The organism is Pseudomonas sp. PDM24, assembly GCF_019218905.1.
In the GTDB taxonomy this organism is placed as follows: Bacteria; Pseudomonadota; Gammaproteobacteria; order Pseudomonadales; family Pseudomonadaceae; genus Aquipseudomonas.
On sequence record NZ_JAHUWR010000005.1, the window covers coordinates 171,030 to 286,372 of the forward strand.

Sequence of the window (115,343 nt, forward strand, 5' to 3'; positions counted from 1 at the left end):
GTCAGCCCTCCTTGGGATTCACCAAATCGCAGACACAAAAAAGGGCGACCGAAGTCGCCCTTTTTTATGGTCTGTCAGAACTTAGTTCTGCTTTTCCATTTGTGCACGCAACAGGTCGCCCAGAGTGGTAGGACCAGCAGCGATGCTATCCGAAGGCTTGTCTTTCAAGCTCTGGATGGCTTCTTTCTCTTCAGCATCGTCTTTCGACTTGATGGAGAGCTGGATTACGCGGCTCTTGCGGTCAACGCTGATGATCTTGGCTTCTACTTCCTGGCCTTCTTTCAGAACGTTACGCGCGTCTTCAACGCGGTCACGGCTGATTTCGGAGGCTTTCAGAGTCGCTTCGATATCGTCGGCCAGAGTGATGATGGCGCCTTTAGCGTCAACTTCTTTCACGATGCCTTTAACGATGGCGCCCTTGTCGTTCTCTTGAACGTACTCGGAGAACGGATCGCTTTCCAGTTGCTTGATACCCAGGGAGATGCGCTCGCGCTCTGGGTCAACCGACAGGATAACGGTGTCCAGCTCGTCGCCCTTCTTGAAGCGGCGAACGGCTTCTTCGCCCACTTCGTTCCAGGAGATGTCGGACAGGTGAACCAGACCGTCGATGCCGCCGTCCAGACCAATGAAGATACCGAAATCGGTGATCGACTTGATGGTGCCGGAGATTTTATCGCCCTTGTTGAACTGGCCAGAGAAATCTTCCCATGGGTTAGATTTGCACTGCTTGATGCCGAGGGAGATACGACGACGCTCTTCGTCGATGTCCAGAACCATAACTTCCACTTCGTCGCCGACTTGTACGACTTTCGAAGGGTGGATGTTCTTGTTGGTCCAGTCCATTTCGGAAACGTGTACCAGGCCTTCAACGCCTTCTTCCAGCTCAGCGAAGCAGCCGTAGTCGGTCAGGTTGGTTACACGAGCGGTAACGCGAGTGCTTTCTGGGTAACGGGCTTTGATAGCAACCCATGGATCTTCGCCCAGTTGCTTGAGGCCCAGGGAAACACGATTGCGTTCGCGATCGTACTTCAGAACCTTGACATCGATCTCGTCGCCAACGTTGACGATTTCGGAAGGATGCTTGATACGCTTCCAAGCCATGTCGGTAATGTGCAGCAGGCCATCGACGCCACCCAGATCGACGAATGCGCCGTAATCGGTGAGGTTCTTGACGATACCTTTGACTTGTTGGCCTTCCTGCAGGGATTCCAGCAGAGCTTCACGCTCGGCGGAGTTCTCGGCTTCGAGGACGCTGCGACGGGAAACGACAACGTTGTTGCGTTTCTGGTCGAGTTTGATGACCTTGAATTCCAGCTCTTTGCCTTCCAGGTGCGTGGTGTCGCGCACTGGACGGACGTCAACCAGAGAACCTGGCAGGAACGCACGGATGCCGTTAACGTCGACAGTGAAGCCGCCTTTAACCTTACCGTTGATAACGCCCTTGACCACTTCTTCGGCTGCGAAGGCTGCTTCCAGAACAATCCAGCATTCAGCGCGCTTGGCTTTTTCACGGGACAGCTTGGTTTCACCGAAGCCGTCTTCAACCGAGTCCAGAGCAACGTGAACTTCGTCACCGACGTTGATGTTCAGCTCGCCAGCATCGTTGTAGAACTGCTCAAGCGGGATGAGTGCTTCAGACTTCAGGCCAGCGTGAACGGTTACCCAGCGAGCCTGGTAATCGATATCAACGATAACACCGGTGATGATGGAGCCTGCCTGAAGGTTCAGGGTTTTTAGGCTTTCTTCAAAGAGTTCCGCAAAGCTTTCGCTCATTTTAATTCCTGTTGATAAGGGCGAAGAATACGCCCATCTCCACACCCCAGACGGTGTGGGTTAGTTTCATATGAAAGAAACACCGCAGGACTATGACTGGTCCCCTGCAGCTTTCTTGGTCACCCGGCGATATCGCGAATGGCGATCTCGCTCATGATGCGTTCCAGCACCTGATCGATGGACAACTCCGTGGAATCCAGCTGTATCGCGTCGGCCGCCGGTTTGAGCGGGGCTACTGCGCGCTGGGTGTCACGCTCATCGCGCGCACGTATCTCATCTAGCAGACTCGACAGACTAACACCATCGACTTTGCCCTTCAACTGCAAGTATCGACGGCGCGCACGCTCCTCGGCACTGGCAGTGAGGAATATCTTCAGCGGCGCGTCCGGAAAAACCACCGTACCCATGTCGCGACCATCGGCCACCAGACCCGGCGACTCCTGAAAGGCCCGCTGGCGCTGCAGCAGCGCTTCACGAACGGCGGGCAGCGCAGCGACCTGCGAGGCACCCGAGCCGATACTTTCGGTACGGATGACATCGCTGACTTCGTCGCCTTCCAGAATAATGCGCTGCAGCTGACCATCGGTCGCCGCGATGAATTGCACATCCAGATGAGCGGCAAGTTTTTTGAGCAATTCTTCGTTCGTCAGATCGACGCCGTGGTTATGCGCCGCGAATGCCAGCAATCGATAAAGTGCACCGGAATCCAGCAGGTTCCAGCCCAGGCGCTTGGCCAGCATCCCGGCAACAGTCCCCTTGCCAGAGCCGCTAGGCCCATCAATGGTTATAACCGGTGCGATGCTGATCACGACTGAGCCTCTTGTGCAACTCGGATACCGACCTGCGCGCACAGCGCGAGGAAGTTCGGGAACGAGGTCGCGACGTTGGCGCAGTCATGGATGCGGATCGGTGCAGTGGCGCGCAACGAAGCCACGCTGAACGCCATGGCAATCCGGTGATCGCCGTGACCGTGCACTTCTCCGCCGCCGATCTGGCCGCCGTCGATGATGATGCCGTCCGGGGTCGGCTCGCATTTGACGCCCAGTGCCAGCAAACCATCCGCCATGACCTGGATCCGGTCCGACTCCTTCACGCGCAGCTCTTCGGCGCCGCGCAGCACGGTGCGCCCTTCGGCACAGGCAGCGGCCACGAACAGCACAGGAAACTCGTCGATGGCCAGTGGAACCAGCGCCTCGGGGATCTCGATACCTTTGAGTTTAGCTGCCCGTACGCGCAGATCCGCTACCGGCTCGCCGCCCACTTCACGCTGGTTTTCCAGGGTGATGTCCGCCCCCATCAGGCGCAGGATGTCGATCACGCCGGTACGGGTCGGGTTGATGCCGACGTGCTCGAGCACCAGTTCCGAACCTTCGGCAATCGACGCGGCTACAAGGAAGAACGCCGACGACGAGATGTCGCCCGGCACTTCAATGTGGGTCGCGGTCAGCTTGTGGCCGGACTCGACCGAGGCGGTGGCGCCATTGACGGTGACCGGGTAGCCGAAGCCGCGCAGCATGCGCTCGGTGTGATCGCGAGTCGGCGCCGGCTCGGTGACGGTGGTCTTGCCTTCGGCATACAGACCCGCCAGCAACAGGCAGGATTTAACCTGGGCGCTGGCCATCGGCATGGTGTAAGTCAGGCCCTTGAGCTTGTTGCCGCCACGGATGGTCATCGGTGGACGACCTTCAGCAGCGGTCTCGATCACGGCGCCCATTTCGCGCAGTGGATTGGCCACGCGATTCATCGGACGCTTGGACAGCGAGGCATCACCAGTCAGCGTGCTATCGAAGCTCTGCGCAGCCAAAAGGCCAGACAGCAGACGCATCGAAGTACCGGAGTTGCCCAGATAGATCGGGCCCGGCGCAGGCTTCAGGCCATGCAGGCCGACGCCGTGGATGGTCACACGACCGTGGTGTGGACCTTCGATGACGACACCCATGTCGCGGAAGGCTTGCAAGGTCGCCAGAGCGTCTTCGCCCTCGAGGAAACCTTCCACTTCGGTGACGCCTTCGGCCAGGGAACCGAGCATGATCGAACGGTGGGAAATCGATTTGTCGCCCGGTACACGAATCCGCCCAGTCAGGCGGCCACCAGGTTGTGCCAGGAAAATCAGATCGTTGGAATTCATAGCGTCCACATAGGCCCGGCGGGCCAGGATTTTACTGAAATGCTCGCGGGCAACCCGGGCGCGCGTGAACACGCCCAACAATTGGTGCCCATCCCCTGCATCGACCGCGTCGCGCAAGGCGTCGAGGTCGCTGCGAAATGTATCGAGTGTGCGCAGGACAGCTTCGCGGTTGGCGAGGAAGATGTCGTGCCACATGACCGGGTCGCTTCCGGCGATTCTTGTGAAATCGCGGAAACCGCCCGCAGCGTAACGGAAGATCTCAAGATTTTCATTGCGTTTGGCCAACGAATCGACCAAACCGAACGCCAGCAAGTGCGGCAGATGGCTGGTCGCCGCCAGCACTTCGTCATGACGCTCGACCTGCATGTGCTCGACGTCGGCGCCCAATTCGCGCCACAACCGGTCAACCACTGCCAGCGCAGCCGGATCGGTCTGATCCAGCGGCGTCAGAATCACTTTATGGCGACGGAACAGCTCGGCATTGGAGGCTTCCACCCCGCTCTGCTCGGAACCGGCAATCGGATGCCCCGGCACGAAGCGCGTCGGCATGCCGCCAAACGCCTCGGTCGCCGCGCGCACCACATTGCCCTTGGCGCTGCCGACGTCAGTCAGAATCGCTTGCCCCAGGTCCATGCCCGCCAACAGCGCGAGCAGTTTCTCCATGGCCAGGATCGGCACCGCCAGTTGAATCACATCAGCGCCCTGGCAAGCCGCCGCCAGGTCTTCTTCGCAGCGATCCACCACGCCTAACTCGACCGCCAGCTTGCGCGACTGCGGGTCGAGATCGACCCCGACCACTTCGCGGCACAGGCCACTTTCACGCAGGCCTTTGGCAAACGAACCGCCGATCAAGCCCAGGCCGACCACCACCAGGCGACCGATCATAGGTTGAGCAGATTGCAGTGCAGTGACATCAACCACGGGCCAAAACCTTGGTCAGCGCTTCGAGGAAGCGGCTGTTTTCCGCTGGCAAACCGATGGTGATACGCAGATGGTTCGGCATGCCGTAGTTGGCCACCGGACGCACGATCACACCTTCACGCAGCAAGCCCTCGAACACTGGCGCCGCAACACGGCCCAGATCGACACAGATGAAGTTGCCTTTGGATGGAATCCAGCTCAGCCCCAACTCACGGAAACCCGCTTGCAACTGCTGCATGCCGGACTCGTTCAGGCGACGGCTTTCGGCCAGGTACTCGACGTCTTGCAACGCGGCACAAGCGGCGGCCAGTGCGAGGCTGTTGACGTTGAACGGCTGACGCACGCGGTTCAGCACATCGGCGACGATGGCCGAGGACAAGCCGTAACCGACCCGCAGCGACGCCAGACCATAAGCCTTGGAGAAGGTGCGCGAGACCAGCAGGTTCGGGTAGGCCGCCAGATAGTCCAGGCCATCCGGCAAGTCGCTGCCTTCGGCGTATTCGATGTAGGCCTCGTCCAGCACCACTAGCACGTGGGCCGGCACGTCCTGCAGGAAATCATCCAGCGCCTGGGCGTCGAACCAGGTCCCGGTCGGGTTGTTCGGGTTGGCAATGAACACCACACGGGTATCGGCATCGATCGCGGCGAGCATGGCCGGCAGATCATGGCCCCAATCTTTGGCCGGGATCACTTTTGCCTGGGCACCAACGGCCTGAGTGACAATCGGATAGACCGCAAACGCATGGGCGCTGAACACTGCGTTCAGGCCTGGCGCCAGATAGGCACGCGCCACCAACTCCAGAATGTCGTTGGAGCCGTTGCCCAGCGTTACCTGGTTGAGCTCGACGCGGCACTGATCGGCCAGCAGGGTCTTGAGCGCAAAACCGTTGCCGTCCGGATAGCGGGTCAGCTCGGTCAGCGCTTCGCGAATCGCCGCCAGCGCCTTGGGACTGGCGCCCAACGGGTTTTCGTTGCTCGCCAGTTTGACGATATTGGCCGGATCGAGGTTCAGCTCACGGGCCAGTTCGTCCACGGGCTTGCCCGGAACGTAAGGCGAAAGTTGTTGCACGCCCGGCTGTGCCAGAGCGAGGAAGTTGCCACTCATTTGCTACCGCCCTTAGAGAACTGCTTTCGGGTAGGAACCCAGCACTTTGAGTGCTACTGCTTCCTGACTGATCTTTTCCAGTACACCTTTGACCAGTGGGTCGCGATGGTGGCCGACGAAGTCGATGAAGAACACGTAGGTCCATTTACCGCTGCGCGACGGACGGGTCTCGATGCGTGTCAGGTCGATGCCGTTGTCATGGAACGGCACCAGCAACTCATGGAGCGCGCCGGGTTTGTTGCTCATGGACACGATGATCGAGGTCTTGTCGTCGCCGGTCGGCGGTACTTCCTGGCTGCCGATCATCAGGAATCGCGTGGAGTTGTCCGGACGATCCTCGATTTTTTCGGCCAGACGAGTCAACCCGTACAGACCGGCGGCCATGTCGCCGGCAATCGCCGCCGAGTTCCACTCACCCTTGACCCGCTTGGCCGCTTCGGCGTTGCTCGAAACCGCCACGCGCTCGACATTCGGGTAATGGGCGTCCAGCCACTTGCGGCACTGGGCCAGGGACTGGGCGTGGGAATAGATGCGGCTGATGCTGTCGGTCTTGGTGTTTTCACCCACCAACAGGTGATGGTGAATCCGCAGTTCGACTTCGCCGCAGATCACCATGTCGTGTTCAAGGAAGCTGTCGAGGGTGTGGTTGACCGCGCCCTCGGTGGAGTTCTCCACCGGAACCACGCCAAAGTTCACCGCACCGGCCGCGACTTCACGGAACACTTCGTCGATCGCCGCCATCGGCTTGCTGATCACTGCGTGGCCGAAGTGCTTCATGGCCGCCGCTTGGGTGAAGGTGCCTTCAGGGCCGAGGTAAGCCACTTTCAGCGGCTGCTCGAGGGCCAGGCACGAGGACATGATTTCGCGGAACAGCCGCGCCATCTCTTCGTTGCCCAGCGGCCCCTGGTTACGCTCCATTACACGCTTGAGCACCTGGGCTTCACGCTCAGGACGATAGAACACCGGCACTTCGCCTTCGGCCAGCGAGGCCATCTTTACTCGCGCAACTTCCTGGGCGCAACGTGCGCGCTCACTGATCAGCTCCAGGACTTTTTCGTCCAGAGCATCAATGCGCAGGCGCAGTGCCTTGAGTTCTTGCTCAGACATTAGCCGTGTTCCTTCTCGAACTCTGCCATGTACGAAACCAGTGCGTTGACCGCAACGATATCGACGGCGTTATAGATGGAGGCACGCATGCCACCCACGGAACGGTGGCCCTTGAGGTTCAGCAGACCGCGTTCGTCGGCACCGGCCAGGAATGGCTTGTCGAGACGATCATCGGCCAGACGGAACGGCACGTTCATCCACGAGCGGTCCGATTTGTTGATCGGGTTGCTGTACATGCCGCTGGCGTCGATGAAGTCGTACAGCGTGCGCTGCTTCACTTCGTTGAGTTTGCCGATGGCTTCGACACCACCCTGCTCTTTCAGCCACTCGAACACCAGACCGGACAAGTACCAGGCCAGGGTTGGCGGGGTGTTGTACATCGAGCCGTTATCGGCCGCGACCTTGTAGTTGAGCATGGTCGGGCAAATGGAACGGGCGTGACCCAGCAGGTCTTCGCGAACGATGTTCACGACAACGCCGCTCGGGCCGATGTTTTTCTGGGCGCCGGCGTAGATCATGCCGAAGTGCGAAACATCCACCGGACGCGAGAGAATGTCCGAGGACATGTCGGCGACCAGCGGCACATCGCCGGTTTCCGGAATCCATTGGAATTCCAGGCCGCCAATGGTTTCGTTCGGTGCGTAGTGAACGTAGGCCGCGTCTTTCGACAGCTTCCATTCGTTCTGGCCGGGGATGGCGAAATAGTCGTAAGGCTTGGCGGTGGCGGCAACGTTGACGTGGCCGTAGCGCGAGGCTTCTTCGATAGCTTTCTGCGACCAGATACCGGTGTCGATATAGTCGGCGGTGCCGCTTTCCGGCAACAGGTTCAGAGGAATCTGAGCAAATTGCTGGCTCGCGCCACCTTGCAGAAACAGCACTTTATAGTTCGAGGGGATATTCAGCAGATCACGCAGATCCTGCTCGGCCTTGGTGGCAATGGACACGAACTCATCGCTGCGATGGCTCATTTCCATGACTGACAAGCCCTTGCCGTGCCAATCAAGGAGTTCACCCTGGGCGCGTTTCAGGACAGCTTCGGGAAGCGCCGCAGGACCGGCACAGAAGTTATAGGCTCTCTTGCTCACATCCAATCTCGCTCTGATTTGGTGGATCGTACAAACATATCAGTCGACACAGATCCAATGTGGGAGCGGGCTTGCTCGCGAAAGCGGTGTAACAGGCGACATCTATGCTGAATGTCAGTCCGTCTTCGCGAGCAAGCCCGCTCCCACAAGGGATCTCCATGGGTGTCGATATTTTCATACGGACAAACAACAAGGGGGCGAATCTTCATCCGCCCCCTGCTTGCCCGCTTACTCTTGCGGCTCTTCGTCAGCGGCGGCGTCGAGTTGCTGGTCTTCGACAACGTCGTCGATCACGACCTCACCGTCGAACACTGCACCCTCTTCACCTTCAAGCCCTTCGCCTTCCAGCTCTTCGCCTTCGACTTCCGACGGCTCTTGAACCCGCTCCAGGCCCACCAGCGTTTCATCGCTGGCCAGCTTGATCAAGGTTACGCCCTGGGTGTTACGGCCCAGGCTGGAGACTTCGTCGACACGGGTACGAACCAACGTACCCTGGTCGGAAATCAGCATGATCTCCTCGCCATCGAGCACCTGGACTGCGCCGACCAGACGGCCGTTACGCTCGTTGCTGACCATGGCGATAACGCCCTGACCGCCACGCTTGTACTCTGGGAACTCGGTGATCGCAGTGCGCTTGCCGAAACCACGTGCCGAAGCGGTGAGGATCTGGCTGCCTTCTTCCGGGATCAGCATGGAAATCAGCTTCTGGCCTTCCGGCAGACGCATGCCACGGACACCGCGAGCGGTACGGCCCATGGCACGAACGTCGGTTTCCTTGAAGCGAGTCACCTTGCCGCCGTCGGAGAACAGCATGACTTCACGCTCGCCATCGGTAATGGCGGCAGAGATCAGTACGTCACCTTCGTCCAGCTCCAGCGCGATCAGACCGACGCTGCGTTGACGGCTGAAGGATTCCAGCGGGGTCTTCTTCACGGTGCCTTTGGCAGTGGCCATGAAGATGAAGTGACCTTCGGTGTATTCCTCGACCGGCAGCATGGTGGTGATGTATTCATCACTGTCCAGCGGCAGCAGGTTGACCAGCGGACGACCACGGGCAGCGCGGGACGCTTCCGGGATTTCGTAGGTTTTCAGCCAGTACACTTTGCCTTTGCTGGAGAACAGCAGCAGCGTGGTGTGGCTGTTGGCGACCAGCAGGTGAGCGATGTAGTCCTCATCCTTGACGCCGGTGGCCGATTTGCCTTTACCGCCACGACGCTGAGCCTGGTACGCAGCCAATGGCTGGGTCTTGGCGTAGCCACCGTGGGAAATGGTCACGACGCGCTCTTCTTCCGGGATCATGTCGCCCAGGGTCAGGTCGAGACGGGCATCGAGAATCTCGGTGCGACGCACATCGCCGTATTCGGCGCGGATCACTTCCAGCTCTTCGCGGATCACTTCCATCAGGCGCGTGGCGCTGCTGAGGATACGGATCAGCTCGCCGATCTGGTTGAGGATCTCTTGATACTCGGCCAGCAGCTTTTCGTGCTCCAGACCGGTCAGACGGTGCAGACGCAGTTCCAGAATGGCTTGCGCCTGTTCCGGCGACAGGAAGTACTTGCCGTCGCGCAGACCGTATTGCGGGTCCAGAGTCTCTGGACGGCACGAATCGGCACCGGCACGTTCGACCATCGCGACAACGGCGGAAGATTCCCAGGCCGTGCTGATCAGCGCTTCCTTGGCTTCCGACGGCGTTGGCGAGGCCTTGATCAGGGCGATGACCGGGTCGATGTTCGACAGGGCAACCGCTTGACCTTCCAGAATGTGGCCACGTTCGCGCGCTTTACGCAGCTCGAACACGGTACGACGGGTCACCACTTCGCGACGGTGACGAACGAACGCTTCCAGCAGGTCCTTGAGGTTCAGGATCCGCGGACGACCGTCGATCAGCGCGACGATGTTGATACCGAACACCGCTTGCAGCTGGGTCTGAGCGTAGAGGTTGTTGAGGATCACCTCAGGCACTTCACCGCGACGCAGTTCGATCACGACGCGCATACCGTCCTTGTCGGACTCGTCGCGCAGTTCGGTGATGCCTTCGAGCTTCTTCTCTTTGACCAGCTCGGCGATCTTCTCGATCAAACGCGCCTTGTTCAGCTGGTAAGGGAGCTCGGTGATGACGATCTGCTGACGACCACCGACCTTGTCGATGTCTTCGATCATCGAGCGGGCACGCATGTAAATGCGCCCGCGACCGGTGCGGTAGGCTTCGATGATGCCGGCGCGACCGTTGATGATCGCGGCGGTCGGGAAGTCCGGACCGGGGATGTATTGCATCAGCTCATCGACGGTCAGTTCCGGGTTGTCGATGAGTGCCAGGCAACCGTCGATGACTTCACCGAGGTTGTGCGGCGGGATGTTGGTCGCCATGCCCACGGCGATACCGCTGGAGCCGTTGACCAGCAGGTTGGGAATACGGGTCGGCATGACCGCCGGGATCATTTCGGTGCCGTCGTAGTTCGGCACCCAGTCCACGGTTTCTTTGTGCAGGTCAGCCAGCAGCTCGTGCGCCAGCTTGGTCATGCGCACTTCGGTGTATCGCATGGCCGCGGCGTTGTCGCCGTCCACCGAACCGAAGTTGCCCTGACCGTCTACCAGCAGGTAACGCAGCGAGAATGGCTGCGCCATCCGAACGATGGTGTCGTACACCGCGGTATCACCGTGAGGGTGATACTTACCGATCACGTCACCGACAACACGGGCAGATTTCTTGTACGGCTTGTTGAAGTCGTTGCCCAGCTCGCTCATCGCGAACAGCACACGCCGGTGCACGGGCTTCAAGCCATCGCGCGCATCCGGCAGTGCCCGCCCGACAATCACGCTCATCGCGTAGTCGAGGTAGGACTGCTTCAGCTCGTCTTCGATATTGACCGGGAGGATTTCTTTGGCCAGTTCGCCCATGAGAAGCCTGATTCCTTTTTCTGGTGAAACTTCGTCACATCCATATGGGACGAACGAAGCTCGCCGATGCAGACTGAGTGCCGTGCACCGACTTACGACAAATCAACGAGTTATGCCATGGATCTGCGCAGTAAAGGCAGCCACATCAGGCTACCCTGGAAACCGCCGGATGTTATCACAAGAGCCGCCACGCACCTATCCCCCAGATGCGCATGGAGCATAGTTAGTTGACCGGTGACAGGCTTGAAAGGGACGAGAGGGGCTTAGAGCCGTGTTGAATGGAGAATCAGCGGCCTGATCAGCGATATTTGTTGACTGTCAGGGCCTCTTCGCGAGCAAGCCCGCTCCCACATTGGACCGAGTCGGTCGCAGAATTTGTACCGACACTGATCCAATGTGGAAGCGGGCTTGCTCGCGAAGGCAATTTATCAGACGCCAAAGAGCCTTAATGCAATCGCTTGCGGCACATCAACTGCGCCATTTTCGCGGTATCCGGCCGTTCGACGATGCCTTTTTCGGTGACGATCACATCGATCAGGTCAGCCGGGGTCACATCGAACACCGGGTTGAATGCATCGACATCCGCCCCGAGCCGCTTGCCACCGACTTCCAGCAACTCGCGACCATCGCGCTCTTCGATGGGAATCTCATCGCCACTGGCCAGGTTCATGTCGATGGTCGAACTCGGCGCCACCACCATGAAACGCACGCCGTGGTGCATGGCGTTGACCGCCAATTGGTAGGTGCCGATCTTGTTCGCCACATCACCATTGGCGGTGATGCGGTCAGCACCGACGATCACCCAGGTCACACCCTTGGTTTTCATGATGTGCGCGGCGGCGGAATCGACATTGAGGGTCACTGGAATGCCTTCATTGGCCAATTCCCATGCGGTCAATCGCGAACCCTGCAGCCATGGGCGGGTTTCGTCGGCGTAGACGCGCTCGACCATGCCTTCGATGAACGCCCCGCGAATCACCCCCAGTGCCGTGCCGAAGCCGCCGGTGGCCAGTGCGCCGGTGTTGCAGTGCGTGAGGATCGCCTGGGCGTTGCCCTGATGCTTGCGGATCAAGTCCACGCCCAACTGAGCCATGGTCAGGTTGGCTTCGCGATCACTTTCATGAATGGCGATGGCTTCGGCCTCCAGCGCCGCCAGAGGGTCTGCGTCGTCCTTGAGGCGGTCCAGGCGGTCGCGCATACGACTCAAGGCCCAGAACAGATTAACCGCTGTTGGACGGGAATCGGCCAGTAACGCGTAATCCTCTTCCCACGCGGCCTGCCAGTCACCGCCCTCGGCAATTCGGGCGCGAGCTGATAGCACCATGGCATACGCCGCACTGATGCCAATGGCCGGCGCGCCGCGCACCACCATTGAGCGAATGGCCTCAGCCACGCCCGCGGCGCTGGTGCAGGCGATCCAGGTTTGCTCGAATGGCAAAATACGCTGATCCAGCAGATACAGGGCGCCATCACGCCAATCGATGGCTTTCACCTTCTCCGCAGCCAACAGTCGATCGCGCATCCACTTACCCCGCACTCATGAACAAAAGCCGTCGATTATAGCGATCCCCCCGTGAAGACGCTCGGGTATACTTCGCCATCCTTTACAAAAGCACTGGAACCGACTTTCGATGCCGACCCCCACCGCTGCGCTCGACCTGTTATTGCTGCCGACCTGGCTGGTACCTGTCGAACCGGCTGGCGTGGTCCTTAAAGAGCATGCCCTGGGCATCCGCGGCGGTCGTATCGTATTTATCGGCCCGCGCGCAGCAGCCTTGAAGTTTAACGCAACCGAAGTCCGCGAATTGCCGGACATGTTGCTCAGCCCCGGCCTGATCAATGCTCACGGGCATGCGGCAATGACGCTGTTCCGCGGCCTGGCCGACGATCTGCCCTTGATGAGCTGGCTGGAAAACCACATCTGGCCGGCCGAAGCCAAGTGGGTCGACGAGGCTTTTGTACGCGATGGCACTGACTTGGCCATCGCCGAGCAGATCAAAGGCGGCATCACCTGTTTCTCCGACATGTATTTCTTCCCGAAGGTCGCCAGCGAACGCGTACATAACAGCGGCATTCGCGCCCAGATCGCCATTCCGATCCTCGATTTCCCGATTCCAGGCGCCTCCACGGCGGATGAAGCCATTCGTCAGGGCGTCGAATTATTCGGTGATCTCAAGCATCACGAGCGGATCAAAGTCACCTTTGGACCCCATGCACCCTACACCGTGGGCGACGAAACCCTGGAAAAAATCCGGGTGATCGCCGAAGAACTGGACGCCTCGATTCACATGCACGTCCATGAAACCGCTTTCGAAGTGCAGCAGTCGGTCGAGCAGTGCGGCGAACGCCCGTTGGCCCGCCTCGGTCGCCTGGGCCTGCTCGGGCCGCGCCTGCAGGCCGTTCACATGACCCAGATCAGCGATGAAGACCTGATGCTGCTGGTAGAAAGTAACACCCATGTGATTCATTGCCCGGAGTCGAACCTGAAACTGGCCAGCGGTTTCTGCCCGGTCGAGCGTTTGTGGCGGGCCGGGGTCAACGTGGCGGTCGGCACCGATGGCTCGGCCAGCAATAATGACCTCGACCTGCTCGGCGAAACCCGCACCGCTGCGTTGCTGGCCAAGGCCGTCGCCGGCTCGGCCACGGCGCTGGACGCCCATCGCGCCCTGCGCATGGCCACGCTCAATGGCGCGCGCGCACTGGGCATCGAAGCCGAGACGGGTTCGCTGGAAGTCGGCAAGGCGGCGGACATCGTCGCGTTCGACCTGTCGGGCCTGGCGCAGCAACCGGTCTACGACCCGGTTTCGCAACTGATCTATGCCACTGGCCGCGACTGCGTGAAACACCTTTGGGTCGCCGGCAAGCAACTGCTCGACGACCGCCGCCTGACCCGCCTGGATGAGGCGCAGCTGTGCGCCACCGCCAAGGCCTGGGGCCAGCGCATCAGCGGCCATACCGAATCGTAAGCACCGAATTGTAAGCACCCTGGACCAAAACCGGGGCAACAGGATTTTTCAAGTTTTAGAGGACTGACACCATGAGCAACGTCGACTACGCCGAAATCGCTAAATTCGAAGCCCTGGCCCATCGCTGGTGGGACCGCGAAAGCGAGTTCAAACCGCTGCACGACATCAATCCGCTACGAGTCAACTGGATCGACGAGCGCGTCCATCTGGCCGGCAAGAAAGTCCTCGACGTCGGTTGCGGCGGCGGCATCCTCAGCGAAGCCATGGCCCAGCGCGGCGCGACCGTGATGGGCATCGACATGGGCGAAGCGCCGCTGGCCGTCGCTCAACTGCATCAGCTCGAATCCGGCGTGAGCGTCGAGTACCGGCAGATCACCGCCGAAGCCCTGGCTGAAGAAATGCCCGAGCAATTCGACGTGGTCACCTGCCTGGAAATGCTCGAACACGTGCCGGATCCGTCGTCGGTGATCCGCGCCTGTTTCAAGATGGTCAAACCGGGCGGCCAGGTGTTCTTCTCCACCATCAACCGCAACCCGAAGGCCTATCTGTTCGCCATCGTCGGCGCCGAATACATCATGAAGTTGCTGCCGCGCGGCACCCACGACTTCAAGAAATTCATCCGCCCCTCCGAGCTTGGCGCCTGGAGCCGCATGGCCGGCCTGACCGTCAAGGACATCATCGGCCTGACCTACAATCCACTGACCAAGCATTACAAACTGGCGACCGATGTGGACGTCAATTACATGATCCAGACCCTGCGCGAGGAGTAAGCCGATGCGTATCAGAGCAGTTCTTTTCGACATGGACGGCACCCTGCTCGACACCGCGCCGGATTTCATCGCCATCTGCCAGGCGATGCGCGCTGATCGTGGTTTGCCGCCAATCAACACTCAACACATCCGCGATGAAATATCCGGCGGCGCCAAAGCGATGGTCGCCGCAAACTTTTCCATGGACCCGGAATCGCCGGGGTTCGAGGAACTGCGTCAGGAATTCCTCGACCGCTACCTCAAGGGTTGCGCGGTCCACAGCCATCTGTTCGACGGCATGGCCCAGGTGCTGGAGAAAATCGAAAAGGCCAACCTGATCTGGGGCGTGGTCACTAACAAACCGGTGCGTTTCGCCGAGCCGATCATGCAGCAGCTGGGCCTGGCCGAACGTTCGAAGGTGCTGATTTGCCCCGATCATGTGAAGAACAGCAAACCGGATCCGGAACCTTTGATCCTGGCGTGCAAGATGCTCGACCTGGACCCGGCCAGTGTGCTGTTTGTCGGCGATGACCTGCGGGACATCGAGTCCGGCCGCGATGCCGGCACCAAAACCTGTGCGGTGACCTACGGTTATATTCACCCGGACGATAACCCCAAGCACTGGGGCGCGGACGTAGTGATCGATCATCCGCTGGCGTTGCTCGAGGTGTTGGATAACGCTTTGTGCAGTTGCTGAGTTGCTTTTGTAGGAGCCAGGCTTGCCGGCGATGGCGGTTTTGAGTACGCCTTCGCCGGCAAGCCTGGCTCCTACAGGGTCCGCTTTTTTGTGTTGAGGTTTTTTATGTTTGATTATTCCGCCCGCCCTGACTTGCTCAAGGACCGGGTCATCCTGGTCACCGGCGCTGGCCGTGGCATCGGTGCTGCCGCTGCAAAAACCTACGCCGCCCACGGCGCCACCGTGCTGTTGCTGGGCAAGACCGAGGCCAACCTGACTCAGATCTATGACGAAATCGAAGCCGCCGGGCATCCACAACCGGCCGTGATTCCGTTCAATCTGGAAACCGCACTGCCTCATCAATACGATGAACTGGCAGCCATGATCGAGACCGAGTTCGGCCACCTCGACGGCTTGCTGCACAACGCATCCATCATCGGTCCACGCACCCCGATCGAGCAGTTGTCCGGCGAGAATTTCATGCGCGTCATGCACGTCAACGTCAACGCCATGTTCATGCTCACCAGCACCCTGCTGCCACTGCTCAAGCTGTCTCAGGACGCCTCGGTGGTGTTCACCTCCAGCAGCGTCGGTCGCAAGGGCCGTGCGTACTGGGGCGCTTACGGCGTTTCCAAGTTCGCCACCGAAGGCCTGATGCAAACCCTGGCCGACGAAGTAGACACCGTGGCACCGGTGCGCTCCAACAGCATCAACCCCGGCGCCACCCGCACCAGCATGCGCGCCCAAGCCTACCCCGGTGAAAACCCGCTGAATAATCCAACCCCTGAGGAGATCATGCCGGTCTACCTTTACCTCATGGGTCCGGACAGCACCGGCATCAATGGCCAGGCATTCAACGCTCAGTAGTGCCCGTGCGTCGCTTTTCTGCCGCGACGGCTTCCCGCCGCGGCATTCAAACCCGGTGCTAACTACCCCTGCTACAAGTCAAATAAATGTCATCACGCTGCGCAACTCCCTCCGCATGACCTTCCAGCATTTTGATTTTTAAAGCTTTTTATTCGACTGAACCGAATGGCACGACTTTCGCTCTAATTTTGTTCAGACACGCCGTGTGAAAGCAGACGAGGCGGAGCTTGAGCCGAGAGGTTACTAATCTTCGGCAAAGCGGACTAAACTCGTGCCAAATGTCCTACGGGACTGATGGACCAGTATGACGCGCAGCCCAAAGCCGCTCTCACCCAGCCTGTAAGACAGCCTTACTGCTTAGGGGCTCACGCCATATGAAATCACCTTCCCAGACCAACGCAATTGACTTCGACAGTGCCAAATTGCATCGCCTGGGCTTTGGTCAGCAGCCTCCCCTCCTGGAGCGGCCCGACAGTCTTGCGCAGTTGCGTCAAACGCTGGGCCTGCAACTGCAAACCAGTCTTGAGCCGCAACGCATTCTCGGACTTTTCTTCCGTGAAATTCAGCGCCTGGTGCCGCTGGATGCCTTGAGTTACGAACATCAGCCCAGCGACTTGCGCCTGCAATTCGGCGCGCGAGGTCATCATTCAATCAGCTACAGCCTCAGCCATGAAGGCGAGCAATTGGGTGAGCTGGTGTTCCGTCGCAATCAGCGTTTCAGCGAACAGGAACAGGGCAACCTGGAGTCACTGTTGTCGACCCTGCTCTTCCCCATGCGAAACGCCCTGCTTTACCGAGCGGCGACTCAAAGTGCATTGCGTGATCCGCTGACCGATACCGGCAACCGCATCGCCATGGATCAGACGCTGGAACGGGAAATCGAGATGTCGCGGCGACACTCGCAGCCCCTGTCGCTGTTGATGCTGGACATCGATCATTTCAAACAGATCAACGACACCTACGGGCACAGCGCCGGCGATGAAGTGCTAAAGGCCGTCGCAGCCTCGATCAAAAACCAGTTGCGCAACGTCGACATGGTGTTCCGCTTTGGTGGCGAAGAATTCCTGATTCTGCTTTCCAACACCAGTCGGGAAGCAGCAGCCATGGTTGGTGAACGACTGCGGTTTGCGGCGCAGGCTCAGGACTATGTGGCCGAGGGCAAGATGATCGAACTGACGGTCAGCATCGGTTGCTCGACGCTGCTTCCCGGCGAGTCTGCCGAAAGTTTGTTGCGACGGGCCGACAGTGCGTTGTATGTGGCCAAGCGTGAGGGGCGTAACCGGTTGGCAATGGCAGGCTGATATTTCAGCACCGCTGTATAACCCATGTGGGAGCGGGCTTGCTCGCGAAAGCGGTCTTACATTCAGCATCTCTGTTGAATGTTAGGCCCTCTTCGCGAGCAAGCCCGCTCCCACATTTGGTTTGTGTTGCTTTCAGAGGATCAGCTTTCGGCCAGCTCCATCCGCTCACGGGCTACCGGGGTTTTCACTGCCAATTCCAACTGCATGCAACGCTCCAGGAACAGATACATGTAGTCGTAACTTTTGCAGACCGCCTGGCGCAATTCCACTTGCAGCGCTTTGCTCGGGTTCATGCCCGCCAAGGTGCAGATGATTTCCAACGCTTCCCATGGATGGGCATCGTCGTACTGGGCATGCATCTTCAACCACTTCATGGCCCGCTTGCGATCTTCCTCGGGGAACGAGGCCGCATAGACGCCATTGGAGCAAACCAGGGCCGACCACTCCCCCGTCGCCCCTTCGATGGCGTAATTGGTGGCGGCGATGGCCACGATCAGCGAGTCCGACGAACTGGTGTGCCAGCACCAATGGCTCAAGGCGTGAAGCTCTGGTGCCACGTGTTGCGCTTGCAGATCTTCCAGGCTGATACCGTGGGCACGGCTCCAGTGCACCCAGTAGTCGGCATGGTTCAATTCGACGCGAATGTTGCGCATCAACCAGCGACGCGCCATGTCTTCGCCAGGGTGACGCGCAAAACGGGTCTTGGTCAGGTTCTGTGCCATGTACAAAGCGAACTGTTCGACCACCGGCCAGCCACCAATAAGGTACTGACGCATGGTTTTTGCACTGAGTTTGTTATCTCGCATGCGTTGATACAGTTCGTGTTCGACAACCCGGCGCTTGCTCTCGCTGCAATCCTGGATCAGTTGCTGAGCCCAGGCGGGATAACTTGCAGCTTCCATGAGTGGTCCGGTTCTGTTGAATGTCTCGATCACTGTCGCGCTCCTTTTGATTGTGATTTTAAGATCAACAAGAGATTTCAACGGAACGTGCCCGGCGCCTTGAACAACAAGGATCGGGGCCTGGCAGGACGACTTTGCAAACTATCCCAGGTAAACAGATGCGGGCGTTCAATCACATACCCTTGAGCGTAATCCACTCCGATCTCCAGCAATGCCTGCTCGATCTGAGGTGTTTCAACGAACTCTGCAATCGTGCGCTTACCCATGACATGACCGATGTGATTGATCACTTCGACCATGGCGCGGTTAATCGGGTCGTCCAGCATATCCTTTACGAAACTCCCGTCGATCTTCAGGAAGTCTACAGGTAAATGTTTCAAGTAAGCGAATGAGGACATACCGGCACAAAAGTCATCTAGCGAAAAATGACAACCTAAACCTTTGAGTTCATTGATAAATTTAGTTGCGCTAGCCAGATTTGCAATCGCGCTGGTTTCTGTAATTTCAAAACAAATCATTTCAGGTGGAATTGAATATGCAACAAACTGTTCACGAAGGAAGTCCAGAAATGCCTCATCTCCGATAGTAATACCTGACAGATTTATCGCACACATGGCCAACGGCCCTTCGCGCTCTTCGGCGACGCACTGGGCAATGACTTTGAAAACGTTCTCCACCACCCAACGATCAATCGATGTCATCAAACCGTAACGCTCAGCGGCCGGAATGAAACTGTCCGGCAGAATCATGCGTCCCGCTTCGTCATGCAGGCGCAGCAGTATTTCGATATGCCCGCCGCCATGCTCACCAGGGCCAAGAGGCGCGATTTCCTGGGCGTACAGGCAGAAGCGGTCTTCTTCCAACGCCACGTGCAGGCGCTGCACCCAGGCCATTTCGCCAAACCGCAAGGACAGCTCCGAGTCGTCGGCGTGATAGACCTGAACCCGGTTGCGGCCCTTTTCCTTGGCCATATAACAGGCCATGTCAGCGGCACGCAATGAAGCTTCAAGGGTGGCCGGACTCTGGACCACATGCACCAGACCGATGCTCACGGTGGTCACAAACGGCCGGCCTTTCCAGACAAAATGCAGGTTCTGCACGGTCTGGCGCAGACCTTCGGCGATTTTCTCGGCTGCTTGCGGCGCGCAGTTTTCCAACAGAACGCCAAACTCGTCACCCCCTAGCCGGGCCAGGGTGTCGCCTTCGCGCAAACCTGATTGCAACAACGCACAGATATGCCGCAACAACTCGTCGCCCGCCGCATGACCGCAGGTGTCATTGACCAGTTTGAATTGATCCAGGTCGAGAAACATCAAGGCGTGACGCCCCGCCTGGCGCGTCAGGTTATGCAGGGCCTGCTCCAGCCGATATTCGAACTCGCGGCGGTTGGCCAATCCGGTCAGAGCATCATGCGTCGCCTGCCAGGACAGATTGGCGATGTATTGCCGCTCCTGGGTCATGTCATGCAGCACCAGCACGGTGCCACTGACCCTGCCCGTATTGCGGATCGGCGCGCCGACCAGAGTGACCGAAACCGTGCTGCCATCCAGACGCTGGATCAGTTTTGAATGCTCGCTGCCACCGCTGAGCTGACCGCTCAAAATGTGCTCGATCAAGGTAAAACCGTCGGCCTGAGCACTCTCGTCCAGCAGATTGAACAGCGCCGCCAATGGCAACCCCGCCGCCTGTTCGGCCTTCCAGTGAGTCAAGGCCTCGGCGGCCGGATTCATATAGACAATCGCGCCCTCGACGTCCGTGGTGATAACCCCGTCGCCAATCGATTGCAGAGTGATCTGCGCCCTGTCTTTCTCCAACTGCAAGGCATCGGCGAAGGCATGGCGCTGCTTGAGCAGTTTATGCGTACGCAACAGCGCCAACACAATCAAACCCAACGCAGTGGCCAGGTTCGTCACCAACAGCAGCCGGAGAATCACCCGCGAGCCTTCGCCCAAGGCATCGCTGAATGCTTTGGCGGCAGGCGTCACGCCATCATTGATGGCAAAAATCTGCTCTTTCCAGCGTTTGACGTCGGCATCGGTGACCTGGCTATCGGCAATACGCTGATGCATCTCCCGCGCGACGTCATCGAGTCGCACCAGGTACGCGTCACCGACCGTCCACAGCTCGATGGCTTTTTCCAGGTAACTGAAATTCCGGAAATTGAGGTACAGCCAAATCAGACTGGAGACGTCGTCCGGGTGGTTGCCGCCCTTGAGGATCGCGATTCGCGCTGCCTCGATATTCGGTGGCTGATGGTCCAGCGCCAGACGCAATTCATGGCCACCCTGAGGCACCGCAATCGCGTTCTGGTATTTGAGAAAAATCGTTTCGTCGCGACTGTCGGCGTAGAGATTGAGGTAATAGATGGCGTCTTTCTGGCCCTTGGACCACAGGCTTTCCCCGCCGACGTAACCGCGAACCGCCGAAAGAACGTAAAGACTGCCGCCTCCCAACAATGCCTGAAATAACACGACGGCGATAAAAGGCCAGACGATGCCCAACAACCGAGGGGTTGCGAGAGTCCTTTTTGGCTTCATGAGGTCCCTTGTCTTAACACTGCTCGATCGTCGTCCGGACGAAAACGCTACCGCTAGACTAGGATGGGTTCTCACTCTAGGCAAGCCGGGGAAGCTCATGCTCAACAGCAGCACAGTCCCGGCGATTCAGGGCTGGCTCGTCTTCATGTGCTAATCCTTGCCGGGGAAAATGCCCTGAACGTCTTGTGGCATTAATCTAGTGCTGCTGTAAATGCCCATAAAGCTTGGCGTACAAACCACCATCGGCAATCAGCTGCTGATGGTCGCCATCCTCGGCAACCTGGCCACCGTCGAATACCAGAACACGGTCGGCCTGTTTCACGGCCGACAACCGGTGCGCAATGATCAGCGTGGTGCGGTTGCTCAAGAACCGCGCCAGTGCCTGGTGCAGGTTGTATTCGGTGGCCGCGTCCAAGGCGGACGTGGCCTCGTCGAGGATTACCACCTTGGGTTCGGCCAACACCATCCGCGCAATCGCCAGGCGTTGACGCTGCCCGCCGGATAAACGCACACCGGAGCGCCCGACAATACTGTCCAGACCATTGGGCAGTTCACGTACAGTGTTGTGCAGCTGAGCAATTTCCAATGCCTGCCAGCAGGCTTCATCGGTGCGTTCGCGGCCCATGGTCAGGTTGGCGCGCACGGTGTCGTTGAACAGTGCCGGATGCTGCAAGACCACGGCGACATTTTCACGCACGGTTTCCAGGCCGATCTCTTCCTGAGTCGAACCACCGAAACGGATGGTGCCGGCCAGCGGCGTGTACAAGCCCAGCAGCAACTGCACCAGGGTGCTTTTGCCTCCCCCGCTGGCGCCGACAATCGCGACTTTTTCACCGGGGGCAATCGACAGGTTCATTTGGTTCAGCACCAATTCGTCGCCATAGCCGAAACTCAATCCCTGAACTTCGATGCCTACCGTGTCGCGCCCCTGAAACGGGTCGACACTGCCGCTGTATTGCGGCTCATCAGCGCGGGCCAGCAACTCGTTGATCCGCGACAGCGCACCGCCGGCGGCGTAAAAGGCGTATTGCAGGTTGAGCAGTTGTTCCACCGGACCGATCATGAACCACAGGTAGCTGAACACGGCCAGCATCTGGCCGATGGACAGGTCGGAAAACAGCACGGTGAGCATGGCCGCGGCGCGAAAAATATCGATGCCGAACTGGAACAGCAAACCGCTGGCACGGTTCGATGCATCGGTTTTCCACTGCGAGCTCACTGCGTAATCGCGCACTTCACGCGCTCGCTGGCCCAGCCGTCCGAGGAAAAAGCCCTGCCGATTACCGGCGCGCACTTCCTGGATGGCATCCAGGGTTTCGGTCAAGGCCTGGGTGAAGCGCGAGGTGCTGTCGTTCTCGAGTTTCTTCAGGTGTTTGACCCGCTTGCCCAACTGCACCGTGGCATAGATCACCAGCGGGTTGAACAGCAGGATCAGCAGCGCGAGTTTCCAGTGCATCCACATCAGGATCGAGGCGGTGCCCACCAGCGTCAGCATCGCCACAAGGAAACGACTGAGGGTTTCGCCGACGAATTTGTCCACGGTGTCCAGGTCGGTGACCAGGTGCGTAGTCACCGTGCCGCTGCCCAGGCTTTCGTATTCCCCCAACGAGATACATTTGAGTCGCTCGATCAGCCGCACCCGAATCCGATACACGATGTCCTTGGCGAGCGCCGCAAACAACTTCGCCTGCACCACGTTGAACAACAACGCCGCACAGCGTAGTGCCAGAGTCACCAGCAGCATCAGGCCAATGTAACCCGCGGCTTTCTGCCAGACGTCGGGCAGCGCGTGGTTCATGATTTTCAGCGCGGCGTCGCCGTGGCCCAGCAGCACTTCGTCCACCAGCAACGGCAACAGCAAGGGGATCGGCACGCTGCACAGCGTTGCCAATACCGCGACGCCGTTGGCGATCCACAGGGATTTTTTATGGTGAAGGGCCAGGCGACGGATTTCTGCCCAGCTCAGACGGTCGACACGTGCAGGGGCTGGAACGTTGTCGGGCAGGTCATGCACAGGCAGCGCGCTCCAGCCAGCGGCCGAGCAACGGTGACAACACATTCAAAGGTTGATACCCATTGGTCAGCAACGCCAATTGACCATCACGCTCTGCCAGCAAGGTCGGGAAACCGGCAATGCCCAGGTCCTGGACCCAGGTGAAATCGGCAGCGGTGGCTGCGTGCTGATCGGCACGGTCAAAGGCGGCGGCGAATTCGATGCGCGGCAAACCGGCCTGCTCCGCCAGCTCCACCAACACACTGGCGTGAGTGACGTCGCGACCTTCGGCGTAGAAGGCATGCTGGATCAACCCGAGCAGTTTCCACGCGCAATCCGGTGCCAGGCTGCGCGCCGTCACCAGCGCCCGACAGGCAGGCTCGGTGTCGTAGACGAACCCGTCAGGCAGCGCGCCTTCAAACTTGAACGGTTGGCCAGTGGCCTCGTGGACCGCTTGCCAGTGTTCAAGGATGTAGCGCCGGGTGGTCGGCTCCAGCGCTGAGCCGCTGCCGGTGCGCAAACCGCCGACGACCAGATGCACGTCCACCCCCGCCGCCTGCGCCTGCTCGACCAGCGCGTTGGCCACTGGCGCAAAGCCCCAGCACCAGGAACACATCGGGTCCATCACATAGAGCAGGCGACGTACAGACATGGCTCAAGCCTCGGAAGGAGTTTGCTTGTAGTTGTAACCAATCGGGTGCGGCAGGTTGCGCGCCTTGGCCAGTTCGATCTGCTTCTGCCGGTCGATGGCACTGCGACGGGTTTTCTCGCTCAGCTTATCCCAGCAATGCGGGCAACTGATGCCGGCCACATAGTGCTCGGACGCGCGGTCTTCGACGCTGACAGGCGTACGACAGGCATGACATTGATCGTAGTCGCCTTCGCTGAGGTCGTGGCGCACGGTCACGCGGTTATCGAACACGAAGCAGTCGCCCTGCCATTTGGTTTCTTCCTGCGGCACCTCTTCGAGGTACTTCAGGATGCCACCCTTGAGGTGATAGACCTCGTCGAAACCCTGGCTGAGCATGTAGCTCGACGCCTTTTCGCAACGAATGCCGCCGGTGCAGAACATCGCGACTTTCTTGTGCACGGCCGGGTCGAAATTGGCTTTGATGTAGTCGGGGAATTCGCGAAAACTGGTGGTCTTCGGATCGATGGCGCCTTCGAAGGTGCCAATCGAGACTTCGTAATCGTTGCGGGTGTCGATCAGCAGCACTTCGGGATCGCTGATCAGCGCGTTCCAGTTTTGCGGATCCACATAGGTGCCGACCTTTTTGTTCGGGTCCACGCCTTCAACGCCCAGGGTGACGATTTCTTTCTTGAGTTTGACTTTGGTGCGATAGAACGGCTGCTCGTCGCAGTACGACTCTTTGTGATCGATGTCGTCCATGCGCGGGTCGTTCTTGAGCCAGGCCATCAGCCCGTCAATGCCTTCGCGGCTGCCGGACACGGTGCCGTTGATGCCTTCTTCGGCGATCAGCAGCGTGCCTTTGATGCCGTTGTCGACCATCGCTTGCAGCAGCGGCTCGCGCAGGGCGACGTAATCTTCCAGGGTGACGAACTTATACAGTGCCGCCACGACAATCTGTTGTGTCATGGGTAATTCTCCAGGTGGCTACCCTCGTAAGGGGTGAACCGGATGCGAAAAAAAACGCGCCGGGTAAGCGGCGCGTTGCGGATTCTAGCAAAAATAATCGCTCCTGTAGGAGCATGGCTTGCCAGCGATAGCGATCTTGAATACGCCTTCGCGGGCAAGCCTCGCTCCTACAGGTGGCAGGATCTTAATGCTTGCTACCGCCAGCGCAGGTCGGCGAGGCCGGAGCCGCGCCGATCTGTGCCCATTCTTGCGGCGTGTAGGTATGCAGCGCCAACGCATGGAACTCGCCCATCAGTTCGCCCAACGTGCCGTACACCTTCTGGTGACGCTTGACGCGATTGAGGCCTTCAAACTGCTGGCTGACCACCACGGCCTTGAAGTGGGTCTGCAACCCACGGCTGTGCATATGGCTTTCATCCAGCACTTGCAGGTGCTCGGGCTGTAACAGCCCGAGCGTCGATTCGATGCGTTGTTGCATGGTCATCCCGAACTCCGCTTAAGGCTTTTTCTTGGCAGGAGCGGCGCCTTTAGGCTCCAGCTCGGCCGTCATGTCAGCCAGCAGTTTGTTGACCACAGGCACCGCGCTTTCCAGCTTGGCCTGGGTCATCTGTGCCGATTGCTGAGTCAGCTGCGGCATTTTTTCCAGGACTTTCTTGCCCAGTGGAGACTGGTAGAACGCAACCAGATCCTTGAGCTCGGATTCGCTGAAATTGGTGGTGTAAAGCTTGACCATGTCCGGCTTCAGCTTGTTCCAGCCAATGGCTGCGTCCAGGGCGGCGTTGGCCTTGGCTTGATAGGTTTCCAGCAGGGCTTTTTTCGATTCAGGGGCTTTGGTCTGTTCAAAGCGCTGAGCGAACATTTGCTGCACTTGCATGTACACCGGAGTGCCCAATTTGTCAGCGTGCGCCAGGGTCAGGAAAGCTTCGGCACTGGCGTTGTGGCTGGCGGTATCGGCAAAAACCTGGCCGCTGGCGCAAACCAGTGCAACCGCGGTACAGATGGCACGAAGACGAGTCATCGAGTTTCCTTTTCTAGCAGGCGAGGCAAAACCTCAAGGGCGTCCATTCTGCACCTAAAAAAGTGTGTCACTCAACCCCAAGCCTTGTCGCGCCTGATTTAGAGGGGTTGAACGGTCAAATTCCAGACTGATGGAACCACGGCCGGCGATCACGGCCTAAACTGCGCTATCAGACCGACAGGAGTGTGCATGATGAGCCGTATCGAAACCGACAGCCTGGGCCAGGTAGAAGTCCCGGATGACGCTTACTGGGGCGCTCAGACGCAACGCTCGCTGATCAACTTCGCCATCGGCAACGAGCGCATGCCGCTGGCCGTGCTGCACGCCCTGGCCCTGATCAAGAAAGCCGCGGCGCGCGTCAACGATCGCAATGGCGACCTGCCCGCCGACATCGCCCGGCTGATCGAACAGGCCGCCGACGAAGTGCTCGACGGTGACCACGACGAGCAGTTCCCGCTGGTGGTCTGGCAGACCGGCAGCGGTACCCAGAGCAACATGAACGTCAACGAAGTGATCGCCGGTCGCGCCAACGAACTGGCCGGCAACCCGCGCGGCGGCAAGACGCCGGTGCATCCCAACGATCACGTCAACCGTTCTCAGAGTTCCAACGATTGCTTCCCCACGGCCATGCACATCGCAACGGCTCAGGCGGTGCAGCAGCATTTGCTGCCGGCGATCAGCGAATTGTCGGGCGGGTTGGCGGAGTTGTCCGCGCGGCACATGAAACTGGTCAAGACCGGTCGTACCCATATGATGGACGCCACACCCATCACCTTCGGCCAAGAGCTCTCGGCGTTCATCGCGCAACTGGATTACGCCGAGCGGGCGATCCGAAGCGCGCTGCCGGCGGTCTGTGAACTGGCTCAGGGCGGCACTGCGGTCGGCACCGGATTGAACTCACCCCACGGTTTTGGCGAAGCGATCGCTGCTGAACTGGCCGCCCTCTCCGGCCTGCCGTTCGTTACGGCCCCCAATAAATTTGCCGCCCTGGCTGGCCACGAGCCGCTGGTCACCCTTTCCGGCGCCCTGAAGACCCTTGCCGTGACCCTGATGAAAATCGCCAACGACCTGCGCCTGCTGGGCTCCGGGCCGCGAGCGGGGTTGGCCGAAGTGAAACTGCCGGCCAATGAGCCGGGCAGTTCGATCATGCCCGGCAAGGTCAACCCGACTCAGTGCGAAGCCCTGTCGATGCTGGCCTGTCAGGTATTGGGCAATGACGTTGCCATCGGTTTTGCCGCCAGTCAGGGCCACCTGCAATTGAACGTGTTCAAACCGGTGATCATCCACAACCTGCTGCAGTCGATCCGATTGCTGGGCGATGGCTGCAGTAACTTCCAGCAGCATTGCATCGCCGGGCTGGAACCGGATGCCGAGAAAATGGCCGAGCACCTGGAACAAGGCTTGATGCTGGTGACGGCGCTGAACCCTCATATCGGCTACGACAAGTCGGCGGAGATTGCCAAGAAGGCTTACAGCGAGGGTCTGACCCTGCGTGAGGCGGCGTTGCAGCTGGGCTATCTGACCAATGAAGAGTTTGATGCGTGGGTGCGGCCGGAGGATATGTTGGAGGCTGGCAAGCAGGGGTGAATCTGAAAGTGATTCAGTGCCTGACAGTCAGTCATCGCGGGCAAGCCCGCTCCCACAGCGACCGAGTTCTCTCAGGGGAACGCGGTCGAATGTGGGAGCGGGCTTGCTCGCGAAGAACGATAACGCGGTCTACCGCGTGACTGCCATCCGCACCCGCCGCGCCCTGAGCCCCGCCATCAACGATGGCCCCAACGCCACCAGCGCCGACCCCAACACCACCAGCACCGCCCCGCCATAACCCAGGCCGTTGATCTGCTCGGCCTGCACATACTCAGGCCATAACCACGCGGCCACAGCCACAGCAGCAAAGGTCACCAGCGGCGTGATTGCCAGCGTTGCGCTGACCCGCGAAGCCTCCCAATGGGCCAGGGCTTCAGCGAAGGCGCCATAAGCAATCAGGGTGTTCAAACAGCACGCCAGCAGCAGCCAGCCTTGCAACGGACTCAATTGCAGCGCTTCCAGCGGATGCACCCATGGGGTCAGCAACAGCGCACAGAACAGGTAAATCACCATCATCACCTGCAACGAATTCCACACCGTGAGCAACTGCTTCTGGCCCAAGGCATAGAAGGTCCAGACCGTGGACGCCAACAGCACCATCAACACGCCGGCGGTGTAATCGGTCAGGGAGGTGAGCAGTTCACTCAAGCGCTGATTGAAAAACAGCGCAAAGCCGATCAGCAGCACCAACAGGCCAATCCCCTGCCCCACGCTGAACCGTTCCTTGAACACGAACAGACTGGCGATCAGCAACATGATCGGGCCCATTTGCACCACCAGTTGCGCGGTGCCGGGGCTGAGCAGGTTCAGGCCCATCAGGTACAACACGTAGTTGCCGACCAGTCCGAGTACCGCCATCAACACCAGCCAGCCACCGCGCGGGCCGAGGACTTTGCGACTTGGCAGGCGTTTGGTCGCCGCCAGATAAATGAACAGACAACCGCCGGACACCAGCAAGCGAAACCAGGTCACCGTCACCGGGTCCATCACCAGCAGCACTTGCTTGAGCTTGATCGGCAGGATTCCCCACAGCAACGCGGTCAGCAAGGCCAGGCACAGACCATAAACCCAGCGACCCGATGAAATATGCATGCTGACCCCGAAGCCGATTGGCGAAAACGGTCATTCTAGGCTCAGACGGGAGCGCGACACAGGGACAGTTGCCAACGGGCCGCGAATGAAACTGTGCAGGTCGTACCATAAAATTGACGATATGCCGTCGATCAGCTCGCCAGGCGTGGCAAGTGGTTCATGCATAAGCTCATTGAAACCGTCACCCGCAGGAGATCGCCCATGTACGGCATGCGCGCCCAAGACAATGCCCCCGCCACCCACTTTCGTTGTGACCGCTTGTGTCGTGTGAATGGAGAGTTGTACTTCACCACGCGGGAACGCACGCTGGAGGGTCCGTTTGAAAACCGGGAAGCAGCGGTGCGTGAGATTCAAGCGTATATCGAGCGGATGCAGTTCTTGTGCATGAGCCGGTAAACCGCGGCGTCTGCATTCGCGAGCAAGCCCGCTCCCACATTTAACCGTATCCAACGTTGGAATTCGGTCAACAGTGGGAGCGGGCTTGCTCGCGAATGCGGTTGATCAGGCAACAAATCTTCCAGGTTTAACGCACCGCCTCAAACAACCCCGTAGCCCCCATCCCGCCCCCCACGCACATGGTGACGATGCCGTAGCGCAGGTTACGCCGCTGCAATTCACGCACGATGTGCCCGACCTGACGCGAGCCGGTCATGCCGAACGGATGGCCGATGGCAATCGAGCCGCCGTTGACGTTGTATTTGTCGTTGTCGATTTCCAACCGATTACGGCTGTACAGGCATTGCGAGGCGAACGCTTCGTTGAGTTCCCACAGATCAATGTCGGCAACCTGCAATCCCTTGGCCTTGAGCAACTTCGGCACCGAGAACACCGGGCCGATGCCCATCTCGTCTGGCTGACACCCGGCCACGGCAAAACCGCGGAAGAAGGCTTTGGGCTTGAGCCCCAGCGCCAGGGCTTTTTCCAGGCTCATCACCAGGGTCATCGAAGCGCCGTCGGACAGCTGCGACGAGTTGCCAGCGGTCACCGAGCCGTCTTCGGCAAACACCGGTTTCAACCCGGCCAGGCTTTGCAGCGTGGTATCCGGGCGGTTGCAGTCGTCGTGATCGACGATGCCGTCGAGAATCTGCACTTGACCGGTGGCCTTGTCTTCAACGCGATACTTCACCGCCATCGGCACGATTTCATCGTTGAACAACCCGGCGGCCTGCGCCAGGGCGGTACGTTGCTGGCTTTGCAGGGCGTACACATCCTGGTCCTGGCGACTGACGTCGTAACGACGCGCGACGATTTCGGCGGTCTGGCCCATGGGGAAATAGATGCCCGGTACCTGCTCCTTCAGCAGCGGGTTGATCAGGTTGTCGGTGTTGACGCTTTTCATGGTCAGGCTGATCGACTCGACGCCACCGGCGACGATGATGTCGCTGCAACCCGAAGCGATCTGATTGGCGGCAATGGCGATGGCCTGCAAGCCCGATGAACAGAAGCGGTTAAGGGTCATGCCACCGGTGCCGATGCCCAGGTGCGATAGCACCGCGACGTTGCGGCCGATGTTGAAGCCCTGGGCGCCTTCGTTGGAGCCGGCGCCGACGATGCAATCCTCGACGCTGGCCGGGTCGACGTCATTGCGCGTGAGTAGCGCATTGACACAGTGGGCCGCCATGTCGTCCGGGCGGGTCATGTTGAACTTGCCGCGAAAGGATTTGGCCAGACCGGTCCGTACGCTGTCGACGATCACCACTTCACGCATGGCATACACCTCATTGTTGTTGTCAGTCAGGAGTTGGACCGAGCATAAGTCCACCCTATGACTGACCGCGACAATCATTCACCCCGCGTATGCGTAGCCATCGGTTCAGCGCTTGCGCTTTTGCAGTTTCTTCTCGCGTTTGTCGGACTTTTCGAAGGCCTCTTCCAGTGCCTGGTTAATGGTGCGCAAGACCTTGACCCGCGCCCAGCGCTTGTCATTGGCTTCCACCAAGGTCCACGGTGATATCTCGGTGCTGGTGCGATCGACCATATCGCCAACAGCGGCACGGTAATCGTCCCATTTGTCGCGATTGCGCCAGTCATCTTCAGTGATCTTGAAGCGCTTGAAGGGGATCTCTTCGCGCTCCTGGAAACGCTCCATCTGAGTCTGTTTGTCGATGGCCAGCCAGAACTTGACCACGATCACCCCGGCATCGGCGATCTGCTCTTCGAAGTCGTTGATCTCGCCATAGGCGCGCATCCAGTCGGCCTTGCTGCAAAAGCCTTCGATGCGCTCCACCAGCACCCGGCCATACCAGGAACGGTCGAACACAGTGAATTTTCCCCGGGCCGGGATATGCCGCCAGAACCGCCAGAGATACGGCTGGGCCCGTTCTTCCTCGGTAGGCGCGGCGATCGGCACGATGTCGTACTGGCGTGGGTCGAGCGCTGCGGCCACCCGACGAATTGCCCCGCCCTTGCCTGCCGCGTCATTGCCTTCGAACAATGCAATCAACGCGTGACGACGCATGCGCTTGTCGCGCATCAACCCGGAAAACCGTGCCTGCTCGGTAATCAGTTGTTCTTCGTAATCGTCCTTGTCCAGACTCAGGGTCATGTCCAGGCTATCGAGCAAATTCACCTGATCGACGCTGGGGGACAAGGGCGCGGCACTGACTTTGTCCGGGTGAATCCTGGGTCGTTTCAGCGCGTTTTGCAGGCCATCGAGCAAGATCTTGCCAACCGCCAGGCTCCGGTAATGCGCGTCCACGCCGGCGATCACATGCCACGGCGCATAGTCGCGACTGGTGCGGCGCAATACCCGTTCGCCGTACTTGACGAATTTGTCGTAGGTCGCGGATTGCTGCCAGTCCAGCGGGCTGATTCGCCAGCTATGCAGCGGGTCATCGGCCAACGCCTTGAGCCGCGCTTTCATTTGTTTTTTGGAGAGGTGAAACCAGAACTTGAAGATCAGCGCGCCTTCGTCGCAGAGCATTTTCTCCAACCGCTCGGCCCCGTTGATGCTTTGATCGAGTCGCGGATCCTTGAACAAACCATGAACCCGTCCCTGTAGCATCTGGCTGTACCAGTTGCCGAAGAAAATCCCCATGCGTCCCTTGGCCGGGAACATCCGCCAGTAGCGCCAGGCGGGTGGGCGCGCCAGTTCTTCGTCGGTCTGCTGGTCGAACGTGCGGACCTCGATCGAGCGTGGGTCCATCCACTCGTTGAGCAACTTGACCGTCTCGCCCTTGCCGGCCCCTTCAATGCCGTTGATCAAAATGATCACTGGAAAACGGTGTTGTTGCCGAAGTTCGAACTGCGCTTCGAGCAAAGCTTCACGCAGGGCCGGCACTTCGGCGTCATAGGTTTCTTTGTCGATGGTATGACCGATTTCGGCAGATTCGAACATGGAGCAGCTCCTTCCAGGATTGAGCAAGACTAGCGGATTGGGCAGGTAGTCATCAGAGAAATTCCCTGGGGAGCTTTTTGTGGCGAGGGGGGGGGCCGCACAACCTGTAGGAGCGAGGCTTGCCCGCGAAGAATTCACCGCGGTTTTTCAGGTATTACGCGTCATCGTTCTTCGCGGGCAAGCCTCGCTCCTACAGGATTTTGGATCAAGCACTGCGGCAGCGATCGGCTAGAATGGCCACCTTGTCGTTGCCGAGCCTGCCATGAAACCTGTATTGCCCCACGCCCAGCTCGACTGGGACGACCAAGGTCGCCCGCGTTCGCGGGTGTTCGATGATGTGTATTTTTCCGACCAGTCGGGCCTTGAAGAAACCCGCTACGTGTTTCTGCAGCAAAACGATTTGCACGAGCGTTTCGCCGCATTGCCGGCAAGCGGTCGATTGGTGATTGGCGAAACCGGGTTCGGGACCGGGCTGAATTTTCTCTGTGCCTGGCAGTTGTTCGAACAGCACGCGGCGGCCGGTGCGCGGCTGCATTTTGTCAGTGTCGAAAAGTACCCGCTGAGCGCTCCCGATCTGCAACGGGCCCTGGCGCTATGGCCGGAACTCAAGCCGTTTGCCGATCAATTGCTGGCGCAATACGTCGCGATCCATCAGGGCTTTCAGCGTCTGGTGCTGGACAACGGCCGCGTCACCCTGACCTTGCTGATCGGCGATGCACTTGAGCAGTTGCCGCAACTGGATGCGCAAATCGACGCCTGGTTTCTCGACGGTTTCGCCCCGGCGAAAAACCCCGACATGTGGACCGCCGAATTGTTTGCCGAACTGGCGCGCCTGGCGGCACCCGGCTCGACCATCAGCACCTTTACCAGCACCGGCTGGGTACGCCGTTTGCTGAATGCGGCGGGTTTCAAGATGAAGCGCACGCCGGGCATCGGCCATAAATGGGAAATTCTGCGGGGCACGTTCCTCGGTTGGCCCGAAGAGGCCGCTAAACCGACCTCGGCAAAACCCTGGTTCGCTCGCCCACAGCCGCTGACCGGCGAACGCCGCGCCTTGGTGATCGGTGCCGGGCTGGCCGGTTGCGCCAGTGCCGCCAGCCTGGCCGCGCGGGGTTGGCAAGTGAGCCTGCTGGACCGCCACGAAGCACTGGCGCAGGAAGCCTCAGGCAATCCTCAGGGCGTGCTGTACCTCAAGCTTTCTGCTCACGGCACGGCGTTGTCGCAATTGATCGTCAGCGGTTTTGGTTACACCCGACGTCTGCTGGAACAACTGCAGCGTGGCGTCGACTGGGACGATTGCGGAGTCTTGCAACTGGCCTTCAATGCCAAGGAAGCCGAGCGTCAGGCGCAATTGGCAACGGCCTTTTCACCGAGCCTGGTGCACCTGCTCGATCAACCCCAGGCCCAAGCCCGGGCCGGCATCGAATTGGCCCACGGCGGCTTGTTCTACCCTGAAGGCGGCTGGGTTCATCCACCCGCGTTGTGCCAGTGGCAGGCGTCCTCAACGAACATCCAGTGGCTGCCCCATCGCGACGTGCTGGAACTGCGCAAGGTCGATGATCAGTGGCAGGCCTGGGACGGCGATGTATTACTGGCCAGTGCGCCGGTGGTGATTCTGGCCGGCGCCGCCGAGATCAAGCGTTTTCCCCACAGCGCCGACCTGCCCCTCAAACGCATTCGCGGCCAGATCACCCGACTGGCACAAACCTCTGAAAGCCAGCGCCTGGCGACCGTCGTCTGCGCCGAAGGCTATGTGGCGCCCGCACGCCTGGGCGAACACACCCTCGGCGCCAGCTTCGATTTCAAAAGCGATGAGCTGACCCCGACCGTCGCCGAACACCTTGGCAACCTGGCATTGCTCGAGGAAATCTCCACTGACCTGGTCGCCCGTCTGCATGTTCCAGACCTGGAACCGCAGCAACTGGAAGGACGCGCGGCATTCCGCTGTACCAGCCCCGACTATCTGCCGATCGTCGGACCATTGGCCGACCAGGCGGCCTTCGCCGAGGCCTATGCCGCACTGAGCAAAGATGCCCGGCAAGTGCCCGATGTGCCCTGCCCATGGCTCGAGGGGTTTTACGTCAACAGCGGTCACGGCTCTCGCGGTTTGATCACCGCGCCGTTGTCTGGCGAGCTGTTGGCGGCATGGCTTGAAAACGAGCCGTTGCCGCTGCCTAGAACAGTCGCCGAAGCCTGCCATCCCAACCGTTTTGCCTTGCGCCAATTGATCCGCGGAAAAGCCTGACCCACAGCCTTATAACTTATCGGTCTAAAACTCCAGGGATTCACGTGGGTCAGTTTCTGAGTACCCGCCGTTTTTGGCGGGTATCGATTGACCCTCCCCAACGGAAAAACCGGTAAGGACTTATGTGCGGATTAGCTGGAGAATTACGTTTCGACCATCAACCTGCGGACCTCGCAGCCATCGAACGAATCACCCATCACCTGGCCCCTCGTGGCCCTGATGCGTGGGGCTTCCACAGCCAGGGGCCGATTGCCCTCGGCCATCGGCGCCTGAAAATCATGGACCTGTCGGACGGCTCGGCCCAGCCGATGATCGACAACCAACTGGGCCTGTCCCTGGCCTTCAACGGCGCGATCTACAACTTCCCGGAACTGCGCACTGAGCTTGAAAGCCTCGGTTACGCCTTCTATTCCGGCGGCGACACCGAAGTGCTGCTCAAGGGGTATCACGCCTGGGGCGAAGCCCTGTTGCCCAAACTCAATGGCATGTTCGCCTTCGCCATTTGGGAGCGCGATGCCAAGCGCCTATTCATCGCCCGCGACCGTCTCGGCGTGAAGCCGTTGTACCTCTCGCGCACCGGCCAACGCCTGCGCTTTGCCTCGGCCCTGCCGGCCTTGCTCAAGGGCGGCGACATCAACCCGATTCTCGATCCGGTGGCGCTCAATCATTATCTGAACTTCCATGCGGTGGTTCCGGCTCCACGCACCTTGCTGGCGGGCATCGAGAAACTGCCCCCGGCGAGCTGGATGCGCATCGAAGCGGACGGCACCACCGAGCAGAAAACCTGGTGGACCCTGCCCTACGGCCCAAATGCCGACGAACTGAACCTGACCCTCGAAGACTGGCGCGATCGCGTGCTCGACAGCACCCGTGATGCAGTGGCGATCCGTCAACGGGCGGCGGTGGACGTTGGCGTGTTGCTTTCCGGCGGCGTCGATTCGAGTCTATTGGTGGGCCTGTTGCGTGAAGTCGGGGTCGAAGACTTGTCGACCTTTTCCATCGGTTTCCAGGATGCCGGCGGCGAGCGTGGTGACGAGTTCCAGTATTCGGACCTGATCGCCAAGCACTACGGCACACACCATCACCAACTGCGCATCGACGAAAAAGAGATCATCGAGCAACTGCCCGCGGCGTTCCGCGCCATGAGCGAGCCGATGGTCAGCCATGACTGCATCGCGTTCTATTTGCTGTCTCGCGAAGTGGCCAAGCACTGCAAGGTGGTGCAAAGCGGCCAGGGCGCGGACGAGTTGTTCGCCGGGTATCACTGGTATCCACAGGTGGACGGTGCGAGCGATCCGTACGCGGCCTATCGCGATGCGTTTTTCGACCGCAGCTATGCCGACTACGCCGCCACGGTGCAGCCGAAATGGCTGACGGCCAACGACGCGGCCGGCGACTTCGTGAAGGAACATTTCGCCCAGCCCGGTGCCGACGCAGCCGTAGACAAAGCCCTGCGCCTGGACAGCACCGTGATGCTGGTGGATGACCCGGTCAAACGCGTCGACAACATGACCATGGCCTGGGGCCTGGAAGCGCGTACGCCGTTTCTCGACTATCGCCTGGTGGAATTGTCGGCGCGGGTGCCGGGCAAATTCAAGCTGCCGGATGGCGGTAAGCAAGTCTTGAAAGAAGCGGCGCGGCTGGTCATTCCGAGTGAAGTGATCGACCGCAAAAAAGGTTACTTCCCGGTCCCCGGCCTCAAGCATTTGCAGGGCGACACGCTGAACTGGGTGCGTGAACTGCTGCTCGATCCGAGTCAGGATCGTGGCCTGTTCAACCCCGCCATGCTCGACCGCCTGCTGACCGATCCACAAGGTCAACTGACCCCGTTGCGCGGCTCCAAGCTGTGGCAATTGGCAGCCCTGAACCTGTGGCTCAGTGAACAAGGAATCTGATCGATGAAACCTCACGCCACGGCTTATAGCCAACGCTTGTTGCGCGGTCAGACGCCCTCTTACGAACGCTTGCAGGCGCGCCTGGCCGAAGACGGCAGTGAATTGGGCGCCGCGCCAATTGCGGTGCATTGCGGTTGGGGCCGGTTGCTGATCGGCCATACCTTTCCCGATGCGGCGAGCCTTGCCCAAGAGTTGCTCAATGAGCAGCCTGGTGAGCGGGACATTGCCTTGTACGTTGCCGCGCCCCAGCAAGTGCTGGGGCTGGAGCCTGCGCAGTTGTTTCTCGACCCCTCCGACACCTTGCGCCTGTGGTTCAGCGATTACCGCCAGGCCACCCGGGTGTTTCGCGGTTTTCGCATCCGTCGGGCGCAAAGCGAGGCGGACTGGCAGGCTGTCAATCAGCTGTATCAGGCACGCGGCATGCTGCCCATTGATGCGAATTTGCTGACGCCTCATCCCCAGGGCGGCCCGGTTTACTGGCTGGCCGAAGATGAGGACAGCGGCACCATCATCGGCAGCGTCATGGGCCTGAATCATCACAAGGCGTTCAACGATCCGGAAAACGGCAGCAGCCTGTGGTGCCTGGCGGTCGATCCGCAATGTTCCCGTCCAGGCGTCGGTGAAGTGTTGGTGCGGCACTTGATCGAACACTTCATGAGCCGTGGTCTGAGTTACCTGGACCTGTCGGTGCTGCACAACAACCGTCAGGCGAAAAGTCTTTACGCCAAGCTCGGTTTTCGCAATTTGTCGACCTTCGCCATCAAGCGCAAAAACGGCATCAACCAGCCGTTGTTTCTCGGCCCAGGCCCCGAAGCCGAGTTCAATCCGTATGCACGAATCATCGTCGAGGAGGCTCATCGGCGCGGCATTGATGTGCAGGTGGATGACGCGCAAGCGGGTCTGTTTACCTTGATTCACGGCAGTCGTCGGGTGCGTTGCCGCGAATCCCTGAGCGATCTGACCAGCGCCATCAGCATGACGTTGTGCCAGGACAAAAGCCTGACCCACAAGGTGCTGAAAAACGCCGGTCTTAAACTGCCCGCCCAACAACTGGCGGGGAGCGCGGACGACAACCTGGCGTTTCTCGACGAGCATCAACGGGTGGTAGTCAAACCGCTGGACGGTGAGCAAGGCCAAGGGGTGGCGGTCGATTTACGGACCATCGAAGAGGTCCAGCAAGCCATCGAAAACGCCCGCACCTTCGACAGTCGAGTGCTGCTGGAAAGCTTCCATGAAGGCCTCGACTTGCGGATTCTGGTGATCGGTTTCGAAGTGGTCGCCGCCGCCATTCGCCGGCCGGCGGAAGTGGTGGGCGATGGTCAGCATTCCATCGGTGCGCTGATCGAGGCCCAGAGCCGTCGCCGTCAGGCGGCAACCAGCGGTGAAAGCAAAATCCCGCTGGACCATGAGACCCAGCGCACCTTGCAGGGTGCAGGTTATGACTACAGCAGCATTCTGCCGGCCGGCGAGCATCTGTTCGTGCGGCGCACGGCGAATCTTCATACCGGCGGAATTCTCGAAGACGTCACGGCGATTCTGCATCCGACCTTGGTGGATGCGGCAGTGCGGGCGGCGCGGGCGCTGGATATCCCGATGGTCGGGCTCGACCTGATGGTGCCGGCCGCCGACCAGCCGGAGTATGTGTTTATCGAAGCCAATGAACGCGCCGGGCTGGCCAACCATGAACCGCAACCGACGGCCGAGCGGTTTGTGGATTTGTTGTTTCCGCATAGTCAGCCGGCGGTCCCTTAGTTATGGAGTGCCCGGACCGACGCCTTCGCGAGCAAGCCCGCTCCCACATTTGACCGCGTCCCCCTGTGGGAGCGGGCTTGCTCGCGAAGGCGGCCTCACAGGCGCTGAACATCTAACCAGACCTCCCCCTCATCGAAACCATCGATGCTCTCAACCCATCAGGAGTTTCCATGACCCGCAAAATTCCCGAACCGGATCTCAATTACCTGCAAAAAGTCCTGCTGGAAATGCTCGCCATTCCCAGCCCCACCGGGTTCACCGACACCATCGTGCGTTACGTTGCCGAACGTCTCGAAGAGTTGGGCATTCCCTTTGAGATGACCCGTCGCGGCACCATCCGCGCCACCCTCAAGGGCAAGCAGAACAGCCCGGACCGCGCCGTCTCCGCCCACCTGGACACCATTGGCGCGGCGGTTCGCGCGATCAAGGACAACGGTCGCCTGACCCTGGCGCCGGTCGGTTGCTGGTCCAGCCGTTTTGCCGAAGGCAGCCGCGTCAGTCTGTTCACCGACAACGGCGTGATCCGCGGCAGCGTGTTGCCGTTGATGGCTTCCGGACACGCGTTCAATACCGCCGTGGATGAAATGCCGATCAGCTGGGATCACATCGAATTGCGCCTGGACGCCTACTGCGCCACCCGCGCCGATTGCGATTCACTGGGGATCAGCGTCGGCGATTTCGTCGCCTTCGACCCGTTGCCGGAGTTCACCGAAAGCGGCCACATCAGCGCCCGTCACCTCGACGACAAGGCCGGCGTTGCCGCACTGCTGGCGGCGCTGAAAGCCATTGTCGACAGTGGCGAAGAACTGATGATCGACTGCCATCCACTGTTCACCATCACCGAAGAAACCGGCAGCGGTGCAGCGGCGGCCCTGCCTTGGGACGTCAGCGAATTCGTCGGCATCGACATCGCGCCGGTCGCGCCCGGCCAGCACTCCAGCGAACACGCGGTGAGCGTGGCGATGCAGGATTCCGGCGGGCCTTATGACTATCACTTGTCGCGCCACCTGCTGCGCCTGGCCAGCGACAACGAACTGCCGGCGCGCCGCGACCTGTTCCGCTATTACTTCAGCGATGCTCACTCCGCCGTCACTGCCGGCCACGACATTCGCACCGCCCTGCTCGCCTTCGGCTGCGATGCCACCCACGGTTACGAGCGCACCCACATCGACAGCCTCGCCGCCCTCAGCCGCCTACTCGGCGCCTACATCCTCAGCCCGCCGGTGTTCGCCAGCGATGCACAACCGGCCAAGGGCTCCCTGGACCGGTTCAGTCATCAGATCGAACACGAGACGCAGATGGAAAGTGACACGCGGGTGCCGTCGGTGGATAGCTTGATTGGGCAGCGTTCGGAGAGCTGACTCATTCCTTGAGGTATTGGGTGTCTGGTCTATCGCCTTCGCGGGCAAGCCTCGCTCCTACGGATCTATGTCACGCGCAATATCCCGCACGACGCCGACGGATCTGTGTCATGCGCAATATCCCGCACGACGCATACCTGTAGGAGCGAGGCTTGCCCGCGAAGGCGGTAGATCAGGCGCCACATGAGCCCCAGGCTAGCCGCAACCCTTCATTCGCCGTAGCATCGCGCCATTGTTTAGCCGAGGTGCCTTATGCTGATCCCCCACGACCAACTTGAAGTCGACACGCTGACCCGCCTGATCGAGGATTTCGTGACCCGCGACGGCACGGACAATGGCGATGACACACCGCTGGAAACCCGCGTGTTGCGTGTTCGTCAGGCATTGACCAAGGGCCAGGCGCTGATCGTCTTCGATCCGGAAAGCGAGCAATGCCAGTTGATGCTCAAGCACGACGTGCCCAAGCACCTGTTCGACTGAGGCCCTTAACGGGCTTTGGCTTTGGCCTGCTGGATCTGGATGCGCTCATAGACTTCGGCGCGATGTACGTTGACCTGCTGCGGCGCTTCAACACCGAAGCGCACGCTGCTTCCGTTGACGGCGAGAACCCGCACGGAAATGTTGTCACCAATGGAAATCAACTCGCCCACAACGCGACTGAGTACAAGCATGGCATTCATCCTTCAGGGTTACCGGCCCTTGAAGATGCCCGGCGCGTAGCGGGTCTTCAATGCAACGGCAGCAAAACAGTCTTGCCCTACAGCCCAGGAGGCTTCGCCCTGACGGACGTGTCCGACAAACCGGTTGAATGAAGGACCGATCCTTCAGGAAGCGGAAAAGCGCGGACCAAACAGGATGACGCTGGCCCCGATCACACACAGCGCCACGCCAATCCAGTCCGAGCCCAGCGGACGAATCCGCTCGACCACCGCCAGCCAGCCGATCGACGCAATGATGTAGATGCCACCGTAGGCGGCATAGGCGCGGCCGGCGTAGCTAGCTTCGACCCGGGTCAGCAGTACCGCGAACAAGATCAGGCTGAGCAACGCCGGGATGATCCACCAAGCGCTCTTACCCTGGCGCAACCACATCCAGAAGGCGAAGCAGCCAGCGATTTCAAACAGCGCGGCGAGGAAAAACCACAGGTAATTGAGCATGCAGATGTCTCGTGAGGATGACCGGTAGCGGCCACCCTAACGACGGTCTTGCGCACGGGCAAGTTCAGCTTGCGGATTGTTTGGCCTTGGCGCGCATTTTGTCGGCCATCACGGTCATTTCGTTGTAGAGCTCTTGCGGGTCTTTCTGTTTGATCGCCCAGGCCATGCGGCCCTGTTCGTGAGGCAGAATCAGGAATTCGCCGGCAGCGACCTGCTGATAGATGTAATCGGCAATGTCGGCGGCGGTGATCGGCGAGCTTTCCAGCAACTTGCCGACCTGGGCTTTCATGGCCGGAGTCGGGCCGCGGAAAGAGTCCAGCAAGTTGGTCTGGAAGAACGAGGGGCAGACCACATGCACGCTGACTTCCTCGTGGGCCAGTTCGATCAACAGACTTTCGGACAAAGCCACCACACCCGCCTTGGCCACGTTGTAGTTGCTCATGGCCGGACCTTGCATCAGTGCGGCCATCGAGGCGATGTTGATGATCTTGCCTTTGCTTTTCTCCAGCAGCGGCAGGAAGGCCTTGCAGCCCTTGACCACACCCATCAGGTTGATCGCGATCTGCCAGTCCCAGTCTTCCAGCGACAATTCACTGAAGAACCCGCCCGAGGCCACGCCGGCGTTGTTAACGATGACGTCGATGCCGCCGAACTTCTCTTCACAGGCTTGGGCGAACGCCGTCAGTTGGCTGTAGTCACGCACATCACAACGCTGAATAAAACCATCACCGCCGGCTTCGCGAACCAGCTTCAGGGTTTCTTGCAGGCCGGGTTCACTGACATCCGACAAGGCCAGCTGCCAGCCTTCACGCGCCCAGCGCAGCGCGATTTCGCGACCCAGGCCTGAGCCCGCGCCAGTGATCATCATGCGATTTTGCATAGCAAACAGCCTTGTTGTTCCGGGGAAGATGCACCGAGTGTAGCGAAGGATAATGCGCGACCCACGCTCCATCAGATTGCTGAATGGCCAGCAATGAACCACGGCGCGGTCCGGTTGTTTCAACGTTGAGACGCAGTAAAAGAAATAAACGTACTTGCCAAATACATTAAAAAAACCTGGAATTTTTCTTCATATCCATGAGTCGGATTTTGTAAGCAGCTAGGATTAATACAAGTCCAGCTGATGGCTAAAAGCTAAAACGCTAGGTCAACCACAACGCTTCCAACAAGGAAACAGACATGGGCACAATTCTTATCGTTATTCTTATCCTGTTGTTGATAGGTGGCTTGCCGGTCTTCCCACACTCCAGAAGTTGGGGTTACGGCCCGTCAGGTATCATCGGCGTGGTGTTGGTGGTGCTATTGATCCTGCTGCTACTTGGCAAGATATAAAGGTTTTGCCGGCAAAAAAAGAGGCCCTGCGAAGGGCCTCTTTTTTATTGCGCCAAAAATTGGTCTGGCTTGCCGTCAACTACACCGGCGGTGTTATCGATGAGGCTTTTGGTGGCCGTCTGGATGAACGATTCGAGCTTTTGCTTGAGCGCCGCTTCGTCAGCCGATGCCGGGATCACCTCACCTTTGGGATTGGCGCCCAGTTCATATTGATACAACTTCGGTGGCATCTCTTTGGGCAGTACCAGCACGCGATCCCCGGTGAGCAATGCAACCGTCTGATCGCTGCCCGACGGCTTGATCACGCCAAAACCCTTGTCGCCTTCCGGCAGGTTCAGCAAGTCGCGCCCCCAGCATTGTTGAATCACCTCTCCACCAATACGGCCCATGATGGTCGGCACGATGTCGATCTGGGTGCCGACGGTATGGTCGACCTGGCCGAATTTTTCCTGGACGCCCGGCCCAATCAGCAGCATCGGCACGTTGAAACGACCCAGGTCCATTTCAGTGATCTGCTGTTCGTTGCCAAAACCGTGGTCGCCGACCACCACAAACAGGGTTTCCTTGAAATACGGCTCTTTGCGGGCCTGTTCGAAGAATTGACCCAACGCCCAGTCGGAATAGCGCATGGCGGTCAAGTGTTCGTTGAGGCTGCCGCGATCGGTCACAGGCTTCACCGGCAATGGCGTCGGCAAAGCGTACGGCGTGTGGTTGGACAGCGTTTGCAGCAAGGCATAGAACGGCTTCTTGTCCTTGCCATCGCGGGCCTTCAATTCTTCCAGGCCACGGTTGAACATGTCCTGGTCGGACACGCCCCAGGTCGGATCGGAGAACACCGGGTTGACGAAGTCATTACGCCCGATGAAGTTGGTCATGCCCTGGTTGCTGAAGAAGCCCGACTGGTTGTCCCAGGCGAAGTCGCCGTTATAGACGTACACATCGTCGTAGTCACGGGCGCTGAGCAACTGCGGCAGGCCGGACAGTTTGTGGCTGCCTTCAGGCGTCTGCATCAGGTATTCGAAACCCGGCAAGTTCGGGAAGCAGGCCATGGTGGCGAACATGCCCTGGTGGGTATGGGTACCGTTGGAGAAGAAACGATCGAACAACAGGCCTTCTTTCGACAGTTTGTCGAAGTACGGCGTGATTTCACCCGGACGACCCAGAGCGCCCACCGAGTGACCGGCGAAGCTTTCCATCAGGATCACCACGACGTTCTTGATCGGCAGTGTCTTGTTGGTGTCGGGGCTGAAATTGCGACGCACCGCGGCGGTCTCGGGATCGACCAGCTTGTCACTCGGGGTCAACAACAAATCGCGCACGGTCTGCTGGGCCAGGGGCTGTGGCAGTGTGGCTTTCCAGACATTGTCGCGATGTTCGGACAGCCGGCTCTTGGCCGCTGCGATCAACGACAGCGTGCCGTTGAGGCCCAACTGATTGGCGAAGTTGGAGTCGGTGGTGTAAACGTCACCCCAACGCAGCGGCGGGCCTTGACGCAAAGTGCCACGAGCGGCGACCACGCAGACCAACAGGCAGACCACGAATACCACGCCACGCGCATACCACGGAGCGACCTGCCGCGTACTGATACTGCCACCGCTGAACGGCCCGCGAGGACGCGTGGCGCGGTCGGCGCCCTTGAACGCAAGCGTCAGAATCAACGTGCCCACGGCCCAGGCCAGCAGGTAGCGAACCACCGGAAAACCGTACCAGAGCATGCTCACCACGGTTTTCGGGTCTTCTTTCACGTACTGGAAGACCAGACCGTTGAGGCGCTGGTGGAACTCGCGGTAAAAGTCCATCTCCATCAGGCCGAGGAACAGCGCAATGCTCGAGACAACGGTCAGCCACAGCCGGAAAAACCCCCGGGCGGCCATCGCCCTGGCGCTGAACAATGCCAGCACCAGCGGAATGCTGAGGTAAACCACCAGTCGCAAGTCGAAACGCAGGCCGTTGGCGAACGCTTCCAGAAAGGTCGAAGCCGGTGTGTCGAGGATCATCGAGCTGTTGTAGACCAGCAGCGCCACGCGCAGCAGGCTGAACATGACCATCATGACCAAGGCACACAATAGCGTGTAGGCCAGATGCGATTTGACGGTCGGTTGCAGCAGGCGACTAGAAGCTCGCTGCTGACTCAGGGCGTCCGGGTTTGCCATGTCGTTTTAGGACCCATTGGAAGTTGAAGTTTCAAAAATACAGCAGCGCCTTGCCTAAGGCTGGTCGGTTAACCTGTGGGAGCGGGCTTGCTCGCGAAGGCGGCGGCACAGTCGACATTGATGTCGTCTGACACACCGCTTTCGCGAGCAAGCCCGCTCCCACATGGATTTAACTGACCGGCATCAGCTGTCTCGCCCTCTGTTGGCCATCCTCGGCCCCGGGGCTTGCGCGGTGCGCAAATGTTGCACGATCAACCGCGGCATTACCATTGATTACTGACCCGCAGGCCCGACTGTCGCTTGTAGCGTTGTGGGACAAGAGACGTGGTGCAATGTTGCGGGCTGACTCATTGGGACGCGAGTGAATTGTCTTGGAGGCTTTGTGAAAATTTCGTTCAACGCATATCCAGAAACAAAATAAAGCCCCGCCCTTGGTAAAAAAGCAAACGCCCCGATCAAATCGGGGCGCTGTTGAACGGGCATTATCAAAAGTATACGCGGTTACTTCTCTGCGCGTTCTTTCAGGGCTTTGAGGGTGTTGAACGGCGCATCGACCACAAACTTGTTGGCCAACCACGACGGCACGCTGCCCCCGGGTTCGGTATGGGCCTGATAAGTCACTTCGACTTGATCGCCTTTAGGCACGAGCTTCCAGAATCCTTTGACCTGGGCGACCCGTACAAAACCTTTTTCTTCCGGAACGTACTTGGGCTGCCCTTCCAACTCGCGGGTCAGGCTGCCATCGGCGCCTTCAACAGTGGTGACATGCAATACGGAGTCGCGAGGAGTGACCGGCCAAGGGGTATTGAACTGGGTGTAGGTCCAGCTCTGGTTACCTTCATGTTTGAGCAACTTCTGAGTCTTGCACTCGTGAATCCATGCACAGGCACCCGGCACGTCTTCCTGCAATGCACGCAGTTTGGCCATGGTGGTCTTCATGACGGTCACGCCACGGTACGCCTTGTATTGGGAACCGGCCACTTCACTCAAGGACACCTTGATGCCCTGTTCTTCCTTGGCGGTTTTCCATTCTTCGGCCTGGGCCGTGGAGGCCAGTAAAACCGTCAAACCACACAGCACAGCCATACGATGCAGCGAACCCATAGTCTTATTCCTTATTGTTGAAAGTTCCGTTCGTTGAACACATCACGCGGCCGTCATTTGTTCCCACCAGCCCAGCAACTTGATCGCTTCGTCGCTGCTGCTTCCGCAGACCTCGACATCGGCTTCAAATGCCGAACACACCGCAGGACGTTCCGGCTTGCCGAAAATGCTGCACAGGTTATCGGCAGACAGCTGTACGCAACGTTCTCCGGCGGCTTTGCCATTGGGCATTCCGGGAATCGGCGAACTGATGGAAGGGGCAATGCAACAGGCGCCACAGCCTTCACGGCATCTCATGACGACAAGCTCCTCGCGACGGGTAAAGGGACGTGGCACAGAGTAACGGCTAAAACGACTGTTTAAAATTACCTGAGCCCTGGTTTTTTCGCTCAAACGAACGTGACTGACCAGTCTCCGACAAAGCGTCTGGTCCGCGGGTCACGAATGGGAGGGATTTACTGCTTGAACTCGAATTCCAGCGCCGCGCCTTCAACTTCCCGACGCTCTTCATTGCGCAGTTGCAACTGCATTTCGTTGCTGAGCAGACGACCGTTGAGCTGGAACGGGCTGCTTTTGTCACCGAACATTTGCGGCAACAGCGCATCGTGTCGGGGCAAGGTTACCGTGCCGACCGGCTTCAATTCTTCGACCATGTCCTTGGGCAGGCTCAAGTCGAGACTTGCCGAAGGGAGTTTGGTTTTCACGACTTCACTGGCCGGTTTCGATTTGGAAGCAATGGGGGAACGTTTCTTTACCGCTGCAGCCTTCTTTTTGGCCGGCGCTGCTTTTTTGACCGGTGCCGCTTTTTTCGCGGTGGTGCTGGCTGTCGGTTTTTCCTGAACGGAAGCCGCCATGACGCCTTCCGGGTGACAGGTCATTAACAGGCAGATCAACAACCAGGCGGCAGGAAAAATCGGCTTCATGGACCCAACGGCGTGAACGGCAGAAGGTTATATGCTCGCCTGTTGGAGACGACAAGACAAGCGGCCAGTTCAAAACTGCCCGGCCGGTCAAAAACCGCTCGCCGTCTCCTGACAAAGTTGCGTCGCCAGCAAACCCAACGTCATCAATGCACGCTCGGCCTCGCGGTTCCAGGGGATGCCACAGTTCAGGCGAATGCAGTGATTGAACTGCTCGGTATTACTGAAAATCAACCCCGGCGCAATGCTGATGCCCTGCTGCAACGCACGCACATGCAGTTCCTGCGTATTCACCCGCCCTGGCAGGCTGACCCACAGAATGAAGCCGCCGGTGGGCCGGGTCATCTGCGTGCCTTCCGGGAAATACTGCTGGACCGCCAGCTGAAAAGCGCTGAGATTCTTGCGGTACTCCTGACGGATGTAGCGCAAATGCCGGTCGTAACCGCCGTTCTCCAGATAGGCCGCGATGCCCATTTGCGTGACGCTGCAGGCCGAATGGGTGCTGAAGGTCTGCAAGCGCTGGATTTCCTGCTGGTACTTGCCGGCAATCATCCAGCCGATGCGCACACCGGGCGACAGGGTTTTGGAGAAGCTGGAGCAATAGATCACCCGATCCAGCCGGTCGTAGGCCTTGAGCGATTTGGTGCGACCCTGCTCGAACATCAGTTCGCCGTAAATATCGTCTTCGACGACCTGGATATCGAAATCCGAGGCCAGGCGCAGCAATTGTTTCTGCCGCTCTTCGGGCATGGTGCCGCCCAAGGGATTGCTCAGGCGCGTGGTCAGCACCAGCGCCTTGATCGACCACTGGTTGGCCGCCAATTGCAGGGCTTCGAGGCTCATGCCGGTGGCTGGATCGCTGGGGATCTCGATGACTTTCAGCCCCAGCAGGTCGGCCAGTTGCAGCAAACCGTAATAGGTCGGCGACTCGGCCGCGATCAGATCGCCCGGCCGGGTCAATACGCGCAGAGACATCTGCAACGCATCGACGCAGCCGTGGGTGATCACCACTTCCGACGGGTCGACCACCACGCCGGCGTCGCGCATGCGGATCGCCACTTGCCGACGCAACGGCTCGAAACCGGGGCTGAACATGTAGCTGAACGCCCGGGGGCTATGGAAACGGGTGACTTTGGCCAGTTGCTGATGCAGCGCCCGCACCGGCAGATAGTCAACGCTCGGTACGGCGGCGCCCAACGGGAAGACGCCTTCGCGGCGGGATTCGACCAGGACTTGCTGAATGATGCTGCTGCGCGTGACAAGGCCAGGTCGCTCGACCCGGGCGATATCCGGGGTTGGCGCCGTGAGCGCCGGCGTCTGGTGCACGTAGTAACCGGATTGCGGCCGGGCACGAATCAGCCCCTGATCTTCAAGGTTGGCGTAGGCCTGCAACACCGTTGCATGGCTGACGTTGAGCTGCGAGCTCATCTTGCGCACCGAAGGCACGCGCTCCCCCGGTTGATAAACACCGCGGCGGATGTCTTCGGCCAGTTGCTGAGCAATACGTTGGTAGAGCAAGAGATTGGTCATGACGCAGCACTCGATTTCACGGGCATTTTATTCTTGTGTGAAACAATACCGGAACAGTTTGGAAGTGTACTGGGACAGTTGTCACAATAGTCGACCGTACAGTGCATTGTCAGCAAAAACTGTACTGTTTTATGGAGAGTATTGCGCTGATTGGCAGGCACAAAAAAACCCGGCACTGCTGACAGGCCGGGTTTTCCAGTAACGCAGCCCTTAGCGAGCGGCGCCGAGCTGGCCTTTTTCGTCGGAGAACACAATTTCCACCCGACGGTTCTGTGCACGTCCACGTTCTGAGGCGTTTACGTCCACCGGGTACTCATCGCCGTAGCCTTCGACTTTGATACGTTTGTCGTCGATGCCCAGGTCCATCAGCACATCCGCCACCGATTGCGCACGGTCGCGGGACAGCTTGAGGTTTTCCTGTTTACCGCCAGTGCTGTCGGTATAGCCTTCGATCCGCACCACCCGTTTGGGGTTGAGCTGCAGGAACTGGACGATCTTCAGCACCACGCGGTTTGCCGAGCTTTTCAGCTCTGCTTCACCGGTATCGAACAGCACATCGCCCAGAGTCATCACCAGACCACGGTCGGTTTGGGTAGTCGCCAACGCCACGATCTGCTCTTCAAGCCACTTGCCCTGTTGCTGCACGCTGAGCAACTTGGACTCACGCAGGGCCAGTTGCAGGCGCTGACGCTCGAGTTCGAGCTTCGCCGCGCGTTCCTCGTTGAGCACTTGATTGGTGTGTTCCCGGGCGATTTCGCTGTAGCGCCGGCTCAGGTAGGCGTAATGCACAACGTCCGAACCGCTGCCCCAGTAGCTGGACAGACGATCGGCTCGTGCCAGCGACTCACCGGCACGGATCACGTCTTTGGGCGCAATGCGCAGCACATTGGAGTCTTCCTTGACCTTCTGAAAGTCAGTGCCGGCCTGCTGGATTGCGGCTTCGCTGTGTTGACCAGCACAACCATAAAGACTTGCGCAACCGGCCAGGATCAAGCCGCCGAGTGCTTTGGTTTTCAGGCTCATTGGGCATCTCCCAGTTGCTTGCGCAGACGAGTGATGCGGGTATTGAGCACGTTCAACTGCTCCTCACTCTTGAGGGTCAGAACCCGGGCTTCGGCCAGACGCGCGTCCAGCTCGGCCTGCTCGGCCCGCATGCGCGCATTCTTGAAGGACTGGTCGGCCATGTTGCCCTTGGCACGCTTGAACTTGTCTTCAGCCAGTTTCAGCTCTGGCACTTCGTCGGCGGTAGCACCCACGGCCTTCGCTTGTTCAAGAGCCTGTTCGGTCAGGCGTATTTGTTCATTCGGCGCCGGATCGGCTGCACAACCCGCCAGAGCCAGAACGGCCAGGGCAGCGAAAAGAGGTCGAATACTCACTAAAAATCCCTACTGTTTTGGGGTACTGACAGGTTGTGGCTGCGGTTGTGAGCGTTGCGCTTTCCAACGCTCGATATTGCGCAGCAGCGCAGCTTCCGTCAGTCCGGACGCGGGCAATTCTGTCATCTTTTTAGCCAGCTGTCCGCGCAACCAAGGATCGTTGCAGGCAGAGTTATGGGAAACCGCAAGATACAGGCCCGGTTTGTCGATGGGGTGTGGGTGGGCCATCAAGTCATCGGCCATCCCCAGCGTTTGCACCAGGGCCATGCCCGAGTAGCGTCCGGCGAGGACAAATTCCACCTCGTTCAGCAGCAACTTCTGAAAGGCCTGGGTCAGATTGGGCGTGCGCACCAGGGTCAATTGCTGCTCGGCGAAAGTGCTAAATGACGTTGTTACTCGAGCCTTTTCCGACAAGGCGCCGGGATGACCGTGAAGGTCCTGCGCTTCGTTGTAGACCAGTAACGAATCGTTGCGAGTCCAGACCAGGTAATCGTTCTCCAGCAGCGGTGGATGGATGTAATCCAGATTTTCCAGCTCACTGACCGTCAACGGCGCATCGGCCAGCATGTCCATGCGCCCGCTGCGCACTTCGTCCAGGGCCTGGGAGCGTTTGCCGGCGTAAAGCAGTTCGACCTTGATGCCCAACTCCCCCGCCACTTGCTGCAACAGGTCGGCGCTGGCGCCTATCAGGTACTTGGGGTTTTGCGGGTCTTGCCACAGATACGGCGGCGCGTCCGGGCTGCCGGTCACCACCAGGCGCTCACATTTGCCCGTGGCTATGGATAGCCCCGGCAACAGCGTCAGCCCCAGCAGTAATGACCAGCCACACACGCGGCGTAAATCCATGGCGAAACACCCCTCAAAGAACAAAAAAAAGCCCGACCAAAAGGTCGGGCTCTTTATAAGTCAAGCCGCCGGATTAGACCAGCTTCTCGAACTCGGGGATGGCTTCGAACAAATCCGCCACCAGGCCGTAATCGGCCACCTGGAAGATCGGCGCTTCTTCGTCCTTGTTGATCGCAACGATCACTTTGGAGTCTTTCATGCCGGCCAGGTGCTGGATCGCGCCGGAAATACCGACCGCAATGTACAGCTGTGGAGCAACGATCTTGCCGGTCTGACCGACCTGCATGTCGTTGGGTACAAAACCTGCGTCGACCGCGGCGCGGGAAGCGCCGACGGCAGCGCCCAGCTTGTCGGCCAGGGCGTACAGGTGCTTGAAGTTGTCGCCATTCTGCATGCCGCGACCGCCGGAAACGACGATTTTGGCAGCGGTCAGTTCCGGACGATCGGACTTGGCCAGTTCTTCGCCAACGAAGCTCGAAGTGCCCGCGTCGTGAGCAGCGGCAACGGCTTCAACAGCCGCCGAACCACCTTCAGCGGCAACCGGGTCGAAACCGGTGGCACGCACGGTGATCACTTTGACCGCAGCGTTGGACTGTACGGTAGCAATGGCGTTACCGGCGTAGATCGGACGCTTGAAGGTGTCAGCGCTTTCGACCGAGATGATCTCGGAGATCTGGTCAACGTCCAGCTGAGCGGCAACGCGCGGCAGGATGTTTTTACCGTTGGAAGTCGCAGCAGCCAGGATGTGGCTGTAGCCCTTGCCCAACTCGGCTACCAGCGGCGCGACGTTTTCCGGCAGTTGATGAGCGTAAGCGGCGTTGTCGGCCACCAGCACTTTGGCCACACCCGCGATTTTCGCAGCGGCGTCAGCCACGGCGCCAGCGCCCTGACCTGCAACCAGAACGTGGATATCACCGCCGATTTTGACGGCAGCAGCCACGGTGTTCAGCGTGGCCGGAGCCAGTACTTTGTTGTCGTGTTCAGCAATAACCAAGATAGTCATTTAGATTACCTTCGCTTCGTTCTTGAGTTTTTCAACCAGTTCAGCCACCGACTTGACCTTGATACCCGCGCTGCGTGCCGCCGGCGCTTCGACTTTCAGGGTCTTGTTGGTGGAGGCGGTGGAAACGCCCAAAGCGTCCGGAGTCAGCACTTCGAGAGGCTTCTTCTTGGCTTTCATGATGTTTGGCAGAGACGCGTAGCGCGGCTCGTTCAAACGCAGGTCGGTGGTGACAATGGCCGGCAGTTTCAGGGAAACCGTCTGCGCGCCGCCGTCGATTTCACGGGTCACGGCAACGCTGTCGCCCGACACTTCGACTTTCGAAGCGAACGTACCCTGACCGTAGCCGCTCAATGCAGCGAGCATCTGGCCAGTCTGGTTGTTGTCGCTGTCGATGGCTTGTTTGCCAAGGATCACCAGCTGAGGCTGTTCCTTGTCGACAACAGCTTTCAACAACTTGGCAACCGCCAGGGAAGTCAGATCTTCAGCGGATTCGACGAGGATGGCGCGGTCGGCACCCAGAGCCAGCGCGGTGCGCAGTTGCTCTTGAGCGGTGGACGGGCCGATGGAGACGACGACGATTTCAGTCGCAACGCCTTTCTCTTTCAGACGTACGGCTTCTTCCACTGCGATTTCGCAGAATGGGTTCATCGACATCTTGACGTTAGCGAGGTCGACGCCGGAATTGTCCGCCTTGACACGAACCTTGACGTTGTAATCCACAACGCGTTTGACAGCTACAAGAACCTTCATGGATTCCTCGTTACTCTCCGGTGAAAAGAAAGTCGCCTAGGCGAACCTGGCGGTTGATGCTCATCGGCGCAAGGGCACCTCTAAAAACGCTGGCAGGTGTAAAGGGTGAACCTTGCTCACGAGGCGGATAACCGTTCGTCAGTGGTGACTGACGAGTCATTCATTATCGTGGCGTGTAAACTGCGCGAAAAACCTGCGCCGCGCGTCACCTTGTACTGCCATCGCCCTGTCTTTAGAGGTGCTCTTGAAACCAACAGTCAGCCTACGGCGAGCGCAAAACCGCCCGTATCTTGACCGGAACGCCTATTCCGGTCAATACGGCAAAATGGCCACTCATAAGCCGCGGTGACTTTGATTTATCTGGCTTTGAGCCAATTCAAACAAACGTTTGTATTGGACGCTAGGAGTGGTGTAGATATAATGCGCCACCTAGAGAGAAAGGTGGGTCATCCATTGTCCCTTTCGGCCGTTGCCGGAGGAAATAATGGATGCAACGCCAAACCTCCAATTAGAAAAAAACTGTTGAGCCTTGAGTAGGAGATAGCCTGTGGAACGCGAATACATGGAATTCGACGTGGTCATCGTCGGTGCCGGCCCCGCTGGCCTGTCCGCCGCCTGCCGTTTGAAGCAGAAGGCCGCCGAAGCCGGTAAGGAAATCAGCGTCTGCGTGGTCGAAAAAGGCTCCGAAGTCGGTGCTCACATCCTGTCCGGTGCCGTGTTCGAACCACGCGCCCTGAACGAACTGTTCCCGGACTGGAAAGAACTCGGCGCGCCGCTGAATACGCCAGTCACACGCGATGACATCTTCGTTCTGAAAAACGCCGACAGCGCGCAGAAGATTCCTGACCTCTTTGTGCCCAAGACCATGCACAACGAAGGCAACTACATCATCTCCCTGGGCAATCTGTGCCGCTGGCTGGCTCAGCAGGCCGAGAACCTGGGTGTGGAAATCTACCCGGGCTTCGCCGCCCAGGAAGCGCTGTTCGACGAGAACGGCGTGGTTCGCGGGATCATCACCGGCGATCTGGGCGTTGACCGCGAAGGCAATCCGAAAGAAGGCCTGTACACCCCGGGCATGGAACTGCGTGCCAAGTACACGCTGTTCGCCGAAGGTTGCCGCGGCCACATCGGCAAGCAACTGATCAAGCGCTTCAACCTCGACAGCGAAGCCGACGCCCAGCACTACGGCATCGGCCTGAAAGAAATCTGGGAAATCGACCCGGCCAAGCACCAGCCAGGCCTGGTGGTCCATACCGCCGGTTGGCCGCTGGACATCATGGGCACCGAGAACACCGGCGGCTCGTTCCTCTATCACCTGGAAAACAACCAGGTGGTGGTCGGCCTGATCGTCGATCTTTCCTACAGCAACACCTTCCTGTCGCCGTTCGACGAGTTCCAGCGCCTCAAGCATCACCCGGTGCTCAAGCAATACCTGGAAGGCGGCAAGCGCATCAGCTACGGCGCGCGTGCTATCTCCAAAGGCGGCCTGAACTCGTTGCCGAAAATGGTCTTCAAGGGCGGCGCGCTGATCGGTTGCGACCTCGGCACCCTTAACTTCGCCAAAATCAAAGGCAGCCACACCGCGATGAAGTCCGGCATGCTCGCCGCTGACGCAGTGGCCGATGCGCTGTTCGCCGATCTGGACGGCACGCAAGAGCTGACCACTTACGTCGAAGCCTTCAAGAAGAGCTGGCTCTACGACGAACTGTTCGCCAGCCGCAACTTCGGCCCGGCGATTCACAAGTTCGGCGCCATCGTCGGCGGCGGTTTCAACTGGATCGACCAGAACATCTTCGGCGGCAAACTGCCGTTCACCCTGCACGACACCAAGCCGGATTACGCTTGCCTGAAACTGGCGGCCGACTGCAAGAAGATCGACTACCCGAAACCGGACGGCAAGATCAGCTTCGACAAACTCAGCTCGGTGTTCATCTCGGGTACCAACCACGAAGAAGAGCAGCCTTGCCACTTGAAGCTGGCCGACGCGAGCATTCCGATCGCCAAAAACCTGCCGATGTACGATGAACCTGCCCAGCGTTACTGCCCGGCCGGCGTGTACGAAGTGGTGACCCAGGAAGACGGCGAGAAGCGCTTCCAGATCAACGCCCAGAACTGCGTTCACTGCAAGACCTGCGACATCAAGGACCCTGCACAGAACATCACCTGGGTGGCGCCGGAAGGCTCTGGCGGCCCGACTTACCCGAACATGTAAGTCGAATCGCTGAACATCAAGGCTCCCGAAATGGGGGCCTTTTTGTTGCCCGAAATCCAGGCATCAACACCAAACCAATGTGGGAGCGGGCTTGCTCGCGAAAGCGATGTATCAGTCGACATCAATGTTGGATGATAAACCGCTTTCGCGAGCAAGCCCGCTCCCACAGGGATTTGTGGTGTATCAAGCAGCCCGCTCATCCCCGGGGTTGCGTTCGAAGTAACGCTTGTATTCACGGCTGAACTGCGACGTGCTCTGATACCCCACCCGATGCGCCACCTGGGCCACGCCCAAGCCTTCGCCCAGCAACAACTGCTGGGCCCTGAGCAAGCGCAAACGCTTCAAATACTGCACCGGCGACAACAACGTGCAGCGCTTGAAATGCTCATGGAACGTCGACGCGCTCATGTTCGCGCAACTGGCCAGGGTCTCGACATTCAGCGGCTCGGTGTAATGCGCATGCAAATGACTCAGGGACGCCGCGATCCGGGCGAACTGCCCCTGTTGTTCCACCAGCGCGCGCAACACATCGGCTTGCGGCCCCCGCAACGCCACGAACAACAACTCACGCAAACGCGCCGGGCCCATGATCTGGCATTCCAGCGGATCGTGCAGGCAGCGCAACAACCGCTCCACACAACCGCGCATGGCATCGTCGAGCACCGCCGAGGTCATGGACTCGGGTGTCTGTGCGGGAACCGTGCGCCCCGGCGACAGCCCCATGGCCAATACCAACTCACCGAGCATTACCCGGTCAATGGCGATGGAAACGCCCAGCATCGGGCCATCCGGCGCCGAAAACGTTTCGCACTCGAAGGGCACCGGCAACGCCTGAATCAGATAATGCCCGGCCCCGTACTCAAGCGTACGCGGGCCCAGATACGCCAACTTGCTGCCCTGGGCGATGATGACCAGGCTCGGCTCGTAGATTTGTGGGCCACGGGCCACATCACAATTGGCGCGCAAAACCTGCACTCCAGGCAATGCGGTGGGCGCGAAACCATCGCGAAGGGTCAGCGGCTGGATCAGCGAAACCAGGGTGGCATTGGCATCGAGATGACGGGTCAACAACATGAGGAAGCTCTTCAAAAAAGTCGCAAAAACGGGATGAAAGCATCATCGCAGGTCTGAACGCCAATGCGACCAATCAACGGTGCATGCCGGAGGATTAGGCATGACACCCGGAGGAATCGCCATGGCCGGCCACCCGTGCGGCGCCCAGAATTGCTCGCCTCACCTGTCACCGCTTTTGCGAGGTTCACCATGTACACCGCCATCGGATACGCCGCTCAGTCAGCCACCACTCCCCTCGCCCCGATGAAATTCGAACGCCGCAGCCCACGGGCCGACGACGTTGCGATCGACATTCTCTACTGCGGCGTCTGCCATTCCGACATTCATCAGGCACGCAACGAGTGGGGCATTGCTGTTTACCCACTGATGCCCGGCCACGAAATCGTAGGCAAAGTTACCGCCATCGGTGCGAACGTTACTAAACACAAGGTCGGCGATCTGGTCGGCGTCGGCTGCATGGTCGACTCGTGCCGCCACTGCGAAGCCTGTCAGGCGGATCTGGAGCAATACTGCCTGGAAGGTCCGACCATGACGTATGCCACCCCGGACCGGGTCGATGGCAGCAACACCATGGGTGGTTACTCCGACAGCATCGTGGTCAGCGAGCACTTTGTCGTGCGTATTCCGGAGAAACTCGACCCGGCCAGCGCCGCGCCGATTCTATGCGCCGGCATCACCACCTACTCGCCGCTCAAGCACTACGGCGTCAAGGCCGGTGACAAGGTCGGGATTCTCGGCATGGGTGGCCTCGGCCACATGGGCATCAAGTTCGCCAAGGCGATGGGCGCTGAGGTGACGTTGTTCACCCGCTCGGCGAGTAAGGCCGAAGAAGGTCGTCGCCAAGGCGCGGACCACGTGATCGTGTCCACCGACGCAGAACAGATGAAAGCCGCCGCAGGACATTTCGATTTCCTGCTGGACACCATTCCGGTGCAGCACGACCTCAATCCCTACCTCGATACCCTGCGTTTCGACGGCGTACACATTCTGGTGGGCTTGATCGAACCGATCGATCCACCGGTGCATGCTGCCAAACTGGTATTGGGTCGTCGCGTGCTGGCCGGCTCGCTGATCGGCGGCATCGCCGAAACCCAGGAAGTGCTGGATTTCTGCGCCGAGCACGGCATCACCTGCGACATCGAAATGCTCGACATCCGCCAGATCAACGAGGCTTACACCCGCATGATTGCCGGTGACGTGAAGTACCGCTTCGTGATCGACATGGCGACACTGAAGGTTTAAACCTTCAAGCCAAGCTCCGCCGACAGCCGGGCTGTGACCCCTTTGATCAGGGGAATCAGCTCGGCCATTTTTTCCAGCGGCATGTACGGCACAGTGCTGGCGATGCTGATACCGGCGACGATGCGCTTGCTGGCATCGCGGATCGGCGCCGCCACGCAGCGAATCGACGGTTCGTTGTCTTCCAGGTCGAAGGCGTACCCGCCAGCCACATACTCAATCATGCGCTGCTGAAACTGCTCCCAGGATTGCTCCGGGTGCTGCGGCCAGAACTGATGTTTCCCACCCACCGGCAAGCTGATTTCGTACAGCCGTTGCCATTCTTCCTGCGTGTCATCGAGCATCAGCGCCTTACCGATCCCGGTACGCGCCAATGGCATGCGATGACCGACCCGCGAACGCATTTCCGGACCGTTGCGCCCCGGATTCTTGTGCAGGTACAACACCTCGTCGCCCTCACGAATCGCCAAGTGAATGGTGTCGCCGGTCAACGCCGACAACTCATCCAGATACGGCCCGGCCAGCGTCACCAGTGGCAACTCTTCACGAGCCTGGAAACCCAGCTCGATCAGTTTCGGCCCCAGCAGATAACCGACTTGCGGCACCACCCGCAGATAACGCTCGTCCACCAGGCAACTGGCCAGACGATGGGTGGTGCTGCGCGTCGTGCCGATCAGCCGGGCGATTTCCTTGAGATCGCGGGCGCCACTGGCCACGGCCTGAACTACACCCAAACCACGAAGCAGTGTCTGGGTGCCAGTCGGCGCGGCGTCCTTGGCGATTTTTGGGGCGTCTTCCTGCATATCCAGCCTTTACCGTTGAGCGAGTGAACGGGCGGCATTATGGTCGCCCGAAGGCCGCGACTACAACTTGATACGTTCGACCTTGCCCACCAACAACACGTAGGAAAGCGCACCCAACAACGCCAGAACCGAGATATAGGTAATCGCCGGGGCAAACGAATCACCGGAGGCGAGAAAACCGATGACGATCGGCGTAGTAATCGCCGCCAGGTTGCCGATGAAATTGAACACCCCACCGGTCAATCCAAGCAAGCGCGCCGGGGCCAGGGTCGACACCAGCGACCAGGTGATCGACGCCAGGCCGTTGCCGAAAAAGGCGAGCGCGAGGAAGGCAATCACCAGCGGCGTCGACTCGACGAAGTTGGCACCGATGATCGAGGTGGAAATCAGCAGGCCGCCAATGATCGGCAACTTGCGGGCGAAACCCACCGTGTAGCCGCGACGGATCAAAAAGTCCGAGAAGAACCCCGAACACAGCACACCGACGAAGGCCGCCAGAAACGGCAACGACGCCAGCAAGCCAGACTTGATGAAGTCCATGCCGCGATATTTCACCAGATAGGTCGGGAACCACGTCAGAAAAAACCACAGCGTCGAATTGAGGCAGAACTGACCGAGGTAAATGCCCCACAACTTGCGTTTGCTCAGGACAATCCCGAGGTCGACCCAGCTGAATTTAGCCTTGGTCTTGGCGGCTTCAGCCTGGATATCCACCAACCCGCCGCCCTCGCGGATCAACTCGATTTCAGCGTCGTTGGCGCCCTTGAAATCCCGTGGTTCGCGATACACCGCGTACCAGATCACCGCCCAAATGATGCCCACCGCACCGGTGCTGACAAACACCATGTGCCAGCCATATTGGTGCTGCAACCACGCGAGTACCGGCGTGAGAAACGCCAGCCCGACGAACTGCCCGGAGGTGTAGAAACCGATGGCGGTGGCGCGTTCGCACTCGGGGAACCAGGTCGTCACCACACGGCTGTTGATCGGATACGCCGGTGCTTCCAGCGCACCGACGGCCATGCGCAGCACGAACAGCGCGATGAAGCTGGCAGCGAAGCCAAGCATCACCGTGGCCAGCGACCACAGCAGCAATGCGACGCTATACAGGATGCGCGGCGGCACCCGGTCCACCAGCCATCCGCCGGGGATCTGCATGGCGGCGTAGGTCCAGCCGAACGCGGAAAAAATCAGCCCGACATGGATCGGATCGATGCCCAGATCGCTGGTCAGCGCCGGGGCGGCAATCGACAGGTTACTGCAGTCCAGGTAGTTGATCACCACGGTGATGAACAACAGGACCATGATGAAAAAGCGCTTGCGGCTGGGCGTCACCAACGACGCCTGCCCAGTGAGGGTTTGCGGTTGCATGGGGGGTGCCTCTTCTTATGTTTATTGAGGTCGATGAAAAGCTCGCGCCTGAACGCGGATCCTCCTGTCCATGGAGATCAATTGTGGGAGCGGGCTTGCTCGCGAAAGCGGTGCGTCGGTCGACATCTCTGTTGAATGTGATACCGCCTTCGCGAGCAAGCCCGCTCCCACATTAGATTTGTGTTGAGTCAGGAGGGACTCACCACTCGGCAAAGCTGCCATCGGCATGACGCCAGATCGGGTTGCGCCAGCGGTGGCCAACGGCGGCGCGTTCGATCACGTATTCCTCGTTGATCTCGATGCCCAGGCCCGGGCCGTTGGGGATCTTCACGAAGCCTTTGTCGTAATCGAACACCCGTGGATCTTTCACATAATCGAGCAGGTCATTGCTCTCGTTGTAATGGATGCCCAGGCTCTGTTCCTGGATGAACGCGTTGTAGCAAACCGCGTCCAGTTGCAGGCACGCCGCCAGGGCAATCGGGCCCAACGGGCAATGCAGCGCCAGTGCCACGTCGTAGGCTTCGGCCATGTTGGCGATCTTGCGGGTTTCGGTGATGCCGCCTGCATGGGAAGCATCCGGCTGGATGATGTCGACGTAGCCTTCGCTGAGCACCCGCTTGAAATCCCAACGCGAGAACAACCGCTCACCGAGGGCAATCGGCGTGCTGGTCAGCGGTGCCAGTTCTTTCAGCGCTTCGTAGTTTTCGCTCAGCACTGGCTCTTCGATGAACATCAGTTTGTACGGGTCGAGTTCCTTCATCAGCACCTTGGCCATGGGCTTATGCACCCGACCATGGAAGTCCACGCCGATGCCGACATTCGGGCCGACGGCATCGCGTACGGCGGCGACGTTGGCCAAGGCCAGGTCGACCTTCTCGAAGGAATCGAGGAATTGCAGTTCTTCGGTGCCGTTCATTTTCACCGCCGTGAAACCACGGCTGACCGCTTCTTTCGCAGCGCGAGCGGTGTCCGCCGGGCGATCACCACCGATCCATGAATAAACACGGATCTTGTCGCGCACCTGACCACCCAACAGATCGCTGACCGACACACCCAGCGCCTTGCCCTTGATGTCCCACAATGCCTGGTCGATGCCGGCCAGAGCACTCATGTGGATCGCGCCGCCACGGTAGAAGCCGCCACGGTAGAGCACGGTCCAGATGTCTTCGATGTTGCGTGGGTCTTTGCCGATCAGGTAGTCGGACAATTCCTCAACCGCAGCAGCGACGGTGTGCGCGCGGCCTTCGACCACGGGCTCCCCCCAACCGGTCACGCCCTCGTCGGTTTCGACCTTGAGGAAGCACCAGCGCGGCGGAACGATGAAGGTGGTGAGTTTGGTGATTTTCATCTCTATTGTCTCTCTTGTAGATGTAGCGCTCACAGCGCCAAAAAGTCTTAACGCAAAGCATTCCAGGCAGCGACATACGCCTTGGCGTTTACTGCCACTTGCTCAGGTGTCATGCCCGGTTTGAACAACCCGGACCCGAGACCGAAACCTTTGACGCCGGCCTCGACAAACACCTGCATGTTGTCTGGCGTAATCCCGCCCACCGGCACCAGCACCGTCCCCGCTGGCAATACCGCCAGCCAGGCTTTCACAACGGCGGGGCCCATTTGTTCGGCCGGGAACATCTTCAGCACATCCGCCCCTTCGGCCAATGCAGCAAAGGCTTCGGTCGGCGTCGCCACGCCCGGCGACAGGAACAGCCCCGCCGCTTTCGCCGCGCGCAACACCTTGGCATCGCTGTGGGGCATGACGATCACTTGGCCGCCCACCGCTTTCACTTGCTCGACCTGTTGCGGCGTCAACACCGTGCCCGCACCGATCAGGCAATCGGCGGGTAAGGTACTGCGCAGGATGCGGATACTTTCGTACGGTTCGGGGGAATTAAGCGGCACTTCGATGACGCGAAATCCGGCCGAATACAGGACTTCGCCGACGGCTGCCGCTTCTTGCGGGCGCAGGCCACGCAGGATCGCGATCAGTCCGTTTTGTGCCAGTGCTTGCTTGAGCATGTCAGACCTCCAGTCAGGTTTAACGGGATGGGGGTGTCGTGATCAGTCCGGCGGCGACCGCCAACTGCCACAACCCTCGTTCAGTGGCCTGCTCGGCCAGAGTCACCCGGGCAAAGCCGCAAGCGTCGAGTGCTCGGTTGTAGCGGGCGCAGAGTTGGGTATTTCCGATGAGGATGATCGAAGGCAGGTGCACGCTGTTGCGCCGACGCCGCTGAACGTTGGCCAGGGCTGACAGTTCATGACCAATCAGCAAGCCCGACAGATAGTCCGGTTGAGCCGTGGCGCTCAGTTCACCGGTCAGCCCCAGACTGCGGGCACTGAACAACGTCGACAGCGGCCCGATCTCGCCGTCCGCCGACAGGGCCACCCGTACACCGCGATCAAACGCTTCGCCATCGAAAGACCCGCCGCGCTGCTGAGTGCGCCCCAGAATGCTGTGTTCACTGAGGACGGCGAAGATTTCGCCGGTCATGAAGGTATCGAAATGCACGATGCAGCCGTCGGCCACTTCCACCCATTTCGAATGGCTGCCCGGCAAGCCGATCAACAGATCGTTGCCCGCCCCGCCTGGCAGATTCTGCAACACACCGAGGACCTGGGTTTCTTCGCCGCGCATCACGTTCGGCAAGCGCGAACGCTGAATCACGCCCGGCACGATGTGCACATCGACACCGCGAAGACTGCGAACGGTTTGTAGGGAAGTTCCGAGATTGGCGACGTTCGCCGGCGTGTCGCAGTAGGCCGCTTCGCGCCAGCCCTGAGCACTGCCGACCATACCGCAAGCAATCACCGGCAAATCGGGCTGCGCGTCGAGCCAGTCACCGCACGCCTCATCGAAGGCCAATTCAAAACCGTCGACGCATGCCTGGCCGGCAATGGTTCGTGGCGTTTTGGGCAGCTGCATGATCCCGGACGACAGCGAACGCTGTTCCAGCACCTGGCCACCGAAGCCGAGTTTGTAAGCACGTAATGAGGTTGTCCCCCAATCGAGCGCGATCAATTGCGCCAGCATCGCTTCACCTGTTTTGTTTTTTGGCAGTGAGTGAGCTGGACTATAAACCTGGACGAAGGTAAATCTCAATATATAAATATCAATCCCATATATTGGGCAATACACAAAAAAAAGATCGCAGCCTTCGGCAGTCCCTACAGATCGATGTACGACGCAATAGCGCGGTCGAACACAATCCCGTGTAGGAGCTGCCGAAGGCTGCGATCTTTTAGGGGATCAATTGCCCTCGGCAAAATCCCTTAACACCGCCCCATCCATCCGATACCGCACCCACTCTTCCTGCGGCTGTGCGCCGAGGGATTTATAGAAGTCGATCGCCGGTTTGTTCCAGTCCAGCACGCTCCATTCGAAACGGCCGCAGTCATTGGCGCAGGCGATTTTTGCCAGGTGGCGCAGCAAGGTTTTACCGGCGCCGCCGCCTCGTTGTTCAGGGGTGATGTAGAGGTCTTCGAGGTACAGGCAATTGCTGCCCAACCAGGTGGAATAGCTGAAGAAGAACACCGCAAAGCCGATCGGCAGGCCATCGCGCAGGCAAATCAGGCCATGGGCGGTGGCGCCTTCGCTGAACAGGCTGCGCTCGATGTCGGCGACGCTGGCGATGACTTCGTGGCGGGCACGTTCGAAGTCGGCCAGTTCAGTGATGAACGCGAGGATTTGCGGAGCATCGCTGGGGGTTGCCGGGCGGATTTCGATCGTCATGAACGTGCCTTGTGAAAAGTTGAAAACGCCATACTAAGTCCGCGCGCGGCGCTCGTCACATTTGAAAGCAAAACGTCATGTAGCATTAATGTTTTGTGGCGCTTTGTATGAACGGGCCAGCCTGCGAAATCAGCGTGACTGTACTGACGCCTTCGCGAGCAAGCCCGCTCCCACAGGGTGCTCATTAATCACAAAAACCGAGTCGAATCCAAGGAACTCCATGACCATCGCCGCTTTCGCGCCTTTGCACAATCTGGCTTCTGAACTGCTGCCCCGCGCGCTGGAACCTGGCGAGGATGGCGCCCATGATCTGTCGCACTTGCAGCGGGTGTGGCACAACGTGCGCACGCTTCATGCGCAAGAAGGCGGTGATCTTGAGGTGCTGCTGGCCGCCGTGCTGTTGCACGATTGTGTGGCGGTGGAGAAGAACTCGCCGCTGCGCTCACAGGCATCACGACTGGCGGCGCAGAAAGCTTCGACCGTACTGATAGCCCTGGATTGGCCTCACGCAAAAATTACAGCGGTCGCTCATGCCATCGAAGCCCACAGCTTCAGCGCCAACATCACGCCCACCACCCTCGAAGCGAAAATCATCCAGGACGCCGACCGCCTCGATTCCCTTGGCATGCTCGGCGTGGCGCGTACCTTCTACATTGCCGGGCGCATGGGCAGTGCGTTGTATGACCCTTTGGACCCGGAGGCAAAAGAACGGGAGTACGACGACAAGCGCTTTTGCCTCGATCATTTCCAGACCAAGTTGCTGCACTTGGCGGACGGTTTCCAAACGACCACCGGTCAACGTCTGGCACAGATTCGCCACGAACGCCTGAAGGGTTTCATGGAGCTGTTCAAGGAAGAAATCGGCGTCTGCCCAGAGCATTACTCCGGTCTGCGCTAACCCTGAAATCGGTAACCACAGACCTATCATCGGTACCTTACGTGATAGATAGATGACAATCACTTCTATCAAGTCAAGGAACGACTCATGTCTACCGCCGCCCCACCCGTCTCAAGCAGGTTGTTCAGCCTGTTCTGCCTCGCCAGCTATTTGTTGTCGTTGTCCTATGGCTCGACTTTTCTACTGTCGTTGCTCATTGGCTCTCGCGGTGGCAACGAACTCGATGCCGGCAGCGTGATTTCGGCGGCGATGCTCAGCACCTTTGCGGCGGTGATTGTTTCCGGTCACTTGTCCGACCTGCTCGGCGCGGCGCGCTCCATTGCACTGTCCAGCCTCTTGCTGGTGGCCGCCAGCCTGGGATTTGCCTTGACGCCTGGCTTTGGCAATCTGCTGCTGTTTTTTGGACTGATGCTAGGGTTGGGCTGGGGCGTTTTCTACACGCTCGGACCGATCATCGTCGCGAGTCTGGTGACGCCTGCGCAACGGGCTAAATACTTTGCGCTGCTGTCGGGCAGCATGATGACCGGGATCGGCAGCGGTCCATTGTTGGGCCGCGCAGCCAGCGCTCTCGGGTATCCGGTGACGGCAACGTTTTACCTCGCGGCGCTGGCCAGCCTGATCGGTGCTTTGCTGTTCTGGCGGCTGGATGCCCAGCTCAAGAAAACGCCCTCGGCATCAGCGTCAGTCGCACGAATATCCTGGCGCGCAACGGCTCGGGTATTGTCCTCCAGAGCCGTGTTCCCGATCATCATGGTCGGCCTCGGCGGCTGTGTATTCGGTGGTCTGTCGAGTTTTCAAACCAGTTACGCGGCGTTCCGCTCACTTGATTATTCGCTGTTCTTTTTTGGCTTCATGGGCGCGGCGATCAGCAGCCGAATGTTGATTGCCGGGTTCGTGGTCAAACGCGATCCATTGCGTGCCTCCTGCCTGTTGTCGGGACTGATGATGGTTTCGATCCTGATGTTCGGTTTTGTCGTCGATGACGGATTCAGCTACGTGCTGGCGGCGATGATGCTCGGGGTGGGTTATGGGCTGACGTATTCGGTAATCAATGGCCTGGCGGCGAACGAAGCGCCGACCGGCACCACCTCGCAGTCCTTGCTGTTGTTCAGCCTGTCCTACTTCGTCGGCGTGTTCGGATTTCCGTTGCTGGCTGGGAGAATCATCGTCGAACACGGAATGGTGACACTGTTGCTCACGGTACTGGTGGTGGCCCTGTTGAACTGGCTGATCACCGCAGGTCGGTTGATCTGGCGTCACGTCAGCAGGATCACCTGGACCACTCGTCGTTCATCAGGCACCAATCCAGGTCAGGAAGGACCAATATCGGGTAAGGGCTCGCCGATGTGAGCGAGGAGCAACACTCGTCCATCCCAACCAAGAGGTAACCATGAACGTCGATAAAAACCTGGAAAAAGAAGTCCTGACCCGTCTGCTACACGCCCACCCAAATGGCTTGGGCAAGGAGGTTCTGGACAATTACCGGGGGGAAAAAGTCGTGGCCAGCACCCTCGCCACTCTGCAGGATCGCGGGCTGATCCAGCACGGTCATGTGATCTGCAACGAATCCGGCGAGCACTCGCTGAACCTGCCGATCAAACTTAGCGCTGCAGGGGTGGAAGCGGCGCGCAAGCTGGATGTCTAACCGAGTTGGCGCTGCTTTGAATGTTTGAAAAACAAAAATCGCAGGCTTCGCCAGCGCCAACAACCAGGAGAAATCCCATGCCTCGTGGAAGCAAAGACAAATACACCGCCGAACAGAAACGCAAGGCCGAACACATCGAAGAAAGCTACGAGCACAAAGGCGTGTCGAAAGATGAAGCCGAAGCTCGCGCCTGGGCCACGGTGAACAAGCAGTCAGGCGGAGGTGAACGCGCCGGCGGCTCGGGGCGCAAGAAGCCGGCCAGCGCCAAGTCTGCAGATCGCAAGGAATCAGCCCGGCGTGCGGTGGCCACCCGTGAAGGCAAGCCGCGCAACAGCAAGGCTTCGCGCGATACGCAAACGGTGGACAGCCTGATGAAAGAAGCCCGGGCGAAGAAGATTCCGGGGCGCTCGAGCATGCGCAAGCAGGCGTTGATCGAGGCGTTGCGCAGGGCCGGGTAAGGATTCGGATTTGATGGTGAGTTTGAGGACCTCTTCGCGAGCAAGCCCGCTCCCACATTGGATCTATGCTGGTCGTTAAATGTGTGAACGACACAGATCAAATGTGGGAGCGGGCTTGCTCGCGAAAGCGGTGGATCAAGCGCCTAAAGTCTCGCGGATCAACGCATCCACCTCAACCGCCCCCGGCGAAGTCGCCGGCCCCCAACGAGTGACGGCCAAAGCAGCTGCCGCGTTGGCCCGCCGCGCCGCGTCTATCGCCGACAAACCTTGCGCCAACCCCGCAACCAACACCCCGGCATGGGCATCCCCCGCACCGTTGCTGTCGACGGCCGTGACCTTGAATCCCGGCACATGCTGACGGTCACCACGCTGGCTGATCCAGCACCCCTGCGGCCCATCGCGTACCACCATCAAGGCGTCCGCCGGCAAATGATCCGCTAGCCCATTCAACGCCTCGGCAATGTCTGCCCCCCCGGTAAACCGCAGCGCCTCGACACGGTTGCTGGTCCACAGATCGATGCGCTGCAACAAGGCCTTCATCAGCGGCGCGCCCGGCAAATCCACCAACGGCCCCGGATCGAACACCACCTTGATCCCGTCCGGCAGATCCAGCACCCAATTCACCAGTGCCTGAGCCTTGCCGCCATGCAGCAGGCTATAGCCGCTTACATAGACAAAATCGCCCGCCTCGATCGGCACGCTCGCCAGGTCTTCGGCGGTCAATTCGCCTTCGGCACCGATGCAGGAAATGAACGTGCGCTCGGCCGAGGCTTCGGTCAGCGCGACGCACAGCCCGGTGTCGCGCTCGGTGCTCTGATCGATGCCGATCCGAATGCCTTCAGCCGTCATCGCCTCTCGGGCCATGTCGCCGAAACGGCCCTTGCCATGGCCACCGAGGTAGACCACCGGCAAGCCGTTTCGCCGGGCCGCAGCCATCACATTGAAGCCACCGCCAGCCTCGAAACGGGCGGATTGCGCCAGCACATCACCGCCTGAATGAGGCAATTTATCCACGGCCATGACCAGATCGATCATGACCTGACCGGTGTGTAGCAGGTTAGGCATGAGCCGGCTCGATCAACGCAGTGCGGCGATCCTTGGCACCGCCGAGTACCCCGTAAATGCCACCGGCCACCAGGAACGTGACGATCCAGCCCAGGCCGTTGTGGCCCAGCCAGGAGTCGGACAAAAAGCCCCGGAACCAGACATCTTGTTCAGTGGTGCCAATGGTGGTGAAACTGAAACCCAACACAATCGCCACCGCCCATGCACCGAAGGCGCGCCACTCGACGCCACCGCGATACCAGTAGGCGCTGCTCGGGCTGACGTCCAGCAGATCTTTGGGGCTGTAGTAATGACGATGAATCAGGTCGACTACAAAGATCCCGACCCATGCCGTGATTGGCACGGCTAGCAAGGAAATGAAGGTGATGAACGGGCCGTAAAAACTCTCGGCGATCAGCATGAAGTAGATCGAACCGGCGAAGATCGCAATGATATCGAGCACCACCGCATACACGCGCTTGACCTTCAGGCCGAGGGTCAGCGTGGTCAAACCGGCGGAGTACACCGACAGGTTGTTCGACAGCAGCAGCCCGCCGAATGCGGTGATCAGATACGGCACGGCCATCCAGGTCGGCAGCATGTCGCGGATCGCGACGATCGGGTCCGTGGCCGAGGCCAGATCATTGTTGCCCACCGACAGCAAACCACCGAGGGTGATCAGCAGCACCAGCGGAATCCCCGCACCGAACGCCGCCGACGCCACCAGACGCACGGCTTTGACACTGCGGTGCTGGTAGCGCGACATGTCGGCACCGGCGTTGGCCCAACCGATCCCGGTGCCGGCGGCCATGGTGCCGATGCCGATGATCATTGCGCTCAGGGGCGCTGGTGTGGCGTTGAATACGGCGCTCCAGTCGATGGTTGCGCAAAGGAAACCGCCGACCAGGATGTTCAACCCACCGAACACATAGGTCGCCCACCTCTGGATCACCAGCAACGTGGCGTGACCGAGGCCAGACACCGACAACGTCAGCAGGACAAAAATCGCGATGAACACCAGGGTCAGCAGCGGCGCGCTTTTGGCTTCCACCGGCGAGCCGAACAGAATCGAGCACAGCGACAGCAAGACGAATGCGGCGGTGGTGGTGTTGACGGTTTCCCAACCCAGTCGCGACATCAGCGAGACCAGCGTCGGGCCGATATTGCCGCGCACCCCGAAGATTGCTCGCGACAGCGTCAGGCTCGGTGCGCGACCACGGCGACCGGCAATGGAGATGATCCCGACCACCGCGAAAGAGCCGGCGGCACCGAGGATGGCGACGATGATCGCCTGCCAGATCGCCAGGCCGCGGAAGGCCACCAGCGTGGCGCCCAACGGTAAGCCGAGGATGGAAATGTTGGCGGCAAACCAGACCCAGAACAGTTGCAGTGGGTGACCGTTGCACTCCCCTTCCGGCACCGGCTCGATGCCACGGGTTTCCAATTGCCCGGCACTTTGTCCGGTGTTCGATGAACTCATGAAAACTGCTCCTGTTGCCATTGTTGTGGTTGTGGGCAATTCGGAAGTCGACATGACTTTCCGGCGGTCCTTGCCATATCTGTGCGCTCCATTGCGGGTGAAATACTTCAAATGTGCGTTGCGCCCTTCGCGAGCAAGTCCGCTCCCACAGGTTTGATGTGAACCATGAGAATTGCGCCCCCCTTGTGGGAGCGGGCTTGCTCGCGAAGACGCCAGTCCAGTCAACGCAGAGCCAACAGCCCCTGCACCAACGGTTCCAGCTGCAAATCATTTACTGCTTTAACCTGCTCGATCATTGCGGCAGGCCAACTCTCAAGCCCCAGGCAGGCACCAAGCATTGCGCCGAGAATCGCCGCGATGGTATCGGTATCTCCGCCCAGACTGGCAGCCATGCACAACGCTTCGAAAGCCGTCATCTGCCCGCTAGCCACTTGCCGAGCCAGGGCAAACGACACCACCACCGACTCCTGCGAGGCCACCGACGTGCCGATCACGTCGTACATCAAATCCGCCAGCAACGCCTTGTCGCTGTCGACGCTGATGCTCCACGCCCAACTGATGCGCGCGGCGATACGTCCGCCAGCGACCCAGTGGCCATGGCTTTCGGCTTTCTGAGCAATCTGCTGGCCAAGGTTCAATGCTTCGCCCAGGTCCATGCCGTTGATGCCGGCAGAAACCACCGCCGCCACCGCCGCCGCACTGGCAATTCCCAGCGTGGTGTTGTGGGTCACCTGACAGGCCTGCACCACGGCGCGGATGAAACGCTCGGGATCGGCAACATCGGCCGCAATCCCCACCGGGGTGATGCGCATGGCCGCACCATTGGTGGTGCCGTGGCGGCCTGCCTCTTCCAGCGAGTGGCCGGCGAGGATCATCTCGATCGCGCGTTTGGTCGAGGGGCCGAGCAAATCCTGCGAGCCCTTGGCTTGCATCCCTGCTTCCCATTTGATCAAGCGTTGGGCCAGCACCGCCGGTTCGATCCAGCCCTCGCCTTCAATCAACAACTGGCCGAGCAGAATCGCCTGCTCGGTATCGTCAGTGATCGAACCTTTGGGCATGTTGGCGGCAATCGGCTGATCCGGGCCAGCGTCCTGCAAATCGGTGATCTCACCGAAGCGCGCCTTGATCTCGGCGCGGCTCAGGGATTGCGTCGGCATGCCCAACGCATCGCCCAGGGCCAGCCCATAGAAGGCGCCCAGCGCACGGTCGAGCGCGATCATTTTGAAGTTCCAATTTGCAGATGCAGACGAAAATGCACCGGATCGAGCAGGCTTTCGACCTGTTCCATGAAGCGATTCTGACGGTCGTAAGTGGTGCGCAGGGCCTTGAGGAACACCGTGCCCTCCGGGCGCCCGAGCAATTCGGCGTCTTCGGCATTCAAGGGTTCGGCGCCGATCCACTGATCGCCGTGATCGCCAATGTAGCCATAGGCGGCCAACGTGATGGTCAGGGAGTCATCGATCAGCCCCACTCGCGGGAGACTTTCCAGGCCGCCAGTGGCAGGCATCAATGAACGCTCAAGAGACACCAGCGTGCCATCGGTGCCGCGCCGCCGCCGGTCGAGGGTGATGAATTGATCGGTACCGAAACGCGCCAACAGGTCCGGACGAGTAACCGCCTCCAGCCGCAGCACTTCGGTATTGATCAGCGCCCCGTTGTCGGCCAGCGCCTGGGCCCAGCCGTTGCGCTGATCGAGCACCACACCGTCGAACGTGACGATGGACCCCACTGCGCCTTGCGTAGCGATGTAGTGGCGCCGTTTCAGTTCGGCCAGGGCTTCACGCAGCGTGCCGCGGCTGACCTTGAATTCTTGAGCCAACTGATGTTCGCCCGGCAATAGAACGCCGTCCTCCATGAGGCCGTTTTCGATGCGCCGGACGAGCTCGTCGACCACCTGTTGTTTCTTGTCAATTCGTAGCGGTCTAATCATGTACACCTCGGGTGTACCGTCATAGCTGAAACGGGTTGGGGCGAGCAAGGGATATTTTGTGAAAGTGGGTGAAGAATCCCGGTTCAAAATCGACCGCTGCGCGATCAATCGTCGGATCGCCACACTGGATTTGCTGTGCACACACAACTTGAGGACGACACAAATCAACTGTGGGAGCGGGCTTGCTCGCGAAGGCGTCGGCACATCCAGCATCGATGTGACAGACTAACCGCTTTCGCGAGCAAGCCCGCTCCCACAAGTGGAGGTCAGCGCTGTTTCAACCGGTCGATCACGACGGCCAGCAGCAAGATCGAACCGCGAATCACGTACTGATAAAACGTATCGATATTCTTCAGGTTCATCGCATTTTCGATGATCGCCAAAATCAAGACCCCGGCAATCACATGCCGAATCATCCCGATCCCGCCACTCAGCGACACCCCGCCGAGCACGCAAGCCGAGATCACCGTCAACTCGAAACCCTGGCCAATCATCGGCTGACCGGACGTCATGCGCGACGCCAGGATCACCCCGGCCAACGCACCGATCACACCGTGTACGGCGAAGATGATGATCTTGGTCCGGTCAACGTTGACCCCGGCCAGCAACGCCGCTTCCTGGTTGCCGCCGATGGCCATGGTGTTGCGCCCGTAGGTGGTGTAGTTCAGCAACCAGCCGAAAAACAGGAAGCAGACGATGGTGATCAGAATCGGCACCGGCACGCCGAACAACTGACCATTACCGAAGACGAAGAACTGTTCCTGCGAAACGCCCACCGCTTTGCCGTTGGCAAAAATGTAAGCCAGGCCACGCACAATCTGCATGGTCGCCAGCGTGGTGATCAACGCATTGACCCGCAGCTTGGCGATCACGATGCCATTGATCAGCCCGACAATCAGCCCCATCACCAGCGCTGCACTCACGCCGAGGAACACGCTGTCGGTGTCGCGCATCACCACTGCCGCGACCACGCCGGCGCAGGCAATCACCGAGCCCACCGACAAGTCGAAATGCCCGGACGCCAGGCAATACAACATGGTGCACGCGGCAATCCCGGTCGTAGAAATCGCCAGGCCCAGACCGCGCATGTTCAGCGGCGACAGGAAGTTATCGATCAGCAAGGTGCAAAGCACAAAGATCCCGACGGCCGCCAGCAGCATCACCCAGTCATCGAGAAAGCGCCGCAGGTCCAGCGGTTTGCGCGGGGTTGGCAAAGCGTTGTTTTGGACGGTCATAGTCACCTCTCAGTTCGCCACGTCGGCAGCACGTTGGCGTGGCAACGCCAGTTGCAGCAGGTTAGATTCATTGGCTTGTTCGCGGGTCAGTTCGCCGCGCATCGCGCCTTCGCAGAGCACCAGGATGCGGTCGGAAATACCCATGACTTCCATCAGATCGCTGGACACCACAATTACCGCGATGCCGCTGGCCGCCAGGTTATGGATGATCTGGTAGATCTCGGCTTTGGCCCCGATGTCGATGCCCCGGGTGGGCTCGTCGAGCAGCAGGACTTTCATCGGCATCGACAGCCAGCGACCGAGAATCGCCTTCTGCTGATTGCCGCCAGACAGGTACATGATTTTCTGCGCCGCGTTGGGCGTCTTCACCTTCAGCGCCTTGATCTGCTTGTCGGCATTGTCCTTTTCCCACAGGCCGCGCAACAGGCAGCCGAAGGTGGAATGGGCGCCGCGAGCGCTGATGTTGATGTTCTCGGCGACGCTGGCGAGCGGCAGGATGCCCTCCTTCTTGCGGTCCTCGGGGCACAGCAAAATCCCCGCGGCGATGGCATCGCGCGGCGAACGCAGTTTCAGTTCATGACCGCGTAATTCCAGGCGCCCGGCGGTATTGCGCGTCAGCCCGCTAAGCATCCGGAACAGCTCGGTGCGCCCGGCCCCGACCAGGCCGAAAAGCCCGAGGACTTCACCCTTGTGCACCTCGAAACTCACCGGCTCACGCAAGCCCGGCCCCAGTAACCTGTCGACCTTGAGCGCCACCGCGCCACGCGGGCGGCTGCGGTAATCGTAGATATCCTGAATGTCGCGACCGACCATGCACGTCACTAACTGATCATGGGTCAGCGCACTCATGTCCTCGAAGGTGCGCACGAAGCGGCCGTCCTTGAACACCGTCACCGCGTTGCAGATGCGGAACACTTCTTCCATGCGATGGGAGACGTAAAGCACCACTTTGCCTTCGTCGCGCAGGCGCCCGATGATCGCCATCAAGCGATCGATTTCCCGCGCCGACAGGCTGCTGGTGGGTTCGTCGAACGCAATCACATGCGCGCCACGGGACAACGCCTTGGCGATTTCCACCAGTTGCCGCTGACCGAGGGACAAGCGCCCGACCTTCTCTTGCGGATCGATCTCATCGGCCAGGCCTTTGAGGCAGGCCAGTGCCTGTTGCCGCAAGGCGCCACGATTGATCAGGCCGAAACTCGCCGGCAGATGCCCGAGAAACAGGTTCTCGGCCACGGTCATTTCCGGCACCAGGTGCAGCTCCTGATGGATTACCGCGACCCCGCTGCCAATACTGTCGGCAGTGGACTTGAAGACCCTCGTCTGCTCGCCGATCTGCAGATCGCCGCTGCTCGGCGTGTAAGCACCGCCAAGTATTTTCAGCAGCGTGGATTTACCGGCGCCGTTCTCGCCCATCAAGGCGTGAACCTGCCCCGGATGGGCGACGAAACTGATGCCGTCCAGCGCCTTCACACCGGGAAAGGTTTTGCCGATCCCGTTGAAGCGCAGGCTGCCGCCAATGTTCTGTTCATGTGTTTGTACGTGCGCGTGCATAAACCCACCTCATTACACCGATCAGGCAGCCCCGTCGCCAGGGCTGCCGATGAAATCAACCGCGCCTCAGTTCCACAGGCCGATTTTTTCCAGTTCCTGCTTGAAGTTGTCGCGCGTGATCAGCGTAACGTCGTCCATCGCGGTGTATTTGGGCGGTTCTTTGCCGGTGGTGACCCACTCGTACATCATGCTCGCGGTGTTGTAGCCCTCGATGTGCGGACTCGGCAGCATCGAGCCGAAGAAGCCGCTGTTAGGCTTTTTCAGTTCGCCGATGGCATCGGTGCCGTTGATACCAATGCCGATCACGTTGGCCGCGGCAAAACCAGCACTTTCGGTGGCGCGCACGCCGCCCAGAACGGTGTTGTCGTTCATGCCGCCGATGATCAGGTTTTTCGCCGCCCCCGGAAGCTTCACCAAGGCTGAGTTGGTGGCGTCCATGCTGCCCGGTACGTCGAGGGTTTTCAGCGCAGAAAAGAGGATGTGGTCTTTCGGCATACCGGCGTCTTCCAGCGCTTTGACGGAACCGTCAGTGCGTTTCTTACCGGTATCAAGTTCGTTGTAGGTGTTGATCACCGCGTAGGTGTCTTTCCAGTCCCAGCCGCGCTTTTTCGCTTCGGCGGCCATGGCGGCGCCCTGCTTCTGGCCGACTTCGAATGCAGCCATGCCGAGGTATGGCACGTTCTCCATGAACTTGCCGCCGGCATCGACGAAACGGTCATCGACGGCGATCACTTTCAAACCGTTGAGTTTGGCCTTGGCCATGATCGCCGGGCCCAGGGACACGTCCGGCGGGCAGATCACGAAGCCCTTGGCGCCGTTGGCCGCCAGACTGTCGATGGCCGAGAGGGTTTTCTCGCCGTCAGGCACGGCGATCTTGATGACAGTGAAGCCCTTGTCCTTGCCGGCCTTTTCGGCGAAGGCCCATTCGGTCTGGAACCAGGGCTCTTCCGCTTGCTTGACCAGAAAACCAATCTTCACTTCCTCGGCCGCCAGCAATGTACTGCTGAGGCTGACCGCGGTGACCGCCAAAGCGGCACAGCACAGGGACCGGATCCCACGACGACGTTTCATAAGCAGACTCCTTGTTATTTTTTTTGAGCGTTATTTGAAAGCCAATACAGCGGTCGAAGCACGCAGCCAATAGTCATATCGTATGATGATTGGATTTCAGACGTAGTTTCGCGTTTGAATCCCGAGTTATTCAGTCGTGGTACATAACCGAGCGCCCACCATCGATGGTGATGCACGAGGCATTGATGAACGGCGCTTCATCGCTGGCCAGGAACACAGCGGTCATCGCCACTTCAATCGGCTGGCCGATGCGCCGCGGTGGATGCAGGTCGAAGGCCCGTTGACGTTCGGCATGGGGGTCGGCAAAACCGTTCCAGTAATCGACGTTCAGTTGGGTCTCGATGTAGCCCGGGGCGATGGCGTTGACCCGAATACCTTTGGGTGCGTATTCGATGCCCAAGGCGCGGGTCAGTCCCAGCAAGCCATGCTTGGCCACCGGGTACGGGAAGCAGCCGGGAATGATGTGAGTGGAATGGGTGGAGGCAATATTGATGATGCTGCCGATGCCCTGCTCGATCATCTGCGGCAACACGGCTTTGCAGCCATACCAGGCGCCGTCCAGATCGATGGCGAAGCAGCGATGCCAGTCTTCTTCGGTCATTTGCAGCGGGTCGCGGAACACGTTGACCCCGGCGCAGTTGACCAGCACGTCGATCCGGCCGTGAAGTTCGATGGCCAATTCAGCCATGGCGTGCAGGTCGTGCTGGCGCGACACGTCGGCCTTGATCGCTACGACATCCGCGCCTTGTTCACGCCAGTGCGCCGCGACTTTTTCAACTTTCTCGACCTGGATATCACTGATGACCAGCTTGGCCTGCTGGGAGGCGAAGGTTGCGACAATCGCTTCGCCGATACCCTGAGCGGCACCGGTCAACAGCACCACCTTGTTTTTCAGGCGCTCACCCTTGGGCGGTTCGGGCACCGGAGGCAAGGAAAGAGGTTCAGCCATGGATCAACACTCCTGTTTGAAGGCACGACGAAAACCGGACATCTGTCGATGTCCGGTCAAAAAGCTGTTGGGACCAGGCAGGCAGGCGCGAAAACGCCCGGGCGCCGAGGCGGCCTGAAGCACTGACTCCGTACGGGAGTGCGGTGGAATATCGCTGCATCACTTCACCTGTTTTGTTTTTTTAAGTGTGAGTGCGTGTAACTGATGGGGCCGACTATAAACCCGACCGCCAAATAATCTCAATATATAATTTTACATCCCATATCTTGGGATTTATCCAACGAATCGCTGACAGGGTTTTCCGGGCACATCCACTCGAATCGATAACAGCGCGCCGTCCAACGGATGATTGAGCGGGCTTGCAGCGCTGGTGATGTACAGGGTTTTGAAGTCTTCGCCACCGAACACGCAACTGGTGGGACGGCTGACCGGTAGTTCGATTACCCGGTCCACATAACCGTCCGGGTTCAGCCTTAGCAGACAACTGCCATCCCAACGGGCATTCCAGATATAGCCCTCGGCATCCATCGCCGAGCCGTCGGGGCCGCCGCGTTCGTGGGGGCCAAGCCAGACATAGGCGGTGTCCAGGTTGCCGTCGGTATGGATGAAATGCCGGTAAAGCGTGCTGTCGAGGCTGTCGGCGAAATACAGGGTTGTGCCGTCGTCGCTCCACAGCAATGTATTAGGGATGCCTAATCCTCGAAGCAGCGGCGTGACCCGCGCATCGCGGTCGATGCGAAACAGGCCACCGGAGCGGCGCACGACGGGCAAATCTTCGCCCTGCTCACCGATGTTGTTTTGCATGGTGCCCAGCCAGAGCCGGCCCTGGGCATCGCAGCGGGCTTCGTTGGGGCGATTGCCGGGTTGCGGATCGGCGACGCAGAACAAGGTCAGCCGAGGTTCAAGGCCCGGGGAATCCAGATCCAGCCGATAAACCCCACTGCTCAATGTCACCAGGGCATCGCCGCTTTCGCTGGGGATGAATGCGGACACGTGCTCCGGCATCTGCCAGATTTGCACATTGGCGCCGATCAGCCTGAGCGCTTGTTTACCGGCGATATCTACCCAATACAGCGCCTGGGTCGGAGCATCCCAAAACGGGCCTTCGCCGAGTTGCGCACGGTGTCCGGTAACCGCAGTCCACCTCATGAAACCTCCTTTTTTAATGCTTTTATGTGGGAGCGGGCTTGCTCGCGAAGAGGCCGTGACATTCACCATCTCTGTCGCCTGACACATCGCTTTCGCGAGCAAGCCCGCTCCCACAAGGGTTCTTTATTGTTAGCTGGCCTTCTTGTCGGCCATGACTTGCGGGTAGAAGCGTTTGATCGCCAGGTCCGCGTTATCGATCAGCGTCATGCAAGCCCACACACCCCGTGCGGCATCCCGGGCGGCGATGGCGTCGGCCATGTCTTTGTGGATTGGCAAGGTTCGGCGTAGTTCGTCCGGGTCGGCGGCAGACACTTCGAAAGACACGGCCAGCAACGCGCCGAGGGCCGGGACCATTTGTTCGATGAATTGATTGTGGCTGGCGGCGAGAATGCACTCGTGGAAGAACTGGTCGGCGCGGTTGTAATCGACGCCGCTGTCCACTGCCCGTTCCAGCGCGTTATAGGCCTGGAGTACGGCTTGCACTTGTTCCACCGTCGCCCGCTCGCAGGCCCAGCGCACCGCCATGGGTTCGATGGTGCGGCGCAGGTCGAGCAGGTCGTCGACGAAGTTTTCCGGCAAGCCGCTGCGCGACAGCCAGCCGACGACTTGCGGATCGAAGAGGTTCCAGCGCCGCACCGGCAATACGCGTGTGCCGACCTTTGGCCCGACTTCGAGCATGCCTTTGGCCACCAGGGTTTTGATGGCTTCGCGGATGACCGTACGACTGACACCGAGCTGCTCGCCCAGATCGGCCTCGACCTTGATGGTTTCGCCGGGCTTTACCTGGCCGGCAGCAATCCAGCACCCCAGCCAGTCGACCGTCGACGCATGAAAACTGCTGGACATGGGCACCTCGTCGACCGGTGATAAAAAGAAACGACACAAAGCCGTTCGCGATGGGTGTCCACGCTAATCATCATATGATTGGGTGTCAATTGGATTTTCAGATGCCTCGCCATACGGACACGGCTGTTCGTCCGAATCTTGCCCGAAGCGCTTTGATCCCATCCACTTTGTAAACTACGGTTAGCCGCAGCAGATCGGGCAGTCAGCGGTCTGTTCCCCTTCAAATCCGTTATCGACAGGTATGAACATGGACATGGATGCGTCTACGAAATACCCCATTGTGTTGGTTCACGGCCTTTTCGGCTTCGATAAAATCGCCGGTTACCCCTACTTCTTCGAAATCGAGGAAGCCCTGGAACGCGCCGGTGCTCAGGTGTTTGCGGTCAATATTCCAGCCGTCAACGGCAATGAGGAACGCGGTGAAAAACTGCTCGAGCACGTCAACCGCATTTTGCTGGAAACGGGAGCTGCCAAGGTCAATCTGATCGGCCATAGCCAAGGCCCTCTGGCCGCACGCTACGTAGCAGCGCTGCACCCGGAAAAGGTCGCGTCGGTCACGTCTGTCAGTTGCCCCAATCATGGCTCCGAGATTGCCGACCAATTGCATAAGGCGCTGACGCCCGGAGAGTTGCCCGAAGCATTCGTACTGGCCCTGTTTGGCGCGGTCGGCACCTTCATTTCGTTGATCAGCGGCCATCCGGAAAACCCGATTGATGCTGAAGCGGCATTCGAATCGCTGACCAGCGCGGGATTGGCTGCCTTCAATCGCAAGTACCCGCAAGGGGTGCCAAAGGTTTGGGGCGGCGAAGGCAACGAAATTGAAAACGGCGTGTATTACTACTCCTGGAGCGGGATCGTGCAGAACTTCCAAAGCCTGCAACCACTCGACCCGAGTCATTTGAATACTGTCGTGCTGTCGAAGTTATTTTATAAAGAGAAGCGCGCCAATGATGGGCTGGTCGGCCGCTACAGCTCGCATCTGGGCAAAGTGATTCGCTCGGATTACCCGATGGACCACTTTGACGCCGTCAACCAAATGGCTGGGATCACCAGTTGGAACGTGAGCCCGGTGAGGCTCTATCTGGAACATGCTGAGCGACTCAAGAGCAAAGGTTTGTAAGCAAAAAAAAAACGGCCCGTTGCTATAACGGGCCGTTTCGTTGCCAACGCTCAATCGACTATGGCTCAAGCCCGATCGGGAAGAATTCGCCGCCGCTCCACACGCCCAGCCAACGCTGCCCGTCGATTTCACGACTCACCGCCAGCTCCACCAGTTGGTAGAACACATTGCGGTGAATCAGCGCTTCAAGGTTGGTGCGCACATGCACGTACGGCGCGGGTTCCTGAGTCACCGGATCGATCACCACGCGTATAGGGTGCTCGGCGCCGGCATCGGCCGTTTCATCGACGTTGGTGGTAAAGCGCAAGACCTGGGCATCACCCTCGCCTTCGACCTCAACAGCAATCGCCACGAACGGCGCGTCGTCGACCTTGATGCCAACCTTTTCGACCGGGGTAATCAGAAAATAATCATCGCCGTCGCGGCGAATGATGGTGGAGAACAGCTTGACCATAGGTTTGCGCCCGATCGGCGTACCCAGGTAATACCAGGTGCCATCGCGGGCGATGCGCATGTCGATGTCGCCGCAGAAGTCGGGGTTCCACAAGTGGACCGGCGGCAAGCCTTTGGTTTTGGGGATTTGCCCCAACAGATCGTTGGCTTTTTGCGGGCCACTCATGGCGTTCTCCTTTGAATTACTGGTCGCTGAGCCCCAGCAGGCTACGAGCGTATTGCTCCAGCGGCGGGCCCAGCAAGTCTTCTGGCTTGTTGTCGTGGAACGTCAGTAAACCGCCACGACTCTTGATACGTGCAGTATCAATCAAATACTGGGTGCTGGTCTCGATCAACATGATTTGAATCACGCCGTTGTCGATTCCGAGGCGATCCACGTGTTCCTGGTCGAGCCATTCGTCCGAGTTGCCGATGCGGTCGTCGGCCTTGGCGAAACGCGTGTAGAGCAGGTAATGGGCGCCGGCGGCACGGGCTTCGCCCATGGCAGCGTCAAGGCCTTCCGGCGCGTGGGCGCGGCGGACCATCGGGAAATATTCGATAAAGCCGTTGAAGGCCTCTTCAGCCACCACGTTAGGTCGCGGATAGGCATTGCCCGGCGGCACGAAGGCACCCTGGGCAATGTAGATGAACGAGTCCGGCTGAATGCGGAAGTTATTCACACGACGGCTGTCGCTGTGGTCCAGCAGGCCCGCGTCGCTCATGTGGTAGCGAGTCCCTTCGGCCATATCGCTGACATTCATGCAGCCACCAAGCGCCAAAACGGCCAGCAGCAAAACCAGGCTACGCATCCTACCCTCCAGAGGCCGGTGACGGAAAACCGGCGAATGGCCATGGGATGCAGCTTCCGCGCCAGCTCAATGTGCAGGGAATGTGTCAGGTGTTTTTGGGGAACCGAAAGATAGCTTTCGCGGGCAAGCCTCGCTCCTACGGGTCATGTGTGTAACCTGTAGGAGCGAGGCTTGCCCGCGAAGAGGCCCGATCAGCCGCCGATGATTTTCATGATGGTCGCGCCACCGGAGAACGCCACTTCCTGCTTATCCCCCAACGCTTTAACCAGCAGTCGCTGCAAGGCCGGCAGCGCCTGGTGACGAGGTTTGTCCAACAAATCGCCGACATAGTGACGATTGCTCGACGACAGGCAGCCATGCAGCCAACCAGTGGACGACAAGCGTAGACGCGAACAGGTGCGGCAAAACGGAACGCTTTCGTTGGCAATCACGCCGAAGTGGCCCAGCCCCGGAATCTGGTAACGCACCGCCGTGGCATCGACCGGCGCATCGGCCTGAAGGTACTCGTAGCGTTCGCCGATCAGGCTCAGCAACTGCTGAAGGCTGACGAACTGTTGCAGGAAGGCATTGGAGTCGCTGGCCAGGTGGCCCATGCGCATCAACTCGATGAAGCGCAACTCGTAGCCGCGCTCCAGGCAATAATCGAGCAGCGGCATCACCTGATCAAGGTTCTGCCCGCGCAGCGGCACCATATTGACCTTGATTTTCATGCCGGCCACTGCGGCCTGGTCCATGCCGTCGAGAACGGTCGCCAGATCACCGCCGCGCGCAATACTGCGAAAAGCGCTGGCATCCAGGGTATCGAGGGAAACGTTGATGCGCCGAATGCCGGCATCCACCAGCAGTGGCAGCTTCTTCGCCAGCAACTGACCATTGGTGGTCAGGCTGATGTCCGCCAGGCCCATCTGACCGACGGCAGTCATGAAGGCTTCGAGTTTGGGACTGACCAGTGGCTCACCACCGGTAATGCGCAAACGCTCGATGCCCGCGGCCTCGATCAGGTAGGCCACGCCGCGTGCCATGGCCTCGGCCGACAACTCATCCTGTGCAGCCACCAGCCGCTTGCCGTTGGGCACGCAGTAGGTACAAGCGTAGTTGCAGGCTGAGGTCAGACTGATCCGCAAATTGCGAAAACGCCTGCCTTGACGGTCAACGATCATGGATCACTCCGGCGAAAGAAGATTCGAACACGCAAAACTTGACTCACAAATCAAGTTTTAGCAAGCCCTATGCCTGAGTATATTCCTGCGGTACTGCGCCATGTAGCTAAATCATGGCGCAACAAGGCAACTGACGGGTTCAGTTGCTCGGCGTGTCGGTATCGCGTTTGCGCTTGTTGCCCATGCGCACGCCGATGTCCATCAGGAACTGGAAGAAACCTTCCTGATCTTCCAGCACGTTGCTCCAGAACGGCGAGTGATACAGAGCCACCGCGCCATGTACCAAAGCCCAGGCCGCGCAGTAATGGAAGTAAGGCGGCACGTCTTCGAGCTTGCCTTCGCTGATCCGGCCCTTGATCAGCAGGGTCAGGCGCTCGAAGTTCGAGGCACGGATCTTGTGCAATTCCTCGACCATCTCCGGCACCTGGTTGCCCTTGACCACCTTTTCTTCCAGGCGATCGAACAACCGATAGCGTTGCGGGTCGCGCATGCGGAATTCGAAATAGGCCCGGGACAGGGCTTCCTTGTCCTTATCGACATCGGCCGAATGCAACAGCTCGTTCAAATCGCGCTCGTAATCGAGCATCAGGCGCAGATAGATCTCCGCCTTGGATTTGAAGTGCTTGTAGATCGTGCCTTTGCCGATACCGACGGCATCAGCAATCATCTCGACGGTGACACTGTCTTCACCTTGGTCGAGGAACAGCTTGAGCGCGGTATCGAGAATTTCTTGCTCGCGGCGACGAAACTCACGGACCTTACGAGGTTCTTTATGCATAAGAAAAGGTCTGTAGGGGTCAAAATTCGAAGCCGCGTATTATGCCTAACTTACGCCAAAATGCACGGATCATCCGACCATATATGTGTTTCTTGATGAATTCGCGCCACCTCGAGGGTCGATGAGAACTCAACCGAAGCGCGCGTATTCCAAATTTGTTTAAAAACCCGACCAGCTAAACTGGACTCGGCGCAATACTGATCAATACTTCAACTGTCGGCGAGGCATCTCCCCCAAGTGTCGCGCCGATGAAGGTACCAACGGATTGCGTGCCTTTGTTTTACTCCTAATGGTCTTAACCCGGATTCCCCCCCCAGAACCCGGGTTTTTTTTGCCTGTGATTCAGCAGCCAAAGCCCCGAAGGCTGCGATCTTTTCTAACGTTACACCGGCGCCCTGACATGCGCCAACGGGAACAAACGCTTGAAATTCTCGGTGGTTTGCTCGGCAAATCGTTCGTAGGACTCACCTCGCAACATGGCCAGAAATTCCGCTACCTCACGTACGTATTGCGGCAGGTTCGGTTTGCCGCGATAAGGTATCGGCGCCAGGTACGGCGAATCGGTCTCCACCAGCAACCGGTCAGCTGGCACCTTGCTCGCCACATCCCGCAGGGCATCGGCATTGCGAAAAGTGACAATACCGGACAAGGAAATGTAATACCCCATATCCAGCGCAGCCTTGGCCATTTCCCAGTCTTCGGTGAAGCAATGCAGCACACCCGCCTGAGGCAGTGCCGCTTCGCGCAGCAGTTCAAGGGTATCGGCCCGCGCGCCACGGGTATGAATGATCACCGGTTTGCCGGTCTGCCCCGCTGCTTGCAGGTGCAGACGGAACGACTCCTGCTGCAACGCTGCCGCTTCCGGCTCGTAGTGATAGTCCAGGCCGGTTTCACCGATCGCCACCACCCGCGGATGATTGAGTTCGTGCAACAGCCAGTCCAGCGCCGGTGCGGCACCCGGCTGCACATCGAGTGGATGCACGCCGACCGAACAGTCGACATCGTCGTAACGTTCGGCCAGCGCTTTGACGTCGGCGGCGTTATCGGCGCTGACGCCAATGCACAGGAAGTGCCCTACCCCGCGCGCACGGGCCGCATCGAGCGCGGCATCCAGGGAGCCGTCGTGGGCGGTGAGGTCGAGGCGATCAAGGTGACAATGGGAATCTACGAGCATAAAAGGGCTGCAACTTACATCGTATGAGTGGGACGGTCGGACTTCAGGGCTCCGGCCAGATGGGTTTCGATTCGACTGCGCGCGGTGTTGTCGCCTTCGTTGAATTGCACGCCAACCCCGGCGGCGCGATTGCCCTGGGCACCTTTGGGGGTGATCCAGGTAACCTTGCCAGCGACCGGAATCTTTTCCGGTTCGTCCATCAGGTGCAGCAACATGAAGACCTCATCGCCCAACTTGTAGCTTTTGTTGGTCGGGATAAACAGGCCACCGTTCTTGATGAACGGCATGTAGGCTGCGTAGAGCACGGCCCTGTCCTTGATGGTCAAGGACAAAATGCCATTTCGCGGCCCCGGACTGATGGGTTCGTTCATGTTGACCTCCACTGTCTGATGATCAGAGTCTAGTGTCAGACGGTCACTTCTGGGTAGGCAAAGATACCCATTGCACTAACAGCGCCTCCAGCAACAATGCCGGATTGAGGTTGGCTTTGCTCATCACTTTCTGGCGCTGGGCGAGGATCCAGTCCTGGATATTCAGGACCTTGTCCTGAGCGGATTTCTGCGCCAGGTATTGAATCACTTTGCGCATGTCCGCCAACCCCAGCCCAGCTTCATCCTGAGTCAATTGATAACGCAGGATCAGGCTCGACCAGTCGCAGAACCAGTCGAACAGCAGCAACATGGGAATGGTTTTCCACTCCTCGGCCAGTTGCGTCGGCGATTGCTGGTGCTTGAGCAACTTCTTCACGCCCTCGACCACAAGAGCCCGCTGCTCGCGCACGCCTTGTGCCTGCAATTTGACCGCGGCCAATGGCGAACCGGCGGCGAGGGTAAGCAGCTCGATGCGCTCTTCTTGTGCACAATCCGGCAAAGCGCTGGCCAACCAGGCCAGACTCATGGCTTCGCTTGGCAATGGACAGGCTTGCTGCACGCAACGGCTCTTGATGGTTGGCAGCAGACGGCTGCTCTGGTGGCTGACCAACAGCAAAACAGTATCGCCGGACGGCTCTTCAAGGCTTTTCAGTAAGGCGTTGGCGGCGTTGATGTTCATCGATTCGACTGGCTCGATCAGCACCACTTTGCGCCCGCCCATCTGCGCGGTCTGAACCACGAAGCTGACCAGATCACGCACCTGATCAACCTTGATCGCCTTGTCTGCTTCTTCCGGCTCCAAAATGTAGTTGTCGGGGTGACTGCCAGCCTTCAGCAGCAGACAGGATTTGCACTCACCGCAGGCGTCTTGGGCGGTCGGGCGCTGACACAACAAATGGGCCATCAGACGCTCGGCCAGCGCGCGCTTGCCGATCCCGGCCGGGCCATGCAGCAAATAGGCATGGGCGTGCTGGGCACGGCCGGCCAATTGCTGCCAGAGACTGTCCTGCCACGGATAGGCTTCAGCCACGGGTCAGCTCCAGCAGACGTGGCAACAAGGCATCCAGAGACTGCTGAACCTGTGCCAGCGGCTGAGCGGCATCCACCAGCACATAACGCGCAGGATCCGCTTTGGCACGCTCAAGGAAGGCAGTGCGCACCGCATCGAAAAACGCTCGGCCTTCGAGCTCGAAGCGGTCCAGCCGACCGCGGGCGCTGGCGCGAGCCAGGCCCACGTCTACCGGCAGATCGAAAATCAGCGTCAAGTCCGGGCGCAAATCGCCCTGGACGAACGTTTCGAGGGTCGCAATGCGCTCCAGCGACAAACCGCGACCACCGCCCTGATAGGCATAAGTCGAATCGGTAAAGCGATCGCACAGGACTACCGCGCCACGGGCCAGCGCCGGACGGATCACCTCGGCCAGATGCTGGGCTCGCGCGGCGAACACCAAGAGCAGCTCGGTGTCGGGGTTCATGACCTCATCGACCGGCGCCAACAGCACGTCGCGAATCCGCTCAGCCAGGGGCGTGCCGCCGGGCTCCCGGGTCAACACCACCTCGATCCCGGCAGCGCGCAGACGCTCGGCCAGGTATTCGCGATTGGTGCTCTTGCCGGCACCTTCCGGGCCTTCCAGGGTAATAAACAAGCCAGTCACAGGCAGTCCTTAGTCAGAGTCATTGCGGGCTTTGCGGCGCAGGTGCATCCGCTTCGGGTGCTGGCGCAGATTCTTGTGCAGGCTCTTGTGCAGAGCCTTGCTCAGAGTCTTGCGGCGATACTGGCGGCATTTCTTCGGGCGCCGTATTGGGCGAAGCCGCCGGGATTGGCGCCTGGGCATCCTCCGTCGACGGCGTAACAGTCGGCGCAGGGCTGGACCGGTAATCGGCACGTCGATTGATCTGGAACTCGCGCACCGCATTGTTGTGGGCGTCCAGATCATCGGAGAACACGTGGCTGCCATCACCGCGCGCGACAAAATACAGGCTGTTGCCGTCCGCCGGATTCAGCGCCGCATGGATCGCTTCGCGGCCCACCATCGCAATCGGCGTCGGCGGCAGGCCAGCAATCATGTAAGTGTTATACGGCGTCGGCTCCTTGAGATGAGCGCGGGTCAACTTGCCATTGTAACGATCACCCAGACCGTAAATCACGGTCGGATCGGTCTGCAACAGCATGCCCATCTCCATGCGCCGCACGAACACGCCGGCGATCTGCCGACGCTCCTGCGGCACACCGGTTTCCTTTTCCACCAGCGAGGCCATGATCAGCGCCTGATAGGGCTCGGTGTAAGGGACGTCGGCAGCGCGCTGGTTCCATTCCTTGAGGAGGACCTCATCGAGGCGGTCGTAAGCTTTCTTGAGCAGATCGGCGTCAGTCATGCCCCGCACGAAACGATAGGTGTCGGGGAAGAATCGTCCTTCGGGGAAAATCCCGCTGTGCCCGAGTTTGTCCATCACTTGGCTGTCGCTCAGACCGTTCAGGGTCTGTTCGAGCTTTTCATCCTTGGCCAGCGCTGCGCGAACCTGATGAAAATTCCAGCCTTCGACCAGCGTCAGGCTGTACTGCACCATTTCTCCGCGCTTCCACAGGTCGATCAGCCCATTGACTGTCATACCCGGCACCATGCGGTATTCGCCGCTGTGCAACGGTTGCCCTGCCAGATTAAAGCGCCAATACACGCGCAGCCAGAAAGCGTCTTTGATGACGCCATCGGCTTCGAGTCGAAGGAAGGTGCGGTTTGGCGTAGTGCCTTTGGGCACTTCCAGCAGCTCTTCCTGGGCGATGTTCAGCGGCTGTTCCAGCGCCGAATCGATTTTCCAGGCGCAAGCGCCGGCCAACAGCCCCGCCAGAACCAATCCGGTTTCCAGCAGCAGCAAGAATTTACGTCTCACGAATCAAGCATCCAGTAGCGCACGGGCAATGGTTTGGAGTTTACGGGTGAGCGGCCCAACCGGCCAGCTCAGTGCGGCATAGGCGCGCACCGGCCAAACGCCATACACGCTGTTGCAGACAAAGACCTCGTCAGCCCATTGCAGCTGCTCGAGGGTGATATCGGTGATTTGCGCGGGAATCCCCAATGACTTGGCTTGAAACAATAATTCGGCACGCATCACGCCCGCTACACCGCAGCGTTTGAGATTGGCGGTCACCAGCACGCCATCGCGTACCAGGAACAGATTGCTGAACACACCTTCGATCACCCGCCCGACCTGATCCAGCATCAAGCCTTCGGCATGCTCGGTGTCTTGCCATTCGGCACGAGCGATTACTTGCTCCAGACGGTTCAAATGCTTGAGACCGGCGAGCAATGGCTGTTTGGAAAGCCGTGTTGCACAAGGAAACAGACGAACGCCCTGCTCCGCATGAACAGCCGGATAAGCCGCAGGAGGATTGCCTTGCAGAATGCGCCGAGCCTGAGCCGAGGGATCGACGGCGTAACCGCGCAGACTGTCGCCGCGGGTGAGGATCAGTTTGAGCACACCCTCGCCCAGCGCGGCGGCATAGGCCAGCAGCTCTGCGCGGATCAGTTGATGATCAGCGGCAATCGCCAAGCGCGAACAACCCTCCGCCAGACGCGACAGATGTCGTTCCAGCAGCAGCGGCTGCCCGCCCTTGACTGCGATGGTCTCGAACAGACCATCACCGTAAGCCAGGCCGCGATCCTTCAGCGACAAAGCGTCAGCCGGTTGACCGTCGACCCAGCTGTCCATCAGTCAGCGAACCGGCGGAACACCAGCGAGCCATTGGTACCGCCAAATCCGAAGGAGTTGGACAGCACCACGTCGATATCCATGCCACGCGCCGTGTGGGGTACGAAGTCGAGGTCGCAGCCTTCGTCCGGCTCATCGAGGTTGATGGTCGGCGGTGCTACCTGGCTGTTGATTGCCAGCACGCTGAAAATCGCCTCGACCGCGCCCGCCGCACCCAACAGGTGACCGGTCATGGACTTGGTCGAACTGACGGCCAGCTTGTAGGCGTGATCGCCGAACACGGATTTGATCGCACAGGCTTCGGCGAGGTCGCCCGCCGAGGTCGAAGTACCGTGAGCGTTGATGTACTGAACCTGATCGCCATTGATCTTCGCATCGCGCAGGGCATTGGTGATGCAACGCGCAGCACCCGCGCCATCGGCCGGTGGCGAGGTCATGTGGTAAGCATCGCCACTGGTGCCGAAGCCGATCAGCTCGGCGTAGATGGTCGCGCCCCGAGCCTTGGCGTGCTCCAGTTCTTCGAGCACCAGTGCGCCGGCACCGTCGGACAGCACGAAGCCATCACGGCCCTTGTCCCATGGACGACTGGCGCGGGTCGGCTCGTCGTTGCGGGTCGACAGTGCGCGGGAGGCACCGAAGCCGCCCATGCCCAGACCACACGCGGCCATCTCGGCACCACCGGCAATCATCACGTCGGCTTCGTCGTACATGATGTTGCGTGCCGCCATGCCGATGCAGTGCGTACCGGTGGTACACGCCGTGGCGATGGCGTAGTTAGGTCCCTGTGCCCCCAGATGGATGGACAGGAAACCGGAAATCATATTGATGATCGAGCCAGGCACGAAAAACGGAGAAATCCGTCGTGGCCCGGAATCATGCAGTGTGCGGCTGGTCTCTTCGATATTGGTCAGACCGCCAATACCCGAGCCCATGGCCACGCCGATCCGCTCGCGATTGGCGTCGGTGACCTCAAGACCTGCGTTACGCACGGCTTGAAAACCTGCAGCCAGACCGTATTGAATGAACAGGTCGAGTTTGCGAGCTTCCTTGACCGACAGGTATTCCTCGACATTGAAGCCCTTTACCGAGCCGCCAAAACGGGTGGAATAGGCAGAAAGGTCGGTGTGTTCGATCAGACCAATGCCACTGCGGCCAGCCAGAATGCCCTGCCAGCTGCTCGGCACATCCGTGCCCAGTGGCGACAACATACCCATACCGGTGACTACGACGCGTCTACGCGACACAGCACTCTCCTTTTTCAAATGACGACTTTGCATCAGGCCTAAAGAAAAAACCGCACGCCATGATGGCAGTGCGGTTTTTCCATGACAGCGAGCGACGACTAAAAACTATTACGCCTGGTGGCTGGTAACGTAGTCGATTGCTGCTTGTACAGTAGTGATCTTCTCAGCTTCTTCGTCAGGGATTTCGGTCTCGAATTCCTCTTCCAGAGCCATCACCAGCTCAACAGTGTCAAGGGAGTCGGCACCCAGGTCTTCAACGAAGGAAGCAGTGTTGACCACTTCTTCTTCTTTAACGCCCAGTTGCTCAGCAACGATTTTCTTGACGCGCTCTTCGATGGTGCTCATACCTTGTTTTCACTCCTAATGGACAAATTCAGGCAGCTGGCCGGTGGGTAAGTGTATAGAAAGACTTTTCAGTTTTTCAACTGAAAGCTTCACTCCTCAAACCCGGCGACCCTCTGTCTATAAATAGATTGCAGCTTTATAACGGATTTTAGACAGCTCGTATGACATTTTTTTGAAGCAATCCGTCACATTTAACTCATGTACATCCCGCCGTTCACCGGGATTGTAGCCCCAGTAACGTAAGCCGCACCGTCAGATGCAAGAAAAGCGACCACAGACGCGATCTCTTGAGCTTGCCCCAGACGACCCAGCGGAATCTGCGTCTGCAAGGCTTCACGCTGCGCCTCGGGCAGTTCACGGGTCATATCGGTGTCGATGAACCCTGGGGCCACCGAGTTTACCGTAATCGAACGCGAACCGACTTCACGCGCCAGTGCACGGCTGAAACCTTCCAGACCGGCCTTGGCGGCAGCGTAGTTTACTTGGCCTGCGTTGCCCATGGCACCCACAACCGAACCAATACTGATAATTCGTCCCCAACGGGCTTTGGTCATGCCGCGCAAAACGCCCTTGGACAGGCGGAACAGACTGTTCAGATTGGTATCGACGACGTCATGCCATTCGTCATCTTTCATGCGCATCATCAGATTATCGCGGGTGATACCGGCATTATTGACCAGGATCGCCGGCGCACCGAATTGCGCCTGGATGCTCGCCAGCACGGCCGCTACGGACTCGTCGCTGGTGACATTGAGTTCCAGGCCAGTGCCCTGAACACCATTTTCTTTCAGGGTCGCAGCAATACGCTCGGCCCCCGAAGCGGAAGTCGCGGTGCCGATAACAATGGCACCCTGACGACCCAATTCCAGAGCGATAGCCTGGCCGATACCACGGCTGGCACCGGTGACCAGTGCAACTTTACCTTGCAGACTCATGCAAGCTTCTCCTTGTTCAGGCCAGCGCTGCGCGGGCGGCAGCGAAAGCGTCTGGGGTATTGAGGTTAGAGGTCGACACGCCTTCGGCGCAACGTTTGTTCAAACCGGCGAGTACTTTGCCAGGGCCGCATTCAACCAGTTCGGTCGCGCCCTTGGCCGCCAGCGCCTGGACCGACTCGACCCAGCGTACAGGCTTGTAGAGCTGTTCAAGCAGATCACGCTTGAGGGTTTCCAGATCCGCCGGCACGTTAGCGCTGACGTTCTGTACCACAGGGATCTGCGGCGCCTGCCAGTCGATCGCTGCAATCGATTCGGCGAACCGCTCGGCGGCCGGACGCATCAATTCGCAGTGGGACGGCACGCTGACCGGCAATGGCATGGCGCGCTTGGCGCCGCGTGCCTTGCAGCCTTCGATGGCGCGCTCGACCGCAGCCTTGGCACCAGCGATCACTACCTGGCCCGGGGAGTTGAAGTTGACCGCGCTAACCACTTCGCCTTGCGCCGCTTCGGCACAGGCGGCCAGTACGTCAGCATCGTCCAGACCGAGAATGGCAGCCATGCCGCCCTGCCCGGCCGGAACGGCTTCCTGCATCAACTGACCGCGACGTTCTACCAGTTTCACTGCGTCGCCCAGGCTCAGACTGCCTGCAGCCACCAGGGCGCTGTATTCGCCCAGGCTGTGACCGGCGACGTACGCCGGACGCACGCCGCCTTCAGCCAGCCACAGGCGCCACAAGGCGATCGAGGCGGTCAGAATGGCCGGCTGGGTTTTATCGGTTTGATTGAGTTGTTCTTCCGGCCCTTGCTGGGTCAGTGCCCACAGGTCGTAACCCAGAGCATCGGAAGCTTCTTTGAATGTTTCGAGGACCACCGGATGTTGCGCGCCCAACTCGGCCAGCATGCCGAGGGACTGCGAACCCTGTCCTGGAAAGACGAATGCGAGGGAAGCAGACATGTAACAAGCCCCTAATGATCTTGTCGTCGGAGAATGACGTCCCGTTTCTGGAACGCAAGAAACTCACAGTTGGATGGCCCATTGAACTGAGCGGTCACATTTAAGCATTGTCCGACGAAAACGCCTAAGGCAACAAATCTTCCAGGCGCCCATGAAGCCGCTCCGGCAGGTTTTCCTGGATCTCGATCAGCGCTCGCTGTATCGCACTCTGAAAACCCTGCACCCCCGCCGAACCGTGGCTTTTCACGACAATTCCCTGCAAACCGAGGAAACTTGCGCCGTTATGTCGCGCCGGCGCCAGCTCAGCCTGCAAGCGTTTCATCAGCGGCAGCGCCAGCGCACCCACCACTTTGGACGCGAAATTTTTCTTGAATAACGCCTCGATGCGCCCGGCAATCATGGTCGCCAGGCCTTCGCTGGACTTGAGCAGGATATTGCCGACAAAGCCGTCACACACCACCACATCCGCCTCGCCACGGTACAAACCGTCACCTTCGACAAACCCGATGTAGTTGATGCCACGAGCACTCTGCAACAAGGTGGCTGCCAGTTTGACCTGCTGATTGCCCTTGATGTCTTCAGTACCGATGTTCAGCAATGCGACCCTCGGGCGAACGATACCCAGGGTTTCTGCCGCAACCGAGCCCATCACTGCAAACTGCAATAAGTGCTCGGCAGTGCAATCGACATTGGCACCCAGATCAAGCAACTGGCAGTAGCCCTTCTGCGTTGGAATGGCCGCGATCATTGCCGGCCGATCAATGCCCGGCAAGGTCTTGAGCACAAAACGCGACAACGCCATCAGCGCACCGGTATTGCCGGCACTGACGCAGGCCTGGACCTTGCCGTCTCGCAGCAACTCCAGCGCCACGCGCATCGACGAATCGGGTTTGCCGCGCAAGGCCTGGGCAGGCTTCTCGTCCATGGTGATGACTTCGGACGCCGGCACAATCGACAGGCGCGCGCGATCCACAGCCGATTGGCTGGCGAGCAGTTCTTCAAGAAGGGAGGGTTGACCGACGAGGGTCAGGTGCAGCGAGGGTGTAGCAGACAGGCAAGCGAGGCTGGCCTGAACAATGCTGCGGGGACCGAAGTCCCCGCCCATTGCGTCAATCGCGATGACTTGAGCGGACAAGTGATTACTCGTCAGCGCCCTTGTCGATCACTTTACGGCCACGGTATACGCCTTCTGGCGATACGTGGTGACGCAGGTGAACTTCACCGGTGGTTTTTTCTACAGACAGGGTGCTAGCCTCGAGAGCGTCGTGCGAACGACGCATGTCACGGGCAGAGCGGGATTTTTTGTTCTGCTGAACAGCCATAATTGATTAACTCCTAAACGTTTGGGTCACGCTTTAACTGCGCCAATACACTGAACGGGTTGGACCGCGTTACCTCGTCCTCGCTCGGTTCGGGCTCATCGAGACCCGCCGGCTGCTGGCATTCTTCCGGATGATGAGCAGGCACAATGGGCAAGGCGAGCAGAAGCTCCTCCTCGATCAGTGACTGCAGATCCAAAGGATCTTCGCCCAGTTCCAGCACGTCATAACCTTTCGGCAACGACTGGGTATTCGCACCCTCCTTCACCACAGCATAACTGCATTCGCTATGGATCGGCAGGGTGACCAGCTCAAGACAACGCTGGCAAACCATTTTGACTTCGGTGTCGATAAAGCTGTGAATTACCACAGATTTACGTTCATCTCGTTCAAAAACGAATTTAGCCTGCACCGTACCGACAGTATCGGAAAGCGGGTCGCAGAGTCTCTCCAAATCGGCCAGCAGCAGTTCACCTTGAAGGGTGGTGCCACGGTCAGCCAATTTGCGCGGGTCAACGTGAGGTGGAATCGGGTCATTCAACATAGGCGCAGCATTATAGGGATGCCCCCAGCCATGTCAAAGGAAATTCAGCCCTGCCCGTCACTTGAGCCTGCGCTAGAATTCGCCCCTGCCCTTTGGAGATGCGCATGCTGCCTTTATTACTCGCTTCAAGCTCGGCCTATCGCCGGCAATTGCTGGCCCGTTTGCAGCTGCCGTTCACGTGCAGCTCGCCGGATATCGACGAAAGTCATCTCCCGGGCGAGTCAGCCATCGAACTGGTAAAGCGCCTCGCCGAAGAAAAAGCCCGTGCACTGGCAGGCAGTCATCCGGCCCACCTGATCATCGGCTCGGATCAGGTCGCGGTACTCGGCGAGCGGATCATCGGCAAGCCCCACACCTTCGAAAAGGCCCGCGAACAACTCGTCGCATCCAGCGGCTCCAGCGTGACCTTCCTGACCGGCCTGGCACTGCTCAATAGCCAGACCGGCCACTGCCACGTCGACTGCGTGCCTTTTACCGTACACATGCGCACGCTCGACGCAGCGCGCATCGAACGCTACCTGCGCGCTGAACAGCCCTATGACTGCGCTGGCAGCTTCAAGGCCGAAGGTTTGGGGGTAAGCCTGTTTCAAAGCACCGAAGGCCCTGACGCCACCAGCCTGATCGGCCTGCCGCTGATTCGCCTGGTGGACATGTTGCTGGCCGAAGGCGTGCAGATACCTTAAAGGTCAAAAGATCGCAGCCTCGTTTCACTCGACAGCTCCTACATTGAAATGCGTATTCCCTTGTAGGAGCTGTCGAGTGAAACGAGGCTGCGATCTTTTGACTGTAAAAAAACCGGCAAAAAGCCGGTTTTTTATGCAGCAAGAAGATCAGCGCAACGACGGCCCCTGAAAGCCCATCCACATTGCCAAATGCTCAGCCACGCTGGCGCCAAGCTTTTTCGAGAAGCGATCGAATGGCGATTCCTCAACAGTGAAATCCACCAGCTCTTTCTCGCCGATCACATCGCGCGCAACCGAACTGGCATTACCCAGACCATCGATCAAGCCCAGCGACAGCGCTTGCTCGCCGGACCAGACCAGCCCGGAAAACAGCTCTGGATGCTCTTTATCCTTCAGGCGATCACCCCGGCCCTTCTTGACGCTACTGATAAACTGCTGATGAGTGGTATCGAGCACGCTTTGCCAGAATTGGGTTTCCGCAGGCTTCTGCGGCTGGAACGGATCGAGGAACGATTTGTGCTCCCCAGAGGTGTAGGTACGACGCTCCACACCCAACTTTTCCATGGTCCCGACAAAACCGTAGCCGGCCGCCGTCACACCAATGGAACCCACCAGGCTCGCCTTGTCGGCGTAGATCTGATCTGCCGCGCTAGCGATGTAATAGGCACCGGAAGCGCCCAGATCCGAGATCACCGCATAAACCTTGGTATCTGGATTCAGGCCGCGCAAACGACGGATCTCGTCGTAGACATAACCCGACTGCACCGGACTGCCGCCCGGACTGTTGATTCGCAGAATCACGCCCTTGACCTTCTTGTCCTCGAAGGCTGCACGCAGACTGCCGACGATATTATCGGCACTGGCCGGCTCTTTGTCGGCAATCATGCCCGTTATATCAATCAGCGCCGTGTAGCCAGAGCCGAGGCTCGCGCCTTTCTCCATGCCTATCAACGGCGATAACAGGATCAACGCGCCGAGCAGGTACAAAAAAGTCAGCGACTTGAAGAATATCCCCCAGCGACGGGACCGGCGCTGTTCCTGCACACCAGCCAGCAGGGTTTTTTCCAGCAGCTTCCAGCTTTTCTCGTCACCCGTTTCCGCACTCGCCTTGGCGGGCGCTTTCCATTCGTCGGTCATGCCATGTACCCCAGCAAAAAAACCAATTAAACCCGCTGACTCAGCCAGGCGTGCAACTCTGAAAAACGATCAATGGCCAGTTTCGGTTCAAATAGCTTCAAGGCGTCGATCGATTGAGCGCCATAGCTGACCGCCACCGAATCCATGCCCGCGTTGCGCGCCATCTGCAGGTCGAACGACGAATCGCCGACCATCAACGCCTGCTCCGGACGAACCTCGCAATGGGCGAGAATCTGCTCAAGCATCAGCGGATGGGGCTTGCTGGCGGTTTCGTCAGCGGCACGGGTGATATCGAAATAATCTTCCCAACCGTGAGACTTCAGCACCCGATCCAGCCCACGACGAGCCTTGCCGGTCGCTACTGCCAGATGATACCCCTCGACACGAAACGCTTCGAGAGACTCGACAACGCCCTCAAACAGCGGGGAAGGCTCGGCCTCCGCCGAAATGTAGTGATCCGCATAGTGCTGACGGAATGCTATCAGCTCGGTGTCGCCAATCTCGGGGTACAGGGTGCGAATCGCTTCCGGCAAGCCCAGACCGATAATGCCTTTGACGGCAAAATCATCACGCAGCTGAAAACCGGACCGCTCGGATGCGACGTGCATTGCCTCGACAATCCGACCAATGGAGTCAGCCAGCGTGCCGTCCCAATCGAAAATCAGCAGCTTGTAATCAGTAGGGTGCACTCAAGCGCTCCACGGTTTTGGCCCACATCTCGTCGACCGGCGCCTGCAACTTGAGCTCACCGCCATCAGGCAGCGGCACCGTCAGCATGTAGGCGTGCAGAAACAGACGCTTGCCGCCGAGATCACGAATCTCTTTGCTGAAACCTTCATCGCCGTACTTGGTATCACCCGCGATGCAATGGCCCGCATGCAGAGTATGGACGCGAATCTGGTGAGTGCGACCCGTGATCGGCTTGGCTTCGATCAGGGTAGCGAAGTCACCAAAACGACGCAGGACCTTGAACACGGTCACAGACTCCTTGCCCTCCTCCTCGTCCACTTCGACCATGCGCTCGCCGGAGCGCAGATTGCTCTTGCCCAGCGCCGCACGGACTTGCTTGATCGAGGCCGCCCAGTTGCCGCGCACCAGCGCCATATAGCGCTTATCGACACCATCGCCGCGCAATGCCGTGTGCAAGTGGCGCAACATGCTGCGCTTTTTGGCAATCATCAGCAGGCCGGAGGTATCACGATCGAGACGATGAACCAGTTCGAGCTCCTTGCAATCGGGACGCAACTGACGAAAGGCTTCGATCACTCCGTAAGTCAGGCCGCTGCCGCCATGAACCGCAATGCCGCAAGGCTTGTTGACCACGATCAGCGCCTTGTCTTCGTAGACAATCGAGGCTTCGAGCCGCTGCAGCAGCCCTTGGGCCAAGGGCACGGGTTCATCGCGCTCAGGCACGCGAACCGGCGGCACGCGCACGATATCGCCCGCCTGCAGCTTGTATTCGGGCTTGATCCGACCTTTGTTCACCCGCACTTCGCCCTTGCGCAAAATGCGGTAAATCAAGGTCTTGGGCACGCCTTTGAGCCGAGCGAGAAGGAAGTTATCAATACGTTGGCCGGCATATTCCGGCGAGACCTCCAGCAGTTGTACGGCTGGGGTCGAAGGGGCAGTAGTCGTCATGGCGCGGATGATAACAATTTTTTATGGAATTGAAGCACTTAATCATTGCTGCTATAGTCGCGAACGCCGCCAAAAGTGGCCTGGACAGCGGACTAACGGTCAAAAACCGGCCCTGACCAACGCAATTCACGAGGACGAGAGGCCGTCCTACGGGGCTTTCGCTACGTAACGGCAGAGTTTGCAGTTGTAACGAGCGCAGGTGACATAAGGCCTGAATCATGCCGCAAAGCAGAGTTTTCACTCGCCTTCCGAGCAAATATTCACGGCCAGTTCACAAAGTGCAGTCAGCTGCGAACGACCCCGAGCGAACGCTTCGGAAACACCGCCTAAATTAGCCATGATGCGTGACCTCCCCTTTCGGAGCTCACGGTAAATGCCAACCCGCTGCGGATTCTGCGCGCGGCAGCACCCGAATTATCAGGGATACGTGTAGGGTGGAGATGCACAACCGCTGGACTGTGTAGCAATAGGCTTTATCAAGACGCTTCATCTCGTCCACAGCCGCCGGTTGATTCCTCCTCCTGACTGAGTGCTTAAGTAGCCACAGCAAGCAGGACGCGTACGTCGCGACACCGGCCCAATTGGCCGGGGTTCGCTAGACACTGGAGTGGCCAACCACTCCTGACGCACCTGACACCGACCGTGAGAAGTCGTGTGTGCCGAACGCCGTTTCCGGCAGCCCGGAAACCGACGGTACTACATGAAAAGAATGCTGATTAACGCAACTCAACCCGAAGAGTTGCGTGTTGCACTGGTAGATGGCCAGCGCCTCTACGACCTGGACATCGAATCCGGTGCACGCGAGCAGAAGAAGGCCAACATCTATAAAGGCCGGATTACTCGCATCGAACCAAGCCTTGAGGCTGCCTTTGTCGATTTCGGCTCTGAGCGCCACGGCTTCCTGCCCCTCAAAGAAATCTCCCGCGAATACTTCAAGAAAGCCCCCGAAGGCCGCGTCAACATCAAGGACGTCCTGAGCGAAGGCCAGGAAGTCATCGTTCAGGTCGAAAAAGAAGAACGTGGCAACAAGGGCGCCGCCCTGACCACTTTCATCAGCCTGGCCGGTCGTTACCTGGTGCTGATGCCGAACAACCCGCGTGCCGGCGGTATCTCCCGTCGCATCGAAGGTGAAGAGCGCAACGAACTGCGTGAAGCCCTGAACGGTCTGGTTGCCCCGGCCGACATGGGTCTGATCGTTCGTACTGCCGGCCTTGGCCGCAGCAGCGAAGAAATGCAGTGGGACCTCGATTACCTGCTGCAACTCTGGACCGCCATCAAAGAAGCTTCGCTGGACCGTTCCGCGCCATTCCTGATCTACCAGGAAAGCAACGTGATCATCCGCGCCATCCGCGATTACCTGCGCCAGGACATCGGCGAAGTACTGATCGACAGCGTTGAAGCCCAGGACGAAGCCCTGACCTTCATTCGTCAGGTGATGCCGCAGTACGCCAGCAAAATCAAACTGTACGAAGACAGCGTTCCGCTGTTCAACCGTTTCCAGATCGAAAGCCAGATCGAAACCGCCTTCCAGCGCGTCGTCGAACTGCCTTCCGGCGGCTCCATCGTTATCGATCCGACCGAAGCCCTGGTGTCCATCGACATCAACTCGGCGCGCGCCACCAAAGGCAGCGACATCGAAGAAACCGCACTACAGACCAACCTTGAAGCTGCCGAAGAAATCGCCCGTCAGTTGCGCTTGCGCGACATCGGCGGCCTGATTGTCATCGACTTCATCGACATGACCCCTGCCAAGAACCAGCGCGCCGTGGAAGAGAAAGTCCGCGAATGCCTGGAAGCCGACCGCGCTCGCGTGCAAGTCGGTCGCATCTCGCGCTTCGGCCTGCTGGAAATGTCCCGTCAGCGCCTGCGTCCATCGCTTGGCGAAAGCAGCGGCATCGTCTGCCCGCGTTGCAACGGCACCGGCATCATCCGTGACGTTGAATCGCTGTCGCTGGCGATCCTGCGCCTGATCGAAGAAGAAGCCCTGAAAGACCGCACCGCCGAAGTTCGCGCACAAGTGCCGATTCCGGTCGCAGCTTTCCTGCTCAACGAAAAACGCAACTCGATCACCAAGATCGAACTGCGCACCCGTGCCCGCATCGTCATTCTGCCGAACGATCACCTCGAAACGCCGCACTTCGAAGTTCAGCGCCTGCGCGATGACAGCCCGGAAGCCGCGGTCGGCCAGTCCAGCTACGAAATCGCCGCTGCCGCTGCCGAGGTCGAAGAAGTCCAGCCAGCCGCCGCGACCCGCACCCTGGTTCGCCAGGAAGCCGCGGTCAAGACCGCTCCGGCCCGCGCCAACGCTCCGGTTCCGACCGAAGTCGTCGCGACGCCGGTGGCTGCACCGGCCGTTGCCCCAGAGCCAAGCCTGTTCAAAGGCCTGGTGAAGTCGCTGGTCAGCCTGTTCGCCACCAAGGAAGAGCCTGCTGCGCCGGTTGTGGTTGAAAAGCCAGCCACCGAACGCCCTGCTCGCAACGAAGAGCGCCGTAACGGCCGTCAGCAGAGCCGCAACCGTAACGGTCGCCGCGATGAAGAGCGCAAGCCTCGTGAGGAACGTGCGCCGCGTGAAGAACGCGCACCACGTGAGCCACGTGAAGCCCGCGAAGAAGCTCCAGCAGTTGCCCAGGAACGCGCTCCGCGCGAAGAGCGCGCACCACGCGCCCCTCGTGAAGAACGTGCACCGCGCGCCCCGCGTGAAGATCGCAAGCCACGTGGCGAGCGTGAAGAACGTCCGGTTCGTGAACTGCGCGAGCCTCTGGATGCCGCTCCGGCCGCCGCTGCCAACGCTGAAGAGCGTCCAGCCCGTCAGCCACGTGAAGAACGCGCTCCACGCCCACCGCGTGAAGAACGTCAGCCACGTACCGAGCAAGCTGCTGCTGCCGTTGCTGAAGAAGAGTTGCCCACCAACGAAGAGCAACTGCAGGAAGACGGTCAGGAAGGCGCCGAAGGCGATCGTCCGCGCCGCCGCTCCCGTGGCCAGCGTCGTCGCAGCAACCGTCGTGAGCGTCAACGCGATGCCAACGGCAATGTGATCGAAGGTTCGGAAGAGTCCGAATCGGCTGAAAACGCCGAAACGCCAAGCGCTGCCGATCTGGCCGCCGGCCTGGCTGTTACCGCAGCCGTTGCCAGCTCCGTGATCAGCGCGCCTGCTGAAGCACAAGCCAACGAGCAAGCTGAACGCGCCACTGCCGCCACGCTGGAAACTGCTCCGGTTGAAGCGCCAGTCGTTGAAGCAACCACACCAGTAGAAGTCACCGCTGCTCCGGAAATCGAAGTGGCACCGGTTCGTGAAGCCCAGCCTGAAGTTGAAGCTGCCGCTGAGCCGGCCGTCGTCGCTGAACCAGTGGCTGCTACCGAGCCTGTGGTTGAAGCGCCGGCTGAACCGGCACGTGAAGTTCGCGAAGAGCAAACCACGTTCAACTGGGTTGCCGAGCCACCTGTAGCGGTCGAAGCGCCAGCGCCAGTCGCTGAAGCTCCGGTTGCCGAAGCCATGGTCTCCGAGCCAGTGGTTGCTGCTGCCGAGCCTGCTCCAGCGGTTGTTGAAGCGCCCGTTGTTGCCGAAGAGGCTGCACCGGTGGCTGAAGCCGCCCCTGTCAGCGCTCTGACCCCAAGTGGCCGTGCGCCGAACGACCCGCGTGAAGTACGTCGTCGCAAGCGTGAAGCCGAGCGTCTGCAGAAGGAAGCCGAACTGGCTGCCGCTGCTGCTCCGGCCGCTGCCGAGCCAGCCCCGGTTGTTGCTGAAGTTGTCGAGGCAGCCCCTGCCCCGGCCGCTGAAGTCCCTGCCGAACCGGTTGAATCCGCGTTCGACGAAGCACCGCGCTCCGTTCAGGAAGCGGTGGAGCAACACGAGCAAGCCCAGGAAAAAGAGCACGAGCCTAAACCCCTCGCCTGATTCCATCGGCCATTAAAAAGCCCCGCCTGGTGATCCCAGGCGGGGCTTTTTTTATGCCCGAAAACAACACACATACCCTGTGGGAGCGGGCTTGCTCGCGAAAGCGGTTTAACATTCAACATCTATGCAAGCAGGCCCACCGCTTTCGCGAGCAAGCCCGCTCCCACATTAGATCTGCGCCAAAGCTACTTAAAGGTCAATGCAGCAGGCACATCCACATCCCACAACACCCCGGGGTCCTCCACCGCCACCTCGACCACCCTCGCCTGTGCAAACAGCGACTTGGCCCCGTGATCACCGGTCAATGCCATCAACCCTGGACCAAAACTTCGCCCGAATCCCACCGGATGCCCATATTGCCCCTCATGGACCGGCACGCTGATGGCATCATCGGCAATATTCGCGACAACCCGCTCAATGCTGGACGGCAGGATAAACGGCATATCCCCCAGCACGATCAGCCAGCCACCGAGTTGTGAGCACGCCGCCACACCCGCCGCAATGCTGTCGCCCAGACCGGTCGACTCGATCCGCACAATTTCACAACCATAAGCCTGAGCCATGCGAATCACTTGCGGGCGATCCGCCGTGGTCACTAGCACGCGCTTCTCAAGCGCGGCCGGCAGATTTACCAGCACCTGCTCGATCATCGAATGCACGGTGACGCCGTCACGAGCGGTGCAATCCACCAGCAGCTTGTCCTTCTCGTCGCCCGCCACCTGTCGAAACCGACTGCCCTGCCCTGCGGCCAGAACGATAACGCCAATGGAGTCGCTCATACGCCCTCCTGCAACGGCCTCTTCTGTTTCAGCTCGACGCCGTTCTTGATCGCCACAATTTCGGCCAGCAGCGACAAGGCGATTTCCGCCGGTGTATGGCTGCCGATGTGCAAACCGATCGGGCCGTGCAAGCGCTCGATGGCCTGTTGTGACAAGCCTAGCTGAGCCAGATTGTCCCGGCGCTTCTGACTGTTGACCCGTGAACCCAGCGCACCAACATAAAATGCCTTGGAGTCCAGCGCCGTGAGCAGCGCCATGTCATCCAGGCGTGGGTCGTGGGTCAGCGCGATAATGGCTGTGCGCTCGTCGGCCTGGATGGTCAGCACCGCTTCGTCGGGCATGCCCGGGACGAAGCGACCGTGTTGCTCTTCCCAGCCGTAGACGAACTCGGTGCGCGGATCGCAGATCAGCACTTCGAAATCCAGCAGCCGCGCCATCTCGGCAACGTAGCGCGACAGTTGGCCGGCGCCGATCAGCAATAGCCGCCAGCGCGGACCATAAATGGCGCGCAAGGTCTGTCCGTCAAACACCAGCGCATCGGTCTTGCTCGCTGGCTGCAGGATCACTTCACCGCTCGCCAGGTTCAGCTCACGCGCAACGATTTCATGGGCCTCGCAGCGCGTCAGCAATTCGGCAACCCACGCCGGATCACCGACTCGCTCCTCGGTCAGGCGCAACGTGCCGCCGCATGGCAAACCAAACCGCGCGGCCTCCTCCCGAGTGACGCCATAGGTAATCAACTGCACCGGCGGCCCCTCGGCCGGGATACGGCCATCGTGCAGCCGGGCAATCAGGTCATCCTCGACACAGCCACCGGACACCGAGCCAATCACCACGCCGTCTTCACGCAAGGCCAGCATGGCGCCAGGTGCCCGGGGTGCGGTGCCCCAGGTCTGGACCACGCTGTACAACATCACCCGCTGACCGGCGCGGCGCCATTCCAGCACGCTGCGCAGGACGTTCAGATCGACGCTGTCCATCAGGCTTGCGCCTTCTGCCAACCTTGCAACTGATAGCGTACCGGCAGATTACGGATGCGCTTGCCGGTGGCGGCGAAGATCGCGTTGCACAGCGCTGGCGCAATCGGCGGTACGCCCGGCTCACCGACTCCGCCCAACGGCACATTGCCCGGTGGCGTGACCAGGTGCACGGCGACTTCCTTCGGCGCCAGGGACATGCGCGCCACTTCGTACATGTGGAAATTGTCCTGCTGAACCTTTCCGTCCTTGAAGCTGATCTCCCCCAGCACCGCGTTGCCCAGCCCCATGACACAGGCGCCTTCGAACTGCGAGCGAATCCGCTCGGGGTTGATCTGCGGGCCGCAATCCACGGCGATGTCGGCCTTGTGCACGATCAGCGTGCCATCGTCTTTGACTTCCACCTCGATCACCGCCGCCACATAAGTGACAAAACTATAGTGCACCGCCAAGCCCAAGCCTCGGCCCTTGGGCAACTCACGCCCCCAACCGGCCGCTTTGGCGGCGGTTTCCAGCACGGTGCGCATCCGTGCAGTGTCGATTGGATAACGCTCAGGAGATTCGCCGTAGTTCCACTCTTCACTCAAGGTGCGCGGATCGATCTGACGGTCCGGGCCGAGCAACTTGATCTGATACTTGAGCGGATCCTGCCCTGCCTTATGCGCCAGTTCATCGACAAAGCTCTGAATCGCAAAACCGTGGGGAATGTTCGACACCGAGCGATACCAGCCGACCCGGGTGTGGACCGCCGCTTCGGGGTTTTCCAGGCGCACGTTGGGGATCGCGTAAGCCATGTTGGTAAAGCCCATGCCCAGCTCAAAAGCCGCCTCATGGTTCATGCCCGGCGCGAACAACGCGGTGATGCTTGGCGCCACCGTGCGGTGCAGCCAGCCGGACGGCAGGCCGTCCTTGTTCAGGCTGGCCTTCAGGTATTCGGCCGACACGGTGTGGAAATAGGAGTTGTGGATGTCGTCTTCACGGGTCCATTGCACCCGCACCGCCTTGCCCGGGAACTCCTTGGCCAGGATCGCCGCTTCAACGACGAAGTCCGGCTTGGACTTGCGACCGAAACCGCCACCGAGCAAGGTGACGTTGAACGTGACGTTATCGAATGGAATGCCGAGGCGCTCGCCGATCCGTTCGCGGGTGACTTGCGGCGCCTGGCTTGGAGCCCAGGCTTCGCACACGCCGTCCTTGAAACGGGCGATGGCGACCATCGGTTCCATTGGCGATTGCGCCAGGTGCGGCAGGTAGTAAGAGGCTTCGAGGGTGCTGTCGGCGCTGCTCATGGCCTGGTCAATGCTGCCGGTATTGCGCACCACTTTGCCGGGTTTGAGCGACGCGGCTTCGAGTTCCTTGCGGTAGGCGATTGAGTCATAACTGGCGTTGGGGCCGTCATCCCACTCGATTTTCAGCGCTTCGCGGCCCTTGATCGCCGCCCAGGTATTGCTGGCTACCACGGCCACACCGCCCAGAGGCTGAAATTCGGACGGCAACGGACGGCTTTCGACTTGCAGGACCTTGATCACACCCGGGACTTTCATCGCGGCGCTGGCATCGAAGGATTTGACCTTGCCGCCATAGACCGCTGGACGCGCGATGGTGGCGAACAGCATGCCGTCGACATGCACATCGGCGCCGTAGACCGCGCGACCATTGACGATGTCCGCACCGTCGATGGCCTTGGTGCCTTCCTTGCCGATGTAACGGAATTCCGATGGCTGCTTGAGCCGCAGGCTGTCGCGGGCCGGCACCGCCAGTGCACCGGCAGCAGCGGCCAACGCGCCGTAGCCCAGTTCACGACCGGTCGGCTGGTGAATGACTTTATGCAGTTGCGCACGGCACTCGCTGACCGGCACTTTCCACTGCGCGGCGGCGGCTTGCTCAAGCATGGTCCGCGCGGCAGCACCGCAACGGCGCATCGGCTCGTACCAATGACGCATGCTGCGCGAACCGTCGGTGTCCTGGTTGCCGAAACGCACTTCGTCGCCCGGCGCCTGTTGCACTTTGACCAGCGCCCAGTCGGCGTCCAGTTCATCAGCTACTACCATGGTCAGGCTGGTGCGTACGCCCTGACCCATTTCCGAGCGGTTGCAGACCACGGTCACGCTGCCATCGGCAGCGATGCTGACGTAAACCTTTGGATCATCGATCCAGCCGTTGGGCATGCCGTCGGCGCCGAACTTCTTGTCTTTTTCGGCGGCAAGCGCGTCCTGCCAACCCCAACTGGCAGCCAGCACCAGCGCACTGGTGGCGCCCACGCCTTTGAGGAAGCCACGGCGGCTGAGGTTACTCAGCGCAAAATCATTCGGTAACCGGCTCATGCCTTGGCCTCCTTCAGGTGAGTGGATGCCTGGCGGATGGCGGTCTTGATCCGGTTGTAGGTGCCGCAACGGCAAATGTTACCAACCATCGCCTCTTCAATCTGCTCGTCGCTGGGGTTCGGATTGGTTTTCAGCAACGCTGTGGCCGACATGATCTGCCCACCCTGGCAGTAACCGCACTGGGCCACGGCGCTGTCGAGCCAGGCTTGCTGGACGACTTTGCCAACCGGGTCGGCGTGCAGGTTATCGATGGTGGTGACGTTCTGGCCGACTACCGAGCCGATCGGCGTGATGCAACTGCGCGCAGGCGCGCCGTCGATATGAATGGTGCAGGCACCACACAGGCCCATGCCGCAGCCAAATTTGGTGCCGTTGTAACCGGCCACGTCACGGATCGCCCAGAGCAGCGGCATGTCCTCGGTGACATCGAGTTGATGATCTTGACCATTGAGTTTCAGGGTAATCATGGGCACGCCCGCATAGTTATAGAGGTTATGGGGTCGAGCAATCTGCCGCGTGGGTTCCTTCACGCAGATCGACTCAGGCTAATGGGCTCTCTTATGCGGACGGCAACGTCTGCACCGGGCCTTTGGTGGAGCAAATGCTTGCATCGTTAGGTAGCTAAGTTAACCCAGCATTAACAAAAAAGCCCTGCACATTTGAAGATGTACAGGGCTTTGAAATCAGCCGTGAAAGCGTAGCCTCAATACCGATTGGGCTCCATTTCCAGGTCGACGTGAAAACGTTCTGAAATGTCTTTTTGAATGCGTTGCGCCAGGCTCAGCAATTGCAGGCCTGTTGCTGCGCCGTAGTTGACCAGCACCAGCGCCTGTAATTTATGCACACCGGCATCACCGTCGCGAAAGCCTTTCCAGCCGGCCCGTTCGATCAACCATCCCGCCGCCAGTTTCATTTGCCCGTCGGGTTGCGCGTAGGCCACCAGCTCCGGGTATTGCTCCTTGAGTTGCGCCACCAATGTCGCCGGCACCAAGGGATTCTTGAAAAAACTGCCGGCATTGCCGAGCACCGCCGGATCCGGGAGCTTTTCGTTGCGAATGCTGCAAATGGCCTGGCTGACATCGGTAGGCGTCGGGTGATCGATGCCCAGCGATGTGAGACGCTGGCGAACCGGACCGTATTCCAGGTGCAGGTGCGCGGTGCGCGTGAGGGTGAAACGCACCCGCAGGATCAACCAACGCCCCGGCTCCTGTTTGAACAGGCTGTCGCGGTAGGCGAAGTTGCACTCGGCCAGCGTGAAGTCCCGTAGCTCACCGGTCTGGCGATCGAGGGCCGTCAGGCCGGCAAAAACGTCTTTGATCTCGACACCGTAAGCGCCGATGTTCTGCATCGGTGCCGCGCCCACGGTGCCGGGAATCAAACTGAGGTTTTCCAGTCCCGCCAACCCTTGCGCCAAGGTATGTTGCACAAACGGATGCCACGGCTCGCCCGCCTCGGCTTCGATCACCACCTGGTTACCGTCATCGCTCAGCAGGCGAATCCCTCGTGTGGCCATGCGCAGCACCAGTGCCTGGACATCGGCCGTCAGCAACAAATTGCTGCCGCCACCGATCACCAGCACCGGCACATCATGTTCCAACCCATAGGCCAGCGCTTCGCGCACGTCGGCATCGCTATGGGCCTCGGCAAACAGCCGGGCCTGAACATCTACGCCAAAGCTGTTGAACGGCTTGAGCGAAACCCGGGGTTGAACCTGCAAACTCATAACCGGCCCTTCAATTCGATGACCAGCAGATCGCTGGCGCGCTCGATCAGGTCCAGTACCTGTTCGAAACCCTGGTCGCTGTCGTGATAAGGATCCGGCACCTCATCGATTTCCGACTGGAAGCGACGCAGGAACAGGTCCAACTCGGCCTTGCTCTTGGCCGGTTGCAAGGCCTTGAGGTGGCGCAGGTTGCTGTTGTCCATCGCCAGAATCAGGTCGTAGGTGGCGAAATCGGCACGGGTCACTTGCTGGGCGCGCTGGGCGGACAGGTCGTAGCCACGCAGTTTCGCCGCGGCCTGGCTACGCTTGTCCGGGGCCTTGCCGACGTGCCAGTCACCGGTGCCGGCGGAAGCCACTTCGACTTGATCGGCCAGCCCCGCCTCACGCAGTTTGTGCCGCAACACGCCTTCGGCCGTAGGGGAACGGCAGATATTGCCCAGGCAGACGAACAGAACCCGCATCAGGCCTCCAGCAAGCGACGAACGCGCTCGAGGTCTTCAATGGTATCGACGCCGGTAGGCGGGGCGATCAGCGCATCGGCCACGTGAATCCGCACGCCGTGCCAGAGCGCCCGCAGTTGCTCCAGAGACTCAGTGTTTTCCAGCCAGCACGGGCCCCAGGTGACGAAGTCATGCAGAAAACCGGCGCGATAGGCATAAATGCCGATGTGGCGGCGATACGGCACACCTTCCGGCAATTGCTCGCGGCTCTTGGCGAACGCGTCGCGAGCCCACGGCAAGGTGGCACGACTGAACGTCAGCGCCAGACCATTGAGGTCGCTGACCACCTTGACCACGTTGGGATTGAACAGGGTTTCCACGTCTTCGATCGGCTCGGCCAGGGTGGCCATGCGCGCTTCGGTGTGGGCGCCCAGGTTGGCGGCAACCTGATCGATCACGCTCGGCGGAATCAACGGCTCGTCGCCCTGAACGTTGACCACGATGGCGTCCGGGGCCAGGCCCAGTTTCGCTGCGACTTCGGCCAGACGGTCGGTGCCGGAATTATGGTCTTCGCGCGTCAGCACCACTTCGGCACCAAAGCTTTTGCAGGCCTCGACAATGCGCGCATCGTCAGTGGCAACGACCACGCGCTGGGCACTGCTTTTGCTCGCTTGTTCCCAAACATGCTGGATCATCGGCTTGCCGGCGATCAGCAGCAGGGGTTTGCCCGGCAGGCGGGTGGAGGCATAGCGCGATGGAATGACAACGGTAAAGGCTGTGGTCATTTATCCAGACGCTCGTCGGTGGTCAGGGTGCGCGCTTCACTTTCAAGCATCACCGGGATGCCGTCGCGAATCGGGTATGCGAGGCCAGCGCCCTTGCTGATCAGCTCGGTTTTGTCGGCACTGAGCTTGAGCGGGCCTTTGCAGACCGGGCAAGCGAGGATATCGAGCAATTTGGTGTCCATGAACATTCCCTGGATAGAAACGGATTTAAGGCAAAAGACGAGCCGGCAACAGGCGCATCAGCTGCGTATCGAACCAGGCCACGAAGGCCGGCGATGGCGCAGCATCGACCGCCAGGTACCACCAATCGGCGGCGGCGAAGGCACGGCACTTCACCGCGTCTTTTTCCGTCATCACCACTGGCAATGACGGGGTGAAATTCAAGGCCTGCACGCTGTACTCGGCGTGGTCGGCAAATGCATGCGGCACTGGCCGCCAGTGTAGCGTTTCGAGGGTCGTGAAGAAACGCTGGGGATTGCCGATCCCGGCCACGGCGTGAATGGCCTGGCCTGGGGGGAAGTGGTCAAGGGGCCGGCGTTCGCCGCTTTGCAGATTGACCAGTGCCGTGGGTTGCAGCTGGAAGGCAAAACCGTCGATGCGGTCGGCCGTGGCACCGTTGTAAAGCACCGCATCGACGCTTTGCAGACGCTCGATCGGTTCACGCAACGGCCCGGCCGGCAGGCAGCGCTGGTTGCCCAGCCCCCGGGCGGCATCGATCAGCACCAGTTCCAGGTGCCGGGCCAGCCGGTAATGCTGCATGCCGTCGTCGGAAAGGATCAGGTCCAGCGGCTCGCTCGCCAGCAAGGCTTTGACTGCGCGGCTGCGGTCCGGGTCGATCATCAGCGGCACGCCAGTGCGCTGGACGATCAACAATGGCTCATCGCCCGCCACGTCCGCACCTTGATCCGCCTCGACCCGCCACGGCAATTGCGCAGGTTTGGCGCCGTAACCACGGCTGACGACGCCAACTCGCAAACCGCTGCGCTGGCAATGCTGGATCATCCATAGAATCAGCGGCGTCTTGCCGGTGCCGCCCACCGTGATGTTGCCGACCACGATCAGCGGCACCGGCGGCTGATAGATCTCGCCCTCACCCGCCAGAAAGCGCTCGCGCTTGCCGATGAGCACACGCCGATACAGCCATTCCAGGGGCTGCAACAGCTTCAGCGCCGGATGGCCTTCGTACCACGCAGCGAGCAATCGATCGGACATGGCCATCAGGATGCCGGCGCCGCCTCGACAGTGGTCATGCGCAAATGACTGAAACCGAGTTTGCCGGCAGCGTCCATTGCAGTGATGACGGACTGATGGGGGGTCTTGCCATCAGCGCTGATGGACAACGGCAGGTTGGTATCGCCGTTGGATTCTTTCTGTAGCGCTTCCATCAGGCTGGTCAGGTCATTCTTGGGCAACAATTGGTTGTTGACCGAGAACACCCCTTCGGCGCTGATGGCGATGTCCAGTTGCTTGGTCTGTTGGTCTTCGGCCGGGGAACCGCTGACCGCTTCCGGCAGGTCGACGCGCAACTGGGTTTCACGGGTGAAGGTGGTGGTCACAACGAAAAACAGCAGCAGGATAAACACCACGTCGATCAACGACGCGAGGTTGATGTCTATCGTTTCCCGTGGTTTACGACGGAATTTCACGCTTTGCCCTCAGCCAGATCCACGTCGCGGTCACCCTGCACAACTTCAACCAGCTTGATCGCTTCCTGCTCCATGCCTACCACCAGCTCATCTATGCGGCGTTGCAGGAAGCGGTGGAAGAACACGGCCGGAATACCGACCATCAGGCCTGCAGCGGTGGTGATCAGCGCCTTGGAAATACCACCGGCCAGTACCGAGGCGTTGGTACCCATGCCCGTGCCCATGAATGCACTGAAAATATCGATCATGCCCAGCACCGTACCCAGCAGACCCAGCAACGGGGCCATGGCGGCGATGGTGCCGAGGGCATTGATGTAGCGTTCGAGCTCGTGAATCACCCGCGCAGCGGCTTCTTCGATGCACTCTTTCATGATCTCGCGGCCATGCCTGGAATTCGCCAGACCGGCGGCCAGGATCTCGCCCAACGGAGAGTTGGCACGCAGTTCCTTGAGTTTTTCTTTATTGAGTTGTTTGTCCTTGATCCAGACCCAGACCTGCCCGAGCAAATGCTCCGGGGTCACGCGGCTGGCACGCAGGGTCCACAGACGCTCGGCAACGATCGCCATGGCCGCGATGGAACTCAGAATGATCGGCAGCATCATCCAGCCGCCGGATTTGACCAATTCCCACACAGTGACAGTCCCCTCGAAAAGTGCGCCACTCTAACATAGGGGGTGGACGCACCGAAGACCGCGATGTCGTATCCGGTCGGGCTTCGACAGTTCGGGTTACTGGCTGGATGGTGGCAGATCACGCCAGAAGCGCCGTTCTTGAAGCATCGTCCACGGCGGCTTGAAGCGCCCCAGTTGCAGACGAATGGCACCTTGCTCGGCGCTGTCGTAGATCGCCACCCCGCGCTTTTGATACCGCGCCACGACCGTGGGATGGGGATGACCGAAAGAATTGCCGTTGCCACGGGAGATCAGCACCGCTTTGGGTTGCAATACGCGGAGCAATGCCATCGAAGATGAACTGCGACTGCCATGGTGCGGGGCCTGCAACCAATCCGTCGGCACCGCCAATGGACCGTCGAGCAGCGCCCGCTCGGCCGCACTATCGATATCGCCAGTCAGCAGCAACCGCTCGCCGTTGGCCTCGATCTGCAGCACGCAGGATTTCTGATTGCTGTCGCTGGCCGATGACCACTGCCAGAGTTGAAACTTCACCCCGTCCCAGGCCCATTGCTGACCGCTCTTGCAGCCCTCGGCCTGCAGTTCGTCTGGCAGGGCCAGATGATCGCCACTCAGGACTTGCTTCACGGGTATTGCGTTGGCAATGGCTCGCGCACCGCCGGCGTGATCGGCGTCGGCATGGCTGATCAGCATCAGATCGAGCCCGTTCACACCCAGTTTGCGCAATGACGGCAACACCACCCGTTCACCCAGATCGATATCGCCGAACCGTGGCCCGGCGTCATACAGCAAGGTGTGATGGCGGGTACGCACCAGGATTGCCAAACCCTGACCGACATCCAGCTGCCAGACCTCGGCCATGCCTTCAGGCAACGTGTGCCGGGGCGAAAAAACCAGTAACAGCAACATCGGCCAGCCCAACGGGCGCAACGGCACGCCTCGCGGCAATAACAGCAGAAAAGCCCCCAGAGTGCCGAGCGCCCATACCCACAATGGGACCGCCACCGGTACCCACGCGGGCAATTGCCCGGCGATCAACGCCAACCCCTTGAACAAAAGATCGATCAGACCGCCGGCCAACCACAGCAATCCTTCGCCCACATAAGGAACGGGCAACAACATCGTCCCAAGCAAAGCCGGCGGCAGGACCACCAGGCTGACCCAGGGCACCGCCAGTAAATTGGCCAGCGGCCCGCTGAGACTGATCGGCAACCCCAGCACCAACAGCAGTGGGCACAGACCGATCGCGATCAGCCATTGAGCGCGAGTCCAGGTTTGCCACCAGCGCCACGCCCCCAATCGGCCGCCAAAAGTGAAAATAAGCACCGCGACCGCCGCAAAGGACAACCAGAAACCCGGTTTCAGACTCGCCAGCGGGTCCAGCAGCAAAACACCGTCAAGCGCCAACAGCAGCGGCCACCATGCGCCGAGGTGACGAAACCGTAGTCGCCACAACAGCACCAGACCGATCATCAGGCAGGCCCGCCGCACCGGCACCTCGAAGCCGGCCAGCAGCCCATAACCGAGCGCCGCCGCGAACGCCAGTCCGCATGCCCATGGCAGCCACGGCAAGCGCTTGGGCCATAAGCCATAACGCGCCAACCCGGCAATCAGCAGATACACCACTCCCGCCAGCAAACCAATGTGCTGCCCGGAAATCACCAACAAATGCACGGTGCCGGTGTCTTGTAGCACCTGCCAGTCCTCACGACTCAGCCCGGCGCCATCCCCGAGCACCAACGCCGTCAGCGCACCCGTTCGTCCCTGGGCATCCACGGTCTGCAAACGCTGACGGATGCCGTCGCGCCAGGCCCATTGCGCGTCCATCAGTCGCTGGCCATCCTTGACGGTCCCGGTGGCGCCGATGTGCCGGGCCAGTAACCAGGCGTCGTAATCGAACGCATGCGGGTTGAGCAACCCGGCAGGATGCTTCAATTTGACCGCCAGCCGCCAATGCTCGCCGCTGTTGACGGGCGGCCCGCCATACCAGGCCAGGCGCAGGTGCCGAGGCAGTCTGGTGCGACGCGACTGACTGTCCGTCAGTTCGAAACGCACTACGCCCTCGGCCTGCTGCGGCAACCCGGTCACACGACCTTCGAGCCAGCGAGTCTCGCCATCAAGCGTCGCTGCCAGGCGATCATTCAGCGCCCACTGTGCATTCGCGCCCGCCCAACTGAAACCGAACAGCAAAAATGCCAGGGGGAAGGTGCGAAACGGCAACAACATCAAACCCGCTACCGGCAACAACAGCCACAACCCCGCCGGCGGTAATACCGGTAAAAAACGCAGGGCCAACAGACCCAACGCCAGCGCCATCATCCCTGTGCGCATAAGCCCGTCCTTGAGAGTCCCCTCCCTAGGCTTAGCCGGTGCGCCGCACGTCCGTCGTTATCAATTGTCACAAAGTCTGAATGGGCGGCTCGTAGAATCAAGACATACTTGCCGCCTTAACCGACCGAGAAGCCTTATGCCCCGGCGCTTGTTCAAACGTTACATGCCAGACCCGACCAGCATCAGGGAACACAAATCCTTACGCTTTCTCGGCACCCTGCTGCATGACCCGAACCTCTGGCACCTCAATCGCCACTCCGTCGCGCGGGCCATGGCGGTCGGTCTGTTCGCGGCGTTCCTGCCCATCCCGTTGCAGATGCTGTTGGCGGCCATCCTTGCCATTGTGGTGCGCGGCAACATGCCGATTGCTGTCAGCCTGGTCTGGCTGACCAACCCGATCACCATGCCGGCGGTGTTCTTCTGTACTTACCAGACTGGTGCCTGGCTGATGGACGTCCCCGCCCGCAGCCTGCCGGATGAGCTGACCTGGGAATGGATCAGCGGCGAACTCTCGAGCCTGTGGCAACCGTTCTTGCTTGGCTCGGTGGTGACGGGGTTAGTGCTGGGTGCCCTCGCTTATTGCCTGGTGATGATGTACTGGCGCTGGTGGGTGAGTCGGCAGTGGAAGCGGCGTAAGCGTAGCCGGATGTAAGAATGCAAAACGGCCTCCAATGTGGAGGCCGTTTTTTTGCAGTGTTTGTGCTGACGCCTTCGCGAGCAAGCCCGCTCCCACATGGGTTCGGTGTTGATCACAAAATATGTGGGCAACACCAATCCTGTGGGAGCGGGCTTGCTCGCGAAGCAGGCGACGCGGTGTTCCTTAGGTACGCATCCCACGCCCACTCACCAGCAACCGCGCACAACCGATATACAGCACAACGGTCGCTATCAGCATGAAGGTGATCGCCACGCTGATCTTGATGTCCGACACACCAAGGATGCCGTAACGGAAGGCGTTGACCATGTGCAGCACCGGGTTGGCCAGCGACACGGTCTGCCAGAATGGTGGCAGCAAGCTGATCGAGTAGAACACCCCGCCCAGGTAGGTCAACGGCGTCAGCACGAATGTCGGGATGATCGAGATATCGTCGAAGTTGCGCGCAAATACCGCGTTGATGAAACCCAGCAGCGAGAAGATCGTCGCCGTCAGCACCACCACCAGAACGGTCACGCCCAAGTGATGCACCTGCAATTGAGTGAAGAACAACGACAGCAGGGTCACGATGATCCCGACCATCAACCCGCGCAGCACGCCGCCCAGGGTGTAGCCGATCAGAATCGTATGGGGCGACACTGGCGACACCATCAATTCTTCGATGGAACGCTGGAACTTGCTGCCAAAGAAACTCGACACCACGTTGCCGTAGGAGTTGGTGATCACCGACATCATGATCAGCCCCGGCACGATGTACTCCATGTAGGTGAAACCACCCATGTCGCCGATCTGCCGACCGATCAGATTGCCGAAGATCACGAAGTACAGAACCATGGTGATGGCCGGCGGCAGCAGGGTCTGTGGCCAAATCCGGGTGAAGCGTTTGACCTCACGGTAGACGATGGTATTGAGGGCAACGAGGTTGGGTTGCAGCTCGGAACTCATACCGCCACCTTCGACAGATTCTTCTCCACCAGGGACACGAACAACTCCTCGAGGCGATTGGTTTTGTTACGCAGGCTCAACACTTCGATGTTCTGCTGCGCCAATTGGGTGAACAGCGCGGTAATGCCCATGGCCTTGTCGACCTGGACTTCCAGGGTATGACTGTCGATCAGTTTGGCCGGGTAGCCGAGCAACTGCGGGGCCACTTGCAACGTATTCTTCATATCCAGCAGGAAGGTTTCGACATGCAGCTGGCTGAGCAACTGCTTCATGCTGGTGTTCTCGACAATGGTGCCGTGGTCGATGATGCCGATGTTGCGGCACAACTGCTCAGCCTCTTCCAGATAGTGGGTGGTGAGGATGATGGTGATGCCTTTCTTGTTCAGTTCGGTGAGGAAGGTCCACATCGAGCGACGCAATTCGATGTCCACCCCCGCCGTCGGTTCGTCGAGGATCAGCAGGCGCGGTTCGTGAACCAGCGCACGGGCGATCATCAGTCGGCGCTTCATGCCGCCGGACAGGGAACGCGACGGCACATCGCGCTTGTCCCACAGGCCCAGTTGGGTCAGGTACTGCTCGGCGCGTTCCTTGGCGATTTTCGCCGGGATGCCGTAGTAACCGGCCTGGGTCACGACAATGTCGAACGTCTTTTCAAACTGGTTGAAGTTGAATTCCTGGGGCACCACGCCAATGCAGCGCTTGAGCGCCGCCGGTTCCTTGTCCAGGTCATGACCGAAGATATTCACCGTCCCGCTGGTCTTGTTCACCAGGGTCGAGAGAATGCCGATGGTCGTGGATTTGCCGGCGCCGTTAGGGCCGAGCAAGGCGAAAAAGTCACCTTCGGCGACGTCCAGATCGATACCACTCAAGGCCTGGAAACCGTTGCCGTAGGTTTTGGTTAGCTGCCGGATGGACAGAGCGGAACTCATATCGGATTACGCACCAAGAAGGGAAGAAAGGAATAAATAAGGGCGGGCGGCGAGCAATGCAACCGCGGCGCATGAGCGCAATGGTGCTTGTCGCTGCCGCACAAGTACAGTCAAGCGTGTCGATAGTGAGTATTAAGTCAACGCGGTCATGACCGCCTTCTGATAGGCCGGACGCTGTTTCAACCGCGCATACCAGGCTTGGAGATGAGGCAGCGGCGCGCGCTCGATCGGCATCTCGAACCAGGCATAAATGAAACTGCCCAGGGGAATGTCGCCCATGCCGATCTCATCGCCCGACAGATACGGTTTGGTCGCCAGCGCTTGATCGGCCATCGACAGCAGAGCGTCACACTCCTTGATCGCAGCCTTGATGGCCGGCCAGTCCTGCTGGTCTTCCGGGGTGCGCAACACGCCCCAGAACACCGTGCGGAACGGGGCGGCAAAACTTGAGGTGGTCCAGTCCATCCACTTTTCCGCCGAGGCTCGGGCTTGCAGGTCTGTCGGATACCAGGCAGTACCACTGGCATGACGGGCCATCAGGTAACGGACGATGGTGTTGGACTCCCACAGCACAAAACCGTCGTCTTCGATCACCGGCACGCGGCCGTTGGGATTCATCGCGCGGTACTCAGGCGTGTCGACTACACCAAAGGCGCCGCCGGCATCGATGGCTTCATAGGCCAGGCCCAGTTCTTCGGCCGCCCACAACGGCTTCCTGACATTCGACGAATTTTTCCGACCCCAGATCTTCAGCATGACCGCCCCTTTTTGGATGAATGCGCAGGCAGCATACGCCGGATCAGGCGCGACTCAAATCGCTCTGCATGTCCCCCAACAGCACCGACAGCTGCTCGCCAAACAGATGCGGATAGCACTTTTCCAGGTGTTCGAAAAAGAACGCTTCAGGCACATCGGTGAACTGGCCGTGATCGATCAGGTACTCCATCAACTGCGCGCCGTCACGGTTGAAGGGGTGGAACACGCTGTCGTTGATCCCGTCGAACTCCAGCGGCGCGACATTGAACAGTTCGCAGAGTTGTTGATTGAAAGCCGGCGTGGCTTTGACCCAACGATCGTTCAGATATAACTCGGTGTAGCCGTGCATGGCGAACACATCGCTTTTGAGCAGTTCGAGCAGACGCGGCGTCGACAAATGATTACGCACATCTGCCAGACCGATACGCGCCGGGATCCCGCAATGCCGGGCTGCACCGGCGAGCAGCGTGGCTTTGGGCACGCAATAACTCTCCCCCGCCGCCAGCGCATAGCTGCCGCGCAAGGTTTCTGGATCGCGGCTGAAGGTGTAAGGGTTGTAGCGTACGGCCTCACGTACTGCGTAATAGAGATTGATCGCCTGTTCGAGCGGATCGCGCCCGGCGCCACGATGTTTTTCGGCGAACTCCACCACCGAGGGGTGGTCACTATCGATGAAGCGGCCGGGGCTCAGACATGCGTGCATGGCAACAATCTCCTGGGGGAAGCCACGAGTCTAGCGACACCTTCAGCACAGAGATAACGACGTTTCGGCCAAATATCAGCGTTTGCCGCCCTGTCGACAAAGCGCTTAACCGTCCGCCCCCGAAATAACTGACGAATTTCAGCCGTTGCTTCCTACACGCTCAGACTCATGCTCTGACCCCCCACTTTTATGGATGCCGTCTAAGCTCTGAAAGTGGTTTTGCCCCTGGCTTCATGGAGAATTGAATATGTTGCTGTTGTGGATACTGGTTCTGGTGGTCGGGATTGCCTACCTGGCACATCGCCGCACCGCGCCTCTGCCCGCCTTGGGCATCATCGCTGTCTATCTCTTGGCGATGGGCATCTTCAGCCATGCCCCCGTCTGGCTCATGCTGATTTTCTGGGTGATGCTCGCGGTCGTGACCGCTTTCCTGTTGCTGCCGGATCTGCGCCGAAAACTCTTCACGACGCCGATATTCGGCTGGTTTCAAAAAAACCTGCCGCCGATGTCGCAAACCGAACGTGAAGCCATTGAAGCGGGCACGGTCTGGTGGGACGGCGAGCTGTTCAGCGGTCGCCCGGACTGGAACAAGCTGCTGGCTTATCCAAAAGCGCAATTGAGCGAAGAGGAACAAGCGTTCATCGATGGCCCGACCGAAGAGCTCTGCGCCATGGTCAGCGATTGGCAGATTGGCCAGTTGCTGGATCTGCCGCCCAAGGCTTGGGATCACATCAAACAACATGGCTTTTTTGCCCTGATCATCCCCAAAGAGTACGGTGGCAAAGGCTTCTCGGCCTATGCCCACTCCCAAGTGGCGATGAAACTGGCCACCCGCAGCGGCGACCTGGCGTCGACCGTCATGGTGCCCAATTCCCTGGGACCTGCGGAGCTGCTGCTGCATTACGGCACCGACGAACAACGCAATCATTACCTGCCACGGCTGGCCCGTGGCGACGATATCCCCTGCTTTGCCCTGACAGGCCCGATGGCGGGCTCCAACGTCGGCGGGATGACCGACACCGGGGTCATCTGCAAAGGTGAATGGGAGGGCAAGGAAACCCTCGGCCTGCGTCTGAACTGGGAAAAACGCTACATCACCCTCGGCCCGGTTGCGACCTTGATCGGCCTGGCCTTCAAGGCCTATGACCCGGACCATCTACTGGGCGACAAAGTCGACCTGGGGATCAGCCTCGCCTTGATTCCAACCCAGACCCCCGGTGTAGAAATCGGTCGCCGTCACCTGCCGCTGGGCGCCTCATTCATGAACGGCCCGAACTCCGGCAAGGATGTGTTCGTACCGCTGGAATTCATCATCGGCGGTCAGGAGATGCTCGGCGAGGGCTGGATGATGCTGATGAACTGCCTGTCGGTCGGGCGTTCCATTTCGCTGCCTGCCATCGGTACCGCTGCGGGCAAGTTCACCAGTCTGGTGACGGGCCAATACGCGCAGGTTCGCGAACAATTCAACGCACCGCTGTCAGCCTTCGAAGGGATTCAGGAAGCACTGGCGCGGATCGGCGGCAGTACCTGGCTGATGGACAGCGCACGGATGCTCACCGCCAACGCGGTCGACCTCGGCGAAAAACCGTCGGTACCTTCGGCCATTATCAAATACCACCTCTCTGAACGCGGCCGCGAATGCATCAGCCACGCCATGGATGTTCACGGCGGCAGGGCCATCATCATGGGCCCGAACAACTACCTGGCGCGTGGCTGGCAAGGT

The 115,343-nt window shown here is 59.6% G+C and carries 108 protein-coding genes (1 of these 108 only partly in view); 24 read left to right on the forward strand and 84 right to left on the reverse strand.

Going from position 1 to position 115,343, the window contains the following annotated elements:
* Window positions 1-81 precede the first annotated feature (81 nt).
* The 8 genes from rpsA to mtnA form a co-directional block, all read right to left on the reverse strand.
* Entirely contained in the window at window positions 82-1,773 is a 1,692-nt protein-coding gene (gene rpsA / locus KW837_RS17825; RefSeq protein ID WP_007899744.1) for a 30S ribosomal protein S1, read from the reverse strand.
* A 119-nt stretch (window positions 1,774-1,892) separates the two neighbouring features.
* Window positions 1,893-2,582: a (d)CMP kinase gene (gene cmk, locus KW837_RS17830; protein WP_008071616.1), complete on the reverse strand. Its 690-nt coding sequence runs from the start codon at window positions 2,580-2,582 to the stop codon at window positions 1,893-1,895.
* Window positions 2,579-4,786, reverse strand: coding sequence for a bifunctional prephenate dehydrogenase/3-phosphoshikimate 1-carboxyvinyltransferase (locus KW837_RS17835; RefSeq protein WP_256348872.1), 2,208 nt, complete (start codon window positions 4,784-4,786; stop codon window positions 2,579-2,581). The genes cmk and KW837_RS17835 overlap by 4 nt, the downstream gene beginning before the upstream one ends.
* 28 nt (window positions 4,787-4,814) lie before the next feature.
* Window positions 4,815-5,927: a histidinol-phosphate transaminase gene (hisC, locus tag KW837_RS17840; protein ID WP_192344039.1), complete on the reverse strand. Its 1,113-nt coding sequence runs from the start codon at window positions 5,925-5,927 to the stop codon at window positions 4,815-4,817.
* Window positions 5,928-5,939: 12 nt separating this feature from the next.
* Entirely contained in the window at window positions 5,940-7,034 is a 1,095-nt protein-coding gene (gene pheA / locus KW837_RS17845) for a prephenate dehydratase (RefSeq protein ID WP_007899727.1), read from the reverse strand.
* Window positions 7,034-8,119, reverse strand: a complete 1,086-nt coding sequence (gene serC / locus KW837_RS17850; protein ID WP_218397613.1) for a 3-phosphoserine/phosphohydroxythreonine transaminase — start codon at window positions 8,117-8,119, stop codon at window positions 7,034-7,036. The genes pheA and serC overlap by 1 nt, the downstream gene beginning before the upstream one ends.
* Before the next feature lie 228 nt (window positions 8,120-8,347).
* Window positions 8,348-11,017 carry a DNA gyrase subunit A gene (gene gyrA, locus KW837_RS17855; RefSeq protein ID WP_123494525.1) on the reverse strand — a complete coding sequence of 890 codons (2,670 nt, stop codon included), beginning with the start codon at window positions 11,015-11,017 and terminating at the stop codon, window positions 8,348-8,350.
* A 445-nt stretch (window positions 11,018-11,462) separates the two neighbouring features.
* Window positions 11,463-12,539 carry an S-methyl-5-thioribose-1-phosphate isomerase gene (gene mtnA, locus KW837_RS17860; protein ID WP_218397615.1) on the reverse strand — a complete coding sequence of 359 codons (1,077 nt, stop codon included), beginning with the start codon at window positions 12,537-12,539 and terminating at the stop codon, window positions 11,463-11,465.
* 109 nt (window positions 12,540-12,648) lie between these two features.
* Here mtnA and KW837_RS17865 point away from each other — a divergent pair, with 109 nt between their 5' ends.
* The 5 genes from KW837_RS17865 to KW837_RS17885 all read left to right on the forward strand — a co-directional run bounded on the left by KW837_RS17865 (window position 12,649) and on the right by KW837_RS17885 (window position 17,576).
* Window positions 12,649-13,983, forward strand: coding sequence for a TRZ/ATZ family hydrolase (locus tag KW837_RS17865; protein WP_218397617.1), 1,335 nt, complete (start codon window positions 12,649-12,651; stop codon window positions 13,981-13,983).
* Between the two features lie 71 nt (window positions 13,984-14,054).
* Window positions 14,055-14,753, forward strand: coding sequence for a bifunctional 2-polyprenyl-6-hydroxyphenol methylase/3-demethylubiquinol 3-O-methyltransferase UbiG (ubiG, locus tag KW837_RS17870; RefSeq protein ID WP_192344036.1), 699 nt, complete (start codon window positions 14,055-14,057; stop codon window positions 14,751-14,753).
* 4 nt (window positions 14,754-14,757) lie between these two features.
* Window positions 14,758-15,429, forward strand: a complete 672-nt coding sequence (mupP, locus tag KW837_RS17875; protein ID WP_218397619.1) for an N-acetylmuramic acid 6-phosphate phosphatase MupP — start codon at window positions 14,758-14,760, stop codon at window positions 15,427-15,429.
* A gap of 105 nt (window positions 15,430-15,534) precedes the next feature.
* Window positions 15,535-16,275 (forward strand): YciK family oxidoreductase, encoded by a 741-nt coding sequence (locus KW837_RS17880; RefSeq protein WP_218397621.1) that lies wholly within the window; start codon window positions 15,535-15,537, stop codon window positions 16,273-16,275.
* Between the two features lie 374 nt (window positions 16,276-16,649).
* Window positions 16,650-17,576, forward strand: coding sequence for a GGDEF domain-containing protein (locus KW837_RS17885; RefSeq protein WP_218397623.1), 927 nt, complete (start codon window positions 16,650-16,652; stop codon window positions 17,574-17,576).
* A gap of 140 nt (window positions 17,577-17,716) precedes the next feature.
* Here KW837_RS17885 and KW837_RS17890 read toward each other — a convergent pair whose 3' ends face one another.
* From KW837_RS17890 to KW837_RS17920, 7 genes are all read right to left on the reverse strand, one after another.
* Window positions 17,717-18,511, reverse strand: coding sequence for a TenA family transcriptional regulator (locus tag KW837_RS17890; protein ID WP_123494531.1), 795 nt, complete (start codon window positions 18,509-18,511; stop codon window positions 17,717-17,719).
* 44 nt (window positions 18,512-18,555) lie between these two features.
* Window positions 18,556-21,015, reverse strand: coding sequence for an EAL domain-containing protein (locus tag KW837_RS17895; protein ID WP_192344033.1), 2,460 nt, complete (start codon window positions 21,013-21,015; stop codon window positions 18,556-18,558).
* A gap of 196 nt (window positions 21,016-21,211) precedes the next feature.
* On the reverse strand, window positions 21,212-23,029 hold the full coding sequence (locus KW837_RS17900) for an ABC transporter ATP-binding protein (RefSeq protein WP_218397626.1): 1,818 nt from the start codon (window positions 23,027-23,029) through the stop codon (window positions 21,212-21,214).
* Complete coding sequence (locus KW837_RS17905; RefSeq protein ID WP_185022063.1) at window positions 23,022-23,624, reverse strand: DsbA family protein; 603 nt, start codon at window positions 23,622-23,624, stop codon at window positions 23,022-23,024. Before KW837_RS17905 ends, KW837_RS17900 begins: the two co-directional genes overlap by 8 nt.
* A gap of 39 nt (window positions 23,625-23,663) precedes the next feature.
* Window positions 23,664-24,605 carry a rhodanese-related sulfurtransferase gene (locus KW837_RS17910; RefSeq protein WP_095634957.1) on the reverse strand — a complete coding sequence of 314 codons (942 nt, stop codon included), beginning with the start codon at window positions 24,603-24,605 and terminating at the stop codon, window positions 23,664-23,666.
* A gap of 184 nt (window positions 24,606-24,789) precedes the next feature.
* The gene (locus tag KW837_RS17915) at window positions 24,790-25,089 is read right to left on the reverse strand and encodes a BolA family transcriptional regulator (protein WP_192344031.1); all 300 of its coding nucleotides are present in this window, start codon (window positions 25,087-25,089) and stop codon (window positions 24,790-24,792) included.
* A 12-nt stretch (window positions 25,090-25,101) separates the two neighbouring features.
* On the reverse strand, window positions 25,102-25,623 hold the full coding sequence (locus KW837_RS17920; RefSeq protein WP_008071591.1) for a DUF2059 domain-containing protein: 522 nt from the start codon (window positions 25,621-25,623) through the stop codon (window positions 25,102-25,104).
* A 192-nt stretch (window positions 25,624-25,815) separates the two neighbouring features.
* On the opposite strand from KW837_RS17920, the gene KW837_RS17925 reads away from it, so the two are divergent.
* Window positions 25,816-27,210: a class II fumarate hydratase gene (locus KW837_RS17925; RefSeq protein ID WP_123494535.1), complete on the forward strand. Its 1,395-nt coding sequence runs from the start codon at window positions 25,816-25,818 to the stop codon at window positions 27,208-27,210.
* A 129-nt stretch (window positions 27,211-27,339) separates the two neighbouring features.
* Here KW837_RS17925 and KW837_RS17930 read toward each other — a convergent pair whose 3' ends face one another.
* The gene (locus KW837_RS17930) at window positions 27,340-28,302 is read right to left on the reverse strand and encodes a DMT family transporter (RefSeq protein WP_218397628.1); all 963 of its coding nucleotides are present in this window, start codon (window positions 28,300-28,302) and stop codon (window positions 27,340-27,342) included.
* Window positions 28,303-28,503: 201 nt separating this feature from the next.
* Between KW837_RS17930 and KW837_RS17935 the strand changes: the two genes are divergently transcribed.
* On the forward strand, window positions 28,504-28,698 hold the full coding sequence (locus KW837_RS17935; RefSeq protein WP_218397630.1) for a DUF6316 family protein: 195 nt from the start codon (window positions 28,504-28,506) through the stop codon (window positions 28,696-28,698).
* A 127-nt stretch (window positions 28,699-28,825) separates the two neighbouring features.
* Here KW837_RS17935 and KW837_RS17940 read toward each other — a convergent pair whose 3' ends face one another.
* Window positions 28,826-30,010, reverse strand: coding sequence for a thiolase family protein (locus KW837_RS17940; protein WP_192344028.1), 1,185 nt, complete (start codon window positions 30,008-30,010; stop codon window positions 28,826-28,828).
* A 105-nt stretch (window positions 30,011-30,115) separates the two neighbouring features.
* Window positions 30,116-31,639: a polyphosphate:AMP phosphotransferase gene (pap, locus tag KW837_RS17945; RefSeq protein ID WP_218397632.1), complete on the reverse strand. Its 1,524-nt coding sequence runs from the start codon at window positions 31,637-31,639 to the stop codon at window positions 30,116-30,118.
* A gap of 262 nt (window positions 31,640-31,901) precedes the next feature.
* Here pap and mnmC point away from each other — a divergent pair, with 262 nt between their 5' ends.
* From mnmC to KW837_RS17970, 5 genes are all read left to right on the forward strand, one after another.
* On the forward strand, window positions 31,902-33,884 hold the full coding sequence (mnmC, locus tag KW837_RS17950) for a bifunctional tRNA (5-methylaminomethyl-2-thiouridine)(34)-methyltransferase MnmD/FAD-dependent 5-carboxymethylaminomethyl-2-thiouridine(34) oxidoreductase MnmC (protein ID WP_218397634.1): 1,983 nt from the start codon (window positions 31,902-31,904) through the stop codon (window positions 33,882-33,884).
* 122 nt (window positions 33,885-34,006) lie between these two features.
* Window positions 34,007-35,779 (forward strand): N-acetylglutaminylglutamine amidotransferase, encoded by a 1,773-nt coding sequence (locus KW837_RS17955; RefSeq protein WP_218397636.1) that lies wholly within the window; start codon window positions 34,007-34,009, stop codon window positions 35,777-35,779.
* A gap of 3 nt (window positions 35,780-35,782) precedes the next feature.
* Window positions 35,783-37,531: an N-acetylglutaminylglutamine synthetase gene (ngg, locus tag KW837_RS17960; RefSeq protein ID WP_218397638.1), complete on the forward strand. Its 1,749-nt coding sequence runs from the start codon at window positions 35,783-35,785 to the stop codon at window positions 37,529-37,531.
* A 170-nt stretch (window positions 37,532-37,701) separates the two neighbouring features.
* On the forward strand, window positions 37,702-38,892 hold the full coding sequence (locus KW837_RS17965) for an osmoprotectant NAGGN system M42 family peptidase (RefSeq protein ID WP_218397642.1): 1,191 nt from the start codon (window positions 37,702-37,704) through the stop codon (window positions 38,890-38,892).
* Window positions 38,893-39,144: 252 nt separating this feature from the next.
* Window positions 39,145-39,372 carry a YheU family protein gene (locus tag KW837_RS17970; RefSeq protein ID WP_003199186.1) on the forward strand — a complete coding sequence of 76 codons (228 nt, stop codon included), beginning with the start codon at window positions 39,145-39,147 and terminating at the stop codon, window positions 39,370-39,372.
* Window positions 39,373-39,377: 5 nt separating this feature from the next.
* On the opposite strand, the gene csrA is transcribed toward KW837_RS17970, so the two are convergent.
* The 3 genes from csrA to KW837_RS17985 form a co-directional block, all read right to left on the reverse strand.
* A complete protein-coding gene (gene csrA / locus KW837_RS17975; protein WP_123494546.1) occupies window positions 39,378-39,563 on the reverse strand; it encodes a carbon storage regulator CsrA in 186 nt (61 codons plus the stop codon).
* 153 nt (window positions 39,564-39,716) lie between these two features.
* Window positions 39,717-40,049 carry a YnfA family protein gene (locus KW837_RS17980; protein ID WP_063341152.1) on the reverse strand — a complete coding sequence of 111 codons (333 nt, stop codon included), beginning with the start codon at window positions 40,047-40,049 and terminating at the stop codon, window positions 39,717-39,719.
* Window positions 40,050-40,113: 64 nt separating this feature from the next.
* Complete coding sequence (locus KW837_RS17985) at window positions 40,114-40,929, reverse strand: SDR family oxidoreductase (RefSeq protein WP_218397646.1); 816 nt, start codon at window positions 40,927-40,929, stop codon at window positions 40,114-40,116.
* 299 nt (window positions 40,930-41,228) lie between these two features.
* Here KW837_RS17985 and KW837_RS17990 point away from each other — a divergent pair, with 299 nt between their 5' ends.
* The gene (locus tag KW837_RS17990) at window positions 41,229-41,381 is read left to right on the forward strand and encodes a DUF3309 family protein (protein ID WP_008012020.1); all 153 of its coding nucleotides are present in this window, start codon (window positions 41,229-41,231) and stop codon (window positions 41,379-41,381) included.
* Between the two features lie 44 nt (window positions 41,382-41,425).
* Here KW837_RS17990 and KW837_RS17995 read toward each other — a convergent pair whose 3' ends face one another.
* The 10 genes from KW837_RS17995 to KW837_RS18040 all read right to left on the reverse strand — a co-directional run bounded on the left by KW837_RS17995 (window position 41,426) and on the right by KW837_RS18040 (window position 51,063).
* Window positions 41,426-43,534 (reverse strand): LTA synthase family protein, encoded by a 2,109-nt coding sequence (locus KW837_RS17995; RefSeq protein WP_218397649.1) that lies wholly within the window; start codon window positions 43,532-43,534, stop codon window positions 41,426-41,428.
* A gap of 501 nt (window positions 43,535-44,035) precedes the next feature.
* Window positions 44,036-44,638, reverse strand: a complete 603-nt coding sequence (locus KW837_RS18000) for an START domain-containing protein (protein ID WP_218397651.1) — start codon at window positions 44,636-44,638, stop codon at window positions 44,036-44,038.
* A 42-nt stretch (window positions 44,639-44,680) separates the two neighbouring features.
* Window positions 44,681-44,935, reverse strand: a complete 255-nt coding sequence (locus KW837_RS18005; protein ID WP_019582607.1) for a YkgJ family cysteine cluster protein — start codon at window positions 44,933-44,935, stop codon at window positions 44,681-44,683.
* 158 nt (window positions 44,936-45,093) lie between these two features.
* A complete protein-coding gene (locus tag KW837_RS18010) occupies window positions 45,094-45,561 on the reverse strand; it encodes a translation initiation factor 2 (RefSeq protein WP_218397653.1) in 468 nt (155 codons plus the stop codon).
* An 87-nt stretch (window positions 45,562-45,648) separates the two neighbouring features.
* Complete coding sequence (locus KW837_RS18015) at window positions 45,649-47,088, reverse strand: PLP-dependent aminotransferase family protein (protein ID WP_007903895.1); 1,440 nt, start codon at window positions 47,086-47,088, stop codon at window positions 45,649-45,651.
* Window positions 47,089-47,298: 210 nt separating this feature from the next.
* A complete protein-coding gene (locus tag KW837_RS18020) occupies window positions 47,299-48,111 on the reverse strand; it encodes an OmpA family protein (protein WP_007903897.1) in 813 nt (270 codons plus the stop codon).
* Complete coding sequence (locus tag KW837_RS18025) at window positions 48,108-48,464, reverse strand: DUF4398 domain-containing protein (RefSeq protein WP_008073146.1); 357 nt, start codon at window positions 48,462-48,464, stop codon at window positions 48,108-48,110. The genes KW837_RS18020 and KW837_RS18025 overlap by 4 nt, the downstream gene beginning before the upstream one ends.
* A 9-nt stretch (window positions 48,465-48,473) precedes the next feature.
* Window positions 48,474-49,310: an ABC transporter substrate-binding protein gene (locus KW837_RS18030; RefSeq protein WP_218397655.1), complete on the reverse strand. Its 837-nt coding sequence runs from the start codon at window positions 49,308-49,310 to the stop codon at window positions 48,474-48,476.
* A 73-nt stretch (window positions 49,311-49,383) separates the two neighbouring features.
* On the reverse strand, window positions 49,384-50,313 hold the full coding sequence (locus KW837_RS18035; RefSeq protein ID WP_218397658.1) for an electron transfer flavoprotein subunit alpha/FixB family protein: 930 nt from the start codon (window positions 50,311-50,313) through the stop codon (window positions 49,384-49,386).
* Complete coding sequence (locus KW837_RS18040; RefSeq protein WP_003226982.1) at window positions 50,314-51,063, reverse strand: electron transfer flavoprotein subunit beta/FixA family protein; 750 nt, start codon at window positions 51,061-51,063, stop codon at window positions 50,314-50,316.
* Between the two features lie 547 nt (window positions 51,064-51,610).
* Here KW837_RS18040 and KW837_RS18045 point away from each other — a divergent pair.
* Window positions 51,611-53,275, forward strand: coding sequence for an electron transfer flavoprotein-ubiquinone oxidoreductase (locus KW837_RS18045; protein WP_218397661.1), 1,665 nt, complete (start codon window positions 51,611-51,613; stop codon window positions 53,273-53,275).
* A 183-nt stretch (window positions 53,276-53,458) separates the two neighbouring features.
* Here the strand turns inward: KW837_RS18045 and KW837_RS18050 are convergent, their stop codons facing one another.
* Complete coding sequence (locus KW837_RS18050; protein ID WP_218397664.1) at window positions 53,459-54,349, reverse strand: AraC family transcriptional regulator; 891 nt, start codon at window positions 54,347-54,349, stop codon at window positions 53,459-53,461.
* Between the two features lie 189 nt (window positions 54,350-54,538).
* On the opposite strand from KW837_RS18050, the gene KW837_RS18055 reads away from it, so the two are divergent.
* Window positions 54,539-55,591 (forward strand): NAD(P)-dependent alcohol dehydrogenase, encoded by a 1,053-nt coding sequence (locus KW837_RS18055; RefSeq protein ID WP_218397666.1) that lies wholly within the window; start codon window positions 54,539-54,541, stop codon window positions 55,589-55,591.
* On the opposite strand, the gene KW837_RS18060 is transcribed toward KW837_RS18055, so the two are convergent.
* The 6 genes from KW837_RS18060 to KW837_RS18085 form a co-directional block, all read right to left on the reverse strand.
* Entirely contained in the window at window positions 55,588-56,391 is an 804-nt protein-coding gene (locus tag KW837_RS18060) for an IclR family transcriptional regulator (protein ID WP_218397668.1), read from the reverse strand. The genes KW837_RS18055 and KW837_RS18060 overlap by 4 nt on opposite strands.
* Before the next feature lie 60 nt (window positions 56,392-56,451).
* The gene (locus KW837_RS18065; protein ID WP_218397670.1) at window positions 56,452-57,762 is read right to left on the reverse strand and encodes an MFS transporter; all 1,311 of its coding nucleotides are present in this window, start codon (window positions 57,760-57,762) and stop codon (window positions 56,452-56,454) included.
* Between the two features lie 199 nt (window positions 57,763-57,961).
* Window positions 57,962-59,110, reverse strand: a complete 1,149-nt coding sequence (gene dgoD, locus KW837_RS18070) for a galactonate dehydratase (protein ID WP_007903915.1) — start codon at window positions 59,108-59,110, stop codon at window positions 57,962-57,964.
* A 47-nt stretch (window positions 59,111-59,157) separates the two neighbouring features.
* Window positions 59,158-59,778, reverse strand: coding sequence for a 2-dehydro-3-deoxy-6-phosphogalactonate aldolase (locus KW837_RS18075; protein WP_218397672.1), 621 nt, complete (start codon window positions 59,776-59,778; stop codon window positions 59,158-59,160).
* A gap of 19 nt (window positions 59,779-59,797) precedes the next feature.
* Window positions 59,798-60,790, reverse strand: a complete 993-nt coding sequence (locus tag KW837_RS18080) for a 2-dehydro-3-deoxygalactonokinase (RefSeq protein WP_218397675.1) — start codon at window positions 60,788-60,790, stop codon at window positions 59,798-59,800.
* 216 nt (window positions 60,791-61,006) lie between these two features.
* Window positions 61,007-61,489, reverse strand: a complete 483-nt coding sequence (locus KW837_RS18085) for a GNAT family N-acetyltransferase (protein ID WP_095634928.1) — start codon at window positions 61,487-61,489, stop codon at window positions 61,007-61,009.
* Window positions 61,490-61,709: 220 nt separating this feature from the next.
* Between KW837_RS18085 and KW837_RS18090 the strand changes: the two genes are divergently transcribed.
* From KW837_RS18090 to KW837_RS18105, 4 genes are all read left to right on the forward strand, one after another.
* On the forward strand, window positions 61,710-62,387 hold the full coding sequence (locus tag KW837_RS18090; RefSeq protein ID WP_218397677.1) for an HD domain-containing protein: 678 nt from the start codon (window positions 61,710-61,712) through the stop codon (window positions 62,385-62,387).
* A gap of 87 nt (window positions 62,388-62,474) precedes the next feature.
* On the forward strand, window positions 62,475-63,737 hold the full coding sequence (locus KW837_RS18095) for an MFS transporter (protein ID WP_218397679.1): 1,263 nt from the start codon (window positions 62,475-62,477) through the stop codon (window positions 63,735-63,737).
* A 40-nt stretch (window positions 63,738-63,777) separates the two neighbouring features.
* Entirely contained in the window at window positions 63,778-64,032 is a 255-nt protein-coding gene (locus tag KW837_RS18100) for a hypothetical protein (RefSeq protein WP_218397680.1), read from the forward strand.
* Between the two features lie 77 nt (window positions 64,033-64,109).
* Window positions 64,110-64,490, forward strand: a complete 381-nt coding sequence (locus tag KW837_RS18105; protein WP_218397683.1) for a termination factor Rho — start codon at window positions 64,110-64,112, stop codon at window positions 64,488-64,490.
* A gap of 135 nt (window positions 64,491-64,625) precedes the next feature.
* Here KW837_RS18105 and KW837_RS18110 read toward each other — a convergent pair whose 3' ends face one another.
* The 10 genes from KW837_RS18110 to KW837_RS18155 all read right to left on the reverse strand — a co-directional run bounded on the left by KW837_RS18110 (window position 64,626) and on the right by KW837_RS18155 (window position 75,748).
* Entirely contained in the window at window positions 64,626-65,555 is a 930-nt protein-coding gene (locus KW837_RS18110) for a PfkB family carbohydrate kinase (RefSeq protein ID WP_218397685.1), read from the reverse strand.
* Window positions 65,548-67,014, reverse strand: coding sequence for a cytosine permease (locus tag KW837_RS18115; RefSeq protein ID WP_218397687.1), 1,467 nt, complete (start codon window positions 67,012-67,014; stop codon window positions 65,548-65,550). The genes KW837_RS18110 and KW837_RS18115 overlap by 8 nt, the downstream gene beginning before the upstream one ends.
* 221 nt (window positions 67,015-67,235) lie before the next feature.
* On the reverse strand, window positions 67,236-68,234 hold the full coding sequence (locus KW837_RS18120; RefSeq protein WP_218397689.1) for an ADP-ribosylglycohydrolase family protein: 999 nt from the start codon (window positions 68,232-68,234) through the stop codon (window positions 67,236-67,238).
* Window positions 68,231-68,944, reverse strand: a complete 714-nt coding sequence (locus KW837_RS18125; RefSeq protein WP_218397691.1) for a GntR family transcriptional regulator — start codon at window positions 68,942-68,944, stop codon at window positions 68,231-68,233. Before KW837_RS18125 ends, KW837_RS18120 begins: the two co-directional genes overlap by 4 nt.
* A gap of 266 nt (window positions 68,945-69,210) precedes the next feature.
* Window positions 69,211-70,179 (reverse strand): L-arabinose ABC transporter permease AraH, encoded by a 969-nt coding sequence (gene araH / locus KW837_RS18130; RefSeq protein WP_095055320.1) that lies wholly within the window; start codon window positions 70,177-70,179, stop codon window positions 69,211-69,213.
* Window positions 70,180-70,188: 9 nt separating this feature from the next.
* Window positions 70,189-71,733: an L-arabinose ABC transporter ATP-binding protein AraG gene (gene araG / locus KW837_RS18135; RefSeq protein ID WP_218397693.1), complete on the reverse strand. Its 1,545-nt coding sequence runs from the start codon at window positions 71,731-71,733 to the stop codon at window positions 70,189-70,191.
* Window positions 71,734-71,799: 66 nt separating this feature from the next.
* Window positions 71,800-72,804 carry a substrate-binding domain-containing protein gene (locus KW837_RS18140; RefSeq protein WP_192344004.1) on the reverse strand — a complete coding sequence of 335 codons (1,005 nt, stop codon included), beginning with the start codon at window positions 72,802-72,804 and terminating at the stop codon, window positions 71,800-71,802.
* A 130-nt stretch (window positions 72,805-72,934) separates the two neighbouring features.
* Window positions 72,935-73,753, reverse strand: coding sequence for an SDR family oxidoreductase (locus tag KW837_RS18145; protein ID WP_123494571.1), 819 nt, complete (start codon window positions 73,751-73,753; stop codon window positions 72,935-72,937).
* A 273-nt stretch (window positions 73,754-74,026) separates the two neighbouring features.
* Complete coding sequence (locus KW837_RS18150; protein WP_218397695.1) at window positions 74,027-74,902, reverse strand: SMP-30/gluconolactonase/LRE family protein; 876 nt, start codon at window positions 74,900-74,902, stop codon at window positions 74,027-74,029.
* A gap of 129 nt (window positions 74,903-75,031) precedes the next feature.
* Window positions 75,032-75,748: a FadR/GntR family transcriptional regulator gene (locus KW837_RS18155; protein WP_007903969.1), complete on the reverse strand. Its 717-nt coding sequence runs from the start codon at window positions 75,746-75,748 to the stop codon at window positions 75,032-75,034.
* Window positions 75,749-75,995: 247 nt separating this feature from the next.
* On the opposite strand from KW837_RS18155, the gene KW837_RS18160 reads away from it, so the two are divergent.
* Window positions 75,996-76,868: a triacylglycerol lipase gene (locus KW837_RS18160; protein ID WP_218397697.1), complete on the forward strand. Its 873-nt coding sequence runs from the start codon at window positions 75,996-75,998 to the stop codon at window positions 76,866-76,868.
* A 58-nt stretch (window positions 76,869-76,926) separates the two neighbouring features.
* Here the strand turns inward: KW837_RS18160 and KW837_RS18165 are convergent, their stop codons facing one another.
* The 17 genes from KW837_RS18165 to KW837_RS18245 all read right to left on the reverse strand — a co-directional run bounded on the left by KW837_RS18165 (window position 76,927) and on the right by KW837_RS18245 (window position 90,642).
* The gene (locus KW837_RS18165) at window positions 76,927-77,487 is read right to left on the reverse strand and encodes a DUF1285 domain-containing protein (RefSeq protein ID WP_218397699.1); all 561 of its coding nucleotides are present in this window, start codon (window positions 77,485-77,487) and stop codon (window positions 76,927-76,929) included.
* Window positions 77,488-77,503: 16 nt separating this feature from the next.
* On the reverse strand, window positions 77,504-78,109 hold the full coding sequence (locus KW837_RS18170) for a DUF4823 domain-containing protein (protein WP_218397701.1): 606 nt from the start codon (window positions 78,107-78,109) through the stop codon (window positions 77,504-77,506).
* A 191-nt stretch (window positions 78,110-78,300) separates the two neighbouring features.
* Window positions 78,301-79,269: a GTP 3',8-cyclase MoaA gene (locus KW837_RS18175; protein ID WP_192343999.1), complete on the reverse strand. Its 969-nt coding sequence runs from the start codon at window positions 79,267-79,269 to the stop codon at window positions 78,301-78,303.
* A 139-nt stretch (window positions 79,270-79,408) separates the two neighbouring features.
* Complete coding sequence (locus KW837_RS18180) at window positions 79,409-80,047, reverse strand: TetR/AcrR family transcriptional regulator (RefSeq protein ID WP_008067794.1); 639 nt, start codon at window positions 80,045-80,047, stop codon at window positions 79,409-79,411.
* A 382-nt stretch (window positions 80,048-80,429) separates the two neighbouring features.
* Window positions 80,430-81,221 (reverse strand): TatD family hydrolase, encoded by a 792-nt coding sequence (locus KW837_RS18185; protein ID WP_123494576.1) that lies wholly within the window; start codon window positions 81,219-81,221, stop codon window positions 80,430-80,432.
* Window positions 81,222-81,235: 14 nt separating this feature from the next.
* Window positions 81,236-81,592 carry a PilZ domain-containing protein gene (locus KW837_RS18190; RefSeq protein ID WP_008014345.1) on the reverse strand — a complete coding sequence of 119 codons (357 nt, stop codon included), beginning with the start codon at window positions 81,590-81,592 and terminating at the stop codon, window positions 81,236-81,238.
* A 43-nt stretch (window positions 81,593-81,635) separates the two neighbouring features.
* Entirely contained in the window at window positions 81,636-82,622 is a 987-nt protein-coding gene (locus KW837_RS18195) for a DNA polymerase III subunit delta' (RefSeq protein ID WP_218397703.1), read from the reverse strand.
* Window positions 82,615-83,247, reverse strand: coding sequence for a dTMP kinase (gene tmk / locus KW837_RS18200; RefSeq protein WP_095634907.1), 633 nt, complete (start codon window positions 83,245-83,247; stop codon window positions 82,615-82,617). Before tmk ends, KW837_RS18195 begins: the two co-directional genes overlap by 8 nt.
* A 19-nt stretch (window positions 83,248-83,266) precedes the next feature.
* Window positions 83,267-84,481, reverse strand: a complete 1,215-nt coding sequence (gene mltG, locus KW837_RS18205; RefSeq protein WP_218397705.1) for an endolytic transglycosylase MltG — start codon at window positions 84,479-84,481, stop codon at window positions 83,267-83,269.
* 3 nt (window positions 84,482-84,484) lie between these two features.
* Entirely contained in the window at window positions 84,485-85,300 is an 816-nt protein-coding gene (gene pabC, locus KW837_RS18210; protein ID WP_218397707.1) for an aminodeoxychorismate lyase, read from the reverse strand.
* A complete protein-coding gene (fabF, locus tag KW837_RS18215; protein ID WP_052964851.1) occupies window positions 85,300-86,544 on the reverse strand; it encodes a beta-ketoacyl-ACP synthase II in 1,245 nt (414 codons plus the stop codon). Before fabF ends, pabC begins: the two co-directional genes overlap by 1 nt.
* Before the next feature lie 108 nt (window positions 86,545-86,652).
* Window positions 86,653-86,889 carry an acyl carrier protein gene (acpP, locus tag KW837_RS18220; RefSeq protein ID WP_003175607.1) on the reverse strand — a complete coding sequence of 79 codons (237 nt, stop codon included), beginning with the start codon at window positions 86,887-86,889 and terminating at the stop codon, window positions 86,653-86,655.
* A gap of 191 nt (window positions 86,890-87,080) precedes the next feature.
* Complete coding sequence (gene fabG / locus KW837_RS18225) at window positions 87,081-87,824, reverse strand: 3-oxoacyl-ACP reductase FabG (protein ID WP_123494581.1); 744 nt, start codon at window positions 87,822-87,824, stop codon at window positions 87,081-87,083.
* Between the two features lie 16 nt (window positions 87,825-87,840).
* Window positions 87,841-88,779 (reverse strand): ACP S-malonyltransferase, encoded by a 939-nt coding sequence (gene fabD / locus KW837_RS18230; RefSeq protein WP_218397709.1) that lies wholly within the window; start codon window positions 88,777-88,779, stop codon window positions 87,841-87,843.
* 124 nt (window positions 88,780-88,903) lie between these two features.
* Window positions 88,904-89,914 carry a phosphate acyltransferase PlsX gene (plsX, locus tag KW837_RS18235; protein WP_371317145.1) on the reverse strand — a complete coding sequence of 337 codons (1,011 nt, stop codon included), beginning with the start codon at window positions 89,912-89,914 and terminating at the stop codon, window positions 88,904-88,906.
* Between the two features lie 4 nt (window positions 89,915-89,918).
* Window positions 89,919-90,101 carry a 50S ribosomal protein L32 gene (gene rpmF / locus KW837_RS18240; RefSeq protein WP_003179396.1) on the reverse strand — a complete coding sequence of 61 codons (183 nt, stop codon included), beginning with the start codon at window positions 90,099-90,101 and terminating at the stop codon, window positions 89,919-89,921.
* 13 nt (window positions 90,102-90,114) lie between these two features.
* Window positions 90,115-90,642: a YceD family protein gene (locus tag KW837_RS18245; RefSeq protein WP_004371317.1), complete on the reverse strand. Its 528-nt coding sequence runs from the start codon at window positions 90,640-90,642 to the stop codon at window positions 90,115-90,117.
* Between the two features lie 104 nt (window positions 90,643-90,746).
* Between KW837_RS18245 and KW837_RS18250 the strand changes: the two genes are divergently transcribed.
* Complete coding sequence (locus KW837_RS18250) at window positions 90,747-91,325, forward strand: nucleoside triphosphate pyrophosphatase (protein WP_218397711.1); 579 nt, start codon at window positions 90,747-90,749, stop codon at window positions 91,323-91,325.
* A 147-nt stretch (window positions 91,326-91,472) separates the two neighbouring features.
* On the opposite strand, the gene sppA is transcribed toward KW837_RS18250, so the two are convergent.
* The 3 genes from sppA to rluC are packed head-to-tail and all read right to left on the reverse strand — an operon-like array spanning window position 91,473 to window position 94,100.
* Window positions 91,473-92,462, reverse strand: a complete 990-nt coding sequence (gene sppA, locus KW837_RS18255) for a signal peptide peptidase SppA (RefSeq protein WP_218397713.1) — start codon at window positions 92,460-92,462, stop codon at window positions 91,473-91,475.
* 26 nt (window positions 92,463-92,488) lie between these two features.
* Window positions 92,489-93,151, reverse strand: coding sequence for an HAD-IA family hydrolase (locus KW837_RS18260; protein WP_218397722.1), 663 nt, complete (start codon window positions 93,149-93,151; stop codon window positions 92,489-92,491).
* A complete protein-coding gene (gene rluC / locus KW837_RS18265) occupies window positions 93,138-94,100 on the reverse strand; it encodes a 23S rRNA pseudouridine(955/2504/2580) synthase RluC (protein WP_218397724.1) in 963 nt (320 codons plus the stop codon). The genes KW837_RS18260 and rluC overlap by 14 nt, the downstream gene beginning before the upstream one ends.
* A gap of 700 nt (window positions 94,101-94,800) precedes the next feature.
* Here rluC and rne point away from each other — a divergent pair.
* The gene (rne, locus tag KW837_RS18270; protein ID WP_218397726.1) at window positions 94,801-97,995 is read left to right on the forward strand and encodes a ribonuclease E; all 3,195 of its coding nucleotides are present in this window, start codon (window positions 94,801-94,803) and stop codon (window positions 97,993-97,995) included.
* A 185-nt stretch (window positions 97,996-98,180) separates the two neighbouring features.
* Here rne and KW837_RS18275 read toward each other — a convergent pair whose 3' ends face one another.
* The 12 genes from KW837_RS18275 to KW837_RS18330 all read right to left on the reverse strand — a co-directional run bounded on the left by KW837_RS18275 (window position 98,181) and on the right by KW837_RS18330 (window position 109,632).
* Complete coding sequence (locus KW837_RS18275) at window positions 98,181-98,774, reverse strand: NTP transferase domain-containing protein (RefSeq protein ID WP_218397728.1); 594 nt, start codon at window positions 98,772-98,774, stop codon at window positions 98,181-98,183.
* On the reverse strand, window positions 98,771-99,754 hold the full coding sequence (locus tag KW837_RS18280) for an XdhC family protein (protein WP_218397730.1): 984 nt from the start codon (window positions 99,752-99,754) through the stop codon (window positions 98,771-98,773). Before KW837_RS18280 ends, KW837_RS18275 begins: the two co-directional genes overlap by 4 nt.
* Entirely contained in the window at window positions 99,754-102,075 is a 2,322-nt protein-coding gene (locus KW837_RS18285) for a xanthine dehydrogenase family protein molybdopterin-binding subunit (protein ID WP_218397733.1), read from the reverse strand. The genes KW837_RS18280 and KW837_RS18285 overlap by 1 nt, the downstream gene beginning before the upstream one ends.
* A complete protein-coding gene (locus KW837_RS18290; RefSeq protein WP_038982082.1) occupies window positions 102,072-102,542 on the reverse strand; it encodes a (2Fe-2S)-binding protein in 471 nt (156 codons plus the stop codon). The genes KW837_RS18285 and KW837_RS18290 overlap by 4 nt, the downstream gene beginning before the upstream one ends.
* Window positions 102,543-102,778: 236 nt before the next feature.
* On the reverse strand, window positions 102,779-103,798 hold the full coding sequence (murB, locus tag KW837_RS18295) for a UDP-N-acetylmuramate dehydrogenase (RefSeq protein WP_218397735.1): 1,020 nt from the start codon (window positions 103,796-103,798) through the stop codon (window positions 102,779-102,781).
* Window positions 103,795-104,259, reverse strand: a complete 465-nt coding sequence (locus tag KW837_RS18300; protein ID WP_218397737.1) for a low molecular weight protein-tyrosine-phosphatase — start codon at window positions 104,257-104,259, stop codon at window positions 103,795-103,797. The genes murB and KW837_RS18300 overlap by 4 nt, the downstream gene beginning before the upstream one ends.
* Window positions 104,259-105,023 carry a 3-deoxy-manno-octulosonate cytidylyltransferase gene (gene kdsB, locus KW837_RS18305; protein ID WP_218397739.1) on the reverse strand — a complete coding sequence of 255 codons (765 nt, stop codon included), beginning with the start codon at window positions 105,021-105,023 and terminating at the stop codon, window positions 104,259-104,261. Before kdsB ends, KW837_RS18300 begins: the two co-directional genes overlap by 1 nt.
* Window positions 105,020-105,205 carry a Trm112 family protein gene (locus KW837_RS18310; RefSeq protein ID WP_003179363.1) on the reverse strand — a complete coding sequence of 62 codons (186 nt, stop codon included), beginning with the start codon at window positions 105,203-105,205 and terminating at the stop codon, window positions 105,020-105,022. The genes kdsB and KW837_RS18310 overlap by 4 nt, the downstream gene beginning before the upstream one ends.
* A 25-nt stretch (window positions 105,206-105,230) precedes the next feature.
* Window positions 105,231-106,241 (reverse strand): tetraacyldisaccharide 4'-kinase, encoded by a 1,011-nt coding sequence (lpxK, locus tag KW837_RS18315; RefSeq protein WP_218397741.1) that lies wholly within the window; start codon window positions 106,239-106,241, stop codon window positions 105,231-105,233.
* The gene (locus tag KW837_RS18320) at window positions 106,241-106,669 is read right to left on the reverse strand and encodes a biopolymer transporter ExbD (protein WP_218397743.1); all 429 of its coding nucleotides are present in this window, start codon (window positions 106,667-106,669) and stop codon (window positions 106,241-106,243) included. The genes lpxK and KW837_RS18320 overlap by 1 nt, the downstream gene beginning before the upstream one ends.
* Window positions 106,666-107,301, reverse strand: a complete 636-nt coding sequence (locus KW837_RS18325; RefSeq protein WP_008067747.1) for a MotA/TolQ/ExbB proton channel family protein — start codon at window positions 107,299-107,301, stop codon at window positions 106,666-106,668. The genes KW837_RS18320 and KW837_RS18325 overlap by 4 nt, the downstream gene beginning before the upstream one ends.
* 96 nt (window positions 107,302-107,397) lie before the next feature.
* Window positions 107,398-109,632, reverse strand: coding sequence for a DNA internalization-related competence protein ComEC/Rec2 (locus tag KW837_RS18330; RefSeq protein ID WP_218397745.1), 2,235 nt, complete (start codon window positions 109,630-109,632; stop codon window positions 107,398-107,400).
* A 136-nt stretch (window positions 109,633-109,768) separates the two neighbouring features.
* On the opposite strand from KW837_RS18330, the gene KW837_RS18335 reads away from it, so the two are divergent.
* A complete protein-coding gene (locus tag KW837_RS18335) occupies window positions 109,769-110,284 on the forward strand; it encodes a DUF2062 domain-containing protein (protein ID WP_192343982.1) in 516 nt (171 codons plus the stop codon).
* Window positions 110,285-110,452: 168 nt separating this feature from the next.
* On the opposite strand, the gene KW837_RS18340 is transcribed toward KW837_RS18335, so the two are convergent.
* The 4 genes from KW837_RS18340 to KW837_RS18355 form a co-directional block, all read right to left on the reverse strand.
* Entirely contained in the window at window positions 110,453-111,232 is a 780-nt protein-coding gene (locus KW837_RS18340) for an ABC transporter permease (protein WP_007905224.1), read from the reverse strand.
* Window positions 111,229-112,161 (reverse strand): ABC transporter ATP-binding protein, encoded by a 933-nt coding sequence (locus tag KW837_RS18345; RefSeq protein ID WP_123494600.1) that lies wholly within the window; start codon window positions 112,159-112,161, stop codon window positions 111,229-111,231. Before KW837_RS18345 ends, KW837_RS18340 begins: the two co-directional genes overlap by 4 nt.
* A gap of 132 nt (window positions 112,162-112,293) precedes the next feature.
* Window positions 112,294-112,917 carry a glutathione S-transferase family protein gene (locus tag KW837_RS18350; RefSeq protein WP_218397747.1) on the reverse strand — a complete coding sequence of 208 codons (624 nt, stop codon included), beginning with the start codon at window positions 112,915-112,917 and terminating at the stop codon, window positions 112,294-112,296.
* Between the two features lie 43 nt (window positions 112,918-112,960).
* Entirely contained in the window at window positions 112,961-113,620 is a 660-nt protein-coding gene (locus tag KW837_RS18355; protein WP_218397749.1) for a transglutaminase family protein, read from the reverse strand.
* A 247-nt stretch (window positions 113,621-113,867) separates the two neighbouring features.
* Here KW837_RS18355 and KW837_RS18360 point away from each other — a divergent pair, with 247 nt between their 5' ends.
* Window positions 113,868-115,343, forward strand: partial view of an acyl-CoA dehydrogenase gene (locus KW837_RS18360; RefSeq protein ID WP_218397751.1) — the 5' portion only. 972 nt of this gene lie beyond the right edge of the window; 1,476 of the gene's 2,448 nt are visible here — the first part of the coding sequence; its start codon is at window positions 113,868-113,870; the stop codon falls past the right edge of the window.

Coding starts and splice junctions, on each gene's coding strand:
- KW837_RS17915 (WP_192344031.1), bottom strand. CDS start 25,089: ATGACCATGCAACAACGCATCGAATCGACGCTCGGGCTGTTACAGCCC.
- acpP (WP_003175607.1), bottom strand. CDS start 86,889: ATGAGCACCATCGAAGAGCGCGTCAAGAAAATCGTTGCTGAGCAACTG.
- KW837_RS18160 (WP_218397697.1), top strand. CDS start 75,996: ATGGACATGGATGCGTCTACGAAATACCCCATTGTGTTGGTTCACGGC.
- KW837_RS18275 (WP_218397728.1), bottom strand. CDS start 98,774: ATGAGCGACTCCATTGGCGTTATCGTTCTGGCCGCAGGGCAGGGCAGT.
- KW837_RS18155 (WP_007903969.1), bottom strand. CDS start 75,748: ATGTCCAGCAGTTTTCATGCGTCGACGGTCGACTGGCTGGGGTGCTGG.
- KW837_RS17925 (WP_123494535.1), top strand. CDS start 25,816: ATGAGCCGTATCGAAACCGACAGCCTGGGCCAGGTAGAAGTCCCGGAT.
- KW837_RS18120 (WP_218397689.1), bottom strand. CDS start 68,234: ATGATCGCGCTCGACCGTGCGCTGGGCGCCTTCTATGGGCTGGCCCTG.
- kdsB (WP_218397739.1), bottom strand. CDS start 105,023: ATGACCACAGCCTTTACCGTTGTCATTCCATCGCGCTATGCCTCCACC.
- rne (WP_218397726.1), top strand. CDS start 94,801: ATGAAAAGAATGCTGATTAACGCAACTCAACCCGAAGAGTTGCGTGTT.
- murB (WP_218397735.1), bottom strand. CDS start 103,798: ATGAGTTTGCAGGTTCAACCCCGGGTTTCGCTCAAGCCGTTCAACAGC.
- KW837_RS18065 (WP_218397670.1), bottom strand. CDS start 57,762: ATGCAACCGCAAACCCTCACTGGGCAGGCGTCGTTGGTGACGCCCAGC.
- fabG (WP_123494581.1), bottom strand. CDS start 87,824: ATGAGTCTGCAAGGTAAAGTTGCACTGGTCACCGGTGCCAGCCGTGGT.
- KW837_RS18080 (WP_218397675.1), bottom strand. CDS start 60,790: ATGCTGGCGCAATTGATCGCGCTCGATTGGGGGACAACCTCATTACGT.
- KW837_RS18355 (WP_218397749.1), bottom strand. CDS start 113,620: ATGCACGCATGTCTGAGCCCCGGCCGCTTCATCGATAGTGACCACCCC.
- KW837_RS18000 (WP_218397651.1), bottom strand. CDS start 44,638: ATGGGTTCGCTGCATCGTATGGCTGTGCTGTGTGGTTTGACGGTTTTA.
- ubiG (WP_192344036.1), top strand. CDS start 14,055: ATGAGCAACGTCGACTACGCCGAAATCGCTAAATTCGAAGCCCTGGCC.
- KW837_RS18340 (WP_007905224.1), bottom strand. CDS start 111,232: ATGAGTTCCGAGCTGCAACCCAACCTCGTTGCCCTCAATACCATCGTC.
- KW837_RS18145 (WP_123494571.1), bottom strand. CDS start 73,753: ATGGCTGAACCTCTTTCCTTGCCTCCGGTGCCCGAACCGCCCAAGGGT.
- KW837_RS18050 (WP_218397664.1), bottom strand. CDS start 54,349: ATGTTGTTGACCCGTCATCTCGATGCCAATGCCACCCTGGTTTCGCTG.
- KW837_RS17980 (WP_063341152.1), bottom strand. CDS start 40,049: ATGCTCAATTACCTGTGGTTTTTCCTCGCCGCGCTGTTTGAAATCGCT.
- KW837_RS18165 (WP_218397699.1), bottom strand. CDS start 77,487: ATGAGTGGCCCGCAAAAAGCCAACGATCTGTTGGGGCAAATCCCCAAA.
- KW837_RS18100 (WP_218397680.1), top strand. CDS start 63,778: ATGAACGTCGATAAAAACCTGGAAAAAGAAGTCCTGACCCGTCTGCTA.
- KW837_RS18345 (WP_123494600.1), bottom strand. CDS start 112,161: ATGAGTTCCGCTCTGTCCATCCGGCAGCTAACCAAAACCTACGGCAAC.
- KW837_RS18350 (WP_218397747.1), bottom strand. CDS start 112,917: ATGCTGAAGATCTGGGGTCGGAAAAATTCGTCGAATGTCAGGAAGCCG.
- araG (WP_218397693.1), bottom strand. CDS start 71,733: ATGCACGCGCACGTACAAACACATGAACAGAACATTGGCGGCAGCCTG.
- KW837_RS18095 (WP_218397679.1), top strand. CDS start 62,475: ATGTCTACCGCCGCCCCACCCGTCTCAAGCAGGTTGTTCAGCCTGTTC.
- rluC (WP_218397724.1), bottom strand. CDS start 94,100: ATGACGACTACTGCCCCTTCGACCCCAGCCGTACAACTGCTGGAGGTC.
- KW837_RS17965 (WP_218397642.1), top strand. CDS start 37,702: ATGACCCGCAAAATTCCCGAACCGGATCTCAATTACCTGCAAAAAGTC.
- KW837_RS17880 (WP_218397621.1), top strand. CDS start 15,535: ATGTTTGATTATTCCGCCCGCCCTGACTTGCTCAAGGACCGGGTCATC.
- KW837_RS18060 (WP_218397668.1), bottom strand. CDS start 56,391: ATGCAGGAAGACGCCCCAAAAATCGCCAAGGACGCCGCGCCGACTGGC.
- gyrA (WP_123494525.1), bottom strand. CDS start 11,017: ATGGGCGAACTGGCCAAAGAAATCCTCCCGGTCAATATCGAAGACGAG.
- KW837_RS18245 (WP_004371317.1), bottom strand. CDS start 90,642: ATGTTGAATGACCCGATTCCACCTCACGTTGACCCGCGCAAATTGGCT.
- KW837_RS17940 (WP_192344028.1), bottom strand. CDS start 30,010: ATGCGTGAAGTGGTGATCGTCGACAGCGTACGGACCGGTCTGGCCAAA.
- KW837_RS18310 (WP_003179363.1), bottom strand. CDS start 105,205: ATGGACACCAAATTGCTCGATATCCTCGCTTGCCCGGTCTGCAAAGGC.
- KW837_RS18115 (WP_218397687.1), bottom strand. CDS start 67,014: ATGAGTTCATCGAACACCGGACAAAGTGCCGGGCAATTGGAAACCCGT.
- KW837_RS17920 (WP_008071591.1), bottom strand. CDS start 25,623: ATGACTCGTCTTCGTGCCATCTGTACCGCGGTTGCACTGGTTTGCGCC.
- KW837_RS18085 (WP_095634928.1), bottom strand. CDS start 61,489: ATGACGATCGAAATCCGCCCGGCAACCCCCAGCGATGCTCCGCAAATC.
- KW837_RS17835 (WP_256348872.1), bottom strand. CDS start 4,786: ATGATCGGTCGCCTGGTGGTGGTCGGCCTGGGCTTGATCGGCGGTTCG.
- KW837_RS18150 (WP_218397695.1), bottom strand. CDS start 74,902: ATGAGGTGGACTGCGGTTACCGGACACCGTGCGCAACTCGGCGAAGGC.
- pheA (WP_007899727.1), bottom strand. CDS start 7,034: ATGTCTGAGCAAGAACTCAAGGCACTGCGCCTGCGCATTGATGCTCTG.
- KW837_RS17990 (WP_008012020.1), top strand. CDS start 41,229: ATGGGCACAATTCTTATCGTTATTCTTATCCTGTTGTTGATAGGTGGC.
- KW837_RS17995 (WP_218397649.1), bottom strand. CDS start 43,534: ATGGCAAACCCGGACGCCCTGAGTCAGCAGCGAGCTTCTAGTCGCCTG.
- KW837_RS17905 (WP_185022063.1), bottom strand. CDS start 23,624: ATGTGTTCCTGGTGCTGGGGCTTTGCGCCAGTGGCCAACGCGCTGGTC.
- KW837_RS18290 (WP_038982082.1), bottom strand. CDS start 102,542: ATGATTACCCTGAAACTCAATGGTCAAGATCATCAACTCGATGTCACC.
- KW837_RS18330 (WP_218397745.1), bottom strand. CDS start 109,632: ATGCGCACAGGGATGATGGCGCTGGCGTTGGGTCTGTTGGCCCTGCGT.
- KW837_RS18190 (WP_008014345.1), bottom strand. CDS start 81,592: ATGAACGAACCCATCAGTCCGGGGCCGCGAAATGGCATTTTGTCCTTG.
- fabD (WP_218397709.1), bottom strand. CDS start 88,779: ATGTCTGCTTCCCTCGCATTCGTCTTTCCAGGACAGGGTTCGCAGTCC.
- KW837_RS18180 (WP_008067794.1), bottom strand. CDS start 80,047: ATGCATAAAGAACCTCGTAAGGTCCGTGAGTTTCGTCGCCGCGAGCAA.
- KW837_RS17895 (WP_192344033.1), bottom strand. CDS start 21,015: ATGAAGCCAAAAAGGACTCTCGCAACCCCTCGGTTGTTGGGCATCGTC.
- KW837_RS18040 (WP_003226982.1), bottom strand. CDS start 51,063: ATGAAGGTTCTTGTAGCTGTCAAACGCGTTGTGGATTACAACGTCAAG.
- pabC (WP_218397707.1), bottom strand. CDS start 85,300: ATGGACAGCTGGGTCGACGGTCAACCGGCTGACGCTTTGTCGCTGAAG.
- rpsA (WP_007899744.1), bottom strand. CDS start 1,773: ATGAGCGAAAGCTTTGCGGAACTCTTTGAAGAAAGCCTAAAAACCCTG.
- KW837_RS17955 (WP_218397636.1), top strand. CDS start 34,007: ATGTGCGGATTAGCTGGAGAATTACGTTTCGACCATCAACCTGCGGAC.
- KW837_RS17910 (WP_095634957.1), bottom strand. CDS start 24,605: ATGACACAACAGATTGTCGTGGCGGCACTGTATAAGTTCGTCACCCTG.
- araH (WP_095055320.1), bottom strand. CDS start 70,179: ATGACCGTCCAAAACAACGCTTTGCCAACCCCGCGCAAACCGCTGGAC.
- rpmF (WP_003179396.1), bottom strand. CDS start 90,101: ATGGCTGTTCAGCAGAACAAAAAATCCCGCTCTGCCCGTGACATGCGT.
- KW837_RS18125 (WP_218397691.1), bottom strand. CDS start 68,944: ATGATTAGACCGCTACGAATTGACAAGAAACAACAGGTGGTCGACGAG.
- KW837_RS18055 (WP_218397666.1), top strand. CDS start 54,539: ATGTACACCGCCATCGGATACGCCGCTCAGTCAGCCACCACTCCCCTC.
- KW837_RS18075 (WP_218397672.1), bottom strand. CDS start 59,778: ATGCTCAAGCAAGCACTGGCACAAAACGGACTGATCGCGATCCTGCGT.
- dgoD (WP_007903915.1), bottom strand. CDS start 59,110: ATGAAAATCACCAAACTCACCACCTTCATCGTTCCGCCGCGCTGGTGC.
- KW837_RS18175 (WP_192343999.1), bottom strand. CDS start 79,269: ATGATCGTTGACCGTCAAGGCAGGCGTTTTCGCAATTTGCGGATCAGT.
- KW837_RS18015 (WP_007903895.1), bottom strand. CDS start 47,088: ATGACCAATCTCTTGCTCTACCAACGTATTGCTCAGCAACTGGCCGAA.
- hisC (WP_192344039.1), bottom strand. CDS start 5,927: ATGAGTGGCAACTTCCTCGCTCTGGCACAGCCGGGCGTGCAACAACTT.
- mtnA (WP_218397615.1), bottom strand. CDS start 12,539: ATGCGCGATCGACTGTTGGCTGCGGAGAAGGTGAAAGCCATCGATTGG.
- KW837_RS17885 (WP_218397623.1), top strand. CDS start 16,650: ATGAAATCACCTTCCCAGACCAACGCAATTGACTTCGACAGTGCCAAA.
- KW837_RS18105 (WP_218397683.1), top strand. CDS start 64,110: ATGCCTCGTGGAAGCAAAGACAAATACACCGCCGAACAGAAACGCAAG.
- KW837_RS18250 (WP_218397711.1), top strand. CDS start 90,747: ATGCTGCCTTTATTACTCGCTTCAAGCTCGGCCTATCGCCGGCAATTG.
- KW837_RS18005 (WP_019582607.1), bottom strand. CDS start 44,935: ATGAGATGCCGTGAAGGCTGTGGCGCCTGTTGCATTGCCCCTTCCATC.
- KW837_RS17985 (WP_218397646.1), bottom strand. CDS start 40,929: ATGCAAAATCGCATGATGATCACTGGCGCGGGCTCAGGCCTGGGTCGC.
- KW837_RS18185 (WP_123494576.1), bottom strand. CDS start 81,221: ATGCTCGTAGATTCCCATTGTCACCTTGATCGCCTCGACCTCACCGCC.
- mupP (WP_218397619.1), top strand. CDS start 14,758: ATGCGTATCAGAGCAGTTCTTTTCGACATGGACGGCACCCTGCTCGAC.
- KW837_RS18035 (WP_218397658.1), bottom strand. CDS start 50,313: ATGACTATCTTGGTTATTGCTGAACACGACAACAAAGTACTGGCTCCG.
- KW837_RS18140 (WP_192344004.1), bottom strand. CDS start 72,804: ATGAAACGTCGTCGTGGGATCCGGTCCCTGTGCTGTGCCGCTTTGGCG.
- sppA (WP_218397713.1), bottom strand. CDS start 92,462: ATGACCGACGAATGGAAAGCGCCCGCCAAGGCGAGTGCGGAAACGGGT.
- KW837_RS18280 (WP_218397730.1), bottom strand. CDS start 99,754: ATGGACAGCGTCGATCTGAACGTCCTGCGCAGCGTGCTGGAATGGCGC.
- KW837_RS17970 (WP_003199186.1), top strand. CDS start 39,145: ATGCTGATCCCCCACGACCAACTTGAAGTCGACACGCTGACCCGCCTG.
- KW837_RS18090 (WP_218397677.1), top strand. CDS start 61,710: ATGACCATCGCCGCTTTCGCGCCTTTGCACAATCTGGCTTCTGAACTG.
- KW837_RS17865 (WP_218397617.1), top strand. CDS start 12,649: ATGCCGACCCCCACCGCTGCGCTCGACCTGTTATTGCTGCCGACCTGG.
- KW837_RS18010 (WP_218397653.1), bottom strand. CDS start 45,561: ATGAAGCCGATTTTTCCTGCCGCCTGGTTGTTGATCTGCCTGTTAATG.
- KW837_RS18030 (WP_218397655.1), bottom strand. CDS start 49,310: ATGGATTTACGCCGCGTGTGTGGCTGGTCATTACTGCTGGGGCTGACG.
- KW837_RS18335 (WP_192343982.1), top strand. CDS start 109,769: ATGCCCCGGCGCTTGTTCAAACGTTACATGCCAGACCCGACCAGCATC.
- KW837_RS18300 (WP_218397737.1), bottom strand. CDS start 104,259: ATGCGGGTTCTGTTCGTCTGCCTGGGCAATATCTGCCGTTCCCCTACG.
- KW837_RS17935 (WP_218397630.1), top strand. CDS start 28,504: ATGTACGGCATGCGCGCCCAAGACAATGCCCCCGCCACCCACTTTCGT.
- KW837_RS18110 (WP_218397685.1), bottom strand. CDS start 65,555: ATGCCTAACCTGCTACACACCGGTCAGGTCATGATCGATCTGGTCATG.
- pap (WP_218397632.1), bottom strand. CDS start 31,639: ATGTTCGAATCTGCCGAAATCGGTCATACCATCGACAAAGAAACCTAT.
- ngg (WP_218397638.1), top strand. CDS start 35,783: ATGAAACCTCACGCCACGGCTTATAGCCAACGCTTGTTGCGCGGTCAG.
- KW837_RS18285 (WP_218397733.1), bottom strand. CDS start 102,075: ATGAGCCGGTTACCGAATGATTTTGCGCTGAGTAACCTCAGCCGCCGT.
- lpxK (WP_218397741.1), bottom strand. CDS start 106,241: ATGGCCATGTCCGATCGATTGCTCGCTGCGTGGTACGAAGGCCATCCG.
- KW837_RS18020 (WP_007903897.1), bottom strand. CDS start 48,111: ATGAGCCTGAAAACCAAAGCACTCGGCGGCTTGATCCTGGCCGGTTGC.
- csrA (WP_123494546.1), bottom strand. CDS start 39,563: ATGCTTGTACTCAGTCGCGTTGTGGGCGAGTTGATTTCCATTGGTGAC.
- KW837_RS18170 (WP_218397701.1), bottom strand. CDS start 78,109: ATGCGTAGCCTGGTTTTGCTGCTGGCCGTTTTGGCGCTTGGTGGCTGC.
- KW837_RS17930 (WP_218397628.1), bottom strand. CDS start 28,302: ATGCATATTTCATCGGGTCGCTGGGTTTATGGTCTGTGCCTGGCCTTG.
- mnmC (WP_218397634.1), top strand. CDS start 31,902: ATGAAACCTGTATTGCCCCACGCCCAGCTCGACTGGGACGACCAAGGT.